We start from the raw sequence: 115343 nt of genomic DNA, 5'->3' as shown, positions 1-115343 counted from the left end.
GCAAAGGCTTTGCGAAATGCCTGTTTCTCGGCAAAGGTTTCCAGCTCCACCAGGCGCTGTTCCATATTGTCGAGAATATCCGGGCCCAGGGCTTCCACCAGCATCGCGGTGAGCTTGGGGTTGGCCTGGAACAGCCAGCGGCGGAAGGTAATGCCGTTGGTCTTGTTGTTGATACGCTCGGGGTAGAGCTTGTGCAGTTCGGAGAACACCGTGCTGCGCATCAACTGCGTGTGCAACCCGGACACGCCGTTGACGCTATGGGAGCCGAGGAACGCCAGGTTGCCCATGCGCACACGCCGGCCGTTGTCCTCTTCGATCAGCGAGACGGCGCGCAGCACATCGAAATCGTGGATGCCCTTGGCCCGCAGCGAATCAATGTGCTGGGCGTTGATCAGGTAGATGATCTGCATGTGCCGGGGCAGCATGCGTTCCATCAGGCCCACCGGCCAAGTCTCCAGGGCTTCGGGGAGCAGGGTGTGGTTGGTGTAGGACAGTGTCTCCACCGTGACCTGCCAGGCCGCCTCCCAGGCAATATCGTGCAAGTCGACCAACTGGCGCATCAACTCGGCCACGGCGATGGACGGGTGGGTGTCGTTGAGCTGGATGGCCGCGTGCTCGCCCAGGCTCAGGACCGACCCGTGCATGTTTTTGTGGCGCCGCAGCAGGTCTTGCAGGGAGGCCGAGACGAAAAAGTATTCCTGGCGCAGGCGCAGTTCCTGCCCCGCTTCGGTGCTGTCGGCCGGGTAAAGCACCCTGGAGATGCTTTCGGCACGGGCCACTTCGGCGACGGCGCCCAAATGGTCGCCGGCATTGAAACGCTCCAGGTGCAGGTCTTCCACGGCCCGCGCGCGCCACAGGCGCAAGGTGTTCACACTGGCACCGCGCCAGCCGACCACCGGGGTGTCGTAGGCCACCGCGCGCACGGTTTCATTGGGCGACCAGACCTGGATCGACTTGCCGGACGCATCCAGCACGGTCTCGACACTGCCGCCAAAACCGATCGGGTAGATCACCTCGGCGCGCTCGAACTCCCAGGGGTTGCCGAAATCCAGCCAGCGCTCGGTCTGTTCCTGCTGCCAGCCATCGACAATCGCCTGGCGAAACAGCCCGTGCTCGTAGCGAATGCCATAACCATGGCCGGCAATGCCCAGGGTCGACATGCTTTCCATAAAGCACGCGGCCAGGCGCCCCAGGCCACCGTTGCCCAGGGCCGCATCGGGCTCCAGCAGGCGAATGCGCTCCAGGTCCACACCCAACTCGCCGACAGCTTCGCGCGCCACCTCCCACAGGCCGAGGTTGCTCAGGCTGTCAAACAGCAGACGGCCGATCAGGAACTCCAGGGACAGGTAATACACCCGCTTCTGCCCGCTGCGGTAGATACGCCGGGTGTGGTCCATCCAGTGCTCGACCATATGGTCGCGCGCCGCCAGGGCAATGGCTTCGAACCAGTCGTGGTCGAAGGCGTGATCGGGGTCCTTGCCCACCGCATAAGTGAGTTTGGTCAAGACAGCATCGCGAAACGCGGCTACCTCTGCTTCTCGTGCAAGCGGTTCCTGAGACATCGGTGCGACCTCGGGCGAGATAGAAGAAGGGAAATCCTAGAGCCTAGACGGTCTGACCCATGGCATGGCTGACGGTTCGGCAGTTTTTTCACTCATTCACGCATACCGGTTTTAGATGCAGGGGCCGTGCCCGTTTGTGCGTCGGACCGGCCTTTGAGCCGAAACCCGCAAAATATTGTTCAAAAAATCACCAATCCCGGTATCATCGCGCGCCCGGACAAAGCCCCTCTTGGAAACCTGATGAAGCCTCAACTGATCGCCGCCGCGGAACTCGACCGTCTCGAAACGTGGCAGAAATACTCCAGCCACATGTGCGGCGGCTGCACATCCAACTGCTGCACCCTGCCGGTTGAGGTGAAGATCAAGGATTTGATCCGCATTGGTATCGTCGACGAGTTCGAGCGTGGCGACCCGCCGAAGAACATCGCCAAGCGCTTGCAGAAGGAAGGCATCGTCGAGCGGTTCAACTCCAAGTCCGAGATCTTTACTCTGCAGCGCATGAGCAACAACGATTGCCTGTACCTGGATCGTAAGACGCGCTTCTGCACTATTTATGACAAACGCCCGGATACCTGCCGCAATCACCCGAAAATCGGGCCACGGCCGGGGTATTGCGCGTACAAGCCCAAGGAAGTGGTGCGCGAGACCAAGTTGCGTACGCTCGACAAGTTCTAACCGATGATCGTTCCCACGCTCCGCGTGGGAATGCCTCCTGGGGCGCTCTGCGCCCCGCTGCCAAGGGCAAACGCAGAGCGTCCAAGGCTGCATTCCCACGCGGAGCGTGGGAACGATCACAGGCCAGACACCACACAATCTGCAGGCATAAAAAAACGCCCCCGGCCTTTCGACCGGGGGCGTTTTTTTCAGCTGGAACTAAATATCAGTTCTTGGCCTTTTTGGCAGCGCGGGTACGCTCGCCTTCGTCCAGGATCTTCTTACGAAGACGGATGGACTTCGGCGTTACTTCGCACAGCTCGTCGTCCTGGATGAATTCCAGAGCCTGTTCCAGGGTGAAGCGAACAGGTGGAACCAGGGCGATGGTTTCGTCTTTACCCGAAGCACGCATGTTGTCGAGCTTCTTGCCTTTGGTTGGGTTGACGCCCATGTCGTTGTCACGGCTGTTCAGACCAACGATCTGGCCGTTGTAGATCTCTTGACCGTGTTCAACGAACAGCTTGCCACGCGCCTGGAGGGTTTCCAGGGAGTAGGTCAGCGCCTTGCCGGTTTCTACCGATACCAGAACACCGTTCTGACGGCCGGACATGTCGCCGGACTTCATGGTGTCGTAGCGATCGAAGATCGAGGTCAGGATGCCAGCACCGTTGGTCAGGGTCAGGAACTGGTTACGGAAACCGATCAGACCACGAGCAGGGATGTTGTATTCCAGACGCACACGGCCTTTGCCATCCGGCACCATGTTGGTCAGGTCGCCTTTACGCAGGCCCATCTCTTCCATGACCTTGCCCTGGGATTCTTCAGGGGTGTCGATGGTGACGTTTTCGAACGGTTCCTGCTTCACGCCGTCAACGGTACGGATGATCACTTCAGGACGACCAACGCCCATTTCGAAGCCTTCGCGACGCATGGTTTCGATCAGTACCGAGAGGTGCAGCTCACCACGGCCGGAAACCTTGAACTTGTCAGCCGAGTCGCCTTCTTCAACGCGCAGTGCAACGTTGTACAGCAGCTCTTTGTCCAGACGTTCCTTGATGTTACGGGAAGTCACGAACTTGCCTTCTTTACCGCAGAAAGGCGAGTCGTTTACCTGGAAGGTCATGGAAACGGTTGGCTCGTCAACGGTCAGAGGCTTCATCGCCTCGACAGTGTCCGGCTGGCACAGGGTGTCGGAGATGAACAGCGAGTCCATACCGCTTACGCACACGATGTCGCCGGCGAAAGCTTCTTCAACGTCGATACGGTGCAGACCGTGGTGACCCATCAGCTTCAGGATACGACCGTTACGCTTCTTGCCGTCGGCGCCGATAGCCACAACCGGGGTGTTCGGCTTGACGCTACCACGAGCGATACGGCCAACACCGATAACACCCAGGAAGCTGTTGTAGTCCAGTGCCGAGATTTGCATCTGGAACGGGCCTTCACGGTCAACCTTCGGAGGTGGCACGTGGTCAACGATCGCCTGGTACAGCGGGGTCATGTCTTCCGCCATGGCGGTGTGTTCCAGACCGGCAATACCGTTCAGGGCAGAGGCGTAGATCACTTGGAAATCAAGTTGTTCTTCGGTAGCACCCAGGTTGTCGAACAGGTCGAAGATCTGGTCCAGAACCCAGTCCGGACGCGCGCCTGGACGGTCAACCTTGTTGATGCACACGATCGGACGCAGGCCGGCTTCGAAAGCCTTCTTGGTCACGAAACGGGTTTGCGGCATAGGGCCGTCTTGGGCATCAACCAGCAGCAGAACGGAGTCAACCATCGACATTACGCGTTCTACTTCGCCGCCGAAGTCGGCGTGGCCCGGGGTGTCCACGATGTTGATGTGGTAGCCGTTCCAGTTGATAGCGGTGTTTTTTGCCAGGATGGTAATACCGCGCTCTTTTTCCTGGTCGTTGGAGTCCATCACGCGCTCGTCGTTGAGCTCGTTGCGCTCCAGGGTGCCGGATTGACGCAGGAGTTTGTCTACCAGGGTGGTTTTACCATGGTCAACGTGGGCAATGATGGCGATGTTACGTAGATTTTCGATCACTTGTGTATCTCGATCAGAGGATTCGGTGTGCTGACAGGTCGTGGCAGCGATTAACAGTAGAGTCAGGCCTTGCCGTTACAGCTTGACGGCAGAGTCGGGGGGCCGGTGACGCAGGCCACAGGCAAACAGCCCCGGGCTCTTAGCTCGGTCGATAAACGCGCACATTGGCATATCCCTCACTGAGCAAATGGTGGGCATGCAGGCGACTCATCACGCCTTTGTCGCAATACAGCAGGTACTGACGGCTGTTATCCAGTTCCTTGAAACGCGCGTTCAGTGCATAGAACGGCAGCGTTTGCACGTCGATGCCAGCGATTTCCAGTGGCTCATCTTCAGCGGCATCCGGGTGACGGATGTCGATGACGATCTGGCCGGCCAGGGCTTCGCTGACTTCTTCGATCTGCACATCCTGGCCCAATTCATCGATTACCCGATCAATCGGCACCAGTTTGGCGTTCTCGAGCGCTCGCTCCAGAATCGCCATGTCGAATTCTTTCTCTTCATGCTCCACGCGGTAGCGCTTGGCATGGGTCTTGGGGTTCACCGAGATGACCCCGCAGTACTCTGGCATGTGCTTGGCGAAATCAGCGGTGCCGATTTCGTTGGCCAGGTCGATGATGTCTTGCTTGTGGCTGGCGATCAGCGGGCGCAATACCAGCTTGTCGGTCACACAGTCGATCACGGACAGGTTCGGCAGGGTCTGGCTGGAGACCTGGGAAATCGCCTCGCCGGTAACCAGCGCTTCGATTTGCAGGCGGTCGGCGATTTTCGACGCTGCGCGCAACATCATACGCTTCAATACGACGCCCATATGACCGTTATCGACTTTTCCGAGAATTTCTCCCAGGACTTCCTCGAACGGTACGCTGACAAACAGCACGCGCTGGGAGCTGCCGTACTTCTTCCAGATATAGTGCGCGACTTCCATCACGCCCAATTCATGTGCACGCCCGCCCAGGTTAAAGAAGCAGAAGTGGCTCATCAGGCCGCGGCGCATGATCTGGTAGGCCGCCACGGTGGAGTCGAAACCGCCGGACATCAGTACCAGGGTCTGCTCCAGCGCGCCCAGCGGATAGCCGCCGATGCTGTTGTGCTGGCTGTGGATCACAAACAACCGTTGGTCGCGAATTTCGATGCGCACTTCGATTTGCGGCTCTTTAAGCGAAATTCCAGCGGCGCCGCACTCGCGACGCAGCTTGCTGCCGACGTATTTCTCGACATCCATGGAGCTGAACGGGTGCTTGCCGGCACGCTTGCAACGCACTGAAAAAATCTTGCCTTCAAGGCTGTTGCCGAAGTGCAGTTTGCATTTTTCAGTGATGTCGTCGAAATCGCCCAGCGGGTACTCGTCGACCTGCAGGAAGTGCGCGATGCCCGGCATGCAGCTCAGGCGCTCGGTCATGTCTTTCAAGGCTTTGGCGTCAGTAATGCGGGTTTCCAGCTCGAGATTGTCCCACACACCGTTCACCACCACAGCCGGGTCCAGGTCACGGAGCACGGCGCGGATATTCTTGGCCAATTGACGGATGAAACGCATCCGTACCGGTCGGCTCTTGATGGTGATTTCGGGGAAGACTTTAACGATTAATTTCATGGAAACAGCGCGCGCAGGGCCAGCCGAAAAAGGGGGGCGCGGATTATAGCGGAAATCGCTCAAGGTTTGACCAGTTAATATACAAACGGCACACCATGCACCAAACAGGTGCATTTACAGGCAGTTGCGCTACATTGCAGTGCGCAATTTTTGCCGTTTTTTCGATTTGCACCTTTATAGGGGCGATTTTGAGGCAAAAAACCCATGTCGGGGCACTGGCATGCAATTTGCTCTCTTGTGAGGCAGGTTGCCATGGCGGACTATCCGCGCCGGCATCACCCACATTCTAAGGGCTACTCCACTACCCAAGCCCGAAGCCACCCGGAGGACACTATGTCGAAGTCGGTTCAACTCATCAAAGATCATGACGTTAAATGGATTGATCTGCGCTTCACGGACACCAAAGGCACTCAGCACCACGTGACCATGCCGGCTCGCGATGCGCTGGATGACGCCTTCTTCGAAGAAGGCAAAATGTTCGACGGCTCCTCCATTGCTGGCTGGAAAGGCATCGAAGCCTCCGACATGATCCTGATGCCGGACGACTCCACCGCCGTACTCGATCCGTTCACCGAAGAGCCGACCCTGATCATCGTCTGCGACGTGATCGAGCCTTCGACCATGCAAGGCTACGACCGCGACCCACGTGCGATCGCCAAGCGTGCCGAGGAATACCTGAAGTCCACCGGTATCGGTGACACCGTATTCGTGGGCCCGGAACCAGAATTCTTCATCTTCGACCAAGTGAAGTTCAAGTCCGACATCTCCGGCTCGATGTTCAAGATCTACTCCGAACAAGGTTCGTGGATGTCCGACCAGGACGTGGAAGGCGGCAACCATGGCCACCGTCCAGGTATCAAAGGTGGTTACTTCCCGGTTCCGCCGTTCGACCACGACCACGAAATCCGTACCTCCATGTGCAACGCCATGGAAGACATGGGCCTGGTCATCGAAGTGCACCACCACGAAGTGGCCACTGCCGGCCAGAACGAAATCGGTGTGAAGTTCAACACCCTGGTGGCCAAGGCTGACGAAGTCCAGACCCTGAAGTACTGCGTACACAACACTGCCGTTGCCTATGGCCGTACCGCTACCTTCATGCCTAAGCCACTGTACGGCGATAACGGTTCGGGTATGCACGTTCACCTGTCCATCGCCAAAGATGGCAAGAACACCTTCGCTGGCGAAGGTTATGCCGGCCTGTCCGACACTGCCCTGTACTTCATCGGCGGTATCATCAAGCACGGTAAGGCCCTGAATGGCTTCACCAACCCGTCGACCAACTCCTACAAGCGTCTGGTCCCAGGTTTCGAAGCACCGGTAATGCTGGCCTACTCGGCTCGCAACCGTTCCGCGTCGATCCGTATTCCTTACGTGTCCAGCCCTCGCGCTCGCCGTATCGAAGCACGCTTCCCGGATCCAGCAGCCAACCCGTACCTGGGCTTTGCTGCACTGCTGATGGCTGGCCTGGACGGCATCCAGAACAAGATCCACCCAGGCGACGCCGCCGACAAGAACTTGTACGACCTGCCGCCTGAAGAGGCCAAAGAGATCCCACAAGTGTGCGGCAGCCTGAAAGAAGCCCTGGAAGAGCTGGATAAGGGCCGTGCGTTCCTGACCAAAGGCGGCGTGTTCAGCGACGACTTTATCGACGCCTACATCGCCCTGAAAAGCGAAGAAGAAATCAAGGTCCGCACCTTCGTACACCCACTGGAATACGAGCTGTACTACAGCTGCTGATCCGGTAGCGCTGCTTAACGTGGCGTGACAAAAAGACCTCCTTCGGGAGGTCTTTTTTTTGCCTGAAACAATGACTATCCACCTTTGCAAACCCCATCAGAACTGTAGGAGCTGGCTTGCCTGCGATAGCGGTGTATCTGTCACATCACGACTGACTGAACCACCGCTATCGCAGGCAAGCCAGCTCCTACAGTTTGACTGGGGTTTTTCAGGAAATATTTGATCGCTGAACAGAATGTGGGAATTCGCACTATATTGGTGCGATAGGTTGCACCCTTGCCCACCCATCAACCCATTTTGGGTCGAAATCTCCCGAGAGAGCTGGCCGAACGCCATAGTTTCGCGCCTAAAGCCCCCATTTCAGGGCTTTTACGCTTCTTTTCGGAGCCTTGGTTTGGTTTTTGCATTTTCCTGGTATCAGCGTGTGCCTCAAGCCCACGCCTTGCTCCAAAAGAGGTCCTAATGACCATCAGCGACGCACTGCACCGCTTGCTACTCGACAACCTGACCACCGCGACCATTCTGCTCAATGACGAACTGCGCCTTGAGTACATGAACCCCGCGGCGGAGATGCTCCTGGCCATCAGCGGTCAGCGCAGCCATGGGCAATTTATCAGCGAGCTGTTCACCGAGTCCGCCGAGGCCTTGAGTTCCTTGCGCCAGGCCGTGGAGCAGGCCCACCCGTTTACCAAGCGTGAAGCGATGCTCACGGCCCTCACCGGCCAGACCCTGACCGTCGACTACGCGGTAACGCCGATCCTGAGCCACGGCGCCACCTTGCTGCTGCTGGAAGTGCATCCCCGGGATCGCCTGCTGCGCATCACCAAGGAAGAAGCCCAGCTGTCCAAGCAGGAAACCAGCAAGATGCTGGTGCGCGGCCTGGCCCATGAGATCAAGAACCCGTTGGGCGGGATTCGCGGCGCCGCACAGTTGCTGGCCCGCGAGCTGCCGGATGAGAACCTCAAGGACTACACCAACGTCATCATCGAAGAAGCCGACCGCCTGCGTAATCTGGTGGACCGCATGCTCGGCTCCAACAAGCTGCCGTCGCTGGCGATGACCAATATCCATGAGGTGCTGGAGCGCGTCTGCCAGTTGGTGGAGGCCGAAAGCCAGGGCTGCATCACCCTGGTGCGCGACTATGACCCGAGCATTCCCGATGTCCTGATCGACCGCGAGCAGATGATCCAGGCGGTGCTCAATATCGTGCGCAACGCCATGCAAGCCATCAGCAGCCAGAACGAGCTGCGCCTGGGGCGCATCAGCCTGCGCACCCGCGCCTTGCGCCAGTTCACCATCGGCCATGTGCGCCATCGCCTGGTGACCAAGGTCGAGATCATCGACAACGGCCCGGGTATCCCGGCCGAACTGCAGGAAACCATTTTCTTCCCAATGGTCAGCGGCCGCCCGGACGGTACCGGGCTGGGCCTGGCCATTACCCAGAACATCATCAGCCAGCACCAGGGCCTGATCGAATGTGAAAGCCATCCCGGCCACACGACCTTTTCGATCTTTCTGCCACTGGAACAAGGAGCCCCATCGACATGAGCCGTAGTGAAACTGTCTGGATCGTCGATGACGACCGTTCCATCCGCTGGGTCCTGGAGAAAGCCTTGCAACAGGAAGGCATGACCACCCAGAGCTTCGACAGCGCTGATGGGGTGATGAGCCGCCTGGCGCGCCAGCAGCCCGACGTGATCATCTCCGATATCCGCATGCCCGGCGCCAGTGGCCTGGACTTGCTGGCGCGGATTCGCGAGCAGCACCCGCGTTTGCCGGTGATCATCATGACCGCGCACTCGGATCTGGACAGCGCTGTCGCGTCCTATCAGGGCGGCGCCTTCGAGTACCTGCCCAAGCCGTTCGACGTCGATGAGGCGGTGGCACTGGTCAAGCGCGCCAACCAGCACGCCCAGGAACAGCAAGGCCAGGCCGTGGTACCGACCCTGACCCGCACCCCGGAGATCATCGGTGAAGCACCGGCGATGCAGGAAGTGTTTCGCGCCATCGGGCGCCTGAGCCACTCCAACATCACCGTGTTGATCAACGGTGAGTCCGGGACCGGTAAAGAGCTGGTGGCCCATGCCCTGCACCGTCACAGCCCACGGGCGGCCTCGCCGTTTATCGCGCTGAACATGGCGGCGATCCCCAAGGACTTGATGGAATCCGAGCTGTTCGGCCACGAAAAAGGCGCGTTTACCGGCGCAGCCAACCTGCGTCGCGGGCGTTTTGAACAGGCGGACGGCGGCACGCTGTTCCTCGATGAAATCGGCGACATGCCGGCCGACACCCAGACCCGGCTGTTGCGGGTACTGGCCGACGGTGAGTTCTATCGTGTCGGCGGCCATACGCCGGTCAAGGTCGACGTGCGCATCATCGCCGCGACCCACCAGAACCTGGAAACCCTGGTGCACGCCGGCAAGTTTCGCGAGGACTTGTTCCACCGCCTGAACGTGATCCGCATCCATATCCCACGCATGTCGGACCGCCGCGAAGATATCCCGACCCTGGCCCGTCACTTCCTCAGCCGCGCCGCCCAGGAGCTGGCGGTGGAGCCCAAGCTGCTGAAGACGGAGACCGAGGAATACCTGAAGAACCTGCCATGGCCGGGCAACGTGCGCCAACTGGAAAACACTTGCCGCTGGATCACGGTGATGGCGTCCGGGCGCGAAGTGCATATCAGCGACCTGCCACCGGAACTGTTGAGCCTGCCCCAGGATTCAGCACCGGTGACCAACTGGGAACAGGCCCTGCGCCAATGGGCCGACCAGGCCCTGGCCCGCGGCCAGTCAAGCCTGCTGGACAGCGCCGTGCCGACCTTTGAGCGGATCATGATCGAAACCGCCCTCAAGCACACCGCCGGCCGGCGTCGTGATGCCGCAGTGCTGCTGGGCTGGGGCCGCAATACCTTGACCCGCAAGATCAAGGAATTGGGGATGAAGGTCGATGGCGGGGATGATGATGAGGGCGAAGAGGCCTGAGTACAGCCCTCCAGCACATGAATGACCTAATGTGGATGAGGGCTTATGTGGGAGCTGGCTTGCCTGCGATTGCATCACCTCGGTATCTCTGAAAGGCCGAAGTGCCCGCATCGCAGGCAAGCCTGCTCCCACATTTGTGTGGTGTGCACCGCTTCAACGCACCATGAACCGGTATCGCGCACAAAACCCAGGCTACTTTTAAATAAATCCTGAGCCCCGAAAACACCAAAGCCCCGTAATCCGGGGCTTTGCGCTTTATAAAAGAAAACTCTCAGACAATCTCGCCACTCTGGCACGCCCCCTGCAATAACCCTGGTACAACCCAGTTTCGGGGACCTTGGTACAGGCAGGCCGAGAATCCCCTCTTTAATTCGAGCGTCAAACCGTTTTGGGAGCCCTGGTACAGGCAGGCCGGGAACTCCCTCTTTTATTGCTCCAGGAGATGGATCTCCAGTCGCCAGCGGTCATCGACCGCCTTGCCCGACCATTCCCCCCGCAGCGGCCGCGCCGCCACCAGGTTCAGCAGCAAGCCAGCATCGGTCTTGCGCACGCGCCAGTTCACATCCTTGTCATTGACCTTCAATTGCCCCGCCTGGGCCTGGCCCTGGGCGTCGAACAGCAGCGCCACGGTGCCGTCGATATGCTCGCCATGCAGCTTCGGCTCGCTGTTGAACCACACCACCAGGCCATCTGCGGCGGGCTCGACCTGCAGCAAGGCAGTCGGGTCCGGGGTGGTCAGGCGACCGATCATCAAACCCACCATCAGGCCGACAATCGCCAGCGAGCCCAGGACGCGAGGCAATAGCTTCGGCCTGGGGTCGTCTTCAGGGGTAGAATGCGCTGCATCTTTATCTTCGGAGCCGTGCATGTTTCACGTCATCCTTTTCCAACCAGAAATTCCGCCGAATACCGGCAACGTTATCAGGCTGTGCGCCAACAGTGGCTGCCACCTGCATTTGATCGAGCCGCTGGGCTTCGAGATGGACGACAAGCGCCTGCGCCGCGCGGGCCTGGACTATCACGAGTACGCCACCCTGCAGCGCCACGCCGACCTCGCCAGTTGCCTGGAGAGCCTGGGCCAGCCGCGCCTGTTTGCGTTCACCACCAAGGGCTCGCGGCCGTTTCATGATGCCAGCTTTGCCGAAGGGGACGCCTTCCTGTTCGGCCCAGAGAGCCGTGGCCTGCCGGCAGACGTACTCGACGCCCTGCCCGACGGCCAGCGCCTGCGCCTGCCGATGCGCGAAGGCTGCCGCAGCCTGAACCTGTCCAACACCGTGGCCGTCGCCGTCTACGAAGGCTGGCGCCAGCTCGGGTTCAAATAACCCCCAAAACCAAATGTGGGAGCGGGCGTGTGTGGGAGCCGGGCTTGCCCGCGATGCAGGCACCTCGGTGTGTCAGTGACACAGAGGTGATGCTATCGCTGGCAAGCCAGCTCCCACACACGCCCGCTCCCACATTTAGAGCAGCGTCGGGTTCAGCTTACTGAACCGTCGGTGCGCCTTCCTGTTGCATGCGCTGCAGCTCTTGCGCATACAGGGCATCGAAGTTCACCGGGGCCAGCATCAGGGCCGGGAACGAGCCACGGGTGACCAGGCTGTCCAGGGTCTCGCGGGCATACGGGAACAGAATGTTCGGGCAGAACGCGCCCAGGGTGTGGCTCATGGACGCATCGTCCAGGCCCTGGATCAGGAAGATACCGGCCTGCTGGACTTCAGCGATGAATGCCACTTCTTCACCGTTCTTCACGGTGACCGACAGGGTCAGTACCACTTCGTGGAAGTCGCCTTCGAGCTGCTTCTGACGAGTGTTCAGGTCCAGGCCGACGCTTGGGGTCCATTCCTGACGGAAGATCGCCGGGCTTTTCGGCGCTTCGAACGACAGGTCACGCACGTAGATACGCTGCAGGGAAAATTGTGGGCCTTGAGCCTCTTCTGCTGCCGCTTCGATGTTCGGTTGGTCAGTCATCTCGCAGATCCTTCTTGATCTTGGGGTCTTTTAGGTTTTTGGAGTCAGACGTGAAGCAGCGCGTCGAGTTTACCGGCGCGCTCCAGGGCGAACAGGTCGTCGCATCCACCGATATGCTGGGTACCGATCCAGATTTGCGGCACAGAGGTGCGCCCCGCCTTCTGGGCCATCTCGGCACGCACCGCAGGCTTGCCATCGACCTTGATCTCTTCGAAGGCAACCTTTTTGCTCTGGAGCAACTGCTTGGCTCGCATGCAATAGGGGCAATAATCGCTGGAATAAACGACAACCTGGCTCATATCACTTCACCAACGGCAGGTTATCGGCGCGCCAGCTGGAGATACCACCCGACAGCTTGGCGGCGGTGAAGCCGCTTTTCATCATTTCGCGGGCATGGCCACCGGAGTGCTGGCCTTGGGCGTCGACCAGGATAATGGTCTTGGCCTTGTGCTTTTCCAGCTCGGCGATGCGGGCGATCAGCTTGTCCTGGGGAATATTCAGCGCGCCGACGATATGACCGGCGGCAAAGTCCTTGGCCGGGCGGATGTCGACGACAACGGCCTGGTCCTTGTTGACCAGCGCGGTCAGCTCGGCGGTGCTGAGGCTACGGCCGCCACGGCTCACTTCATGAGCAATCAGCAGCGCCAGCAGTACGACGAAGGCACCGACCAGCAGATAGTGAGAGGTAGCAAATGCAATCAGGTGATCAACCATCAAGGAGGTTCCAGGGCGTTAAAATGGCGGTAAGTATACACAGCCGCCATGGGGGGCCAACCCCCGTAAAGCGGTGACGGCATCGGAACTTCGCTTTAAACTGCCACTCCCTTTTCAATCGCCTTCCTTTAATAACGCCGCGAGAGGATCTATGACTACCACGCCTAAACCTTTGGTCCTGATGATTCTCGATGGCTTCGGTCACAGTGAAAACCCCCACGACAACGCCGTATTCGCGGCGAACAAGCCAGTACTGGACCGCCTGTGCGCCAGCGTACCCAATGGCCTGATCTCCGGATCGGGCATGGACGTCGGCCTGCCGGACGGCCAGATGGGCAACTCCGAAGTCGGCCATATGAACCTGGGCGCCGGACGAGTGGTATATCAGGACTTCACCCGTGTGACCAAAGCCATCCGCGATGGCGAGTTCTTCGAGAACCCGACCATCTGCGCCGCGGTGGATAAAGCCGTTGCCGCCGGCAAGGCCGTGCACTTCATGGGCCTGCTGTCCGACGGTGGCGTACACAGCCACCAGGATCATCTGGTGGCCATGGCCGAACTGGCCTTCAAGCGCGGTGCCGAGAAGATCTACCTGCACGCCTTCCTCGATGGCCGCGATACCCCGCCCAAAAGCGCGCAATCGTCCATCGAACTGCTGGACGCGACCTTCGCCGCCCTCGGCAAGGGCCGTATCGCCAGCCTGGTCGGCCGCTACTTCGCCATGGACCGCGACAACCGCTGGGACCGCGTGTCCCAGGCCTACAACCTGATCGTCGACGGCAACGCCGAATTCAACGCTGCCACCGCCCAGCAAGGCCTGGAAGCCGCCTACGCCCGTGGCGAGAGCGATGAGTTCGTCAAGGCCACCACCATCGGCGAGCCGGTGAAGGTCGAAGATGGCGACGCCGTGGTGTTCATGAACTTCCGCGCCGACCGTGCCCGCGAGTTGAGCCATGTGTTCGTCGATGAGGGTTTCAAAGACTTCGAGCGCGCGCGCCGCCCGCAGGTCGAATTCGTGATGCTCACCCAATACGCCGCCAACATCCCGGCCCCGTCGGCCTTCGCCCCGGGCAGCCTGGAAAACGTGCTGGGTGATTACCTGGCGAAGAACGGCAAGACCCAGCTGCGCATCGCTGAGACCGAGAAATACGCCCACGTCACGTTCTTTTTCTCCGGTGGCCGCGAAGAACCGTTCCCCGGCGAAGAGCGCATCCTGATCCCGTCGCCCAAAGTCGCCACCTACGACCTGCAGCCGGAAATGAGCGCACCGCAAGTTACCGATAAAATTGTCGACGCCATCGAACACCAGCGTTATGACGTGATCGTGGTCAACTACGCCAACGGCGACATGGTCGGCCACAGCGGCAACCTGCAAGCGGCAATCAAGGCTGTGGAATGCCTGGACCTGTGCGTAGGCCGGATCGTCGAGGCCCTGGAGAAGGTCGGCGGCGAAGCGCTGATCACCGCTGACCACGGCAACTGCGAGCAGATGTCCGACGAATCCACCGGCCAGGCCCACACAGCCCACACCACCGAGCCAGTGCCGTTCATTTATGTCGGCAAACGCGACTTCAAGGTGCGCGAAGGTGGCGTGCTGGCGGACGTGGCACCGACCATGCTCATGCTGATGGGCCTGGAGAAGCCTGCCGAGATGACCGGTACCTCGATTCTGGTCTGATTTTAAAACCACCACCAAACAATGTGGGAGCGGGCTTGCCCGCGATAGCGACGGATCAGCCGACATTGCTATGGCTGACACAGCGCAATCGCGGGCAAGCCCGCTCCCACATGGGTAAGTGGCGTTTTTGAAGGTGGCTTTTAGCCACACCCCCGCCACTCGGCACCTAACTTGCCCGCCAGCCTGAATTGGGCGTTTTTTTTGCAGCGTGGGGCGGGCATACTAGGCCGTCCCTTTCCCTGGTGTCGCCCGCCTCTATGCTTCGCGCCTTGATTACCCTTGCTCTTGTCTGCGTGCTCCAACCGGCCTTGGCCGACGAACGTGCGCAAACCCAACAACAGTTGGACGCTACGCGTCAGGACATTACCGAGCTGAAAAAGCTGCTCGGCAAGCTCCAGGAAGAAAAATCCGGGGTGCAGAAAGACCTGCGCGGCACGGAAACCGAAATGGGCAAGCTGGAGAAGCAGGTCCAGGAGCTGCAAAAAGAATTAAAGAAGAGCGAGTCGGAACTGGAGCGACTCGACGGTGAGAAAAAAAAACTCCAGAGCGCGCGCGTTGAACAGCAACGCCTGATCGCGATCCAGGCCCGTGCCGCCTACCAGAACGGCCGCCAGGAATACCTCAAGCTGCTGCTCAACCAGCAGAACCCGGAAAAATTCGCCCGCACCCTGACCTACTACGATTACCTGAGCACCGCGCGCCTGGAGCAACTCAAGAGTTTCAACGAGACCCTGCGCCAGTTGGCCAACGTCGAGCAGGAAATCGCTGACCAGCAAAGCCAACTGCTGGCCCAGAAGAGCAGCCTGGACACCCAGCGCGACGAACTGGACAAAGTGCGCAAGGAGCGCCAGCAGGCCCTGGCCAAGCTCAACAACGACGTAAAAGCCCGTGATGCCAAGTTGCAGGCGCGTCAGCAGGACCAGGCCGACCTGGCCAAAGTACTCAAAACCATCGAGGAAACCCTGGCACGCCAGGCCCGCGAGGCCGAAGAAGCGCGGCAGAAAGCGCTGATGGCCCAGCAGGAAGCAGAAAAAAAGCGCCAGCGTGAAGCCGAGGCGCTCGCCAGCGACGCCCCGCGTAAACCGGCGCGTGCAGCACCCGGGCCGCTGGTTTCCAGGGCCGGCGAATCGTTTGGCGGGCCTTTTGCTACTGCCCGAGGCAAACTTCCATGGCCAGTTGATGGTCGACTACTGGCACGCTTTGGTGAAACCCGTGGCGATGACACCCGTACCAAGTGGGATGGCGTGATGATCAGCGCCTCTGCGGGCAGCCAGGTGCACGCCGTCCACGGCGGGCGCGTGGTGTTCGCCGATTGGCTGCGCGGCGCCGGGTTGCTGGTGATTCTTGACCACGGCAATGGCTATTTGAGCCTGTACGGCCACAATCAGACGTTACTCAAGGCCGCAGGTGATGTTGTAAAAGCCGGTGAATCCATCTCCACTGTCGGTAACAGTGGTGGCCAGGACACCCCGGCGCTGTACTTTGCTATTCGTCAGCAGGGCCGCCCGAGCGACCCTGCACAATGGTGTCGCGCCCAAGGATAGGCCGCACCTACATTAGGAGTTCGTTCGACATGCTGCATTTGTCCCGCCTCACTTCGCTGGCCCTGACGATCGCCCTGGTGATCGGCGCGCCTATGGCATTCGCCGACCAGACCGCACCGTCTGCCATGGCCGCGACCACCAAGGCACCGCTGCCGCTGGACGAATTGCGCACCTTTGCCGAGGTCATGGACCGGATCAAGGCCGCCTATGTCGAACCCGTGGACGACAAGACCCTGCTGGAAAACGCCATCAAAGGCATGCTCAGCAACCTCGACCCGCACTCTGCCTACCTGGGCCCGGAAGATTTCGCCGAGCTGCAGGAAAGCACCAGCGGCGAATTCGGCGGCCTGGGCATCGAAGTCGGCGCCGAGGACGGCATCATCAAGGTGGTGTCGCCAATCGACGACACCCCGGCGTCCAAGGCCGGCATCCAGGCCGGCGACCTGATCGTCAAGATCAACGGCCAGCCGACCCGTGGCCAGACCATGACCGAAGCCGTCGACAAGATGCGCGGCAAGGTCGGCCAGAAAATCACCCTGACCCTGGTGCGCGACGGCGGCAGCCCGTTTGACGTGACCCTGACCCGAGCCACCATCGTGGTCAAGAGCGTGAAGAGCCAGTTGCTGGAGTCGGGCTACGGCTATATCCGCATCACCCAGTTCCAGGTCAAGACCGGCGACGAAGTGGCCAAGGCCCTGGCCAAGCTGCGCAAGGACAACGGCAAGAAGCTCAACGGCATCGTCCTGGACCTGCGCAACAACCCCGGCGGCGTGCTGCAATCAGCGGTGGAAGTGGTCGACCACTTCATCACCAAAGGCTTGATCGTGTACACCAAGGGCCGCATTGCCAACTCCGAACTGCGCTTCTCGGCCACCGGCAAGGACCTCAGCGAAAACGTACCGCTGGCGGTGCTGATCAACGGCGGCAGCGCCTCGGCCTCGGAAATCGTCGCCGGCGCCCTGCAAGACCAGAAACGCGGGGTACTGATGGGCACCACCAGCTTCGGCAAGGGCTCGGTGCAAACCGTGCTGCCGCTGAACAACGAGCGTGCGCTGAAGATCACCACAGCGCTGTACTACACGCCTAATGGTCGCTCGATCCAGGCCCAGGGCATCGTGCCGGATATCGAGGTGCGCCGGGCCAAGATCACCAACGAAAGCGACAACGAGTACTTCAAGGAAGCCGACCTGCAAGGTCACCTGGGCAATGGCAACGGCGGCGCCGACCAGCCAACCGGCAGCGGCCCGAAAGCCAAGCCGATGCCACAGGACGACGATTACCAACTGGCCCAGGCGCTGAGCCTGCTCAAGGGCTTGAGCATTACGCGCAGCCGTTGATATGCGTTTTGCGCTAATCCTTGCAATGTTGTGCAGCCTGGCCGGAGTCGCCCAAGCGACGCCGGCCGACAAGCCCCACAAAGCCTACCTCACGCTTATCATCGACGACCTTGGGCAAAACCTGCCCAGGGATCGTCGTGTGCTGGCCCTGCCCGGCCCGGTGACGGCGGCAATCATGCCCGACACGCCCCACGCTGCTGAAGTCGCCCGCGAGGCCCACCGCGCCGGCAAGATCGTGATTCTGCACATGCCCATGGACCCGGCCACCGGCCCCTTCGCCTGGCACCCCGAGCTGCCCATCGAAGAACTGGGCAAGCGCCTGGATGCGGCATTCAAGGCCGTGCCTTACACCGCCGGCATCAACAACCACATGGGCAGCCGCATGACGGCCGAGCCTGGCGCCATGGCGTGGTTGATGGGCGAGCTGCAGCGTCGGCACAAGTTTTTCGTCGACAGCCGGACCAGCGCCAAGACCGTGGCGGCCGCCGAGGCTCAGAAAATCAACCTGGCCCACGTCTCACGGGATGTATTTCTGGATGACGAACGGACCGAAGCGGCCATCGCCACGCAGTTGCAGACGGCTATCAAGCTGGCCCACAAACAGGGCTCGGCGGTGATGATCGGCCATCCTTATCCACAGACCCTGGCGGTGCTGGAGCGCGAACTGCCCAAGCTCAAGGCCCAGGGTATCGAGTGGATTGATATCAAGCTGATGATCAGTGTGCGCAGCAATCGGGCGATGGCTGGGCACGGCAAGGATGGGGTTTACCGCTGAAACCTACAGATAGCGCGCCATGATCTGATCCACCACACCTTCCTTGCGTAGCTGGTCCAGCGCCGCCTGCAGCTTGGCCACCACCTCATCCGGCACCTCCTTGTTCAGCGCCAGATACAACTGGGCGCTATTGAAGCGCAGCACCGTCTTGAGCCCGGAAACCCCCACCTGGCGCGCCAGATAGCGCCCGGCCGGGTCGCCGGTGGCCCAGAGGTCAATCTGCCCCTCCATCAGCTTTTGCGCATTGTCCTGGTCGCGCAGCACGATGATCGGCTTGAGCCCGCGCTTTTCCAGGGTCTGGGCAATGGCATCGCCTTTGTAGGCACCGATCTTGTAGCTACGGGCGTGCTCAAGGTCGGTCAGCTGGATCTTGCTGTCAGCCTTGGCCAGCAGCACCCAGTCATCCGGGCCGATGGGGCCGACCCACTTGAACAGCGCTTCGCGGTCCGGCAGGCGCGCCATGACAAACACGCCGTAGCCTGGTTTTTCCAGGGCGAGTTTATAGATCCGCTCCCAAGGGAAGCGCAGCGTGAGGTTGTAGGAAATACCAGCCTGCTTGAAAGTCTCGCGGACAATGTCCACAGCGATGCCTTCGATGTTCTCGTCCTTGGCGAAGTTCTTGCCGTTTTTCGCCATGTTGTAGGGCGGAAAGTTCTCCGTCAGCAGCACCAGAGAAGTGCCAGACGGCTCAGCGGCATTGGCCGAGCCCGCCAACAGAATGGAAGAACTGGCGAGGGCAAGCAGCAGGTCTTTGAGCATGTAGGGGTACCGGAATCCATGGCAGGCCCCAGAGTGCCGCGAGCCTGCCATGGTGTCCAGTGACGTTTAGCGGACGACGATTCCGCGTGCTGCCATGTAGGCCTTTGCCTCAGGCACGGTGTATTCGCCAAAGTGGAAAATACTCGCCGCCAGCACCGCGCTGGCGTGGCCTTCGATAACGCCGTCGGCCAGGTGTTGCAGGTTGCCCACACCACCGGACGCAATCACTGGAATGCCCAGTGCGTCACTGATGGCGCGGGTCACGCCCAGGTCAAAGCCGTTTTTCATGCCGTCCTGATCCATGCTGGTCAGCAGGATTTCACCGGCGCCGAGGCCTTCCATCTTCATCGCCCACTCCACCGCATCCAGGCCGGTCGGCTTGCGCCCGCCGTGGGTGAAGATCTCCCAGCGCGGGGTTTCACCCGGGCCGGAGACTTTCTTGGCGTCGATGGCGACGACGATGCATTGCGAACCGAAGTGCTGTGCGGCTTCGCCGACAAACTCCGGGTTGAACACCGCGGCCGTGTTGATCGAGACCTTGTCCGCACCCGCGTTAAGCAGGTTGCGGATATCCTGCACGGTGCGTACGCCACCGCCCACGGTCAGCGGGATAAACACCTGGCTGGCCATGCGCTCGACGGTATGCAGCGTGGTATCGCGGCCGTCGACGCTGGCGGTGATGTCGAGAAAGGTAATCTCGTCGGCACCCTGCTCATCGTAGCGACGGGCGATTTCCACCGGGTCGCCGGCGTCACGGATGTTCTCGAACTTGACGCCCTTGACCACCCGACCGTTGTCGACGTCCAGGCAAGGGATGATGCGTTTGGCCAGCGCCATGGTCAGTCCTCAGCCTTTGTAGGCATCGCAGTAAGCCTGGGCTTCGGCGACGTCCAGGGTGCCTTCGTAGATCGCCCGGCCGGTGATGGCGCCGATGATCCCCGGCGCCTTGGCGTCCAGCAGCGACTTGATATCGCCCAGGTTGTGGATACCGCCGGAAGCGATCACCGGGATTTTGGTGGCGGCCGCCAGCGCAGCGGTAAACGGTACGTTGCAGCCCTGCATCATGCCGTCTTTGGCGATGTCGGTATAAACGATAGCGGACACGCCGTCGGCCTCGAACTGCTTGGCCAGGTCGATCACCTGCACGGTGCTGATTTGCGCCCAGCCGTCTGTAGCGACGAAACCATCCTTGGCGTCCAGGCCCACGATGACCTTGCCCGGAAACGCGCGGCAGGCTTCGGCGACGAAGGCCGGGTCTTTCACCGCCTTGGTGCCGATGATCACGTAGCTCACGCCCGCCTTGACGTAGTGCTCGATGGTTTCCAGGGAGCGGATACCGCCACCGATCTGGATCGGCAGGTTCGGGTAGCGCTTGGCGATGGCCGTCACCACTTCGCCATTGACCGGCTGGCCTTCAAAGGCGCCGTTCAAGTCCACCAGATGCAGGCGACGGCAGCCGCCCTCCACCCACTTGGCAGCCATGCTCACCGGGTCATCGGAAAACACTGTGGAATCTTCCATGCGGCCCTGGCGCAGACGTACACAAGCGCCGTCCTTGAGATCGATAGCGGGGATAATCAGCATCTGGCAAACCTTATTCGATATTCAGCATTGCTCGGAAAATCAGGGTTTTTCGAGCGCCCACAAGTCGCTTTCGATGCTTTCGAACCTTTCTTTAAGGTGCGTCTGCACATCGAAAATCGCCCTGTTGTAATAGTGCGGAGCAATTTCAGTGGTGAACAGCTCGAGGATCTCAGCCACCTCGAACGACCCGAGACGGAGCTCGAAGCGATCTTCCATGAAACGCTTGATCTTGTCGGTCGCCTCACTCTCCTGCTGGGGAGTGAGATTGAGGATCGGTGGCTTGATCTTCTTGGCCATTACCAGCGCCCGTCCCAACTGGCGAAGTTCTGCAACAGTTGCAGGCCATGGGTATGGCTTTTCTCCGGGTGGAACTGCACGGCAAAGCGCGAACCTTCGGCCAGCGCTGCGGCGAAATCGACGCCGTAGTGCCCGCCACCCACCACCTGGCGCGGGTTACCGGCGGCGATGTAGTAGCTGTGGACGAAGTAGAAACGCGCCATGTCCGGGATGTCATGCCACAGCGGGTGGTCGACGGTGCGGCGCACTTCGTTCCAGCCCATGTGCGGGACTTTCAGATGCTCGCCGTCTTCGTGCAGATCCTTGCCGAAAAACTTCACCGCGCCTGGGAACAGGCCGATGCAGTCGACGCCGCCGTTCTCTTCACTGCGGTCGAGCAAGGCTTGCATGCCCACGCAGATCCCGAGGAACGGCCGGTCCTGGCTGACTTCGCGCACCAGGCTGTCAAAGCCCAGGCGGCGGATTTCGGCCATGCAGTCGCGAATCGCGCCCACACCGGGGAACACCACACGGTCGGCTTCGCGGATCACCTGCGCATCGCTGGTGATCAGCACCTTGCCGGCACCGACGTGCTCGAGGGCCTTGGCCACCGAATGCAGGTTACCCATGCCGTAGTCGATAACCGCGACCGTCTGCATTACAGAACGCCCTTGGTCGACGGCATTTGCCCGGCCATGCGGTCATCGAGCTCCACGGCCATGCGCAGGGCGCGGCCGAAAGCCTTGAACACGGTTTCGATCTGGTGGTGGGTGTTGGTGCCACGCAGGTTGTCGATGTGCAGGCTGACCAGAGCGTGGTTGACGAAGCCCTGGAAGAATTCCTGGAACAGGTCCACGTCAAAGCCACCCACCGTGGCGCGGGTGTAAGGCACGTGCATCTGCAGGCCTGGGCGGCCCGAGAAGTCGATGACCACACGCGACAGCGCCTCGTCCAGCGGGACATAGGCATGGCCGTAACGGCGGATGCCCTTTTTGTCGCCGATGGCCTTGGCAAACGCCTGGCCGAGGGTGATACCGACATCCTCCACGGTGTGGTGGTCGTCGATATGCAGGTCACCCTTGCTGACGATATCCAGGTCGATCAGCCCATGACGGGCGATTTGATCCAGCATGTGCTCAAGAAAAGGAACACCGATATCAAATCGGGCCTTTCCGGTGCCATCCAGGTTGATCGAGGCTTTGATCTGGGTTTCCAGAGTGTCGCGCTCGACGGACGCCTTACGTTCGGCCATCACCAGCTCCGCAAAATCATTGGGCGAAAAAGGTGGCCATTATAGGGGCTGCGGGCGCTAAACAGAAACATCGAAGGGGATAAGACTGACGGCCTGTCGGGCATAGACATGTCAGTACAAGTGCGGGAGCTGGCGTGTGTGGGAGCTGGCTTGCCTGCGATGCAGACGCCTGCGTACTACAGATACACCGAGCAGGTTCTATCGCGGGCAAGCCCGGCTCCCACAGGAACCGGGCCCACACGGGTTATGCGGTGTTAGTGGAACAGCACTGCAGTCTTCTGCAAGGTCACCCACACGCCCCACGCCAGCGGAATACCCACCACCAGCCACGCAGCAATCGCCAATGGCACGGTGCCGGAAGCGGCTTTCCACTCCAGGGAAGTGCTGGCATCGGCGCCCTTGTCATGGCCCAGCGCCTGTTCGGCGGCCAGTTCGGCGTCGGTCATGAAGTACTTGTCGGCCACCGGACGCACCAGCAGGTTGCAGATAAAGCCCAGCACCAGCAGGCCGGCGAGGATGTACAAGGTGATGTCATAGGCCGCAGCGCGCTCGACGCCAATGCTCAGCTGATACTCACGCAGGTAGTTGACCAGCACCGGGCCCAGCACGCCGGCTGCCGCCCAGGCAGTCAGCAGGCGACCGTGGATCGCACCGACCATTTGCGTACCGAACAGGTCCGCCAGGTAGGCCGGCACGGTCGCGAAGCCGCCGCCGTACATCGACAGGATGATGCAGAACGCCGCCACGAACAGCGAGACGTTGCCCAGGTGGCCGAGGTTCGGGATCAGCGCATACAGGGCAAAGCCCAGGGCGAAGAACACGAAGTAGGTGTTTTTACGGCCCAGGTAGTCAGAAAACGACGCCCAGAAGAACCGCCCACCAATGTTGAACAGGCTCAACAACCCGGTGAAACCGGCAGCGATGGCTGCGATGGAGGCCAGTTGCCCGGCATCCAGTTGGCCAAATGGCACATCCACACCCAGCAACTTGCCACCAAACACTTCCTGCAACAGCGGCGACGCCATGCCGAGAATGCCGATACCGGCCGATACGTTCAGGCACAGCACCAGCCACACCAGGCGAAATTGCGGGGTTTTCCAGGCCACGTTCACGTGCACGTGGCGATGGGTAATCATCGCGTTGCTGGCTTTTTTCGCCGGCGCGGTCCAGCCCTCAGGCTTCCAGCCGGTCGGCGGGACGCGGTAGGACAAGGCGCCGCCGATCATGAACACGAAGTAGATCGCGGCCATCACCAAGAAGCTCTGCCATACGCCCACGCCAGTCGGCGAAGCGAAGTGGCCCATCAGTGCCGCTGCCAGGGGGGCGCCGACCATCGCACCACCACCAAAGCCCATGATCGCCATGCCGGTGGCCATGCCGCGCTTGTCCGGGAACCACTTGATCAGGGTCGAGACCGGCGAGATATAGCCCAGGCCCAGGCCGATACCGCCGATGACCCCGGAGCCGAGCCACATCAGCCAGATCTGGTGGGTATAGATCCCCAGCGCCGAGATCAGCAGGCCACCACACCAGCACAGTGCCGAGACCACACCGGCCTTGCGCGGCCCGGCGTGTTCCAGCCAGCCGCCCCAGATCGCTGCCGAGCAGCCCAGGAAGATGAAGAACAGGGTGTAGATCCAGCCCAGCATGGAGATCGGCCAGTCGCAGGACGACGAGAAGATCTGCGCGATAAAGCTCATGTCCGGCGCGCACGCGACCGGTGCGGTGACGCCCAGCGCCTTGGACAGTGGCAGCCAGAACACCGAAAAGCCGTAGGCCATGCCGATGCACAAGTGGATAGCCAGGGCGGCCGGCGGAACCAGCCAGCGGTTAAACCCTGGCTTGGCGATGATGCGTTCCTTGGACAGGAACGCAGGCTGCGCAGCAGGAATGCCGGCCGCAGTGCTAGTGTTCATTGGTGTTTCCCCCAGTTGTTGGTCTGTGTTCGCCAGGCGCTCTCCTCCTCGGCCTTTGCACGCAATGCGTGGCCGTTTTGTCGAGTGAAGCTCCCTGTAAGCGCGACGTTTCGTCGCAGAAGGCGGGCGAACGCGCAAAGACTAGCATTTGGCGCCGCGAGAAAAACCAAACTGACACTACCTTTTTCGGCTCATCTGTTTTGTTTGACACTATGTAACGATGCGTAAACAGCCGCAGGTCCAGCGGCGTTATACTCTGCGGCTAAATTTTGAAATCGACATACAAGGACTCGCCCATGAAAGCGTTCGGCAAAATCCTGGGTCTGGTACTTCTCGGGCTGTTGCTGATCATTGTGGCTCTGGGCTTTGCCCTGACCCACCTCTTCGATCCCAACGACTACAAAGACGAGATTCGCCAGATTGCCCGCGACAAGGCCCACATCGAGCTGACGCTCAATGGCGATATCGGCTGGAGCCTGTTCCCGTGGCTGGGCCTGGAGTTGCATGAAGCCAGCGTGGCCACCCTGAGCAATCCTGCCCAGCCGTTTGCCGATCTGCAGATGCTCGGCCTGTCGGTACGGGTACTGCCGCTGCTGCGTCGTGAAGTGCAGATGAGCGATGTGCGCGTCGAGGGCCTGAACCTGCGCCTCAACCGCGACAAGCAAGGCCACGGCAACTGGGAAGATATCGGCAAGGCACCACCCGTTGCAGCCACCGGCACAGCCGAGGCACCCGTGACGACTGCGCCAACCACGGCGCCAGCGCCGGACAAACCGGCTCAGCCGATCCGCCTGGATATCGACAGCCTGACGGTCAACAACGCCCGCATCGAGTACAACGACGAGCAGACCGGCAAGCAATTCAGCGCCGAGAGCATTCAGTTGAGCACCGGTGCCGTGCATGAAGGCGCGAGCATCCCGGTCAAACTCACTGCCTTCTTCGGCAGCAACCAGCCAGTGATGCGGGTCAAGAGCGAACTCAGCGGCGAACTGCGTTTTGATCGCGCCCTCAAGCGCTATCAGTTCGAAGACATGAAAGTCGCAGGCGAAGCCACCGGCGAGCCGCTGCAAGGCAAGACCGTGACCTTTGCCACCCAGGGCCAGTTGCTGGTGGACCTGTCGGCGAACATTGCCGAGTGGACCGGCCTCAAGCTGTCGCTCAACCAACTGCGGGCACTGGGCGAAGTAAAGGTCAACGACCTGGATAAAACCCCACAGATCAGCGGCGCCCTGTCGATTGCCCAGTTTGACCTGGCCAAGTTCCTCGACAGCGTCGGCCAGCCCCTGCCGGCCATGGCCCCAGGGAGCCTGAGCAAGGTCGAACTGGTCAGCCGCCTGCAAGGCACGCCGTCGAGCATGGCCCTGGAAGACCTCAACCTGAAAGTCGACAGCAGCACCTTTACCGGGCGCCTGGCGGTGGAGGACTTTGCCAAGCAATCCCTGCGCGTGCAGCTCAAGGGCGACACGTTCAATGCCGACCATTACCTGCCCGCCAAGTCCGAAGCCGCCAACAGCGCCGCCGTCGCACGCCAGGCCGAAGTGCAAAGCAGCGAAGCCGGGGCCATGGCCGCCGGTGGCACCACACCGTTGCCGGACGCGCCGACCAAAGGCGCCTGGAGCACCGACAAGCTGCTGCCCCTGGCGCGCCTGCGCAGCCTGGACGTGATTGCCGACCTGTCCTTCGGCCAACTGACCCTGAGCCAGTTGCCCATCGAGAATGCAGCCCTCAAGGCCTCCGGCCAGGGTGGCCAGTTCAAGCTCGACACCTTGAGCGGTGGCCTCTATAACGGCACGTTCCAGGCCAACGGCAGCCTCGATGCACGGGAAGATGTGCCGGTGCTGGCGCTGCAGACCAAAATCAAGCAAGTACCGGTCGAGCGCATCCTGCAAGCCCAGGGGCAAACCCCGCCGGTCAAGGGCCAGATCACCCTCGACAGCAACCTGAACGGGCGTGGCAACAGCCAGAAAGCGCTGATCGACAGCCTCAACGGCACCGCCAGCTTCGTCATCAACAATGGCGTGCTGCTCAATGCCAACCTTGAGCAACAGCTGTGCACGGGTATCGCCCTGCTCAACCGCAAGACCTTGGCCACCACACCGCGCAGCAAGGACACACCGTTCCAGGAACTCAAGGGCAACCTGACCTTCCGTAACGGCGTGGCGAGCAACCCGGACCTGAAAGTGCGCATCCCCGGCCTGACCGTCAACGGCAATGGCGACGTGGACCTGCGTGTACTGGGCATGGACTACCGCGTGGGCATCATCGTCGAGGGCGACAAGCGCGACATGCCGGACCCGGCCTGCCAGGTCGGCTCGAACTTCCAGGGTATCGAAGTGCCGCTGCGCTGCCGTGGCCCGCTGGAACTGGGCGCCAAAGCCTGCCGCCTGGACAAGGACGGCCTGGGCCAGGTGGCCGCCAAGATGGCGGGCAACAAGCTCAGCGAGAAACTTGAAGAGAAGCTCGACAAGGTCAACCCCAAGCTCAAAGACGCCCTCAAAGGTTTGTTCAACCGATGAGAAACGAGCAATTTTCAGCGGCCGTGCTCGACTGGTACGACCGCCACGGTCGCCATGACTTGCCCTGGCAACAGGGCATCACCCCGTATCGGGTGTGGGTCTCGGAAATCATGCTGCAACAGACCCAGGTCAGCACCGTGCTCAATTACTTCGACCGTTTCATGGCTTCGCTGCCAACGGTCGAGGCCCTGGCGGCCGCGCCGGAAGATGAAGTGCTGCACCTGTGGACCGGGCTGGGCTACTACACCCGGGCGCGCAACCTGCAGAAGACTGCCAAGATCGTGGTGGCCGAATACGGCGGCGAGTTTCCCCGCGATGTAGAGAAACTCACCGAACTGCCGGGCATCGGCCTGTCCACCGCCGGTGCCATCGCCAGCCTGAGCATGGGCCTGCGCGCACCGATCCTCGACGGTAACGTCAAGCGCGTGCTGGCACGTTTTACTGCCCAGGAGGGCTATCCGGGCGAGCCCAAGGTGGCCAAGCAGCTGTGGGCCACTGCCGAGCGCTTTACCCCCCACGACCGCGTCAATGCCTACACCCAGGCCATGATGGACATGGGCGCCACCCTCTGCACCCGCAGCAAGCCCAGTTGCCTGCTGTGCCCCCTGGAAAAGGGCTGCGAGGCGCACATGCTGGGCCTGGAAACCCGCTACCCGATCCCCAAGCCGCGCAAGACCATCCCGCAAAAGCGCACGCTGATGCCGATGCTGGCCAACCAGGAGGGCGCGATCCTGCTTTACCGTCGCCCCTCTACGGGCCTTTGGGGCGGGCTGTGGAGCTTGCCGGAGCTGGACGACCTGAACGACCTGGAACACCTGGCCAACCAGCACTCACTGGCGCTGGGCAAGCATCAGGCGCTACCTGGACTGGTCCACACCTTCAGCCACTTCCAGCTGGCTATCGAACCCTGGCTGGTGCAGGTCGAGGAATCGGCCCATCACGTGGCCGAGGCCGACTGGCTCTGGTATAACCTCGCCACCCCGCCGCGCCTGGGCCTTGCCGCCCCGGTGAAAAAACTGCTGAAGCGCGCGGCCGACGTATTGAACGCAGGAGTTTCGTCATGACCCGCACCATCATCTGCCGCAAGTATCACGAAGAACTACCAGCCCTGGAGCGTGCCCCATTCCCGGGCGCCAAGGGCCAGGACATTTTCGACCACGTCTCCGCCAAGGCCTGGGCCGACTGGCAGAAGCACCAGACCCTGCTGATCAACGAAAAGCGCCTGAACATGATGAACGCCGAAGACCGCAAATATCTGCAGGGCGAGATGGACAAGTACTTTTCCGGCGAGGATTACGCCAAGGCCGACGGCTACGTGCCGCCTGCTCAATAATTGAGCAAAAACCGGGGTTGGCACGTAAGCGACGGTAATAATTAAATATTTTTTGAAAACTTGCTTGACGACCCCCTGAAAAACCAGTTTAATGCGCCCCGTTGCCCAGATAGCTCAGTCGGTAGAGCAGGGGATTGAAAATCCCCGTGTCGGCGGTTCGATTCCGTCTCTGGGCACCACTTATTAGTTTCAGGTGGTGCAAAAATCATCTGAAACACCCAAGAAACCCGCCTAGTGCGGGTTTTTTGTTGCCTGCGATTTAGTACGCCAGCGCCCCTCTGGTTACTTTTAGGTTAACGCCAAGCCTTGCTGGCACCTGATGTGTTATTTATTTCCATGCTCAACCGTCTAGCCTTAATCCAATCTTCAACAAGGTAGTTACGTCATGACCCGGTACTTGTTATGCACGCTGTTAATGCTGACAGCGCTGCTCAGCGGATGCGCTACTACGATGGACGTCGCGATCAACGCAACCCCTGACCCGGACTATCACTTTGACCGACAGGCGACGGTGCTGGTGACGTCGGTCGGCGGCAATGCCGAGAACGCGCTCAATGCCCGCTACTACCTGCGCGATATGGTCAGCGCCATGAAGGACCAGGGGTTTCGCGAGGTGTATACCGACGTGTCCCTGCCCAAGAACCGCACGCCGAAAATCACGATCACCCTCGACATCGACAGTCACCAGGTGACCTACCGCTATACCGCCACCGAGTATGGGCAGGTGCCAACCAGCACCTCCACCGTGTGCAAGAACAGCAAGAAAAAAAGCGACCAGATGATCTGCACCAGCACGCCGAACACCACCTATGGCCCGGTAGGCAGCTCGGAGCGCACCGGCTACACCACCCTCACCACCTTCACCGCCACGGCCCGGGATGAAGCGAGCAAACGCGCGGTGTACCTGCTGCGGGTAACGTCCTACAACGAGGACTGCCAGGCCGCCAAGGTCGAAGCCTTCCTGGTGCAGCAGGGCCTGCAGAACCTGAACTTCCAGGATCGCGTGCAGCGCAACTACACCGTCACGATGCCCGAGGGGTATCGCTGCAAATAGTTCGTCGCCCCCTTCCAGGTAGTTCAGGACGAATGTCACTTCGCAGCCCTGCCTGACTGCCAGCCTTGATTGCCCCTCACCGCTCAGGGCGACCCCACCCGGTCGCCCGCATCAAACACCCCCGCCAAAAAGCCAGGCTCGACTGAAGCTCATGGTTGCTAATAGCAATTATTATCATTTAAGCTGGCGCGCAAAATCCCCCCTGCACCACTAACAATAATCAAGGAGCTGCGATGCCCTCTGCACGCGAGTCAGGTTCATGGTTGAAGGCGTTTGGCCTTGCCCCCTTCGGATTCGCTTCGATGCTTGTCCCGGTCGCAGACGCGGCCGAGAAAACAGGCCAGCTCGAACTGCCCAGCCAAAGTATTACGGCAACTGCCTCAGAAGAAACGGCCGACGGCCCGGTCAAAGGCTACGTCGCCAAGCGCAGTACAACGGGGGCCAAGACCGACACCCCCATCACCGAGATCCCCCAGTCGATTTCCGTCATCAGCGCCGACCGCATGCGCGATCAGGGCGCGCTGACCGTGCAAGACGCATTGCGATATGTTTCCGGGGTGCGGGCCGAAACCTTCGGGCTCGATAGCCGCGGAGACTGGTCGAAAGTGCGAGGCAGCTCGCCGACCCTGTTCCTTGATGGTTTACAGCAGAGCTTCGGCACTTACACCAACGCGCGCACCGACCCCTTCACCCTGGAACGCCTTGAAGTGCTCAAGGGCCCCGCGTCGATGCTGTATGGGCAAAGCCCGGTGGGCGGCCTGATCAACCAGGTCAGCAAACGCCCCAAAGCCGAACAGCACACCGAACTGCAACTGCAATACGGCAATTACAACCGCAAGCAGGTCGCCGTCGACACCACCGGCGCTCTGAACCCGCAAGGCACGCTGCTGTACCGGCTGGTGGCGATCCAGCGCGACAGCGACACCCAGGTTGATCATGTCAAAGACAACCGCCAGGTGCTGATGCCATCGCTGACCTGGCGCCCCAACGAAGATATCGACTGGACCGTCATGGCCAACATCCAGCGCGATGACAGCGGCTCCACCACGCAGTTCTTCCCACACAAAGGTACCGTCTGGAATGCGCCATATGGCCGGATCCACAGCAACCGGTTCGCCAGCGAGCCAGGGTTCGACGAATACGACAGTGACCAGACAGCCCTGACGTCGCAATTCTCGTGGCACCTGAACGACACATGGACGCTGCGCCAGAACCTGCGCTGGCAGAAAAGCAAAGTCAGCTACCAGTCGATTTATGCGAAATTCGCAAGAAACCCACCGTTTAACGCCGATAACCAGACCCTCGACCGTGTCTATTACGTTTCCAAGCCAGAGGTCAAAGTCTGGGTTGCCGACCAAAACGCCGAGGCCCGATTTGACACCGGCCCGCTACAGCACACGCTGCTGCTGGGGGGCGACTACCAGCATGCGGTCTCCAACCGGGAAGGTGCCAGCGGTAACGCAACACCACTGAACGTGTACGAACCGGTGTATGGCACCTTTGATCCCTCGGTCATTCGCCTCACCGCAGACCCGGAACAACGGGTCATGCAACAAGGGCTGTATGCCCAGGACCAGATCAAATACGAACAGTGGCTGCTGACCCTCGGCCTGCGCAAGGATTGGGCCGCCAGCCAAACCCAAGGCAGCGCCCGGCAAAAGGACGACAAGGTGACCGGCCGCGCAGGCCTGACCTACCTGTTCGACAACGGCATAGCGCCCTACTTGAGCTACAGCGAATCATTCCAGCCCCAAATCGGCCTCAACCGGCGAACGCTGGAGCCCTACGTACCGCTCAAGGGCAAACAGTGGGAGCTGGGGGTGAAATATCAGCCGGTTGGCAGCAACAGTCTCTACACCGCAGCGGTGTATGACATTCGCGAGCAGAACCGCCGCATGCCCGACCCCCTGGATGCGATGAATACCCTGCAAAGTGGTGAAACCCGCGCCCGTGGCCTGGAGCTCGAAGCGCTGGTGACGGTCACGCCCGACTGGGACCTGATTGGCACCTACAGCTACACCGACACCACCGTCATCAAGGGCGCGCCCGCCGAGCAAGGCAAACGCCTGTCCAGCGTTCCCGAGAACATGGCCTCGGTATGGAGCCAACATCGGTTCAGCATCGGCGACATTTCCGGGTTCAGTGTCGGTGCCGGCATTCGCTATGTGGGAACCAGCTGGGATGGCGCCGACCGCCTGAAAACGCCGTCTTCTACCCTGGTGGATGCGATGCTCGGGTACCGCTACCAGAACTGGAACCTGACGCTCAACGCGACCAACCTTGAAGACAAGACCTACTACACCACATGCCTGGCGCGAGGCGACTGCTTTATCGGCAACCGTCGTACGCTCGTCGGTACGCTGGCCTACAACTTTTGATTGAGTTGTAAATCCACGGCGGCGGCTGATCATGGCACCCGGAACACCAGCAACGGGTTGTCATTAAGCCGCCCATTGAAAGCCGGTACCAGATGCTGCAGCGGCGTGCCCTGCAGCAGTTCGGTTTCCTTGCGCGCGACAATCACCCAGGACGAGCGCGGCAGTGCGTTCAGGCGCGCAAGGTCATCGCGCCCGATAAACAGCGGCTGCTCGTCATGATCCAGGTTCATGATGTAGCGAATGGCCCAGGTGTCCTTGCCAAGGTTGAGAAACACCAGCGGCCCGGGGTGCTCGGCCCGCAGGGTTTCCACCGCACCCACAAAGTTTTTGGTGTCGAACTGCAGATCCTTGGCCGGCTCCACGACCGTCACCAGCACCAGCCATTGGGTGGCCAGCGCGATCAGGCTGAGCACCACCAGTCGCGCCCCCACACGGCTGCGCCAGCGACGCCAGGCCACCACCGCCGCCAACTGCAGGGCGATCAGCAGCGCAATCAACCCCGGTACTGAAACATCAGGCCAGTAACCATGTTTGCTCCACAACTGGCGGCAGACCAAGACCACGACAACCCCCAGCAGCGGCAGGATCGCCACCAGCCACGCATAACCCCGACGCACCCCAAGCAACCAACCCCGGGCCTGAAGCAGCCCATAAGCCGCCACCGCGGCAAACATCGGGACCATCGGCAGGATGTAGTAGGCACGCTTGAAGTTCGGCACCGACAACCCCAGCAGGATCATCAGGCCACAGCCGCCCAGGCGCAGCATCAGGCGCACGTCGGCATCAGCGTTGCGCGCCGACCAGGTGTGGCGCAGGGCAATCAACGTCGCCAGCGCCAGCGGGATCACCGGGAAATAGCGATACAGGCTCAGCTTGAAGTAGAAGTAGAACGGCTCGCCGCTTTCATCCAGGCGACCGGCCACCTGCATCTTCATCACCTCGTCGGCAAAAGCATCCCCCCCGCTGATCCGCGCCAGCTTCAGCAACACCCACCAACAGGAAAAGAGCAGGACCAGGCCGATCACGCCGTGGGCAAGCACCTTTTTCAGCAAGCCAATCTTCTCTTCCCGCGTGCGGGCAGGCCCCAGCGCCCAGTACACGCAAGCAACCCCACAGACCTCGATCAAGCCCAAAGGGCCACGCATGGCAAACGCCGCCACGAACAAGGGAAATATTGCGTATTGGCGCAGCCGCGAGCCCAGGCGCTCGCCGGTGTGCAGCAAGTAGAAACAGCCCAGGCACAGCAGGGAGACCATCTGATCCAGGCAGACTGAGCGCGACTTCTCCAGCCATTGCGCGGTCAATGCCGTCAGCACCACCGTCAGCAACGCCCAGGTCCGGCCGCAGGGCACCAGCAAGCGGTAGATCAGGGCCACGACCCCAGCCGACGCCAGAGCGGTGGGCAACACGTTAGCCAGGTCGTTAGGCGCACCGAACAGCCGGGCAAAGAGCAGGCTGAAATAGGTCGCCGTGCCCGGATAATCCGGGTAAGGCTCACCGTAGGTGGTGGGGAAGAGGCTCGCGCCGTGGCGAAACATCTCCTGCATAAACACCGCCCAACGCCCGTCAAACCCTTGCGGCGACTGATCCCAGATGCCCAGGGTAAATAACAACAAGGCCACCAGGAAAACACCCAGGGCCTCCACACGAAAACGGTTGCGGTGTTCCATGGTTTAACCTGCCAGGGCGGGGGAGATGCTGGCGTATATTGCCGGCAGCACGGCTGAATCACGCCTGAACCGAATACAACATTTACCTGTACACACCTGTGGCGAGCGGGCTTGCCCGCGCTGGGCTGCAGGGCTGTCCCATTTTTGGGGCCACTGCGCGACCCAACGCGGGCAAGCCCGCTCGCCACAACCGCCTTTTTTACGGGATTGGCTGGCAGGTATTGCGCGCCTTTGGCTGGCGATTTTGTTAGTGTCAGCCTCCAATAAGAACTGCGCACGGGTCTTCAACCCCCATCGAAAGCGCATGGATCGAGGCCAGTGATGAACCTGCCCAGCCGCCCGCACCCCGAGACATTCCGCGAGCCCGCCGCCGACCACTACCCCATTGGCGGCTTCACCTGGCGCCATATCCGCAGCGATATCGAACGCCCAGTGGTGATCATCAACGCCGCCACCTCAGTGCGCTGCCGCCACTATTCGCGCTTTGCCGAGTACCTGTTTGCCAAGGGTTTCGATGTCATCACCTACGACTATCGCGGCATCGGCGAGTCGCGCAGTGGCTCGTTGCGTGGGTTCAAGGCCTCGTGGTCAGACTGGGGCCGGCTGGATTTCGAGGCCATCCTGCGACGGGCGCAACGCGAGTTTGCCGGGCAGCCCATTGATGTAGTCGGCCACAGCTTTGGCGGCTGCGCGGCCGGGCTTGGGGCGTCGGGCGCCGCGATCAGGCGCCTGGTGACGGTGGGCGCGCAGTTCGCCTACTGGCGTGACTATCAAGCGAGCGGGCGCTGGCGGATGTTTGCCAAGTGGCACCTGGTAATGCCGCTGGTGACTGCTGTATGCGGGTATTTCCCGGGCAAGCGCCTGGGCTGGCTGGAAGACACGCCCGCCGGCGTGGTGCGCGACTGGAGCACGCCCACCCCCACCTACGAGACACGCCCCAGCGGGCGGGCCTTGGACGAGCTGCCCTTTACCCGGGTGCAGGCACAGATCCTGGCGATCAGCATCAGCGACGACCCGTTTGGCACCGTGCCCGCCATTGAGCGTCTGCTGAATTACTTCCAGGCCAGCGAGCGCACGCATTTGCGTATCGCGCCGGGGGATATTGGCGAAGAGGTCGTCGGGCATTTCGCGTTTTTCCGCAGTGAATATCAGGATCGGTTTTGGCCGATTGCACTGGCGTGGCTGCAGCACGGCCAACTGGCGCCCGACACACCGGGCACCCGGCTGTAGAAACCCTTGGGATTTCGCCAGACCTGCGCTTCAATACGCCACCCAGATCCTGAACCAAGGACGTGAGCCCATGGCTTCGCCAGACAAGCAGCAAAAACGTGCCCAACGGGCAAAAGCCAAGGCCAAGCAGAACCGCACCCAGCGCGCCAATGCGCCGAAGCCGGATGCGTTTGCCGGTGATGACGAGCGCATTGACCTTGAGTCGGTGGACTTGACCGAACTGTTCGTGGAAATGCGCGCGGCCGGCGAGACCAGCCAGCAGGCGCTGTGTGCGGCATTCCTGGCGCACCCGTTGCTGGCGCTGGTGCTGGAGCAGGAAGGCGAAGAAAACGCCACGGACTTTATCCTGGCGGCGCTGATCGAGTATCGGCAGTGGTCCACCGACAGCGATGATGAAGCGGCGGCGTTGGCCTGGATTGAATCGCCACAGTTCCAGGCGGACTACGTGGCGGCATCCCAGGCGCTGACCAGCGCGCAGGATTGATACAAAACCAATGTGGGAGCCGGGCAAGCCCCAATGCCGATCAGTTAAGCGAACGCAATGCTCAACGTAGTGAAGATCAAATGTGGGAGCGGGCTTGTCGGATCGCCGCATCGCCGCGAAGACGTCGGCCCAGCCAACATTGATGTTGACTGACCCACCGCTTTCGCGAGCAAGCCCGCTCCCACAGGGGATCTGCGCTTAACTGCCCGGCTCCCACAGTGCTTTGTGGTGCCAGGCAGCAAACATTTCAACTCATCAGTTGAGCACCGCAGCCCCCAACTTCTGGGCCCGGCGCCGGCTCGCCACCAGCAACCCCGCCAATACCACCAGCAGGCTCAACACACCGGTCGCAATAATCTCCACCCGGTGCGCTTCCTGGAACAGCATGATGGTCAACGCGCCGACGATAAACACGATCACCGCATAGGTCAGGCCCGGAAACAGCCACATCTTGAAGGCAATCTTCTCGCCCGCCGCGGTCCGTTTCTGACGCATGCGCAGTTGCGACACGGCAATCACCAGGTACACCAGCAGCGCAATCGCGCCGGAGCTGGCCAGCAGGAATTCAAACACCGCCGCCGGGGCCACGTAGTTGGCGAATACCGCGAGGAACGCCGCGCCGGTAGACAGCATCACCGCCCAGTAAGGCGTGCCGCTCTTGTTGGTGCGTTTGGCCACTGCCGGCGCATCACCACGCCGGCCCAGGGAAAACAGCATGCGCGACGCGGTGTACAGCGCCGAGTTCAAGCAGCTGGTCACGGCGACCAATACCACCAGGTCGACGATCAGCTTGGCATTCGGGATGCCCATGCGTTCCAGCACAGTCTGGTAGGAACCAACGGCTGCCAGGGTCGGATCGTTCCATGGCACCAGGGCCACGACGATGAAGATCGACACCAGGTAGAACAAGCCGATCCGCCAGATCACCGAGTTGGTGGCCTTGGTGATCTGCTGGCCAGGGTTCTTCGACTCTGCGGCCGCGATGGTCACGATCTCGGTGCCCATGAACGAGAACATGGTGGTCAGAATCGCCGCCAGCACCGCGCCCATGCCGTTGGGCAAAAAGCCTTGGGTGTCGAACAGGTGCGAGACGCCGCTGACCTGACTGCCCGGCAGCAAGCCAAAGATCGCCAGTACGCCGAGGATCACAAAACCGATGATCGCCACCACTTTGATCAGGGCAAACCAGAACTCGAACTCGCCATAGTTCTTCACACTGAACAGGTTGGTCGCGGTCAGCAGCAGGGTGATGACCAGGGTGAAGGCCCAGATCGCCACATCAGGGAACCAGGCATGCAGGATGGTTGCGGCGGCGTTGGCTTCCAAGGGAATCACCAGCACCCAGAACCACCAGTACAGCCAGCCGATGGTAAAGCCGGCCCAATGGCCGATGGCCCGGTCGGCGTAGGTGGAAAATGAACCGGTGTCTGGCGAAGCAACGGCCATCTCGGCCAGCATGCGCATCACCAGCACCACCAACGTACCGGCTGCGGCATAGGCCAGCAGCACGGCAGGCCCGGCTGCCGCAATCGCGTGGCCGGAGCCGACAAACAAACCGGCGCCGATCACACCGGCAATCGACAACATGGTGACATGCCGCGGTTTGAGCCCCTGTTCGAGGTCATTGGAGCTTTGCGTACTACTCATTGACACACCTTTGCGAGGAATTGCGTATTCGGTCCACCCGGTTTGCTGCGTCTTCGTGAAAAGAAACAAACGGGGCGTTCTTTATTTTTTACGCAAGATTTGCGCCAAAATGTTACAAAGCCAAGGTTGACGCGGCCTGTAGGACAATCCATCAGCGCTCGCAAGCCATTGAGATTACTGGCAATCCGCCACAGCGTTACCGCTCGACTCACTTCAAGAACGAATGAGTGCACCAAAAACACACACAAAAAGTCAGTGACGCCCAATTAAAGGGCTGATAGGCACCGTTTACCCGTTTAACCCTTCCAACACCCGGCCAAAGCTGGCACCATCGCGCCCTTTTTTACGCGACTGCCACGGGTTTATCGGTTAAAACGGCTGTTCGGTTGTTGATGGCGCGACACGCTACTGTGCCGATGCGACAACCTGTCACACACTGCCTGTTTAACGCCCGTGGCGCTGTTGGCTGTCATCCGAGCGCTATGCTAGCTTGGCGCCACGCTAGGAAGGCGACCCAACAGCAGGAACGCAATGAACACAATGAGGACCGCACATGGCTTTGGCCGCGCCCGCGCTTGAAATCCGCAACTTGCATAAACGCTATGGTGAGCTGGAGGTGCTTAAAGGCATCTCGCTGACCGCTCGCGACGGCGATGTGATCTCGATCCTGGGTTCGTCCGGTTCCGGCAAGTCCACATTCCTGCGCTGCATCAACCTGCTGGAAAACCCGCACCAGGGCCAGATCCTGGTGGCCGGCGAAGAGCTCAAGCTCAAGGCCGCGAAAAACGGCGAGCTGATGGCCGCCGACGGCAAGCAGATCAATCGCCTGCGCAGCGAAATCGGTTTTGTCTTCCAGAATTTCAACCTCTGGCCCCACATGAGCATCCTCGACAACATCATCGAGGCCCCACGCCGCGTGCTCGGCCAGAGCAAGGCCGAAGCCATCGAAGTGGCCGAAGCGCTGCTGGCCAAGGTGGGCATTGGCGACAAACGCCACGCCTACCCGGCGCAATTGTCTGGCGGCCAGCAACAACGCGCGGCCATCGCCCGCACCCTGGCGATGCAACCTAAAGTCATTCTGTTCGATGAGCCCACTTCGGCACTTGACCCGGAAATGGTTCAGGAAGTACTTAATGTGATCCGCGCGCTGGCCGAAGAAGGCCGCACCATGCTGCTGGTCACCCACGAAATGGGCTTTGCCCGCCAAGTGTCCAGCGAAGTGGTGTTCCTCCACCAGGGGCTGGTCGAAGAGCAAGGATCGCCACAGCAGGTGTTTGACAACCCGCTTTCGGCGCGCTGCAAACAATTCATGTCCAGCAACCGCTAACGGAGCAACATGCATGCAGAACTATAAAAAATTCCTCCTGGCCGCCGCCGTTTCCATGGCGTTCAGCGCCACGGCCATGGCCGAGACTTTGAAAATGGGGATCGAGGCGGCTTACCCGCCCTTCAACAATAAAGACGCCAGCGGCAACGTTGTCGGCTTCGACAAAGACATCGGCGACGCCCTGTGCGCCAAGATGAAAGTCGAGAAGTGCGAAGTGTATGTCTCGGACTGGGACGGCATCATCCCGGCCCTGAACGCCAAGAAGTTCGACTTCCTGGTGTCGTCGCTGTCGATCACCGACGAGCGCAAGCAAGCCGTTGATTTCACCGACCCGTACTACTCCAACAAGCTGCAATTCATCGCGGCCAAATCCATCAAAGACTTCAAGACCGACGCCGACTACCTCAAAGGCAAGATCATCGGTGCCCAGCGCGCGACATTGGCCGGTACCTACCTGGAAGACAAACTGCCAGACACCACCGCCAAGCTCTATGACACCCAGGAAAACGCCTACCTCGACCTGACATCCGGCCGCCTGGACGGGATGCTCGCCGACAAGTACGTGCAATACGAGTGGCTCAAGAGCAAAGACGGTTCGGCCTACGAGTTCAAAGGCGATCCGGTTGTAGAAAGCGACAAGATCGGCATCGCCGTGCGCAAAGGCGACCCACTGCGCGAGCGCCTGAACAAGGCCCTGGCGGAAATCAAGGCCGACGGCACCTACAAGAAGATCAACGACAAGTACTTCCCTTTCAGCATCGAATGATCCTGATTGGCCAGTCCGGCGCGCTCGCTTGAGCGCGCCGGCTTTTCGCAAGCCTTGCGCGATATGAAAAAACCATGAATTTCGATCTCTACGGATTCGGCCCCGCACTCGCTGCCGGCGCGCTGATGACCGTCAAACTGGCACTCACGGCGTTATGCCTGGGGCTGGTGCTCGGCCTGGCCGGCGCCTTGGCCAAAACTTCCCCGTACAAGTTCCTGCAATGGCTTGGCGGCGCTTACTCGACCATTGTCCGGGGCATTCCCGAACTGCTGTGGGTCCTGCTGATTTATTTCGGCACGGTCAATATGATGCGTGCCCTCGGGGAGTTCTTCGGCAACCCCGACCTGTCGCTCAGCGCCTTCGCTGCCGGCGTGATTGCCCTGGGCCTGTGCTTTGGCGCCTACGCCACCGAAGTGTTTCGTGGCGCGATCCTGGCGATCCCCAAAGGCCATCGTGAAGCGGGCATCGCCCTGGGCCTGTCGAAGCTGCGTATTTTCACCCGGTTGATCATGCCGCAGATGTGGCGCATCGCCCTGCCGGGCCTGGGCAACCTGTTTATGATTTTGATGAAGGACACCGCGCTGGTCTCGGTGATCGGCCTGGAAGAAATCATGCGCCACGCGCAAATCGGCGTGACCGTTACCAAGCAGCCTTTCACCTTCTTCATGGTCGCGGCCTTCATGTACCTGGGCCTCACCGTGCTGGCCATGGTCGGCATGTACTTCCTGGAAAAACGCGCCGCTCGCGGCTTTGCGAGGAGCACGCAATGAACGGCGACTACAGCTGGCTGTCGCATTTCGACCTGGGCCTGAACTGGGCCGTGATCATCAAGTGGCTGCCACGACTGGCCCAGGGCGCGACCCTGACCCTGGAACTGGTGGCCATCGCGGTCATCGCCGGGCTGCTGCTGGCGATCCCCCTGGGCATCGCCCGTTCTTCGCGCCTGTGGTACGTGCGCACCCTGCCCTACTGCTACATCTTCTTCTTCCGTGGCACACCGTTGCTGGTGCAGCTGTTTTTGGTCTACTACGGCCTGGCGCAGTTCGACGCCGTGCGCGAGAGTGCCCTGTGGCCCTACCTGCGGGACCCGTTCTGGTGCGCCACCGTCACCATGACCCTGCACACCGCCGCTTACATCGCGGAGATCCTGCGCGGCGCGATCCAGGCCATCCCGCCCGGGGAAATCGAAGCGGCGCGGGCGCTGGGCATGTCCAAGCCCAAGGCGCTGTTCTACATCATCCTGCCGCGTGCCGCGCGCATCGGCCTGCCGGCCTACAGCAACGAAGTGATCCTGATGCTCAAGGCCAGCGCCCTGGCCAGTACCGTGACCTTGCTGGAACTGACCGGCATGGCCCGCACCATCATTGCCCGCACCTACCTGCCGGTGGAGATCTTCTTTGCCGCCGGGATGTTCTACCTGCTGATGGCCTATGTGCTGGTGCGCGGCTTCAAGCTGCTGGAACGCTGGTTGCGGGTCGATGCCTGCCAGAGACGCTGACAGCGGGTTGACGGGCGAGCGACTGCTGGCCCGTTTTCTCGCGCTGGATGCGTTCCTCACCGAACATCAAGGGCTGTGGCGACCACGGCCCTTCACCCATCTGCAATTGCCTTGGGAAGCCCAGCATCCAGCGCTGGCCCAATGGCTGCGCCGGCGCTCCCTGGCAGAAGCCGAAAGCAGCCATAACCTGCCCACCGAACTCCAGGCCCCAGCGCCGTTTCCCCAATGGGCGCAGCTGGCCGTCCAGCTCAGTGCTGTGGATAAGTTACCGGCGGGCGCGCTGCATGCGCCGTCGGCGCGCCTGAATGTCGATGTACCGGGGCGTAAATGGCAGCAAATCGAGGCGTTTGGCAGCGCTCTGCAGTTTGCCGAGCGCCCCACCCATTGGCTCGACTGGTGCGCCGGTAAAGGCCACCTCGGCCGGCGGCTGCTGCAACCGGGGCAACACCTGACCTGCCTGGAGTACGACCCGGCGCTGATCGCCGCAGGCCAGGCCCTCAGTGACCATCATCACATGCCCGCCCGCCACCACCCACAAGACGTGATGGCCGAGGACGCGGTGCAACAACTGCGCGGCGAACACACCCCCGTCGCCCTGCACGCCTGTGGCGATCTGCACGTACGCCTGCTGCAATTAGCCAGCGCCGCCGGCTGCAAGCACCTGGCCGTGGCGCCCTGCTGTTACAACCGCATCAGTAGCGAGCAATACCAGGCGCTGTCGGCCCCGGCCCGCGCCTCGGCGCTGCGTTTGTCGCGGGAAGACCTCGGCCTGCCCCTGAGCGAAACCGTCACCGCCGGATTGCGGGTGCGCCTGCAACGCGACACCTCCATGGCCCGGCGCCTGGGTTTCGATCAGTTGCAGCGGCAACTGCGCGGGTGCGATGAGTACCTGCCCACGCCTTCGTTGCCCAGCGAATGGCTGCATCGGTCCTTCGCTGACTACTGCCAGCACCTGGCGGCGCTCAAGGGGTTATCCACAGGCGAGCAGGACTGGGCCGCGCTGGAGCAACATGGCTGGCAACGCCTGGCGCAGGTACGAAACCTAGAGTTGGTGCGTGGGCTGTTTCGCCGCCCGTTGGAAATGTGGCTGGTTCTGGATCGGGCACTGTTTCTTCAAGAGAACGGCTACCAGGCTCAAGTAGGCCGCTTCTGCGAAACAGCGCTGACACCGCGCAACCTGATGGTGCTCGCCGAGCGCGATTAAAGGGCAGGACGCCCTGTGGATAAGTCTGTTGATGAAATTCTGTCGAGTGCCGTAAAGACGGGCGCCACAGGCACAAATGCTGACTGGTCATTATTTGTTCACAAAATAAAACGCACGCAAAACAGGCAGTTGCAGCGTAATGAGAACATCTTCACAAAATGGCTGTTTCAACACTTGTGCAACCAACAAATTGTGCATAAGCATTTGCGCCTAACCGTATAAGACGTGGTTCAGGCCGCGCCTGGAGGGCCATCCAGTAACTGGCACAGCCCATGGATATCGTCACAGGCCAGGCTCGCGGCCTCGTTATCCAGTGGGTCCTCGCCAAAGGCCAGCGCCTCGCTGATCTGCGGGTCACGATGGATCACTTCCACGCCACCTTCCCCAAGACGCTGCCTGAACAGGTCCAGCATATCCAGGCTGAAGGCACTGCCCTCATCCAGTTGGTTGACCAACACCAGGCAACGTGGCGCCAACGGGCGCGCAAGATACGGCGCCAACAATCGCTGCATCTGCTCCAGCGTGCCCAGCGACGCCGCGTCCGCCAGGGCCAGCACCACCACGGTATCGGCGACGTGTAATGCCTGGTGCAGGTAAACATTATTGCCGGCAGGGGTGTCGATGATGACCGTGTCCTGTTCATTCAGGCCCAGGCGAGACAAGTGCTGCGCCAGCCACTCCGGGTCCTGCTTGAGCCAGCGCTGCAGGTCTTCCTGCTGCTGCATATCGGTCTCGCCGAAGACCACCACCTGGCAGCCGCAGAAACCGGGCTGGGCGAGCTGATCCCAAGGTTGATTACACAGGCTGGCACGACCGAGGCCCGGGGTGCCCTGGGGCAGGTCAAAGTGCAGGTACAGGGCGTTTTGCGGATCCAGCTCCAGCACCGTCACCGCCCGCCCGAGACGCTGCAAGCCGCTGCCCAGTGCCGTCGCCAGCGTACTGCGGCCCACCCCACCATTGACCGAGGCCAACACCACCACCCGTGGGCGTTTTGCTGAAGCGTCGATTGGCTGGGGTTGCTCCGCAGGGGAAGGCGCGTCGTCGATGGGGGTGTCTTCGAAGAACTGTAATGTCGCCGTCATCGGGTGATCCTGACGGATAGCATGCGTTGCAAAACCTTCGTCGGCCTGGCTCACAGCCCCTCCTTGTCCCGGCACCGCTTGCAGAGCATGGGCGCACATATTGTTCAGGCAGTCTGGGACAGGTCGGTGGAGGTGTCATTATTTTGGTGTTTTTTATCATGTTCATTTAGACGAGCGGTCAAGAGTCAATCTAGTGACTCTGCTTTATGCGCTCCCACTGCTGCGCAACGTGCTCGGCACTGGACGCACTCACCCGCGCCAGGTCGACGGGATACTCCACACCCTGATTCTCGACAAACCGCGTCGCGGTAAATTGACCATTACTGGCGCGCAGTATGTAGCCCGTGTCCTGGCATTGCCCCGACGCCAGGAACACCACCCCCGGCGCCACCCATTCCGGCTTGAGATTGTCCGGCTCCCCCTCGATGCCCCACATGCGCGTCTTGGCCACCGGCGACACCGCATTGACCAGGATCCCGTCCTTCGCGCCTTCCATACTCAGGGCATTCATGATGCCCAATTGCGCCATCTTGCCCGCCGCATACGCCACCAGCCCGGGCTGGGCATATTGCTGGTACATCGCCCGATCAGACGACGTCAGCACCACCCGCGCGGCAGTGGATGGCTTGAGGTATTGCCAGGCATGTTTGCATAGCCAGATGGGCGCATAGACATTGATACCCAGCGCACGCCCGATAAACGCCGCATCCGCCTCCTCAATGGATTGATAACCCACCCAGCCGGCGTTATGAATCAGGATATCCAACTGCCCAAACGCCGCGATGGCCGTCTCGACCAATTGCCGACAGCCTTGCTCGCTGGACAAATCCCCCTGATGAGCAACCGCGCTCAACCCCTGGGCCTCAAGGCGGCGTGCCGCGACCAGGGCGATGGCGTTGTCGCTTCCCGAACCGAGGTTATCGGCGCCGATATCACTGATCACCACATTGGCCCCGCGCTGGGCCAGTGCTTGTGCGTAGACAAACCCCAAGCCACGGCCTGCGCCGGTGATAACGGCGGTTTTTCCTGCGAAATTCATTGGCTTTTCCTCATTGAGTGCCACCTCAACTTAGCAATGAACAACGGCGTTGTTTAATACTGATCAAGGGGCGGTTTGATACCTTCTGGGTATCAAGCCCCACGCCACCCCAAGGCCTCGGCACCGGCACCCATCACCCCTTGCCAAAGCGCTGGAGCGCGCGACCGGCAGCGGAAAAACCACGTTCTGAAAAATAGTCAGAATTCAGGGGTTTACAGAACCTTTCCAATCGCTATAATCGTCGCCCTAACACGCCGGTATAGCTCAGTTGGTAGAGCAACTGACTTGTAATCAGTAGGTCCCGGGTTCGACTCCTGGTGCCGGCACCATACAAAACGAAGCCTCCACAGAAATGTGGGGGCTTTGTTGTTTCTGGGGTTTGAGGGATTCCACTTGCTATGTGTATCCTCTTCGCCTTCCTCGCCTCGCTACTGCCTAGCTCCGTCCGGGCACCTGGCGTGCGTAACGCCTGCATCCTGTGGGTGAAAATAGATTCGTTTCCTTTTCCAAAACGTCCACAAAGTGTCCACACCGGAATTACTAGGATGCCCCCCACCGCTTCCATTTCGGCGTTTGAAATGTTGCTGTCAGCTCACAACTAATAGTCAGGGCAGCCTCTGGTGAAAATAGATCCGCCCCTTTTCATAAAAAATCAAAGCCCTTAATTAACCGAAAAGACTTGTTTAAAGTCTAAAGCCTCAGCATCCAAATTATACTTTTTGAATTTATATTGCATATAAGCCGACATTTCATCTTCGTGCGTGGAAAGAATTATTTGCCTATCGGAAAACTCAGTCCTTAACAAATCAACAAACCCAGCAACATTTATATCGTCTAGTGTTTGGACAGGATCATCAATTAACAAAATAGCGTTCCTTGCGTATCTCTTATTTAAAGCCAGCGTAAATGAAAGCACCAACGAAGAAAGCTGCCCTGAACTCATAGAAAATATTACATCATGCAATTTTTTAGGGTTTTCTCGAAATGATAAATTTTTACCATCGGTTTCAATAAAAATCCCAAGACCACTTTGAAAGTTCTGCAAAAGCCGCCCTGAATATATATGAAATAGCACTTCAATGCCTTTAGCAATTGACGCTACATAAGAGTTCAAATTCTCATTGTAAATATCCCTGAGCTTACTTAGAGCTTTATCCAGATAAACGGCCTTCTTGTAAATATCTTCGGCCGCACTATAGGATTTCTCCTTGTTCTTGATATCGCCATAGATACTTCTAGTATAGGCTACCTTCACATAGGAAATTTTTCTATCAATCGAATCCAACTCAAGACTTAAAGCCGCATTATCATCTTCCAGAAACACTTGCTCAAAAATTTCTTGAAAATCCTCACCAATAAAATCATGATCGACAACGCGATACAAAGCACTAACAGCCTCACCAAGCCTGTTAACGACCAAAGATTCTTGCAAGTCAAAGCTTATACAGTAAAAAGGTCTTACATCAATACCATAAGATAAGTATGCACGCACAAGCTTACGCAAATACGAAATCTGCTCCTCGCGAAGCTCTGTGATTTTTTTCTTATAATCTATAGAGTCTTTCTGAACAGCAGCGTGCTCGCCTATAGCTTTGCGAATAGGACCTAAGACTTTCCTTTCAAACAGTTCTATATTTCGTTTAAGCGCTTCTCCATTAACATTAACGAGGGTCTCTAGAACTAATCTTTGGGATTCCATGTGACGCAGCAACTCGTTGTACGACTTCCAGTCATAGCCACATGCAGGACAATTGGCATCATCATGACTTATATGTTCAGAGGAGTACTTGGAAACAAATAGATCTCGAGCAGCCTTCAATTCATTGTAAGCAAGTTCGACGGTGCTTGAGTTCTCCACAGTCAATTTTATTTCAGTAACAGCCTGTGAAAAATCATTGTAGCTCAGCTCAAAACCAAAACTATCAAAAACCTCAGAATCAAAATTCAAATTTTCTTTTAACGAGGAGGGAATTCCGCTTTCAAATTTACTTAAAAAGCTCACACCAAAATCATAAAGAGCGACATCATTTTTATATACTGCGATCGAATCCAGACGACCACCAAACCTTAGTAGGCTCTCAAGCGCCTCCTGCTTTGGCTTCAGGACCTTATCAATCTTAGAGTTATATTTAGAGTTAATAAAATTATCTACTCCCTCTATAAATTTCCTAAGCCTATTCAATGCCCCGTCATCACCTAACCAGGTAGCTATAATTGAAGACTTGACTACGATATCTTCATGATCCCACGGCTGATGAGTAGCAGAGATTAATCTTTGATAAGGTTCATTTACGTTTTCATCCCCGACATTAACAGATCGATACAACTGCTCAATCTCTGTTTTTTGCGAATTCAAGTCTTCTCTTTTCGCTGTTGTCTTTAGGCTGGCGATCAAATCTTTCGCACTTTCAATTTTTTTAATTTTTTCTCTGTAATCACCCACATCAAATAAGTGGTCAATTTTCTGCTGCTTAGTCGACGCCTTGCTCTTTAAAATAGCCGTATTATCTTCTTGTTCGATGTAATGAAAAAGCTTGAAATCTCGTAGATAACCGCTCCCAAGTATTCCCCCTAAAAAAGACTCTTCATCCTGAACTAATCGCCCCTCCCCATTTATACTAGTCAACTCATAGAGCTTAAACAGCTTTAATCCAAGCCCCTTCCCTTTATCTAGCTTGTCCTTACTCGCGCTTCTTTTTAAATAGAACAGTCCATGACTGGTTTCAATCTCCGCCACAATTGAAATTTCAGCCCCTGCAACCGCCTGATCATGGACTATTGGGCTTCCTAAGGCTATCGACCGCTTATCAACTACGGAGTTTTCCAAGTGGTTGTAGCGGCCAATATCGCCGGTCAGAAGAAACTCTACAGCATCAAAAAAAGAGGTTTTCCCAAACCCATTAGGCCCATCCAAGATTGCTAAATTGCAACTACTAATCTCAAACTGATGAGCCACAAATGCTTTGAAGTTTTTCAGAACAAGCTTCTTAATATTTAACTTCATGGCCGGCCTCAGCTATTTTATCAACCAAATTTTTCAATAGAGACTCGGAGCTATCAAATCCATCAACATCCAAATCAAGCACACTGGACTCAATAATCGACAAAAGTTCCGGTTGTTTTGTGCTCCTAATTTTTTCGCGATGTCGAATGTAAAGTCCTTCTATATCAGCCGCCTCACCTTCTCCGATATCTATAAATCCAAGTTTTATGACCACCCTATAAATTAATTCCTCCCAGCTTTCAGTGCCCAAAGAGTTTTTATAACTGGAAAAAACATCAGGATTGTTCACCGATTTTAAAATTAAATCTGCAACATTACCCTCTCCGAGCCTTTCATTGAGGCTAACTATCTCAGCATCTGTATGGTAAAGCACATGTTTCTTGAAAAAAAATAAATCTTCTTCCGTAGCATGAACCTCAGAAATAATTTTACCGGTAATTTTTTCGACAGGCCAAATACAGATCAGGCTCGTATTTTTCTCTATCGCAGGGTTTCGGTATATCTCTCGGCATTTTGACAGCCAGGAATGCTGGTTCTCAATTACAGTTCGCGGCGAGGACTCTACAACCAGCCAGTAAGCCTCCTTACTAATATCGTCAGGTACGAACAGGCTAAACTCTTCAGTCAACGTCTCTGAATAATTATGTCTAGAGAATAATTCAGCTAAGAGTTGCTTCATTTCTTAATTCCGCTTGGCAAATTAGCAATTGACACCAACGCTACATCTTTAAACTTATTAAATTTAGCATGATCATGAAGTGCGCCACCTCGAGGCCCAACATTCGCGACCGAAAATATAGAGTCGGCATCTATATCAGTGGTTATCAATGTTCCACTTTCATAGAGAAATTCGACATCATGCTTTAAAGCATTATCGACAATTTTTCTACAAATAGCACCGGCACTCTTTTTTCCTTGGTGAATTGCCGTTGGGTAATAACTGCATCCAGAAAACTCCCAGAAAAACCCTGCGTTCCGCGCCCCATCATTGAAACTAGGCTCAATTAGATCATCGAAAACTCTAAACAATCCATACTGGAGATCATCAGAGTTTACAGACTCATCCTTGTACTCCATCAAGGAGTTAAATCGTCCTTTCTTACTAGGTAGAATTGAGCGCATAAACACTTTTAGCTTTTCGACATCAAATTTATTAATCCTAGCAACGCACCTTCCTAATTTATCTAAATCCTCACGCGTCAAGTCGTTCTCATCGCAAAAATCGGAATAGTAACCACCAACATCTTTAATTATTACCGAAAAGAAATAGCTTTCACAAAGTATGGCAGAAGTTAACTCGGCAGATAAGATATCGAAAAAATCCAAAAAACTAATTTTCTCTCTATTTGCAATCTGACGCTGAACTGCCCCTTTGGTCAGCTGGATTTCAGCGTGCATCGAGATTATCTTACTTACTATAATATTCTCTAGAAGATTTCTAGACCATTGTAAATATTCCGATACAGCTTTATGCTTTGAGCCCGGCTCATACTTATTATAAAAATCACATATAAGCTTTTCCAATAGCGAATCAACTTCTGATAGCGCACAGTAACTTTCCACTTGTGCAATTTTCTTGTAACTATAGAAAACTGCAGGCGAGTAAACGCTACTGAAGTCATCCGGAAGGATAATGTCCTTGGAAACATGGAATAAGACCTTGCACCCCGGATATGCCTTTGACTTTTCGACTTGCTCGCTTATCGCCTCAGAATAAGCGGAAAAGTCATCGCTTTTATACGCTTTAACTTGATGCATTGACTGACATACACCATCTAATAAAATGGCAAAATCATCGATACTATCAAGCTGCAACGCGAGTTTTTTACTATCAACCGCATTTTCTAATATCAAACTAAGGCAGTGATATAGCGCAATTTTTCCTTGATATATATATCCACCCCAAATCGCAACCGCTGTATGAGGCAAGCTTGCTTCAACACTATTTTTCGCCATAGTTTTAAACCTTCAACTGCAGATTTAAATATCTGCGGCTTCAAATTGGTATGAAATTACATTCCGGCCTACGCCACTAGACCGGAACGACGTAGCAAGCATGTGACAACCCATAAATGCCTACTTGTATTTTTATCTTGGATAGTCTGAATCTGATTTGTACAGAGTGCTTTACATAAAGGATATGGCGACATGCCGGGTTGTCTAAGGGCATCCAAGGCTGGCCCTCAAAAATTGGCCGTAGCATCATCTGGCGACCCAATTCCACTTATTGGATTGATCGAATATATCTTCGGGAAGGACGATTTTACGATGGCTTTCCATGGCCAGACTCCCACATGAATCGTTGAAGGCGCAATGCCACTACTGACACTACCGTTTAGCGCCTAAACCGTAAAGGACCGAAGAACATAAGGGGTACCGACGCGCTGAAAAACGCTTATCAGGCGACTATAACGCCATTTGAAGCGATGCAGAGGAGGCCCGGAATCCAACCCTTGAGGCGAAAGGGGACTCAACGCGCAAATTCGCCATGAACGGACAGGGGGGAATTGATGTGTTGTCGCCGGGGATTCCAGGAAATGTAGAACTCAGAACAAACTGGGGATATTCCAAGAGGTAGAACTGAACTTGATCACATGAGAACTAGATTTAAAACAATGACTTATCATTCGTTTCGACTCTTGGTGCCGCACCATACAAAACGAAGCCTCCACAGAAATGTGGGGGCTTCGTTGTTTCTGGGAATTGGGTTTCAGAGCCGCCGATATTCCGGAGAACTGCTCCACCAGAAAAATCCCACACCCTGCAAGTTGCAGCCCATAAGCCATCGCGCTAACCTCCTCCCCGTCGCTGCTCATCAGTGACCGGGCCTGGAAACCCGATGCTTAAGGACGCAACAGCGTCGTCAATCAATCAGCAGGCGCTTTTTTTATGCCTGTTGTTTGTGCTTTTTGGCGGCTGTACGTGGGAGGCCTTGTGCCTGCCGGGTTCCTTTTGCCTCGGTTTCCAGCCCGCGTACAGCTGCCACCTTTCGCCTGGAAACGTCTGGGGCAGCTCTTTTTGTTCATGCAAAGGGAGTTAGCTATGCCGTACGAAATACCGCCTGAAACCATTCGCTCCTTGGGTAGCATTTGCCGACTTCCACTATCCGGAGGCCAGCAATGAACACCTCCCCCCCAGCAACCACCCTCGGTGCCGTAACCTTCGCAGACTGTGGCGAAAGCAAACACGATATGAAGGTCTTCCGCGTCAATGCCGGCATTCCCTTCCAGGAAGCCCTTGAACACGCCTCCCACCTGCTCTACTACGCCAATGTTCTCTCGCTCGATGCCGCCATGGATGTAGACGGGGAAAAGTATGCGTTTTCTTCGCACTACCTGGGCGAGATGGGTAAAGCGATCCTCGACGATGTGCTTCTGGCCATGCAGCCCGAGGGGCCTGAGCCGCAGTAAGCCGTTCGCGCCCGATGCTGTGCGTCGGGCGCCTAAATGCTCATTAGGCCTGAGCCCAAGCAACCGAATCCTTCGCAAAATACCGACTAGGCACCTCCCCCAACACCCGCCTGAAAACACTCGTAAACGCACTCGAGCTGCTATACCCCAAATCAATCGCCACCCGCGTCACCGACTCCCCGTTCCCCAACCTGACCACCGCCGCCAACAGGCAGGCTTGCTGGCGCCATTCCACAAAGCTGATGCCCGTCTGCTGGCGAAACAAGCGGGTGAAGGTGCGGCGGCTCATGCCGAGGCGCTGGGTCATGTCGTCGATGCTGGTTTCCAGTGATGGCTGTTCCAGCAGGTGACGACAGATGGGGGCCAGCCGGGGGTCGTTGGGGAGTGGGGCGTTGAGTGACAGGGGGCGCATGTCGGCTATTTCGTCGAGCAGCAGGGTCATCAGGCGGCCGTGCAGGTGGTCCTTTTCGTACAGCGCCGGTATGTCGATGGCGCGGGTCAGCAGTTCGCGCAGCAGCGTCGATACACCGAACACCTGACATTGCGCGGGCAGGTTCAGGCGGGTTGCGGCGTGGGGGCGGATGTAGGTGTTGAGCATGGTCACCGGGCCGCTCATGCTCATTTCGTGGGGCACGCCCGCCGGGACCCAGATGGCGCGGTGGGGTGGCACCACCCAGTTGCCCTGTTGGGTGAAGACGGTGATCACGCCGCAGGCGGCGTAGGCGAATTGCCCGCGGCGATGGGTATGCACCGCAAAGTGCTGGCCATCGGCATAGTCGTTGGCGGTCACCACGGCGTCGCGGGGGGTGTTTTCGTAGGGGTCGATGTCAGTTTGGCGCATGGCCCGAATTTAATGATTTATGACCTGATAGTGCAAGCGAGCCATTGCGCCTATTGCGCATAGTTGCGCCTTGGCTGGCGCGCACAGGTGCCGGCGTTGCTTTGTGGAATCAGAACACCATGCAAAAGAAGCATCTGGCCCTGGCCGTGTTGGTGACGGCTGTCTGGGGGCTGAATTTCCCGATTACCAAGTTGGGGCTGGCGGGGGTTGATCCGCTGTTGCTGACTGCGCTGCGCTTTACGTTGGCGGCGTTGCCGTGGGTGTTTTTTGTGCGGCGCCCGGCCATTGCCATGAAGTGGTTGGTGGCCTACGGGCTGATTTTCGGGGTGGCAATGTGGGCCTTGATCAACCTGGGGATTGAATGGGGTGTACCGCCAGGTACGGCAGCCTTGTTGATCCAGTTCAGTGCGTTTTTTACCCTGGGTTGGGGGGTGTTGTTGTTTCGCGAGCAACTGAGCGTCGGCCAGATCCTCGGGGTGGGGCTGGCGGCTGTAGGACTGGTCGGTATTATCGCCAGCAGTCCGGGCGAGGCGACAACCCTGGGTTATGGCCTGTTGCTGGTAAGTGCGTTCAGTTGGAGTGTGGGCAACGTCATCATCAAGCAATCAAAAGTGCGCGAGATGTTTGCCTTTGTGGTGTGGGCCAGTCTGTTCCCGCCGCTGCCGTTGCTGCTGCTGACGTGGTTGGCCCATGGATCGGCGCCGTTCACTGCGCTGGTCACCCATATGGAGTGGCTGACGGTGTTCTCGCTGTTGTTCCAGGTGTACGCGGCCACGCACTTTTGTTACTGGGGCTGGAACCTGCTGCTGCGCGAGTACCCGGTCTCCAAAGTGGCGCCGTTGTCGTTGCTGATCCCGGTGTTTGGCGTCACCGGCTCCATGCTGTTGCTGGGGCATCAGGTCGATCTCAACGAGGGAATCTCGATTGCGCTGATTTTGTCGGCCTTGGCAGTGGGGCTGGTGAAATCGCGCCCAGCGAGGACGTCATCTGCCGCTTGATGCCAAGGGCGACGCGCGCAAGATGGCACTTAGCCATATTTCTAATTGACACCCCCCTCCCCGTCCTTTAAAACCCATGCATTCGCTGCGGGAACCCTGCCCCCAACAGCACCCGCCGTTTTTTATCGAGACATGGATGTCGAAGAACCCGCCGCTTTTTAATCGTCGTCGCTATTTGCTCGCGTTTTTTATCGTGCTGCTGGCGGTGCTCGACCCCTTCGGCCTGGCCAGTTCCAGTGACAAGGCATCCGCCCAGTGGCTCAACCGGATGTTCTCCAGCAATTACCCGAGCACCGGCCAGCAACATATCACCGTGGTGTTGATCGACGACGCCTACCTGATGCGCAACAACACGTCATGGCCGATGCCGTATAGCGAGCAGAGCAAGTTGTTCAAGCGCTTGCTGGCCTACAAGCCCAAGGCGGTGTTTGTGGATTTGCTGTACAGCCACGATCACTCCCTGGGCGACCCGACGCGGGGCAGCCAGTTGTTGGCGAATGTGTTCGAGCGCTATCAGCGCCGGGGCATTCCGTTGCTGCTGGCCAACACCGGGGTGACACGGGGCGAGAATGGGCAGGCCAATACCCTTGAGCAATTTGCCGCGTTCAGCCAGCCAGGGCTGGTGGTCTGGGACGGTGTGGACGACAAGTACCCCTTGGCGATGCCGACCGCGCTGGGGGTGATGGAAACCCCGGCCCTGGCGCTGTACCGCCAGTTCTGCAAGGGCCAGCCGTGTGCCGACCAACTGCCGCGGGATGCTGAAGCCGCTGCACAGCTACAGCCGATCGCCGTGCAGTGGGGCTTGAAGCTGGCGCCGCAGCAGGCGCAGATCGCGGATATCCGGCACTGCGCACCACCGCGCAACTTTGTGCTGGATGGGGTCGCGCAATTGTTCCAGGCCGTGTTCTGGAAACTCGACGACTCCGCCCAGGCCCGTTGCCCATATAGCCTGACGTTGTCAGCCAGCGACCTGGAGGTCAGCTCGCCAGAAGACCAGGCGTTGGTGGCCGGGTTGCTGCGCGACCGCCTGGTGATGGTCGGGGCCAGTATCACCTCCACCGGCGACCTGGTGCAGTCGCCCGTGCATGGGCTGATTCCCGGGGTTTACCTGCATGCCATGGCCCTGGACAACCTGATCAACAAGGGCATGGATTACGACCGCGAGCCGGCCAATTTCCCGAGGTTGAACCTGCACTGGGTAGACGTCCTGGAGCTTGGGCTGCTGGCGCTGATTATCGTGCTCAAGGCCCTGCATGCACGGCGCCTGGCCGGTTTGCAAACCTGGACTCGCTGGCGGGATCACGAAACCCGCTTCTTCACCACACCCTACCCGTCGTGGGGGCTGGTGATGCTGGTGCTGCTGGCGGTGTGCTGGGTGCTGTATCTGAACCACATCACCCTGGTCAACGTGCTGGGTATTGTTTTGCTGTCATTGGCGCTGTTCAGCGAGCGGATCGAAGCTTTCTTCGACCGTGGCCGCTGAGGGTGCCGCCATGTCGTCTCACTCAAGGAAACCAAGGATGAACAGAATCCTCATCGTGTTACTCGCCGCGCTCTACAGCCAGGGTGTACTGGCCGAAACCCACGTCATCAAGGAGTTCCTGGCCGACCCGGTGGAGGTGGTGGACGAGCAGGGCAAGCTGCAGCGGGAAATCGCCCGCAAAGACACCCCCAAGCAACCCGTTCAGGTGTTGAAACTCAACAAGGAACTGGAGCTGGTCCAGGTGGAACTGGCTGGGCAGAAAGTCTGGCTGGATACCGGGGACCTGCGCATCGAGCCGCCCTTCCACGTCACCGAGCTGCCGTGCCAGCTCATGCCCCAAAGCCTGGCCAAGGACAGTAACAACAAGTCCACCCTCGGCTACGGTGCCGGCTGCAATCAATAAGGGAGTATCGCGGTGAAGGGATATCTATTGCTGGCCAGTGCATTGCTCAGCGGCTGCGCCACCTTGAAGGGGGCAGACCAGGCGTTTATGAACCTGGTGGGGCCATCGACGCAGTCGCGCGTCGAAGGCCACTATGTGGATAACGCCGACGTGCGCCAGTACTACAGGCTCGACCCGCAGCGCGCGGGCCAGCAGCGCTTGAGCTACGACGGCCGCACCGTACCTGCCGCCGAGGCACGCCAGCAGAACCTGGTGGATATCCCGATGCTGCAGGTGTACTTGCAGGGCATCGTCACGCGCCTGTCCAAGGGCTGGCCGGGGCAGTTGCCGCTGTTGCAGGTGAAGATCACCGACAGCTACAGCTTCGGGCCGTCGGCGGACCCGTACGGCAATATCTTCGTGCCCCTGGGCATGCTGGAAAACGTCGGCAGTGAAGATGAAATCGCCGCCATGCTCGGCCATGAAATGAGCCATGTGCTGCTGCATCACCATGACCGCGCCGCCGCCTTCCAGCAGCAGAAGGATATGTTCACCACCGTGGCGTCCACTGTGGCCCTGGCAACCGTGGCGGCCAACACCGGGGTGGACCGCAGTTCGGGCACCATGAAACTGTTCAGCAAAGACCCGGCCGGCACGCAAAAAACCATCGGCAATACCGTGCTGTATACCTCGCTGGCCAACAGTTTTTCCGACAATGTCTGGAGCACTGCCTGGGGCCGCAGCCAGGAAGACCAGGCCGATCTGCTCGGCACCGACCTGATGATCCGGGCCGGCTACGCGCCCCGTGCGGCCACCCACAGCCTGGAGCGCCTGAATGATTTCCAGGGCAAGCAGAAACCATTGCTGACGGGCTTTCTCACCGCCCGCAAGGACGCGATGCAAGACTCATTGCAGCAGTTCAACCTCGACCGCTTTACCAAGGAGCTGGACGTGCTGGTCAAGGACGGCCTGACCCATACCATCACCGCCACCACCGATTACTTCAACCGCTCCCACATGTCCGCCATCGACCGTGACACCGAGCTGCGCCAGTACCTGCAACGCGAGTACCGCAAGGAGCGCCGCGCCCGGGTCAACACCACGAACTGGCCGAAGGTGCGTGACGCCGCCCCTGTGGCCAAGGCCATGCAGGGTTACAAGGACGCCTACGCCGCCACCGCTGCCCTGGCAAAAAACAAGGTGCCCGAAGCCGATGCGTTTATCCGGCGCGCCTTGAGTTCACCGGTCAAGGACCAGCCAAACATCCGCCGCACCGCCTACGCCGTGCGCCTGGCCCAGGGCAAAAACGCCGAGGCGCTCCAGCAATTGCAGGCGATCAAGGACTGGTCCCTGGCCGGGCCTTCGACCTATGACTTGATGATCAGCTACTACCTCAAGCGCGGCGATGGCAAGGCCGCGCTGGCCATGATCGACACAGCCGAGCGCCACTTGGGTTCGGAAGAGTTGTTTATCACCGAGAAGCTGCTGGCCAATCAGCAACTGCAGAACACCCAACAGGTGCAAAGCGTACTGCGCAAATGCGGGCAGTACCCGACACGCAAGGCCAACTGCCAGAAGTTGGCGCAGGTCAAGGCGTAAGGTTTCAGGCAGCCATAAAAAAACCCCGACACGTCGGGGTTTTTTATTGCCTGGTATCAGGCACGACGCACGATCTTAGAACACGTTGATCGGGTAGTCGGCGAACAGACGGATTTCGTTACCACCAACGTTGTAGTTGTTGGCGTTGGTCGAAACACGCAACCAGGAGGCACGGGCACGCAGGCTCAGGTCTTTAGCCGGGCCGCTCTGTACCACGTACTTGAACTGGTTGAAGATTTCACGCTCGGTGCCATCGCCACGGTTGCTACCGTCGTCGATGTTGGTGCCGCGCACGTAAGCGATGTTGTAGCTCAGGCCCGGTACGCCAAAGGTGGTGAAGTCAATGCCGTAGCCGACCTGCCAGGAGCGCTCGTCTTTACCGTTGAAGTCAGACCAGAAGGAGTTGGCCAGCAGGATGGTGTTACCACCGTCGCCGATACCACTACCCTTGGTGTTGTTACGGTAGCCGCCGTACATGTAGCCGGTGTCACCGGTGCTGCGCTGGTGTGCCAGGGTCAGGCTGTGCGGACCGAAGGCCCAAGTGGCGCCCAAACTCCAGATTTTATTGTCGCGAGCGTCGGCATCACCTTGAGTCAGCTGGGCGAAGCTCTTGTCCAGCTTGGTCTTGTAGCCGTTGAAGTCAAACGTCAGGGACTGCTCTTGCGGCAGGGCCAGCACGTAGTTGACGTTGACGTATTGCTTCTTCAGCACGTCTTCCATGTCGGATGCGTACAGCGCGGCCGACAGGCTTTCGGTGAATTTGTAGCTACCGCCCAGGTAGGCGATGTTTTTCAGGTTGCCGCTGTCGGTGCCTTCGGCGCCTTTTTGGGCTTCCTTGGTGAAGTAACCGCCTTGCAGCTCCAGACCCTTGATCTCTTTGGAAACGATCGAGGTACCGGTGTAGGTTTCCGACAACAGACGGGAGTTGTCGTACTGCAGGACCGGCACGGCTGGCATCTGGTCACCGTACTTCAGTACGGTGCTGGAGATGCGTGCCTTGACGGCTGCGCCGCCCTTGGCCAGGTCGTGTGGTGCTGCGCCGCTGTCGCCTTGCTTGAAGAAGTTGATGCCACCAGCGCCGCTGCGACCTTTACCACCGTCCAGACGGATGGCGTATTGGCCGATCACGTCCACACCCACACCGACGGTGCCTTGGGTGAAGCCGGACTCAAACTTACCGATAAAGCCTTGGCCCCATTCAGCTTTATCTTTACCGCCGTCTTTGTAATCGCGGCTGATATACGCATTACGCGCCGCGATGTTCAGGTGGCTGTCTTCCACGAAGCCTTTGGATTGCTCCTGGTCGTTTGCCATTGCCTGAGTAGCGCTCAAAATCCCCAGAGCAATCAGACCCATCCGTTTATTCAACATTTTCTTATTCCTTATTACTGGTTGAGTACGCGCTGTGACACCTGGCTCCATTTGGCTTTTTTGGTATCAACTTTCCCCGGATAAAAAAAGGCCCGCGGACGACCGAATATGCCGCGGGCCTTTTTTTATAGGGAAGTCATGGCGGTTAGCCACAGGCGTTGAGGCGAATCCTATCCGCGCCCTCAGCCGCATGTCAATTTAGTGAATCGTCTGTATTTAGGCAAAAAAAGTCTAAGCGATATTATTTAGCCATTATTTACGCGATATATACGCTCGGCCAATTCATCGCCTGAATAAGCCGCTGGTGGGTAACGCATTTTCCCCTGCGGCGTAAAATTCTATAAAAAACACATCTTGAAACATTTGTTTTCGTGGAAGGTCGAGGAATGATTAACGCGCGCAAATAGCAAGCATTATCATTCGCGCGTTTTCTTCCTCCTTCTTACGGATACGCCCCTAGATGCCTGCCTCTCGCCTGACGCCCATAACCCTTGGGCTTTCCGCACTGCTGTGCGCCGGATTTGCCTGCGCCGCGACCACACTGCCCGCCACCTCCATCAGCGCCGAAGCTGACGAGGACGACCCGCGCGTCAAAGACACCAACACCGCCACGCGCACAAGCACGCCGGTGCGCTACGTGCCCCAGGCGATCGACTCGGTAAAGACCGAGAACCTGCGCGCCTACGGCACCAACGATCTGGGCCAGGCCCTGAGTGGCATCCCCAACGTCAGCAGCGGCGCCGACACGCGCTTCGACAGTTTGCGCATCCGTGGCTTCGATGCCAGCAACGACTTCTACCTCGATGGCATCCGCGACGACAGCCAGTACGTACGCGACCTGCACAACATCGAACGCATCGACGTGCTCAAGGGCCCCGCCGCCGTGTTGTACGGCCGTGGTGGCCAGGGCGGGATCGTCAACCGCGTCAGCAAAATGCCCCAGGCCGGGCGTGCTTCCAGCCTCGAGGCCCAAGGCGGCACGAACGGGCTGCGCAGTCTGTACACCGACTTGAGCGCTGACCCGACCGAGAACATCAGCCTGCGCCTGAACATGGGCAACGAGGACACCGACAGCTTCCGCGACGGCATCAGCGGCAACCGCAAACTGTTCGCGCCGTCGATAAGCTGGCAACTGACCCCGCAACTGAACTGGCTGGTGCAATACGAATACAGCCGCTACGACCGCACCCCGGACCGTGGCATCCCCGGCGTGCGCGGGCGCCCGGCCGATGTGAGCCGCGACACCACCTACGGCGACCCACGGGACTATATCGACGACACCACCCAGTCCCTGCGCTCCAAGCTCGCCTATGAACTCAACGACAGCTGGCAACTGCGCCACACCCTGGGCGTGTTCAAGCTCGACAGTGACTTCGACAATACCTACCTGAACGGCTACGACCCCAAGACCAACACCGTCGCGCGCCAGCGCTGGCAGCAAGACCTGACGACGCGCAACGTATTCAATAACGTCGAACTCGAAGGTGGCTTCAATACCTTTGGCCTGGAACACCGCCTGCTGACCGGCGTGGAGCTGGGCAGCCAGCGCCGTGATCCGAAGTTGTACAGCGCGGTAACGGCCACAGTGCCCGGCCTCGATCTGAACCACCCCAACCGCCACCTGAGCCATACCGGGCCGATGACGATCTCGAGTAACAACCACACCGAGGTCGAAAGCCAAGGCCTGTATGTGCAGGACCAACTGCGCCTGAACGATCAGTGGCAGTTGCTCGCAGGTTTGCGCTACGACCGTTTTGAAGTGGACACCACCAATAAAATCATCAACCTGGGCAAAAAGGTCGACAGCCACAACACTAGCCCACGGCTGGGCGTGGTGTGGACGCCAGTGGAGAACCATTCGTTCTACGCGTCGTGGAGCAAGACGTTTTCCCCCACCGGCGGCGGCCTGATCGGCATCACCCCGAATGCGAAGGACAATACCAATGACCTGAGCCCCGAGCTGACCAAGCAAAAGGAAATCGGGGTCAAGAGCGACTGGTTCGACGACCGCTTGAGCACCACCCTCGCCGTGTATGAACTGGAACTCTACAACCGCCGCACCCGCGACCCGGAGAAACCACTGATCACCCTGCTCAGCGGCCTCCAGCGTTCCCGTGGTATCGAGCTGACCACCACCGGCAAAATCGCCGGCAACTGGTATGTACGCGGCGGCATCGGCGTACAGGATGCCAAGGTGGTGAAAGACAACAATAGCTTTGAAGGCAAACGCATCAGCGACGTGGCCAAGCGCAACGCCAGCCTGTTCGTTACCTGGAAACCGGAAATGGGCTGGTACGCCGAAACCGGCCTGACCCTGGTGGGTGATCGTTATGCCGATAACGCCAACACCGTGGTGTTGCCGGGCTATGGCCGCTGGGACGCCCTGGCCGGGTTCCGGCACAAGGACTGGGATGTGAAGGCGGCGCTCAATAACATCAGCGACAAGACGTACTACGCGTCGGCGACCAGCGCCAACCAGATCCAGTTTGGTGAGCCGCGCAGCCTGGTGGTAACGGGGACGTACAACTTCTAAGCCACATGCGGCTCATGGGGGAGCGGGCTTGTCGGATCGCCGCATCGCCGCGAAGACGTCGGCCCAGCCAACATTGATGTTGACTGACCCACTGCTTTCGCGAGCAAGCCCGCTCCCACAGGGGATCTGCGCTTAACTGACTGGCATTAGGGCAAGCCCGCTCCCACACTTGCAGATCAGTGGCAGTCAGTTGCGGATCAATTCGCATAGCACTTGCACCTCATCCTCACTGAACAACCCCAGCGGGTAGCGCTCACTCATCACCCTGCGTGGATCAGCCTGCCGGATCCGGCGCGAGCCGTTTTCCTTCAACCAGAGTGCCAGCGCGTGAATCGCTTCGCCCCGAACTGCCAGGGGGTGGGGCGCGCGTGTATAGACCAGGTTGATATCGGCGTTCATTTCAGCGCTCTCTCCTACTGCTTGAGCGGCTAACTTACTCAAGGTTTATGACAGAACTGTGCAGTCACAAACCCCGATCACTGTCACAACGCCGATACAAGAGCTATGCCAATAAGCCCGATTTACGGGCTTGCACACACAAAAAAGCCCACGGCCCCAATGGGCCGTGGGCTTGCTGTTATTGCCCAGTGCAGTGGCTGACGATCAGCCGTCGTACGGCGAAATCGCCTGTTACAAGTGCACTCAGTTTTTGTGCGGCGCGGGCTGTTGTTGGGTCAGACAGTGGATATTGCCGCCCCCCAGTAACAGTTCACGACCTGGCACCATCACCACTTCATGTTGCGGGAACAGACCCTGAAGGATTTCCTCGGCGCGGCTGTCCAGCGGGTCATCAAAACTCGGCGCGATGATGCCGCCGTTGACGATCAGAAAGTTGACGTAGGAACCGGCCAAACGCACGGTCGGATTACGCTCCTGGGAACCGTCCACCGGATCGACACCGGCGCACTCTTCCTCAGTGGCGTACAACGGCCCCGGGATCGGCATTTTATGTACGATAAACGCGCGGCCCTTGGCGTCTGTGCTGTTTTGCAGCACGTCCATGGCGGCATGGCAGCGTGCATAGTTCGGGTCTTGCGGGTCGTCGGTCCACGCCAGCAAGACTTCGCCCGGGCGCACGTAGCAGCAGAAGTTATCCACATGGCCGTCGGTTTCGTCGTTGAACAGACCGTCGGGCAGCCAGATGATCTTATCCACAGCCAGGTTGGCGCTCAGGACCGCTTCGATCTCTTCGCGGCCCAGGTGCGGGTTGCGATTACGATTAAGCAGGCATTCCTCGGTGGTGATCAGCGTGCCTTCACCATCAACGTGGATCGAGCCGCCCTCCAGCACAAAACCTTCGGTGCGATAACGCGGGCTGCGCTCGATCTCAAGGATCTTGCCGCCCACCTGGGAATCGCGGTTCCACGGGGCATACAAGCCACCGTCAAACCCGCCCCAGGCGTTGAAATCCCAGTTCACGCCACGCACTTCGCCCTGGTCATTGATCACGAAGGTCGGCCCGCTGTCGCGTACCCACGCATCGTCGCTGGACATCTCCACCACTCGGATATTCGGCACATCCAGGCGCGCCCGGGCGTTTTCGTACTGGCCGGCGGAGACCGCAACCGTCACCGGTTCAAAACGCGCAATGGCCTTGGCCACTGCCGCATGGGCCGCCTGCGCCGGCTTGCCGCCCAGGCGCCAGTTGTCGGGGCGCTCGGGCCAGATCATCCAGGCCTGGGTCTGGGGCGCCCACTCGGCTGGCATATAAAAGCCATCAGCGCGAGGCGTGCTGTGCAAAGTGGTCATGGCGATCAGGACTCCAGGGAACCGTCGAGGGTCTTGAGCGCGCCGTACAGGTTCGGCCGGCGATCACGGAACGAGCCCCACGCGCTGCGGATGTGCTCCAGCTCATCGAGGTCGAAACTGTGCACAAGGATGCCTTCTGCGGTTTCGTTGAGCTCTTCGACTTTTTCGCCGAACTGGTTGGCAATGAACGACGAGCCGTAGAAGGTAATGTCGTAGCCGTCCTGCTCTTCGTTGCCGATGCGGTTACTGGCGATCAGCGGCATCAGGTTGGCGCCGGCATGGCCTTGTTGCACGCGCTGCCAGTGGTCGCGGGACGAAATGGTCTTGTCGTGTGGCTCGCTGCCGATGGCGGTCGGGTAGAACAGGATCTCTGCACCTTGCAGCGCCATGCTGCGGGCGCATTCCGGGAACCACTGGTCCCAGCAGATGCCCACGCCGATCTTCGCGTAGCGGGTGTTCCACACTTTGAAGCCGGTATCGCCCGGGTTGAAGTAGTACTTTTCGTGGTAGCCAGGGCCATCCGGGATGTGGCTTTTACGATAAATCCCGAGGTTGGAGCCGTCGGCGTCGATGATCGCGATGCTGTTGAAACGCGCACGGCCAGCCAGCTCGAAGAAGCTGATCGGCAGCACCACTTGCAGTTCCTTGGCGATTTTCTGGAAGTGCTTGATGGCCACGTTGTCGTCAACCGAGGTCGCCAGTTGCAGATAGTCCGGGTTCGGCTTCTGGCAGAAGTACGGGCTTTCGAACAGTTCCTGGATCAGGATGATCTGCGCGCCTTTGGCGGCGGCCTCACGGACCAGCTTTTCAGCGGTCTCGATATTGGCTTCAAGGTCCCAGGAACAAGCCATCTGGGTAGCGGCGACGGTAACGATACGGCTCATGAATCATCTCCTGGGCGGTGGTCAGCGGCCAGGATAACCAGAGCCGATGACAGAAAGGGGAATGCTGCGCGACTTTATAGCGGATAAAAATCGGCTTTTAAAGCGCGCAAACATCCGACCATCTAAAAAACTCAAAATATTACCGATAACAATCGGCTTTAAAAGTGAAACCCCAATCAACTGTGGGAGCATTTCAATTTATTGAAGGGGGTTACAACCCTTCATCCAGCACCTTCGACAACATGTCGACAAAGAAATCCACACTGCGTTTAGACGTGACCATCGGCGGCTTGATCTTGAGGATGTTCAAATAGTCCCCGGTCGGCTGCATAAAAATCCCCAGCTCACGCAAGCGATCACACAGCTTGGCGGTTTCTTGCGTCGCCGGCTCCAGAGTCTGCCGGTCCCGCACCAACTCCAGCCCCAGATAAAAGCCCGAGCCATGCACCGCCCCCACCAGCGGATGGCGCTCGATCAGCGCCTCGAGCCGCACCTTGAAGTGCCCGCCGACCACCTGGGCGTTTTCCCAGAGCTTTTCTTGCTCCATCACATCCAACACCGCCAGACCAATCCGGCAACTGACCGGGCTGCCGCCGGAGGACGAGAAGAAGTACCCTTCAGCCTCCAGCGCTTCGGCGATTTCCCGGCGGGTAATCACCGCACCCAACGGCTGGCCGTTACCCATGCCCTTGGCCATGGTGATGATGTCCGGCACCACGCCCTGCTCTTCAAAGCCCCAGAAGAAATGGCCCATGCGCCCATAGCCAACCTGCACTTCATCGGCGATACACACCCCACCCTGGGCGCGCACCAGGGCATACACCTGCTGCAAATAGCCCGGTGGCAGGGAGATGCCACCGGCATTGCCATATACCGGTTCGCAGATAAAGCCCGCCAACTGGCGCTGGCTGGCGGCGATTTTCGCCAGGTTGTGCTCAACGCTGCGCACGTAATCCGGTGCAGTGTCCGGGCCACGGAATTCGCCGCGATAGGTATTGGGCGCGGTCACGGGGTGCACCCAGTCGGGCCGGCTGCTCAGGGCCTGGGGGTTGTCGGCGATCGAGGTGGACACCGCATCGGCCGCCACCGACCAGCCGTGATAGGCCTCCAGCACACTGAGCATGTCGCGCCCGCCGCTGTAGGCCCAGGCCAGGCGGATCGCCAGGTCGTTGGCTTCGGTGCCACTGTTGACCAGGAACACGCGGTCCATGGACTCGGGCGCCAGCGCCAGCAGACGCTCGGAAAACTCGGCAATTGCGGCGTAATGAAAGCGTGAGTTGGTGTTGAGCAGCGACCACTGCCGCGCCGCCACCTGGGCCATGCGCGGATGGCCGTGGCCCAGTACCGCGACATTGTTGAGCATGTCCAGGTACGAGCGGCCCTGCATGTCGATCAGATGATTGCGCCAGCCACGCTCGATGCGCGGCGGGTCGACGTAATAGTGCTTCTGCGAGCGGGCGAAGCTGGCATCGCGCCGGGCCAGCAAGGCTTCTGGATCCACCTCCGGCTCGGCGTCACAGGCCAGGCCCAGCAGCGTCGCCGGCGATGGGCACAACGCCTGCCAGGCCGCAGCGCGGGACGGCGTGCAGAACAATGGCGGATCAAGGTCAACCCGGCACAGTTGCACGGTCAATGCCCCGCACGCCTCCCCCAGGACCTGGCCTTTGAGCACCGCGGCACCGGGTTGCAAGGCATTTTTCAGGCCCTGTAGCCGTACATTCAGTTGCGCGCTATGCAGACTTAATACGCCATCGGCGGTGCAGCGCAGGATGCCGGCGAACGGCGCCTCTACGACGCTGCCCTGGGGCACATACAGTTCGACGTGCAGAGCGAACGTGTGCGGTTCGCTCGCGCAGTCCGGGCGCGTGCGGGACAAGCGATACTGGCCATAACGACTGGCCGCCAAGCCGTGGACCGTTGCAGCCTGCTGCAATAGATGTTGGTCGATGCCAGGGGTTTCCCAGTTTCCGGCTTCGAAATGTTCACTGAGTACACCCAGGTCGATCAGCGCGAACTCGCGCCCCACCAGGCCCGGCAGCAGCGGGGCAAAGCCTTCGCCGGCCACTGGTTTGGGGGTTGCACCGACGCACGCCTGGATCGCCGCCTCCATCAATTCAAACGGCACCGAGGTGGCAACGTGGAAAATTTCCCACTCGTGCTCGGCATTCTTCAACAGGTAAGAGTTATCTGGGTCCAGGCGCTGCTGCTGTTCGCTGCTCAGGACTAGAACCGCCGCACGGGCCACAATCAGCGGCCACAACGCCTGCAATTCCTGGGGTTGCAAAGGGGTCAACGCGTGACAGGCCTGGATCGCCGGCAGGATCGCAAACGGGTCGCCGTCAGCGTGGTGCAGTAAAGCGGCGCAGGTCACCGACAGGTCGGCAATCCGCCAGGTATGCACCAAATCACCGAAGTCGATAACGCCCTGCACCTGCCAATGCCGCTCGGCATCCCGCTGCCACACCACGTTGTCATCGGTGATATCCATATGCACCGCCTGCCACGGCAATTGCTCGGCCAGGGGGCGCAGGCGCTGCTCGACCTGGGCGGCGACCTGTTCCAGGGCCGCACGCTGGGGCAGGTTGTCGAGTGTCGAGAGTAAATGACGGATCAGTTCCAGGGCGTGGCGCGGGTCCCACTGCAGGGTGCGCTCCAGGCCCCCATGGGCGAAGCCGGCCAATGCCCGGCTCATCTGCCCGCACAGCTGGCCAAACCCGGCGATCAGCTCACGGCCCAGGTGCGGCAGGTGGGTCAGCGGCTGGCCGTCGATATAGTCCAGCAACCGCAGGTGCACCGCCTGCCCGGCCACCGTCAGGCTCAGCAGTTGCTCGCCATCAAGGGTACTGATGACCGTGGGCACCCGAACCGCCGCCTGTGCCTGCAAGTGCGCCAGGGCGGCGTGCTGGGCGTGCAGCTCGACGGCAGCATACTCGCCACGGCAGATTTTCAGGACGAAGCGGCCCCGGTCACTGTCGACCCGGTAATTGAGGTCTTGCTGGCTGCCCAGGGACTGCAGCGTGCCACTGAGGCCGTAATGTTGCTCAAGCAACTGCAAGGCTTGCTCCGGCCCAACTTGAGGGCACGGCAAACTGGCGCGGTGGATCAATGTATCGAGCAACATGTGACGGCCCCTGGTTTTTTGTCCGGCGCTTATATCGCCATTGTTAATAGGTCTGATGCAACCCAAACCCATTGTGATGGTCTTCTTTGAGCACGCAAGCCTTTGAGCACGCAAGTCGGGCCAATCTGACCACCGCCCCTTGCACCGCCCATCGCAAGCCCGCAAGCTATGCCCCATTCGCTCAGTTTCCGTCCAAGGAAAAGGCCTCTCGACATGCGTATTCTTGTTACCGGTGGTGCCGGTTTTATCGGTTCCGCACTGATCCGCCATTTGATTCAAAACACTGAACATGAAGTTCTCAACCTCGACAAACTGACCTACGCGGGCAATCTTGAGTCGCTGACCAGCATCGCGACCGACAGCCGCTATGAGTTCGTCCAGGCCGATATCATCGACCAGGCCACCGTCAGTGCAGTCCTGGCACGCTTCCAGCCCCAGGCCATCATGCACCTGGCGGCCGAGTCCCATGTCGACCGTTCCATCGACGGTCCGTCGGACTTTATCCAGACCAACATCGTCGGCACCTACAGTCTGCTGGAAGCCACTCGCGCCTACTGGCAGCAGTTGGCAGAGCCGGCCAAGAGCGCCTTCCGCTTCCATCACATTTCCACCGACGAAGTGTATGGCGACCTGCATGGTGTGGATGACCTGTTCACCGAAACCACGCCTTACGCGCCCAGCTCGCCTTACTCTGCGAGCAAGGCCGCGTCCGACCACCTGGTTCGCGCCTGGCAGCGCACCTACGGTTTGCCGGTGCTGCTGACCAACTGCTCGAACAACTACGGGCCGTTCCACTTCCCCGAGAAGCTGATCCCGCTGGTGATCCTCAATGCCTTGGCAGGCAAGGCCCTGCCGGTGTACGGCGATGGCCTGCAAGTACGTGACTGGCTGTTTGTCGAAGACCACGCCCGCGCACTGCTCAAAGTAGTCACCGAAGGTGTAGTGGGCGAGACCTACAACATCGGCGGGCACAACGAGCAAAAGAACATCGACGTGGTGCGTGGCATCTGTGCACTGCTCGAGGAGCTGGCGCCACAGCGTCCGGCCGGCGTTGCCCAGTTCACCGACCTGATCACCTTCGTCAAGGACCGTCCAGGCCATGACCAGCGCTACGCTATCGACGCCAGCAAGATCGAGCGCGAACTGGGTTGGGTCCCGGAAGAAACCTTCGAGAGCGGTCTGCGCAAGACCGTGCAGTGGTACCTCGATAACCTGGAATGGTGCCGCCGGGTCCAGGACGGCAGTTATCAGGGCGAACGCCTCGGCAACACCGAAGCGAAGGACCTGATTGCATGATGAAGGGAATCGTACTGGCCGGTGGCTCCGGGACGCGCCTGCACCCCATTACCCTGGGGGTTTCCAAGCAGTTGCTGCCGGTGTACGACAAACCGATGATCTACTACCCGATTTCCGTGCTGATGCTCGCCGGAATCAAGGAGATCCTCGTGATTTCTACGCCGGTGGACTTGCCGCAATACCGCAACCTGTTGGGCGACGGCAGCCAGTTCGGCGTGCAGATCAGCTATGCCGAGCAACCCTCGCCCGATGGTTTGGCACAGGCCTTCCTGATCGGCGAAGCGTTCATCGGCAATGACCCCGTATGCCTGATCCTGGGCGACAACATCTTCCACGGCCAGCATTTCAGCGAGCAACTGCGCGCCGCCGCCAAGCGTCCATCCGGCGCCACAGTGTTCGGCTACTGGGTCAAGGATCCGGAGCGCTTCGGCGTAATTGATTTCGACGGTGAAGGCCGCGCGCTTTCCATCGAAGAAAAACCCGCCAAGCCAAAGTCCAGCTATGCCGTGACCGGCCTGTACTTCTATGACAACGATGTGGTCAAGATTGCCAAGGCCGTCCAGCCCTCGCCACGCGGCGAGCTGGAGATCACCGACGTCAACAATGCCTACCTCAAGCGCGGCGACCTGCATGTCGAGCGCTTCGGCCGTGGCTTCGCCTGGCTCGATACCGGCACCCACGACAGCCTCCTGGAAGCCTCGATCTATGTGCAGACCATCGAGCACCGCCAGGGCTTGAAAGTGGCTTGCCTGGAAGAAATCGCCTACGAAAACGGCTGGATCGACCGCGACCATCTGCTGGAGCGGGCCAAATACTTCGGCAAGACTGGCTATGGCCAGTACCTGTTCTCCCTCGCAGGGGAAGCCCAATGAATGTGAGCGGTACACCGTTGAAAATCCTCATCACCGGCCAACACGGCCAGGTTTCCCGCGAGCTGCAACAGCGGCTCCAGGGCCTGGGTGAACTGGTCGTGCTCGGTCGCGACCAGCTCGACCTGGCCAACCCCGAGCAGATCCGCCAACAGGTGCGCAGCCATCGCCCTGGGCTGATCATCAACGCGGCGGCCCATACTGCTGTCGACCAGGCCGAGAACGAGCCCGAGGTGGCCTTCGCGATCAATGCCACGGCGCCCGGCATCCTCGCCGAAGAAGCCAAGGCCCTGGGCATCCCGTTGATCCACTACTCCACCGACTATGTGTTTGACGGCAGCAAGCCGGCGCCCTACACCGAGGACGATGCGCCCAACCCGTTGGGTGTCTACGGCCAGAGCAAGCTGGCGGGCGAGCAGGCCATCGCGGCGGTGGGCGGTCAGTACCTGGTCCTGCGTACCAGTTGGGTGTATTCGAGCCACGGCAAGAATTTCCTGCTGACCATGCAGCGCCTGCTCCAGGAAAAACCGCAGATGCGTATCGTCGCCGATCAGATCGGTGCGCCGACCTGGGCCGGGACCATCGCCAACAGCACCCGGGCACTGATCGAGCGCTGGCAGGCCGGCCAGGCCGGGGACTGGGGCGTCTATCACTTGACGGCCCAGGGCGAGACCTCGTGGTTCGGCTTTGCCCAGGCCATTGGCGAGCAACTGCTGGCCGAAGGCAAGGCGTGCGCCGAGCTGGAAGGGATTCCCGCCAGCGACTACCCCACGCCCGCCAAGCGCCCGTTGAACTCGCGCCTGGACTGCAGCCGCCTGCAACAACAATGGCACGTCGGCCAACCGCAATGGCGCGAAGCATTGCGCGAGTGTCTTGCACTGCAGCACTAGGCATAATGCGCCTGTACCCACAGGCGCAGACTTACATGACTCCACCCCTTCCACGAAGACCCCGCTGGCGCAGCCTGGCGTTGCTGGCGTTATGCCTGGCACCGCTGCTGTGGCCGCTGGAGCATCTGGCCGAACGTTACTACCGCAGCGAGCTGGCCGGGCAGAACCGCCAGACCCTCGACCTGTACGTCGCCAACCTGCTGGGCACCCTGCACCGCTACGAAATACTGCCGCAAATCCTCGGCGAATTGCCGGCCTTGCGTACCGCCCTGGAAGCGCCTCACATCAGCACCAACCTGGTCGCCGCCAACCAGTTGCTCAAGGAGGTGTCAGTCCAGGCGGGCGTGGAAGTGATGTACCTGATGGACACCCGTGGCAAGACCCTGGCCGCCTCGAACTGGGACAAACAGGACAGCTTCGTCGGCCGCAACTTTTCCTTTCGTCCGTATTTCAGTGAGGCCATGGCCGGGCGCCTGGGGCGTTTCTTCGGCCTGGGCACCACCTCGGCCAAGCGCGGGTACTTCTTCGCCGCTGCGGTGCGCGAAGACGAACATGTGATTGGCGTGCTGGTGGTCAAGGTCGACCTGGACCACACCGAAAGCCTCTGGGGCCAGACCCCCGAGCAACTGCTGGTCACCGACCACAACGGCGTGGTGATCCTGACCTCACGCCCACAATGGCGTTTTCGCGCGACCCGGCCACTGACCGAGGCCGAGCACCAGGCGATCGTCGCGATCCAGCCCTACCCGACCCGCGACCCACAGCCCCTGACTTTCAGCTCCAATGCCTGGCTGCGCCAGTCCACCGAAATCGCCGAAACCGGCTGGAATGTGGAGATTCTTGCGCCGCGCACCCTGATCGACCGCCCTGTGCGCACGGTGGTTGCCGTCGGCGGCGCGACCTTACTGGTGCTGATGCTGCTGCTCGGCCTGATGATGCAGCGCCGTCGCCACTACCTGGAACGCATCGCCTTTGAAGCCAAGGCCCGGCGCGAGCTGGAAATGCGCGTGGCCGAACGCACCAGTGACCTCGAAGGCCTCAACCGCCGCCTGCGCCAGGAAGTACTGGAGCGCGAAAATGCCCAGCAGGAATTGGTGCGCGCCCAGGATGACTTGGTGCAGGCCGGCAAACTGTCGGCGCTGGGTACCATGTCGGCGAGTATCAGCCATGAACTCAACCAGCCCCTGGCGGCCATTCGCAGCTACGCGGAAAACGCTGAGATTCTCCTCGATCACCAGCGCACCGACGACGCGCGGGGCAACCTCAAACTGATCAGCGAACTGACCGGGCGCATGGCCTCGATCATCGCCCACTTGCGCGCCTTTGCCCGCCGCGACCGGCATGCCCCGGAAAGCGTGGCCTTGCAACCGGCCCTGGACGATGCGCTGGCATTACTGGCCAAGCGCCGGCGGGCCATGGAAGTGGAGCTGATCCGCGACTTGCCAGAAGCCTCCCTGTGGGTGGAGGCCGGGGAAACCCGCCTGCGCCAGGTGCTGGGCAACCTGCTGGCCAATGCCCTGGATGCGTTGACCGAAAAGGGTCCGCCGCGCAAATTGTGGCTGAGTGCCGAATCCACCGAGCAGGGCGTCAACCTGTACATCCGCGACAATGGGCCGGGGTTCTGCATGGAAGCCCTGGGTCGCGCCAGCGAGCCCTTCTATACCACCAAGACCCGCACCCAGGGCCTGGGGTTGGGCCTGGCCATCTGTGACACCCTGATGCGTGCCTTTGGTGGTGAACTGCTGTTCGCCAACCACAAGGAAGGCGGCGCACTGATAACCTTGAAACTGCGCGCCGGGGCACCCGGCGTCAGTCTGCAACCGTCCGAGGACCGCAGTGTATGACTATCGATAACCAGATTCAGGTGGTGTTGATCGACGATGATCCACACCTGCGTCAGGCCCTGTGCCAGACCCTGGACCTGGCCGGGCTGAAAGTCCTGCCCCTTGGCGAGGCCACCGGCCTCACGGCGCGCCTGACGCGGGATTGGCCAGGGGTGGTGGTCAGCGATATCCGCATGCCCGGCATGGACGGCCTGGAGCTGCTCACCGAGCTCCACGGCCAGGACCCGGAGTTGCCAGTACTGCTGATCACCGGCCACGGCGATGTGCCACTGGCGGTGCAAGCAATGCGCGCCGGCGCCTATGACTTCCTCGAAAAACCCTTCGCCAGCGACGCCCTGCTCGACAGCGTGCGCCGCGCCCTGTCGCTGCGCCGGCTGGTGCTGGACAACCGCAGCCTGCGCCTGGCCCTGAGTGACCGCCAGCAATTGAGCACGCGCCTGGTAGGCCAGTCGGCGCCGATGCTACGCCTGCGCGAGCAGATTGGCGCGCTGGCGGCGACCCGCGCCGACGTGCTGATCCTCGGCGAAACCGGCGCCGGCAAGGAAGTGGTGGCGCGCGCCCTGCACGACCTGTCGAACCGCCGCACCGGGCCCTTCGTCGCTATCAACGCAGGCGCCCTGGCCGAGTCCGTGGTCGAAAGCGAGCTGTTCGGCCATGAGCCGGGGGCGTTTACCGGTGCGCAGAAACGGCGCATCGGCAAGTTCGAATTTGCCAACGGCGGCACGTTGTTCCTCGATGAAATCGAGAGCATGAGCCTGGATGTGCAGGTCAAGTTGTTGCGTCTGCTACAGGAGCGGGTGGTTGAGCGCCTGGGGGGCAATCAGCAGATCCCGCTGGATATCCGCATCATCGCCGCGACCAAGGAAGACCTGCGCCAATCCGCCGACCAGGGGCGCTTTCGCGCAGACTTGTACTACCGCCTGAACGTCGCGCCGCTGCGCATTCCGCCGCTGCGCGAGCGGGGCGAAGATGCCCTGATGCTGTTCCAGCACTTCGCCGACGAGGCCAGCAGCCGCCACGGCCTGCCGCTGCATGAGCTGCAGCCGGGCCAACGGGCAATGCTGTTGCGCCATAACTGGCCGGGCAACGTGCGCGAACTGCAAAACGTCGCCGAGCGCTTCGCCCTCGGCCTGGAACTGGCCCTGGACAACGCACCGGACGGCCCGGCGCCGGGTGTACCGATGTCGACGGGGGGCTTGAGCGAGCAAGTCGAGCACTTTGAAAAAGCCCTGATCGCGGCCGAACTCGGCCGCCCCCACAGCTCTGTGCGCAGCCTGGCCGAAGCCCTGGGCGTGCCGCGCAAAACCCTGCATGACAAGTTACGCAAGCACGGCCTGAACTTTGCCGACAGCGGCAACGCCCACGCTGACGACGATTGACCTTTTCCCCCTGCCAAGAGACTGCCATGAGCCGCGATAGCCGTTACCTGGAATCCATTCTGCACCATGACATCCCCCTGACCCGGGAGATGGGCCTCAAGGTGCTCGACTGGCAGGACCGGCAACTGCGCCTGCACTTACCGTTGCAAGCCAATATCAACCACAAGAGCACCATGTTCGGCGGCAGCCTGTATTGCGGCGCGGTCTTGGCGGGCTGGGGCTGGCTGCACCTGCAATTGCGCGAGGAAGGGATTGAAGACGGGCATATCGTGATTCAGGAAGGGCAGATCAGCTACCCATTGCCTGTCACCCAGGACGCCACGGCGATTTGCCAGGCCCCGGAGGACAAGGTGTGGAAGCGCTTTTTGGCGACCTACCGGCGCCATGGCCGGGCGCGGCTGGCGTTGCAGGCGTGGATCGTGAATGAGGGCAGTGACGCGCGGGCGGTGGCGTTTACCGGGCAGTACGTGTTGCACCGCTAGGCAAGATCATCCAAGGCCTATCTGGGAGCGGGCTTGTGTGGGAGCAGGCAAGCCAGCTCCCACATTTGATCTGCATTGCCTTCAAGAACGGGCCAGAGTCAGCAAACGCTCGCGCCAGGCGGCCTTGGCCGGCAAGGCCAGGAAGAACGGGTTCAACAGCGACTCGCGCGCCGGGTAGCTGAACGGCTGGCCATTCAACTCCAGCACTTCGCCGCCAGCCCCTTCCAGCACGCCCTGGGCGGCGGCGGTGTCCCACTGCGACGTCGGCGCCAGGCGCGGATAGCAATCGGCGCTGCCTTCGGCCAGCAGGCAGAATTTCAAGGAGCTGCCGATATTGGCCAGCTTCAACTCCCCCAGCCCTTCACTCAACCCATCGAGCAAGCGCTCCTGTTCGGGGCTGGTGTGGCGACGGCTGGCAACCACGGTGAACGCCTCGCCTGCGGCCGGCTTCTGGCGCACCTGGATCGGCCGGGGTGCGGCATTCACGTCGGAGCGCCACGCCCCAAGCCCGGCGCCGCCGAAGTAGCAGCGGCCACTGGTGGGCATCGACACCACACCAAACACCACCTGCCCCTGTTCGATCAAGGCGATGTTGACGGTAAATTCTTCGCTGCCGCTGATAAATTCCTTGGTGCCATCCAGCGGGTCCACCAGCCACCAGCGTTGCCAACCGGCACGCACGCTCTGGTCGATATCGGCATCTTCTTCCGACAGCACCGGGATGCTTGGGTCCAGCGCAGTGAGGCCGGCGAGAATCAGGTGATGGGCGGCCAGGTCGGCGGCGGTCACCGGCGAATCATCCGCCTTGGCCGTCACGGCTACATTGGCGCGCCAGTACGGCAGGATGACCTCGCCGGCCTGGCGGGCCAGTTCAATCACCGGGGCAATGTACGGGTGGCCGAGGAACAATTCGCTCATGGCTGGAAGGCTCCACGCTGGGTCAACAAGTCCCGTACCAGGTACAACGCGGCCAGGGCCCGGCCTTCGCTGAACTGCGGGTTCTGCGCCAGTTGTGCGAGCTCGCGCAGGTTGACCCGGTCCACGCGCATCGGCTCGGGCTCGTCGCCTTCCAGGCGCTCTTCGTACAGCTCGGTGGCCAGCACCACCTGGATTTTCTGGCTCATGTAGCCAGGGGACAGGGACAGTTCGGTCAGGTGCTCCAACTGCCGGGCGCCATAGCCCGCCTCTTCCTTGAGCTCGCGGTCTGCCGCTGCCAGCACGTCTTCGCCCGGCTCGATCAGGCCCTTGGGCAATGACAGTTCATACTCATCCGTGCCACCGCAGTATTCTTCCACCAGCAGCGCGTGGTCAGCGTCGATCATCGCCACGATCATCACCGCGCCATACCCTGCACCCCGGCCCACCAGGCGCTCGTAGGTCCGTTCAACGCCATTGGAAAAGCGCAGTTGCACTTCCTCCACGCGGAACAAACGGCTACTGGCGACAATTTCGCGGGCGAGGACGGTGGGTTTCTGGCGCATAGAGGGCTCCTTGGCGTGATCGGGTTACTATACCGTGGCTTTTCCGATTGTCTGTGTCGGATATATTTACTTACCTGCTTGAGAACCCACCATGCCGCCACTGCCCTGGTCCGATATCGACACCGTCCTGCTGGACATGGACGGCACCCTGCTTGACCTGCATTTCGACAACCACTTCTGGATGGAACACCTGCCCCGGCGCTATGCCGAACTGCACGGTGTGAGCCTTGCCCTGGCGGAGATGGAGTTGCAGCCGCTGTTCGAGCGTAACGCCGGCCAGTTGCAATGGTATTGCCTGGATTTCTGGAGCACCGAACTGAAGATCCCGGTGCGCGAACTCAAGCTGGAAACCGCCCATTTGATCGCCCTGCGGCCGGACGCCGATACCTTTCTGGCGGCCATCAAGCAGGCCGGCAAGCGCGTGATCCTGATCACCAACGCCCACCGCGATTCGCTGTCGTTGAAGTTGGAACGCATTGAGTTGGCGCCGTATTTCGAGCGGCTGATCAGCTCTCACGACTATGGTTTTGCCAAGGAAAACCCGCAGTTCTGGGACGCCCTGCAAGCGGACATCGACTTCGACCCGGCGCGCAGCCTGTTTATCGACGACACCTTGCCGATTCTGCGCAGTGCGCGGGATTTTGGCGTGGGGCATTTGCTGGCGGTGAAAGAGCCGGACAGCCGCAAAGGGCCGAAGGATACGGCGGAGTTTGATGCAGTCGGGGATTACCGGGAATTGATCAGCGGGCTCTAAAACTAGATGTGGGGCCCCTGTGGGAGCGGGCTTGCCCGCGATAGCGGTGGGTCAGAGCTAGATCTGCTGACTGACACACCGCAATCGCGGGCAAGCCCGCTCCCACATTATTCATCTGCTCCAGGTATTACTCAGGAATACGCAGCGTCTGCCCTGGGTAGATTTTGTCCGGGTGCGACAACATCGGCTTGTTGGCCTCGAAGATTTTGTTGTACAGATTGGCATTGCCGTAGACCGACAGGGAAATCGCGCTGAGGGTGTCGCCCTTTTTCACCACGACAAAACGGGCAGCCGCAACAACAGGGCCCGACACAGTGATCTGGTCATCCACGGTCGCCACGCCGGCAATGTTGCCCAGCGCCAGCAGAATCTTCTCTTTCTCCTCCTGGGTGGCGACTTCACCGGTCACTGTCACCTTGTCGCCCTCCACGGTGGTCTGCACATTCGGGTTACCCAGGCCGACCTTGGCAACGTGATCCTTCAACTGCTCACTCGCGTTTGCATTACCCGGCGTCAACAGATCAACGATTTTCTCGCCGGCTTCTTTGATAAAGCTAAAAAGACTCATAGTGCGCTCTCCTTGGGATTGGGTTTCCAGATGCCAAAGACTAGACCAGTCTTACAGACCTTGGTTCCAGCCCGACCAATGACGCAAACGCGCTAGAATCCCTGCGCCATTGGAACAAGCCCCCGGAGCGAAGATGGACATCAAACAACTGAAATTCCTCATCGCCCTCGACGAAACCCGTCACTTCGGCCAGGCGGCCGCGCGCTGCCACATCACCCAGCCAACCCTGTCGATGCGCCTGCGCAGCCTGGAAGAAGAGCTGGAGCTGCCGCTGGTCAATCGCGGCCAGCGTTTCGAGGGTTTTACCGCCCCTGGCGAGCGGGTGCTGGCGTGGGCGCGTACGGTGCTGGCCGCCTATGACGGCCTGCAGGCCGAAGCGGCCGCCTGCCGGGGCAACCTGGTGGGGACATTGCGCCTGGGCGTGGTGCCGCTGTCGAGCTTTGATCCGCTGGCCTTGATGCAACAGTTGCACAGGCAACACCCCAGCCTGCGCTTTGAGCTGTCGGCGTTGAGCTCCGAGCAGATCCTCGAACAACTGGCGAGCAATCGCCTGGACCTGGGGGTGTCCTACCTTGAACGCCTCGACAGCGAGCGCTTTGACTCCCTGGCCCTGGACGAAACCCGCATGGGCCTGTTGTACGACCAACGCTTTTTCAGCTTTGGCGAAAAGCCCCTGAGCTGGGAGGCGCTGATCGAGCTGCCCCTGGGCATGCTCACCAGCGGCATGCATTTTCGCCAGTCCATCGACCATAACTTCCACAGCCGCGGCCTGACGCCACACCCCTTGCTGCAAACCGATGCCGTCCATCAGTTGCTGCAGGCCGTGCATGGCGGCCTGTGTTGTGCGGTGATGCCCCTGGACGGCGGCCTCGACGCCCTGACCGAACACCTGCGCCTGCAACCTATCGAAAACGCGCAAACCCTGGCCAAGCTGGGGCTGATCATGCGGCGCAGCGCGCCACGTTCGGCGTTGGCCGAGGCGTGTTTCGCGCTTTATCAGTAATCGCTACCGAAGCATTGATCGACGTCATCTATCGGTAGATCAGTATTGGCGATTAGACGCGACCCTTTGTCGCGCCTAGTCTTCACTCTGAACACTTCGCCGGTGACTAGACTTGATGAACGCCCAGCGCCCTGCGTGCGCGGCGCCTGCCCTGACAACGCCCGCGCCTGCCGCCAGCCAGAGTTATCAATATTGCAGCCTCGACCACACGGAATCGGCCAGCACCGCGCTGGCCGAGGAAGTTGCGTTGGCGATTGCCTACAACGACATCAGCCAGGCCGTGATGCTGGTGACGCCCACCGATCTTGAAGACTTTATCGTCGGCTTCAGCCTGGGCAGCGGCATCATCAGCGACATCAGCGATATCTATGACCTGCAACTGAGCGGCGCAGGCTCGGCCCAGTACGCCCAGGTGCAGATCTGCAGCCGCGCCTTCTGGAACCTCAAGCAACAGCGCCGGCAACTGGCCGGCACCAGCGGCTGCGGCCTGTGTGGCGTGGAAGCCGTGGAGCAGGCGTTGCCGGACCTGCAGGTTTTGCCGGGCGCACCACTGCCGCCTGCCGCCTGGCTCGAGGGCTTGCGCCAGCGTATCAGCGCCTTCCAGCCGTTGGGCCAATACAGTGGCGCGGTGCATGCAGCGGTGTTCATGAATAACCAGGGCGAACTGCTGCTGGGCCGCGAAGATATCGGCCGGCATAACGCCCTCGACAAACTGATCGGCGCCCTGGTGCGCCAGCGCATCCCGACCGAAGGCGGCGTGGCGATTGTCACCAGCCGTTGCAGCCTCGAATTGATCCAGAAAGTCCTGCGCGCGGGCATCCAGACCCTGGTCAGCCTGTCGTCACCCACCGGCCTGGCCCTGCAATGGGCGCGCCGGCACAACCTCAATCTTATCCACCTGCCGCAAAAAAGCGCGCCGCGGGTCTACAGCCCTGCGATGGAGTACCAGCCATGAGCAATCATCACCAAGCCGACCAAACCCCGACCCCGCGCTACAAGCCCTACAAAGGCCCGGCGGGTGGCTGGGGCGCGCTGATCAGCGTGGCACAGGCGTGGCTGACCAGCGATAACGCGCTGAAAAACCTGCGCATGATGCTCAAGACCAACCAGAACGGCGGCTTCGACTGCCCGGGTTGCGCCTGGGGTGACTCGCCGGAAAGCGGCATGGTCAAGTTCTGCGAGAACGGCGCCAAGGCGGTCAACTGGGAAGCCACCAAGCGCCGGGTGGATGCGGCGTTCTTCGCCAAGCACAGCGTCAGCTCCCTGCTGGAGCAAAGCGATTACTGGCTCGAATACCAGGGCCGCCTGACCGAGCCGATGAGCTATGACGCCGAGACCGACCGCTACAAGCCAATCAGCTGGGAGTCGGCCTTCGACCTGATCGGCAAGCACCTGCAAGCCCTGCCAAGCCCGGACATGGCCGAGTTCTACACCTCGGGCCGCGCCAGCAATGAAGCGGCATACTTGTATCAGCTGTTCGTGCGCGCCTATGGCACCAACAACTTCCCGGACTGCTCGAACATGTGCCACGAAGCCAGCGGCGTAGCCTTGGCGCAAAGTGTGGGGGTCGGCAAAGGCACCGTGACGTTTGACGACTTCGAACACGCCGACGCGATTTTCGTCTGGGGCCAGAACCCCGGCACCAACCACCCACGCATGCTTGAACCGCTGCGCGAAGCAGTGAAACGCGGTGCCCAGGTGGTGTGTATCAACCCGCTCAAAGAGCGTGGCCTGGAACGCTTCCAGCACCCGCAACATCCACTGGAAATGCTCACCAACGGTGATAAACCGACCAACACCGCATATTTCCGTCCGGCGCTGGGGGGCGACATGGCCATCCTGCGCGGCATGGCCAAGTTCCTGCTGCTGTGGGAGCGCCAGGCCCAGGCCGAAGGCAAAGAGGCAGTGTTCGACCACGACTTCCTCAATGAACACACGGTCAATGTGCTGGATTACCTGGCCAAGATCGACGACACCTCCTGGGATGAAATCGTCGAACAGTCCGGCCTGAGCCTGGTGGAGATCGAGCAAGCGGCGCGCATGTACGCCAAAGGCAAGAACGTGATCATGTGCTGGGCGATGGGCATCACCCAGCATCGGCATTCGGTGCCGACCATCCAGGAAATCGCCAACCTGATGCTGCTGCGCGGCAACATCGGCCGCCCAGGTGCCGGCCTGTGCCCGGTGCGTGGCCATAGCAACGTGCAGGGCGATCGCACCATGGGCATCAACGAACGGCCGCCCGTGGCCTTCCTGGATGCCCTGGAGCGTCGCTTCCAGTTCAAGGTACCCCGTGACAACGGGCATAACGTGGTCGAAGCCATTCACGCCATGCTTGAGGGCCGCGCCAAGGTGTTTATCGGCCTGGGCGGCAACTTCGCCCAAGCCACGCCTGACAGCCCCCGCACCTTCCAGGCCTTGAGCAACTGCGACCTGACCGTGCAGATCAGCACCAAGCTCAATCGCAGCCACTTGGCCCACGGTAAACGGGCTTTGATCCTGCCGTGCCTGGGTCGTACCGACATTGATATCCAGGCCGATGGCCCGCAAGCGGTGACGGTGGAAGACTCGTTCAGCATGGTGCACGCCTCCAACGGCCAATTGCAGCCGCTGTCGAAGCTGATGAAGTCGGAACCGGCCATTGTCGCCGGCATCGCCGCCGCCACCCTGGGCAGCAAACCGGTGGACTGGAACTGGCTGGTGGCCGACTACCGCCGCATCCGCGACTTGATCGCCGACACCATTCCCGGCTTCAAGGACTTCAATGAGCGCGTGCAGCACCCAGGCGGTTTCTACCTGGGCAACAGCGCCGGCGCCCGCCGCTGGAACACGCCGTCAGGTCGCGCCAACTTCCGCGCCAACATCCTGCCCAAGGACCTGGTGCATGAACGCACCCGCGCCACTGGCCAGTTACCCGACCTGATCATGCAATCCATGCGCTCCCATGATCAGTACAACACCACTATCTACGGCCTGGATGACCGCTATCGTGGGGTCAAGGGCCAGCGCGACGTGTTGTTTGTCAACGAAGCCGACATCATCCGCCTGGGCTTCAAGCCGGGGCAGAAGGCCGATATCGTGTCGATCTGGGATGATGGCCGTGAACGCCGGGTCAAGGGTTTTACCTTGCTGGCGTTCGATATTCCGGCGGGACAGGCGGCGGCCTATTACCCGGAGGTCAACCCGCTGGTGCCGTTGGAAAGCACTGGGGATGGTAGCCATACGCCTACTTCCAAGTTCGTGGCGATTCGCCTGGAAGCGGCCAGCGACAATGGTCTGATCATGGCCCGGACCGCCTGATCGTCTCCATGTCTGGGAACGATTTTACGGGCACAAAAAAGGCCGCTTTTGTATAAAAGCGGCCTTCCCGAAGTAGCTAAAGACCGGCAAAAACGACTTAAGTTCCCTAGATAAAACAGTAACTTAGCTAATTGTATACAACCTGCACCACTGGTCGGAATTCGATTGTAAGAATATTCCGACAACCTCAGGATCGCGCCGTCATCCCCTTGAGGTTCACCTATGAAGTTCTCCTCGATTCTCTTGTTGTCCCTTGGCCTGGTCAGTGGCGCAGCCACGGCCGGTGGCACCACCGAAGCCGGTGTAGGCGGCGCATTGGGCGGGGTTTTAGGTTCGGTCGTCGGCCAGCAGATCGGCGGCAATACCGGTTCGGCCATTGGTGCGGCCCTGGGCGGCGCCGGCGGTAGCGCAGTGGGCGCAGACAAACGCAGCCGTGGCGAAGCAGCCATTGGCGGCGCACTGGGCGCAGCAGGCGGCAACGTGGTCGGGCGCAGTGTCGGCGGTAGCACCGGCAGCCTGATCGGCGCGGCAGCCGGCGGTGGCGCGGGCGGCGCGCTGGGTAACTATATGGGCAATAAGAGCGATGACGACGACCGTCGCTATCGCGGGCGTGATAACCGCCGCTATGACCGTGATGATCATCGTGGCCGTGGGCATGCTTATGGCCATCGCAAGAACAAGCATCACTACCGTCACCGGTAAACACAGCAAACTCAATGTGGGAGCTGGCTTGCCTGCGCTAGCGCAATGCCAGCAACCAATAGGTGGCCTGACACTGCGCTATCGCGGGCAAGCCCGGCTCCCACATTAGCTCTTCATTGTTTCGCAGGCCGCCGTCAGACCGCCAGGTGTTGCAGTGCTTCGCGCAGTACCTGTGGAATCGTCACCGGCTGGTTAGTCGCCCGATCCACAAACACATGCACAAACCGCCCCGCCGCACAGGCCTCATCTTCGCCGGCCTTGAACACCGCCAATTCGTACTGCACTGAACTGTTGCCAAATTTGCCCACCCGCAGGCCAATCTCGATACGGTCGGGGAAAGCAATCGAGGCGAAGTAGTCGCACGCCGAACTCACCACAAACCCCACCACTTCGCCGTCATGGATATCCAGCCCGCCCTGTTCAATCAGGTACGTGTTCACTGCTGTGTCGAAGAAGCTGTAGTAGGTGACGTTATTCACATGGCCGTACACATCATTGTCGTGCCAGCGCGTAATGATCGGCTGGAAGTGACGGTAATCGGCACGCTGCGGCATTGAGTCAGGCATGGACAAGTCTCGTTGAAGTGAATTTACAGGTCGTTCAGGTGGGCCTCGGCCCAATCCCGCACCTCGGCATACGGATACTCTTCCAGCACCGCAAACCCTGGAATCCCCCGGGCCTTGAGCTTGGTAAACAGTGGCACGCTGATCCCGCATAAAAACCGCGTCAAGCGCTCGGCCCCTGGCAAGCTGCCAGTGTGTTGATGATGCCTGTGGATAAAATCCCCGCACAGCCCCTGGAAGTTTTTATCCACAAGCGGTGCCAGGCCCGGTGGTGCCGGCAGATGGGCGACCTGTCCAGAACAAACCGAGCAATGCCCACACTGGCGGGGGGCGGCTGCATCGCCAAAATACTCGGCCAACCGATAGCCCAGGCAACGCTCACTGGCGAACAACGCCAACATCCCATGGATCCGCGCCACTTCCGTGGCTTCGTGCTGCTTGAAGCCTGTGTATAACTCGGCGCTCAAGGCCTGGGGATCAAACCCGGTATCGAGCAGGCTATAGACCTCGGTCATCTGCTTGCTCTCCAGCTCGATCAGGCCCTGCTCCTGGAAATAATCCAGCGCCTTGACCACCCGGCCGCGTTCGGCCTGGTGCTGTTGATAAAGCGCATCAAAGTCCACGGTGGCCCAGCTCCTGGCCCGTTTGCACGCTTGGATAATCGCGGCGACAAACTGCTGCCGCTCACCGGAAAAACGCGCCAGCAATACCTCCGGTTCTACCAGGTACTTGAAGCGATACTCGGCATAAAACGCATAGCGCGGTGCAATCACCCCCTTGAGCTCCAACTGCACCAGCAAAGTCTTGAGCGGTAGCTCGCGGACATTGCTCAGTTCCGCTAACGAGCGCAGCAGAAACTCCCATTGCCCGTCATCACCGGCCGCCAGCAGTTCCTCCAGCACCAGGCGGATGCCTTCCTGCTCCGGCGTATCGCCGTACACAAAGTTCTCCAGCACATTGAGGCTGTCGCGGTTGGCCAGCACCAGGCACTCGGAAGGCTGGCCATCGCGACCGGCACGCCCGATTTCCTGGCTGTAGTTCTCGATGGATTTGGGCAGATCGAAATGCACCACATTGCGGATGTCGCTCTTGTCGATGCCCATGCCGAAGGCAATGGTAGCGACGATGCAGTTGGACTGGCCGCCCATGAACCGGCACTGGATGCCTTCGCGCTTATCATGGGGTAAACCTGCGTGATAAGCCTCGGCCTGGATGCCATGGCGATTCAGGTGCTCGGCGATCTGCTCGGCAGTCTTCTGCAAGGTGACATAGACGATGCTCGGCTGGTTGGCCCGCTCGCCCATCCACTCCGCCAGGCGCCGGCGCTTGTCGGCGCCGCTGACCGGCTCCACCCACAGGTTGAGGTTGGGCCGGTAGAACCCCGTGGTGATCACGTCGGCGGGGGCGATGGCGAACTTGGCCTGCATGTCCGCAATGACCTTGGGCGTGGCGGTGGCCGTCAACAGCAGCGCCTGGGGAATGTTGAACTGGTGTTGGTAGTCGGGGAGTTTCAGGTAGTCCGGGCGGAAGTTGTGGCCCCACTCGGAAATACAGTGCGCCTCGTCCACCACCAGTAGCGAAATCGAAACGCTGTGCAAAAAGTTGCGAAAGCGCTCGTTCTTCAGACGCTCTACGGAAATCATCAGGATCTTCAATTCGCCGGAGCGAGCGCGGGCCATTACGTCATTGGCCTGCTCACGGCTTTGTGTCGAATCAATGCTGCCGGCCGAAATGCCATGGCGCTGCAAAAAGTCCAGTTGGTCCTGCATCAACGCCAACAACGGCGACACTACCAGTGTCAGGTGCGGCAGCAACACGGCTGAGAGCTGATAACAGAGGGATTTGCCGGAGCCGGTGGGAAAGATCGCCGCCGCCGAGCGGCCTGCCAGCACGGCGCTGACAGCCGCCTCCTGGCCTGGGCGAAACTGTGGATAACCAAAGACCTGCTGGAGGGTGTCGTGCATAAGCTGTCACTCCATTGACCGCTGAACAGGCCTAAAACATAGCCCGGGATTTTCAGCGAATCGAGAAAGGTCGCGTGGAAAAGAGAGACAGGATGATACACAGGCGGCGAGGGTGAAGCCGGTAGCAAACGGCAATCTATAAAACACCCCAAAACAAAAGTGGGAGCGGGCCTGCCCGCGATGGTGGTGCCCCAGTCGATACTGCTGTTGACTGTTACACCACTATCGCGGGCAAGCCCGCTCCCACATTTTCAGATCTTTGCTACAGCTCAATCAGCGGTTTTGCACACGCTCAATGGCTTTGTCATACACCGGGTTGGCCTTCTGTTCCTTGGCCAACTGATAGTGACGCAGCGCATCGGCAAACTGCCCGGCCGCTTCGTAGATCCGCGCAATGTTGTAGTAGGAACCGGCGCGCACGGTGGCCGCTGTCGGGCCACTGGCCAGGGCGATCGCCTTGCGGTTGGCCCAGATCGACTCGGCGGTGTTACCGGCTTTCTGATAGGCCAGGCCGAGGTTGCCGTAGGCTTTACCGAAGGAATTGTCCAGTTCGATAGCCTGACGGAAGTAGTCGATTGCCTGGTCCAGGTTACCGGCTTGGTAGGCCGCTTCGCCTTTGAGGTTCAGCTTCTTCGCATCGCCCTGTACCGCAGAACTGACCACCACCGCATCCACGGCAACGCTGTCGTTGAGCAGGGGTTTGACTTCGTTGAGCACATCCTTGGCTTCGACCAGCACGCCGGTGAAGGTATTGATGTCCTGGAAATCGCCGCTGCCGGTCATGCGGAACACGGTCCACAGGTTACCGGTACGGTTGGTCGGCACGTAGTAGGTGCGGACCAGGGACTGGCCCATGTACACAAACACCTTGGCCTGGCTCTCGGACAGTGCAGTGGAGCCTGTATTGGTGCGGTTGGAGAAGTCATGCACGGCGTAGACGTAGCTTTCGCCGTAGTGTTTTTTCTGCAGCGTGATGGTTTCCGGGCCGTAGCTGTCGGTGTCATCCACATCCAACTCGGCATCGGTGCCGGTCTTGCTGTTGAAGTAGATGTTGTTGCCGGGGAAGATCATGTGGGAGTCGAGGTCCGAAGGCGATTGCCCCCAGGTCAGCACTACACGCAGGCCGTCGAGGTTTTCCATCACCGGGCTGATGGCGTATGTCATGCCTTTGCACGGGCACTTCACCACCAGGTTGGAGTAGCCGGGCTTCTTGATGATCAGCAGATTGTCGGCGCCATCGGCAACTTCGCTGGTGAGGGTGACCTGGCCCTGGGCGTTGGTGCGCCCCACCACGTTCTGTGCGCCGTTGCGTTGCAGCAAGACTTCAGCGTCGGCGATTTTCTGGTCCTTGACCACCGCACTGAGCACTTCAATTGGCAACTGCTCGGCCTGGACAGAAAACGCCACCGCACACAATGACATCGCCGAGGCGATACGAAGCAAACCCATGCTTAACTCCCTTTAAGTAGTGGGCGGAATTGCCCTACAAGATTTTGCGGTGAAACATACGCTGAATTCAGGGGTTTTGCCGGGATTTTATACAAAATGTGACGTGGTTTTTATCCCGCCTGCGCCAGGATGCCCGACAGCCAAATTGCCAACATCAGAAGACTCTGTAGGAAATTGCTTGGTCGGGCACCATACGCTTCCCAAACTGCCTCAGGTGCCCACTCAACCCTCTACAGAATCGGCCGAGCCTGACCGAAACTAGCGCCCTCGCAACCTTCTCGGCAAGAAATCCGTGAACCTTGAAAGGACTCAGTACATCGGCCATTACGGCGTCACGTTCAGCGTGATTCGTTTCACTGTTTTCCCTGGCGATCGGCAGGGGCTATCCAGCCTGTATCTGCTAGAAGCAGGCATCTGCGCAAACCAGCTGCGCTATCAACTGATGGATCTCTACGAAAAAATGCTCGCACGTGATTTACCCTGCAAAATGGCCGTCGCGATTTGCAAGCCACTCACTCGGCGACAGGCCGACTTACTCAATGAGCGCGGGACTATTGTTGCAGGACTAATTAGTAGCGCCTTTTCCGCCCCCATAAGCCTGGTATCGCCTCTGGTTGGAGGCGCGGTGGGAGGCACTCTTGGCATGATAATTAAGGGCGCTATTCGCAGTTACCACGCCGGCGATGTTGTTATCGGCCTAGACGCTCAGGTCAATGGCGGGATCGGCCCTCAGCGCTCATTGTCGGCCTTGGTTCGACAGTTTCAGGGCGGGTAATACGATGACCGAATACGCCCCCTGGATCACTCTCTCCATTCTCGTCGCCCTTACCGCTCTGCTCGACAAGAGAATCAAGTGCTCCATACTCAGAACATGGATTGGGTTCGCTCTCGTCGCTATCGGACCAACGCTTTTGTTCGGCGCAACCCGATGGATTAGAGAGTTACAATTAGACAGCCTTCCGATTCTGTCTTTTCTTATAGGCATCGGTTTGCTGCTCACTCGAAACAAATACCATCAGCAACACCTCCCCCCTCACCCACTCCTGCGTGCTCCCACCATGAACCTGGCCCCCCACTTCCCCGAAGACCCTGTCATGCAGCAGCTCCTGCAATTGCTGCATGAAGAAATCGGCCTGCCCAAGCACAAGACCATCCGCCTTAAAACCTCGCTTAACTTCGACCTCGGCTGCGACGGCGCCGAAGCCAGGCAATTTATGGAGGCGCTGGAGCAGACATTCGATCTCGACCTGGGTGACTATGATGCTTATCGTTACTTCAACCCGCCGGTCTTCGATGTATTCCTCAAACACCGCGCCAAGGGCCGGGGCGAGAAAATGCCGCTCACCATCGGCATGCTCTACCTGGCGATCAAGACTCATAGCTGGGATACACAGACGCTGGAAAATCTGAGCTAAAGAACACTGAGTGGTTAATGTGGGCCTTTTTGCCGCCCTGCTCTACGCTCATCGAGATTTCCACGCGCACAAAAAAGCCGCCCACTAGGGGCGGCTTTTTAACAGCTAGCGAATCTTACAACTTCGGACCCGCTGCCTTGATCGCGTCGCTCACTTCAAATTTCTTGAAGTTCTCGACGAACAGGCCGGCCAGGGCCTTCGCTGCTTCGTCGTAGGCAGCCTTGTCAGCCCAGGTGTTGCGTGGGTTCAACAGGCCGGTCTCAACGCCCGGTACGGCCAATGGCACGTCGAGGTTGATGGTGTCCAGGTGCTCGGTTTGCGCACCGATCAACGCGCCGCTCTGGATCGCTGCGATCACCGCACGGGTGGTCGGGATGTTGAAGCGTTTGCCGACGCCGTAGCCACCGCCGGTCCAACCGGTGTTGACCAGGTAGACCTTGGAGCCGAAGCCACGGATGCGCTTGATCAGCAGCTCTGCGTATTCGCCAGCCGGACGCGGGAAGAACGGTGCGCCGAAGCAGGTGGAGAAGGTCGATTTGATGCCGCTGCCCGACCCCATTTCAGTCGAGCCCACCAGTGCGGTGTAACCAGACAGGAAGTGGTAGGCCGCTTGTTCTTCATTGAGGATCGACACCGGTGGCAGTACGCCAGTCAGGTCGCAGGTCAGGAAGATCACCGCGTTTGGCTCGCCGCCCAGGTTCTTCTCGGAACGCTTGGCAACGTGCTCCAGCGGGTACGCCGCGCGGCTGTTCTGGGTCAGGCTGACGTTGGTGTAGTCGGCGTGCTTGGCATCGTCGATCACCACGTTTTCCAGGACGGCGCCGTGCTTGATGGCTTTCCAGATGACCGGCTCGTTCTTCTCCGACAGGTCGATGCACTTGGCATAGCAACCGCCTTCGATGTTGAACACCACGCCTTCGCCCCAACCGTGTTCGTCGTCACCGATCAGGTAGCGGCTTTCGTCGGCGGACAGGGTGGTCTTGCCAGTGCCGGAAAGGCCGAAGAACAAGGTCACGTCGCCTTCTTCACCGATGTTGGCAGCGCAGTGCATTGGCAGCACGTCAGCGGCCGGCAGCAGGAAGTTCTGCACCGAGAACATGGCTTTTTTCATCTCGCCGGCGTAACGCATGCCAGCAATCAGGACTTTTTTCTGGGCGAAGTTGAGGATCACGCAACCATCGGAATTGGTGCCGTCACGCTCAGGCACACATTCAAAGTTGGCAACGTTGAGCACTTGCCACTCTTCACGCCCGGCCGGGTTGTACTGGGCCGGGTTGATGAACAGGCAACGACCGAACAGGTTCTGCCAGGCAGTCTGAGTGGTCATTTTCACGGCCAGGTAGTGTTCTTCGGCAGAACCTACATGCACGTGGGAAACGAAATGCTCTTGCGCGTTGTTGAAAGCCTCGACGCGAGCCCACAGGGCATCGAACTTGTCGGCCGGGAACTTGCGGTTGATCGGGCCCCAGGCAATAGCGGCCTGGGTGGATGGCTCTTCAACGATGAAACGGTCGACCGGCGAACGACCGGTACGGTGACCGGTTTCTACGACCAGCGCGCCAGTATCGGCAAGCACGCCTTCACCGCGCTGCAGGGCTTCTTTGACCAGATCGTCAACACTCAGATCGGTGTATACGGCGTTATTGGCTTGCGTCATGAGGTTCCCCGTCGGCCTATGGCCGAGTGCTCCAAACGTTTTGTAGTAGAAAGTTGCGCACTACTACCGCGAAAAAAGTGGGCCGGATTATGCCAGAAAAGCCCAAAAAAAGTAGGGCCCTCCCGTCAGAACACCTCTAATCCGGCGTTTGTCAGGTGATTTACCTGTGCTTAAACGTTTTAGTGGTGGGTACCAGAAGGGGTGTCAACGCCAGCGCCAGCGAACAATTGGGCGATATCGGCAGCGTCGAACAGGTAGCGCTGGTTGCAGAACTGGCAGTCGATCTCGATTCTGCCACCGTGCTCCACCGCCAGATTCTGCGCATCCTCAAGGCCCAGGCTCACCAGGGCATTGCCCGAGCGCTCGCGGGAGCAGCTGCAATGGAAACGCAGCGATTGCGCATCGAACAGGCGCACTTCCTCTTCATGGTATAGGCGGTGCAGGATGGTTTCGTTGTCCAGGCCCAGCAGCTCTTCAGCGGTCAGGGTACCCGCCAGGGCAGTGAGGCCACGCCAGCTTTCCTCGCGCTCATCCTCGTCCTTGATACGGTCCGCCGGCAGCTGTTGCAACAGCAGGCCACGGGCGCGCTTGCCGTCCGCATTGAGCCAGAAGCGGGTGCCCACTTGCTGGGACATGACGAAATAGTTGGTGAAGCAGTCGGACAGGGTTTCCCCGTCCAGATCGACAATGCCCTGGTAACGCTGGCCAACGGTCGGGTCGATGGTCAACGCCAGCACGCCGTTGGGCATCAGGTCGACCAGGGTCGCGTCCGCCGGGATCTGGTCTGCGTCATAACGTGCCAGGCCACGGATTTCCCGCTCACTGGAGCACTCGATCATCAGCATCGGCACCGGGCCTTCGGAGCGCGCCTGGAGGATCAGCAAGCCATCGAACTTCATGGTGCCCACCAGCAGCGACGCGGCGGCCATCAGTTCGCCAAGCAACTGCGCGACCGGCTCCGGATAGGGGTGCTTGGCAAGGACTTCGGCATAGCTGCGCTCCAGGGCAACCAGCTCGCCACGAGCGTCGTTGTCGTCAAAGAGGAAACGTTGGGTGAAGTCGGTATCCGGTAGATCAGTCATAGGTCTGGGTATCTGAATTGATGACAAAGTGATGACAATGTTTCTAAAATTATGCGCTTTAGCACCAATTTGGTGCGCTTTTCTTCTGATAGGTGAAGAGAGTTTAGAGCGAAGAGGAAACAGTTTATGAACAATCCGGGTTTGTTCCAAGCCAAGTGGAACCTCGGGCGATTGGCCCTGTGCAATTTACTCGCTCTGGGGCTGCTGTGTTTTTGGCTATGGCCCGCAGGCCAGATGCTTTGCGTGATATTCGACGAATGGCTGTTTCATCTGCTCAACGACCCGCTGGCCAGCAACCCGACCTGGCTGCATGTATGGGCGATCGCCAGCCTGCGGCCATTTGATGCGGTGGTCGGGGTGATCCTGCTGATGCTGCTGATTCGCGGCGAATGGGTGTTCAAGGCGATTGAAGTACGCCAGGCGTTTTTCGGCTTCCTCGCGATTCTGCTGTTACTGCTGTTTATCCGTATGCTGTTTTCCAAGCTCGCGGCGCAGATGGGCTGGCAGCACAATAGCCCGTCGATGGTGATCAGTGGAGCGATCCATATGAGCGATTACTTCCCGAACCTGGAAAAAACCTGGGAATTGAAAGACCGTTCCAGCCAGAGTTTCCCCGGTGATCATGCTTCAGTGTTGCTGATCTGGGGGATGTTCATGAGCGTGTTTGCCAAGCGGATCGGCCAGGTGGTGCTGATCTGGGGCCTGGCACTGCTGTTTATGATGCCGCGCCTGGTGGCAGGTGCTCACTGGGGGCAGGACGACTACATCGGTGGCGTACTGCTGGCGCTGTTAGCGCTGGGTTGGGGTTACTACACACCGTTTGCGGCGAAGGTCTCAGCTTGGCTGCTACGCATAACCGAACCGGTATTCCGGCTGCTTCAACGGGTACCCGCGATCAATCGCCTGAGCGTGATCCGCAACGCCTGAGCCCTGGTGCAGGAGCCTGATCGGCTCCTGCACGTAACCCCTCAATCATCATTGCCGCTGCCGCGAAACTTGAACAGGTCGCGGCGCTGTTTCTTGCTCGGTTTGCCGTCGGTGCTCATACCCAAGGCTCCGGCCTTGCGCATGGCCGCCGCATTCTCGCGCTTGGCAATACTGGCGGGGGTCTCGGTGTACAGCGCCTGGGCTTCAGGCGCGCCTCGGCGGACAATGGAGAGCGCCTCCACCAACACGGTTTTCTCATCAAAGCCGATGCGAATCTGCAACTCGTCGCCAACACGCGGCTCCTTGCCCGGCTTGCAGCGCTCGCCTCGGCAATGCACCTTGCCGCTCTCGATGGCGGCCTTGGCCAAGGCCCGGGTCTTGTAGAAACGTGCGGCCCACAGCCACTTGTCCAAACGGACTTTTTCGTCCTCTTCCTGCTTTTGAGCCACTTGAATTCCTCGCTCTGAAAAATGTCGCAACTTAACAGTCGAATCCCTTCGACGCACAAACGCCAAGGCTCACCTAAGATACGCCAGGTGTCAGGCAGTTTCCCTTCAGCCGTGGTTTTTTATGGTGTGAAGATATCTGTCGCCATTTGGTGAATATTCTGCGTGAATACCGCGAATTCGGCGCCAAGCGCTCGTCAACGGTCCTGGGTTGTCACAATCCGTGAGCTATTGGACGCTAGTGTCGTATGACGTAGAAACTTCCCTGATTGCCGGTTGTTCATATTGAAGACATTTGACCATTTGACCGTTGTCGGTCTGCGTGAATGGGTGGCGCTTCCCGATTTGGGTGTGGCGGGCCTGCGCGCAAAGATCGACACCGGCGCCAGTACCTCCAGCCTGCATGCCACCGAGATCGAGCCTTTTGAGCGTGACGGTGAAAAATGGCTGCGCTTTACGGCGCACCTGGGCAGCGTGGTGCAACTGCGTCACCGGCGCTGCGAAGCACCGCTGGTGGCCATGAAAACCATTAAAAGCTCCAACGGCCAGGCGCAGGTGCGCTACGTCATCAGCACCACCCTGGCCCTGGGTGATCGGGTATGGAGGGTGGAGTTCACCCTGGCTTGCCGCAAAACCATGCGTTACCGCCTGTTGCTAGGTTCCAAAGCCCTGATCGACGGCCAGTTAGTGGTCAACCCGGGGCTCAAGTACGTTCAAGACAAGCCGGTGTTCCCGGTCTCCACTATTGCTGCCACAGGTGTTGCATGAAGATCGCTGTGCTGTCGCGTAACCCGCGTCTGTATTCCACCCGCCGTCTGGTCGAGGCCGGCACCGAACGGGGCCATGAGATGGTGGTGATCGATACGTTGCGCGCCTATATGAACATTGCCAGTCATAAGCCGCAGATCCACTACCGGGGCAAACCACTGGAAGGCTTCGACGCGGTGATCCCGCGTATCGGGGCCTCGGTGACGTTCTACGGCTGCGCGGTCCTGCGCCAGTTTGAAATGATGGGGGTGTTTCCGCTCAACGAATCGGTGGCCATTGCCCGCTCCCGGGACAAGCTGCGCTCCCTGCAATTGCTGTCGCGCCGGGGCATCGGCTTGCCCGTGACTGGTTTTGCCCATTCCCCCGATGACATTCCCGACCTGATCGAGATGGTCAACGGTGCGCCATTGGTGATCAAGGTGCTGGAAGGCACCCAGGGCATTGGCGTGGTGCTGTGTGAAACCGCCACGGCGGCAGAGTCGGTGATCGAAGCGTTCATGGGTCTCAAGCAGAACATCATGGTCCAGGAATACATCAAGGAAGCCGGCGGGGCCGATATCCGTTGCTTCGTGGTGGGGGACAAGGTGATTGCCGCGATGAAGCGCCAGGCCAAGCCGGGGGAGTTTCGCTCCAACCTGCATCGGGGTGGCAGCGCCAGCCTGATCAAGATCACCCCGGAAGAACGCATGACCGCCCTGCGCGCAGCCAAGGTCATGGGCTTGAGTGTGGCGGGCGTGGATATCCTGCGCTCGAACCACGGGCCACTGGTGATGGAAGTCAACTCGTCACCAGGCCTGGAAGGAATTGAGACCACCACCAACAAGGATGTGGCGGGGATCATCATTCAGCATCTGGAGAAGAACAGCGGGCCAAATCTGACCCGGACCAAGGGCAAGGGCTGAAATACGCCCTTTAGAGCAGCACAAACCAGTGTGGGAGCTGGCTTGCCTGCGATGACTGACTAACATTCAACATCACTGTTAGTTTTTTTCGCAGGCAAACCAGCTCCCACATTTGATTTTCGTCGTGGCTTAGACCGCATCCCTTGGCAACATCAGCCCCAACGGCAAGCGCACCCGCGCTTCCAGCCCGCCATCGGCACGGTTGCGCAGCTCAACATTGCCACCATGCATCGAGGCAATCCGCCGCACAATCGCCAGCCCCAGGCCGGTGCCTTTGCCACCACGGGCACGGTCGCCACGGGTGAAGGGGTTGAAAATGCCCTCCAGCTCCGCCGGATCAATCCCGGCGCCACGGTCCATGACACTCAGCACCACATAGGGCGCGTTGGTGTCACCAGACACATAGGCGGCGACTTCCACCTCGGTGCCCGCATGATGCAAGGCGTTGCCGATCAGGTTGTTCAACAGGCGCTTCATCGAGACCCGGCGCAACGCAAAGGGCTGGATCGGCTCCAGGCGCATGTGCACCTGCTCACCATTCTGGTTATAGGGCGCCACGACCTCGCGGACCAGGTCGGTCAGGTCCACTTCTTCCACCACCTCATCGCGACCATCGCGGATAAACGCCAGGAACTGGTCGAGAATCGCGTCCATGTCTTCGATATCACGGACCATGTCATCGGTCAGGTCGGTGTGGTTACCCATCAGTTCCAGGGACAGGCGCAAGCGTGTCAGCGGCGTGCGCAGGTCGTGGGACACCCCGGCCAGCATCAGCTCACGCTCGCGACCGGCCTGTTCGACATCCTCGGCCATCTGGTTGAACGCGCTATAGACCTCGGTCATTTCGCTGGGCGTATCGCTGATCGGCAGGCGCACGCTGCGCCCCTGCCCCAGTTGCCTGGCGGCGAACACCAGGCGCTTGAGCGGCTGGTTGAGCTGGCGCACGAAAATCCAGGCCGACGCGGTGGAAAGCAGGCCGATGGCCAGGAACCAGCCGAGTACGTTCCAGATCTTCTGCCCCCGCAGCGGGTGCGGATACAGCGGAACCTTGATCCATGCATCGCCCAGGCTCGGCGCGCGCACCCAGAGGGCGGGTGATACATGCATGCGCAAGCGCACCTCGGTGTCTTCACCCAGTTCGGCCTGCATCTGGCGCTGGTAGATCTCGCTGTAAGGCCAATGCTGCTCGCCTTCCGGCACGCCAGCCCCATCCACGCGGGTCAACGTCGACGCCTTGGCGACTTTTTCGCGGTTCTCGGGATCCACAGCCCAGTAGCCACGCAATGTCAGCGCAACACCATGGCTGTACTGCCGGTCCACCAGCACGTCTTCGTTCATCAACAGATAAACGAGGGTCAGCGCCTTGGAAAACAGCACGACGATCAGCACCAGCCAAAGGGTGCGGGAGAAGAAACTTTGGGGGAACCACAGCGGGGTTTTCATAGAAGACAGCTAGACACCTGGCAAGAGCGAGCCACGCTCGCAGAATTGCAGACGCCGGGCATCCGGCCGACCCCTTGGGATCGAACTCCGGAATACCCGCATGTGCAAATCATCGATTACTTGGTTGCCGTGCCATCCGGCACAAACACGTAACCCACGCCCCACACTGTCTGGATATAACGCGGCTTGGACGGATCCGGCTCGATCATCCGGCGCAGACGGGAAATCTGCACATCGATGGAGCGCTCCAGGGCGTCCCATTCACGACCACGGGCCAGGTTCATCAGCTTGTCACGGGTCAGCGGTTGGCGAGCGTTCATCACCAGCGCCTTGAGCACCGCGAATTCGCCCGTGGTGAGCATGTGGACTTCTTCGCCACGCTTGAGCTCACGGGTAGCCAGCGACAGTTCGTAGTCACCAAAGGTCACGCTTTCATCTTCGCTGCCTGGCGCGCCCGGTACGGGAGCCGCCTGGCGACGCAATACGGCCTTGACCCGCGCCATCAGCTCGTCGGGGTTGAATGGCTTGGCCAGGTAGTCGTCGGCGCCCAGTTCCAGGCCCTTGATACGGCTCAGCTCATCGCCCTTGGCGGTCAGCATGATGATCGGGATCTGGTTGTTGGTGCTGCGCAAGCGCTTGCAGGCGGTCAGGCCGTCTTCGCCGGGCAACATCAGGTCGAGCACGACCAGGTTGAAGACTTCGCGCCCGAGCAGGCGGTCCATCTGCTCGGTGTTCGGCACCGCGCGGGCACGGTAGCCCTTGGAGGTGAAGAACCGCTCCAGCAGGCTGCTCAGCCCCGGATCGTCATCAACGATGAGAATTTTTTCGCCTTCAGCAGTTTGTGCAGTGCTGCTCATTGGATGCTCCTCTTATCTGGCGCGCATTATGGCTTAGCTGCCGTTATACGCACGGTACGCATTGTTAGCAGATTTTTCTCCAACCACCAGTGCGCCGGCGCCTGGCGCAATCCCCCCAAGAACGGATCGCTGGTTATAATGCCGCGCCTCAGTGCCGGGCAATACCGTGGCCGGCCTGGTGTTTTTTCATCTGCTTGTCGTGACTTTTTCGATTTCGAGGGTCAATAGGCTGCCTCTTGACCCAGGCAGCGGCGCCAGTCGGGCCGCTCAACCAGCCGCGCAGAGCCTTGTTTTCCGGGCCTGCGCACTGCTTTCAAGAATTTCAGGTGGTTTTATGGACAGCATCAACAGCCGCATCGCCGAGGAACTCGGTGTACGCCCACAACAGGTCGAAGCGGCCGTCGCTCTACTGGATGAAGGCTCCACCGTGCCCTTCATCGCCCGTTACCGTAAAGAAGTGACCGGCAGCCTCGATGATATCCAGCTGCGGCATCTGGAAGAGCGCCTGCGCTACCTGCGAGAACTCGACGAACGGCGTGTCAGCATTCTCGCCAGCATCCAGGAGCAGGGCAAGCTGACCCCGCAACTCGAACGCGATATCAAGCTCGCCGACACCAAGACCCGCCTCGAAGACTTGTACCTGCCGTACAAGCAGAAGCGCCGCACCAAGGGCCAGATCGCCCTGGAAGCCGGCCTCGGCGAGCTGGCCGACGGTCTGTTCAACGACCCGTCCCTGACCCCGGAAACCGAAGCCGCGCGCTTTGTCGATGGCGAAAAAGGCGTGGCCGACGTCAAGGCCGCCCTCGAAGGCGCCAAGTACATCCTCATGGAGCGTTTCGCCGAAGACGCCAACCTGCTGGAAAAATTGCGTAACTACCTGAAACAGGAAGCCACCCTCAGCGCCCGTGTGATCGCCGGCAAAGAGGAAGAAGGCGCCAAGTTCCGCGATTACTTCGAGCACGACGAACCACTGAAAAGCATGCCGTCCCACCGCGCCCTCGCCATTTTCCGCGGCCGCAACGAAGGCATTCTCAGCTCCGCGCTGAAGGTCGGCGACGAACTGCCGGGCACCATGCACCCGTGCGAAGGCATGATCGGCCAACAATTCGGCATCCAGAATCAGAATCGTCCTGCGGATAAATGGCTCAGTGAAGTCGTGCGCTGGACCTGGAAGGTCAAGCTCTACACCCACCTGGAAACCGACCTGCTGGGCGAGCTGCGCGACGGCGCCGAGACCGAGGCGATCAACGTATTCGCCCACAACCTGCACGACCTGCTGCTGGCCGCTCCGGCCGGCCCGCGCGCAACCCTGGGCCTGGACCCGGGCCTGCGCACCGGTTGCAAGGTCGCCGTGGTCGACGCCACCGGCAAGCTGCTGGACCACGCCACCGTGTACCCGCACGTGCCGCACAACAAGTGGGACCAGACCATCGCCATCCTCGCCGCCCTGTGCGCCAAGCATGCGGTAGACCTGATTGCCATCGGCAACGGCACCGCCAGCCGCGAAACCGACAAGCTGGCCCTGGAGCTGATCAAAAAATACCCAGGCATGAAAATGACCAAGGTCATGGTCTCCGAGGCGGGCGCTTCGGTGTACTCGGCGTCGGAACTGGCCTCCAAGGAATTCCCCGACCTCGACGTGTCGATCCGTGGCGCGGTGTCCATCGCACGCCGCCTGCAGGATCCACTGGCCGAGCTGGTGAAGATCGACCCTAAATCCATTGGCGTCGGCCAGTACCAGCACGACGTGTCGCAGCTGAAACTGGCGCGCGGCCTGGATGCAGTGGTGGAAGACTGTGTGAACAAGGTCGGCGTCGACGTCAACACTGCCTCGGTTGCCCTGCTGGCGCGGATTTCCGGCCTCAACTCCACCCTGGCGCAGAATATCGTCACCCATCGCGATGAAAACGGCGCGTTCAAGACCCGAGCGGCGCTGAAAAAAGTCGCACGCCTTGGCGAAAAAACCTTCGAACAGGCCGCCGGCTTCCTGCGCGTGATGAACGGTGACAACCCGCTCGACGCCTCGGCAGTCCACCCGGAAGCCTATCCGCTGGTACAGCGCATCGCCGCTGAAACCGACCGCGATATCCGCTCGCTGATCGGCGACGCCGCGTTCCTCAAGCGCCTGGATCCGAAGAAGTACACCGACGAAACCTTCGGTGTGCCGACCATCACCGACATCCTGCAAGAACTGGAAAAACCGGGCCGCGACCCGCGTCCGGAGTTCAAGACCGCCGAGTTCCAGGAAGGCGTCGAAGACCTCAAGGACTTGCAACTGGGGATGATCCTCGAAGGCGTGGTGACCAACGTGACCAACTTCGGCGCATTTGTGGATATCGGTGTGCATCAGGACGGTTTGGTGCATATCTCCGCGCTTTCAGAGAAGTTCATCAAGGATCCGCGCGAGGCGGTGAAGGCCGGGGATGTGGTCAAGGTCAAGGTCATGGAAGTGGATATCCCGCGCAAACGCGTGGGCCTGTCGATGCGCATGAGCGATACCCCCGGCGAGAAAATCGACGGTGCCCGTGGCGCACGCCCGGGTTCAGCACCACGCCAGTCGCAAAACCGTTCGGAAAACACTGCACCGCGTAAGGAAGCCACCACCGCAGCCCCGGCCAATAACGCCATGGCTTCGCTGTTCGCCAACGCCAAGCAGTTGAAAAAGCGCTGATGGAGCTGCCAGCCGGCTTGACCCACAGCGCCTTCAGCGAGCTGCTCGGCTGCCGTCTGCAACGCCTGGACCAAGGCGTTGCCGAGGTTGCCCTGAGCCTGGAGCCACAATTGCGCAACCGCGCGGGCAAGCTCCATGGCGGGGCGATTTTCAGCCTGGTGGACATTGCCATGGGGCTGGCCTGTTCCAGCTCCCACGGTTTTGACCAGCAGAGCGCGACCATCGAGTGCAAAATCAACTACATCCGTGCCGTGTCCGACGGTGACGTGCTGTGCACCGCCCGGGTCATCCACCCCGGCCGGCGCACGCTGGTGGTCGAGGCCGAGGTGTATCAGGACGAAAGACTCGTCGCAAAAGCACAAGGCACCTTCGCTGTCCTATAGCTCCCTGTCATCAATTTGGGTTAATTTCGGCGCTGCGAAAACAGCGTCGGAATTTTCTTCCTGCGCGATAGCCAAATTCAGGGAATGAAGTCGGCACTTTCAGAGCAGGTTGTTCCGGCTCGAAAACCAGGCGATAACGCCAGTTTTAACTTCACCCTTGTAGACCGTCTTGCCCACCCCCATATTGGGGCGACTGACGCGTGAAGGAATCCAACTTGAGCGAACTTCTCAACCGCCGCCTGGCTCTGCTCGGCAAGCGCGAACACCTCTCTTTGCTTGAGCACTGCCTGCACGGCATCGAGCGAGAATGCCTGCGTGTCACCGGCGAAGGCCGCCTGGCTCAAACGCCGCATCCAGAGGCCCTGGGCGCCGCATTGACCCATGAGTCGATTACCACCGACTATTCCGAGTCGCTGCTGGAGTTCATCACGCCGGCACTGCCCAACCCGGCAGATACCCTGCGCAGCCTCGACAAAATTCATCGTTTTGCCTACAGCAAGCTCGGCAACGAGTACCTGTGGAGTCCATCGATGCCGTGCCCGTTGCCGGCCGAGGAAGATATTCCGATTGCCTATTACGGCACCTCCAATATCGGACAGCTCAAATACGTCTATCGCAAGGGCCTGGCCCTGCGCTACGGCAAGACCATGCAGTGCATCGCCGGTATCCACTACAACTTCTCCCTGCCGGAAGAGCTGTGGCCGTTGCTCAAGGAAGCCGAAGGCTTCGTGGGCACCGACCGTGACTACCAGTCCACGGCCTATATCGCGCTGATCCGTAACTTCCGCCGCTACAGCTGGCTGCTGATGTACCTGTTCGGTGCCTCGCCAGCCCTGGATGCGGGTTTCCTGCGCGGGCGTTCCCACCAGCTGGAACAGTTCGATGCCGACACCCTGTACCTGCCCTATGCCACCAGCCTGCGCATGAGCGATCTGGGTTACCAGAGCAACGCCCAGGCCGGCCTGACCCCTTGCTATAACGATCTGGCCAGCTACACCGACAGCCTGCGCGAAGCGGTGGCAACGCCCTACGCGCCCTACGTCGAAGTCGGCACCCATAAGGATGGTGAGTGGGTACAGCTCAACACCAACATCCTGCAGATCGAAAACGAGTACTACTCCAACATCCGCCCCAAACGCGTGACCTACACCGGCGAACGGCCGATCCAGGCGCTGATGGCCCGTGGCATCCAGTACATCGAAGTGCGCTGCCTGGACATCAACCCGTTCCTGCCGATGGGCATCGACCTGCCGGAGTCGCGCTTCCTCGACGCGTTCCTGCTGTACTGCGCGCTGGACGACAGCCCGCTGTTCGAAAACAACGAGTGCGGCAATGCCACGTCGAACTTCCTCAGTGTGGTCAAGGAAGGCCGGCGTCCGGGGCTGCAATTGCAGCGTCGCGGCCAGGCGGTGGAAATGAAGGAATGGGCCGCCGAACTGCTGGAGAAAATCGCCCCGCTGGCTGCCCTGCTGGACCAGAGCCAGGGCATCAGCGAACACAGCCAGGCACTGGATGCCCAGTTGGCGAAGATCCAGGATTCGTCCCTGACCCCGTCGGCCCAAGTGTTGGCCGCGATGCAGGAGCACAAGGAAAGCTTTGCGCAGTTCTCCCTGCGTCAGAGCGAAGTGCATGCCGAGTACTTCCGTAGCGAGCCGTTGCCGGCAGACGAGCAGGCGCGTTTTGAAGAGCTGGCGCGTACATCGCTGGCGCAACAGGCGGAGCTGGAGCAGAACGAAGTGGGCGATTTCGACGTGTTTGTCGGGGCGTACCAGGCGAGCATCCTGGCGATCAGTAACTGACGCCATCCGATGCCCCCAGTGGGAGCTGGCTTACCTGCGATGAGGCCGTCACATCCAAATAAGATGTCGGCTGTTACACCGCTATTGCAGGCAAGCCAGCTCCCCCATTAATTTCATGGCCCTGAAGCTCTGTTTGCACTTTTCTCCTCATAAGCTAATTCGAAAAGGTTATTTATTTTCGGATTCTTAGATCATTTAGTCTCCTCACACGCCAACGTCTGGCCGCCTGATGAGGAGCTTCTCCATGCTACGACCTTCCCCTTTACGCCTCCTGGCGGCCCTGTCCCTGGCCGGCGCCAGCCTGTTTGCCCAGGCGGCCGACGTGACCATCGCCTACCAGACCACCGTTGACCCGGCCAAAGTCGCCCAGGCCGACGGCGCTTATGAAAAAGCCACGAACGCCACTATCGACTGGCGAAAATTCGACAATGGCGCCGATATCATCGCCGCCATCGCGTCCGGCGATGTGCAGATCGGCTACCTCGGTTCCAGCCCGCTGACCGCAGCCATCACCCGCAAAGTGCCGGTGCAGACCTTCCTCGTCGCCACCCAGATCGGTGGCGCCGAAGCCCTGGTGGCGCGCAACGGTTCCGGGATCAACAGCCCGCAGGACCTGATCGGCAAGAAAATCGCCGTGCCGTTTGTTTCCACCGGCCACTACAGCCTGTTGGCCGCGCTCAAGCACTGGAACATCGACCCGTCGAAAGTCACCGTACTCAACCTCGCCCCGCCGGCCATCATCGCCGCCTGGAAGCGTGGCGATATCGACGCCACTTATGTCTGGGATCCGGCCCTGGGTGTGGCCAAGGAAAACGGCAAGGTGCTGATCACCTCTGGCGAACTGGCCAAGTTCGGCGCTCCGACCTTCGATGCCTGGATCGTGCGTAAGGACTTTGCCGAGAAGCACCCGGAAATTGTCAGCGCCTTTGCCAAAGTCACCCTTGATGCCTACGCCCAATACCGTAAAGACCCACAAGCCTGGCTGGCCGATAAGGGCAACGTCGACAAACTGGTGAAGCTCTCCGGCGCCAAGGCCAGTGATATCCCGCTGCTGCTGCAAGGCAACGTCTACCCACTGGCCGCCGACCAAGTGACGCTACTTGGCGCCCCGACCACCAAGGCCGTGACCGATACCGCCGCGTTCCTCAAGGAACAAGGCAAGGTCGAGGCCGTGCTGCCGGACTACGCCCCTTACGTCAGCGCCAAGTTCATCACTAACTGATCAGGAGTTCATCGCGATGGCCTTGCTACAGCTGGAGCGCATCAGCGCACAGTACCCAGGCGCAACCACGCCCGTGCTGGCGGATATTTCCCTGACCCTCGGCCCCCAGCAATTGCTGGTGGCCCTCGGCCCTTCCGGCAGTGGCAAGACTTCGCTGTTGAACCTGATTGCCGGCTTCGTCGAACCCAGCGCCGGACGCATCACCCTCGATGGCGTGCCCGTGCAAGGCCCGAGTGCCGAGCGTGGCGTGGTGTTCCAGGACGACGCCCTGCTGCCCTGGCAAGACGTGCTGGCCAATGTCGGCTTCGGCCTGGAGCTGGCCGGTGTGCCCAAGGCCCAGCGGCAAGTCCGCGCCCGAGAAATGCTTGCCCTGGTGGACCTGGCCGGTTTTGATAGCCGGCGCATCTGGCAGCTGTCTGGCGGGCAGAAACAACGCGTCGGCCTGGCCCGCGCCCTGGCTGCCGACCCACGGGTGCTGCTGATGGACGAACCCTTCGGCGCCCTCGATGCCTTCACCCGTGAACAGATGCAGGAACTGCTGCTGCAAGTCTGGCGGCGCACGGCCAAGCCGGTATTCCTGATCACCCATGACATCGAAGAAGCGGTGTTCCTCGCCACCGACCTGATTCTGCTGGCGCCCAACCCCGGGCAAATCGTCGAGCGCCTGAGCCTGGACTTTGGCCAGCGTTACGCGGCCGGCGAGTCGGCCCGTGCGATCAAGTCCGACCCACGGTTTATCGAAACCCGCGAACACGTGCTGAGCAAAGTGTTCTCGCAACGGCAGGTGTCCGCATGAGCAGTTATGAAATCCCGGCCACCGCCGTCAGCCCGGCCACCCCGGCGCTGCGCCGCAACCTGAGCACACGCTGGATCAGCGGGCTGACCCTGGGTGCGCTGCTGGCGCTGTGGTGGGCCGTGACCGCCAGCGGGCTGATCGAGCCGCTGTTCCTGCCGCCTCCGTCTGCCGTGCTGCAAAAGGGCTGGCTGCTGGCGACCAGCGGCTATATGGACTCCACCCTCTGGCAGCACCTGGGTGCCAGCCTTGGCCGTATCGGCCTGGGCCTGGGCTTTGCAGTGCTGACCGCCGTGCCGATCGGCATTGCTATCGGCGCCAACCGCATCGCCCGCGGCATTCTCGACCCGCTGATCGAGTTCTACAGGCCGATCCCGCCGCTGGCCTACCTGCCCTTGATCGTGATCTGGTGCGGCATCGGTGAGCTGTCCAAGGTGTTGCTGATCTACCTGGCGATCTTCGCCCCGATTGCCATCGCCACCGCCACCGGCGTGCGCACGGTCGACCCGGCCAAATTGCGCGCAGCGCAGTCCCTGGGCGCCACGCGGGCGCAGTTGATCCGCCATGTGATCTTGCCCAGCGCCCTGCCCGATATCCTTACCGGCGTGCGCATCGGCCTGGGTGTCGGTTGGTCGACCCTGGTGGCCGCCGAGTTGATCGCCGCCACCAGCGGCCTGGGGTTCATGGTGCAGTCGGCCGCGCAATTTTTGGTCACCGACGTGGTGGTACTGGGCATCCTGGTGATCGCGCTGATCGCCTTTGCCATGGAAATGGGCCTGCGCGCCCTGCAGCGTAAATGGGTGCCTTGGCATGGCCAGGCCCACTAGGAAGAGAACAACATGAGCCACCTGACCGTTACCCCCTTAAGCACCGCCCTGGGCGCCCAGATCAGTGGCGTCGATATCACCCAGGCGCTGAACCTCGAACAGCGCGACGCCATCGAGCGCGCGCTGCTCCAGCATTCGGTGCTGTTCTTTCGCGACCAGCCGATCACCCCGCAGCAGCAAGCGCGCTTCGCGGCGAATTTCGGTGACCTGCATATTCACCCGATCTACCCCAACGTGCCCGAGCAGCCTGAAGTGCTGGTGCTCGACACCGCCGTCACCGACGTGCGCGACAATGCCATCTGGCACACCGACGTGACCTTCCTGCCCACCCCGGCCCTGGGCGCGGTGCTCAGCGCCAAGCTGCTGCCGGCCTTTGGCGGTGACACTTTGTGGGCCAGCGGTATTGCGGCCTACGAGGCACTGTCGGAACCGATGAAGATTTTTTTGACCGGCCTGACGGCAACCCATGACTTCACCCGCTCGTTCCCTCAGGAACGTTACGGCAACACCGCCCAAGACCTGGCCCGCTGGGAAGAAGCGCGCAAAAAGAACCCGCCCCTGTCCCACCCGGTGATCCGCACCCACCCGGTCAGCGGGCGTAAATCGCTGTTTGTCAGTGAGGGCTTCACCAGCAAGATCAACGAACTGGAGCCGGCCGAAAGCGAAGTCATCCTCAAGCTGTTGTTCGCCCACGCCACTCGCCCGGAATTCACCCTGCGCTGGCGCTGGCAAGTCAACGACGTGGCCTTCTGGGACAACCGCGTGACGCAGCACTACGCCGTGGACGACTATCGGCCACAGCGGCGTGTGATGCATCGGGCGACGATTCTGGGTGATGTGCCGTTCTGATCCGACACGCCCTGTAGGCGCCGGCAAGCCGGCGCCTACAAAGGTTGCATCAGCGGACCAGATGCAGGAACTGCAAGTGCCGTTCGTACTGGTCAAGGATGTCGTTGATGATCTGCTCCTTGGTGTAGCCCACCAGGTCGTAATCCTGGCTGCCTTCGCTCAAGTGCACTTCCGCGCGGTAGTAGCGACGGTTGTTGATTGCCTTCGAGCCCAGGCCACCGAGGGCAAAGGACGGCGTGAAGTAGCCGCGCATCTGCACCTGATAGACAAACGGGCGCTCTTCGCCGTGGCCGATTTCCAGGCTGACACTGTCGTTGGACGGGTCAGGCTGGGTGACGACATTCAGGCCCTTCTCGACAAACACTGCCGTCACTTCTTCAATCGCCGGGCGTACCGTGGTTTCGAGGAAGCGGTACACCTCATCGCGCGACGGGAAATGCACCGCCTGGCTCAGGCGCTGGCGCCAGCCGCCACGGCCCCTGCGGGAGGCCGCCGAGACGGGTGCCAGGGAATGCATCCGGGCGATCTGCTTCTGCGATTCGAGGTAGAACGCCTTGTGCAGCCCCCACATCATCAACAGCAGGATCAACGAGAACGGTAACGACGTCAGCACCACCGCCGACTTGAGCGAGTCAATGCTACCGGCAAACAGCAAGGCGCTGGTCACCAGCGCGGTCATGGCGCCCCAGAACACCCGCAGCCACTTCGGCCCGTCTTCATCGGCATTGCCGCCCTTGGACGACAGGGTCGACAGCACCACGGTGCCGGAGTCGGCCGAGGTGACAAAGAACACAAAACTGATAAACACCGTGACCGCGATGACAGTCTTGCTCCATGGATAGGTTTCCAGCAGCAGGTACAGGCTCATCGACGGGTTGTCGATGGCCGACTGCCCCAGCGCCGCCATGCCGTGGTTGAGCACCTGGTCAATCGCACTGTTGCCGAAGATCGACATCCAGGCCAGGGTGAAACCCAGTGGGATCAGGAGCACGCCGAAGACAAATTCGCGGATGGTCCGGCCACGGGAAATGCGTGCGATAAACAGGCCCACGAACGGCGACCATGCGATCCACCAGGCCCAATAAAACACGGTCCAGCCGCCGAGCCAATCGCTGGGCTCGTTGTAGGCGTAGACGTCAAAACTCTTGGTCGGCAGTGCGCCCAGGTAGTCACCGACGTTCTGGATCAGGGTGTTGAGCAAATGCTGGGTGGGCCCGGCGAACAACACAAACAGCAGCAGCGCACAGGCCAGCAGCATGTTGATGTCGGACATGACCCGCACGCCCTTGTCGACACCGGCCACTGCGACCAGGATCGCCGCGCCCATCATCAGGGTGATCAGGCCGACCTGGATCCATTGGGTGTGGGCGATGCCGAACAGGTAGTCCAGGCCCGAGTTGAGGTGCAGCACCCCAAAACCCATGTCCGCGCCCAGGCCGAACACCGTGGCGATGATGCCGAAGCCATCCACCGCATAGCCGATGGGGCCATTGATGCGCTTGCCGATCAGCGGGTACAGCGCCGAACGCAAGGCCAGCGGCAGGTTATGCCGGTAGGCGAAGTACGCCAGGGCCATGCCGACGAACGCAAAGACGCCCCAGCCATGCAGGCCCCAATGCAGAAACAGCACCTGCATGGCCTGGCGCGCCGCGTCGGCGTTCAAGGCCTCGCCCTGGGGCGGTTGCACCAGGTGGGTCAAGGGTTCCGAGACGCAGAAGAAAAACAGCGTGATGCTGATCCCGGCGGCAAACAGCATGCCGGCCCAGGACAGGTAACTGAATTCGGGCTCGTCGTGGTCGGCACCGAGTTTGATCTTGCCGTAGCCAGACAACGCGGTGACCACCACGAAGACCAGATACAGGGTCATCGCCAGCATGTAGTACCAGCCGACCGTATTGGCCGCCCAGTTTTGCGCGGCCAGCAACCAGGCGCCGGCCTGCTCGGGGATCGCGATTACGGTGACACCAAACAGTAGGATGAAGCTGGCGGCGAAGTAAAACACCGGTGCATTCATACGCACCTGGCCGCTTGAAGGAACAGACGATGCACTCATGAACGGTGCACCTCGAGGGTATTGGATGTGGCTGTATAAAACGGACTCAGCAAAGGTAAGCCTCCTGTTGTGAGCGGGCAGCGAACCACCGGTTTAACTTGAACGAACGTTCAAGTTAAACATGGATAGGCGGTCTGGGACTAATCGCAGGGCTGAGTGGTAGGTAATTCCTACACTAGCTCAAGGAAGGGTATGACGTGTGGGGAAGGTAAAACGTTCAGCGATTGCTGGCCTAAATTGAAATGCCATCCCCTGTGGGAGCGGACTTGCCCGCGACAACTGAGTGTCAGGTTAGAGGTATTTGACTGGCCTACCGCCATCGCGGGCAAGCCCGCTCCCACACAAGCCCGCTCCCCCATCAGGTCGTCGCTACTTCTGCGTCCCGTCATCATGCTGCAAGTTCGCCTGCGTGATATTCGCCCCCGCCGGCACGCTGCGGGTCAGCCACACGTTGCCGCCAATGGTCGAACCCTTGCCGATGGTGATTCGCCCCAGGATCGTCGCCCCGGCGTAGATCACCACATCGTCCTCGACAATCGGGTGGCGTGGATGGCCCTTCTGCAACTGCCCATCTTCATCCGCCGGGAAACGCTTGGCGCCCAGGGTCACCGCCTGATAGATACGCACCCGCTCGCCAATGATCGCCGTTTCGCCAATCACCACACCCGTGCCGTGGTCGATAAAGAAGCTCGGGCCGATCTGCGCGCCTGGGTGAATGTCGATGCCAGTGGCCGAATGCGCGATTTCCGCGCTGATCCGCGCGAGCAGAGGCAGCCCGGCGCGATACAAATGGTGGGCCAGGCGATGGTGGATCACCGCGAGAATGCCCGGATAGCACAGCAGCACCTCATCCACCGTGCGTGCAGCCGGATCCCCGTGATAGGCCGCCAGCACATCGGTGTCCAACAGGCTGCGCAGCGCCGGCAAAGCCAGGGCAAAGTCCTGGATCAAGCGGATGGCCAGTGCATCGACTTCCTTATCGGCATTGCCGCCCTGGCGCGCGGCGTAGCGCAACTCCAGGCGGGCCTGGGCGAGCAAGGCGTTGAGCGCCACATCCAGGGTATGGCCGACGTAGAAGTCCTCACTTTCCTCACGCAGATCCACCGGGCCCAGGCGCATGGGGAACAGCGCACCGCACAGCGCTTCAAGAATTTGCGCCACGGCCTCGCGCGACGGTAACTCGCGACCGCCCTGCTCGCCGCTGACCCGCCCATTGCGGGTACGCCATTGATCCCGGGCGCCGCGCAACTGGCTGACGATGGTCTGTAACTGCCAATGACTGGAACGCTCACTCACGGTATTCCCTCCTGAGGTAATGGCCACACTTTACGGTATGCAACCGGGCGGCCCTTAAGAACCAATGGTGCGATGCTAATAACACTTTGGCATAAGCATCTGGCGGTTGCCCCGGCAAAAAGCCCTGCCTATAGTCCTCCCCATCTTCTATTACCCGTGCGTAACCATGATCAAACAACAGCTCGACCGTTTTAATCGTCTGAACCTGCTGGGCGGCGCCACCGCCCTGGAAAAACTCGAACGACTGTCGACCTGGCTGGGCCGTGATATCTACATCAAGCGCGATGACACCACGCCGCTGGCCATGGGCGGCAACAAGCTGCGCAAGCTCGAATACCTCGCCGCCGATGCCCTGGCCCAAGGCGCCGACACGTTGATCACCGCCGGCGCGATCCAGTCCAACCATGTGCGCCAGACCGCAGCCCTCGCCGCCAAGCTGGGCCTGGGCTGTGTCGCCCTGCTGGAAAATCCCACGGGCACCGACGACCCCAACTACCTGGGCAACGGCAACCGCCTGTTGGTCGAGCTGTTCGACGCCAAGGTCGAATTGGTCGAAAACCTGGACAACGCCGACGAGCAACTCAACGCCCTGGCCGAACGCCTGCGCAGCAACGGCAAAAACCCCTACATAGTGCCCATTGGCGGCTCCAACGCCCTGGGCGCCCTGGGTTATGTGCGGGCCGGGCTGGAACTGGCCGGGCAGATCGAAGACAGCGGCCTGCAGTTCGCGGCAGTGGTCCTGGCCTCCGGCAGCGCCGGCACCCACAGCGGCCTGGCCCTGGCGTTGAGTGAAGTGCTGCCGGACTTGCCGGTGATTGGCGTCACCGTGTCGCGCACCGACGAAGCGCAACGGCCCAAGGTTCAAGGCCTGGCCGAGCGCACGGCGCAGTTGCTGGGGGTGGCGGTACCCGACGCCTTCAACGTGATTTTATGGGACGAATACTTCGCCCCGCGCTACGGCGAACCCAACGCCGGCACCCTGGCGGCAATCAAGCTGCTGGCAAGCCAGGAAGGCCTGTTGCTGGACCCGGTCTACACCGGCAAGGCCATGGCCGGATTGCTCGACGGTATCGGTCGCCAGGCCTTCGCTGAAGGGCCGATCATCTTCCTGCACACCGGCGGCGCGCCGGCGTTGTTTGCCTATGACTCAGTGTTCTGATTGGACACATTGAATCTCTACTTCATATGCAAAAATGGAATATAAAGTTTAATTTATATTATTTTTAACGCTTTCAAACTCGCCCTATAGTCGCGCTCCCACACACCGCGTTTTTAGGGCAGGATACGACCACTGCGTCACCTGCTTCGCTCACCATAAAAAACACAGGGGCTTGTCATGACTATTTCTGTACTGCGTCGCACGTTGCTGGTTGGCACATTGGGCCTGGCGCTTGGCGCCGGCTTGCTGGGCCAGGCAGTTGCCGGCGAGCAACTGGGCAACATCAAGAAGGCCGGCGAGATCAAGATCGGCCTGGAAGGCACCTACCCACCGTTCAGTTTCGTCGATGAAAACGGCAAGCTCAGTGGCTTTGAAGCCGAGCTGTCCGAAGCCTTGGCCAAGGAGTTGGGGGTCAAGGTCAAGCTGCAGGCTACCCCGTGGGACGGCATCCTCGCCGCCCTGGAATCCAAGCGCCTCGACGCAGTGGTCAACCAGGTGACGATCTCCGAAGAGCGCAAGAAAAAATACGATTTCTCCAAGCCCTACACCGTCTCCGGGATCCAGGCGCTGACCCTGGCGAAAAACGTCGACACCATCAAGACCGCCGACGACCTGGCCGGCAAGAAAGTCGGGGTGGGCCTTGGCACCAACTACGAACAATGGCTCAAGGACAACCAACCCAAAGCCATCATCAAGACCTATAACGACGACCCCACCAAATTCCAGGACCTGCGCATCGGCCGTATCGACGCGATTCTGATCGACCGCCTGGCGGCCCTGGAATATGCGAAAAAAGCCAAGGACACCGCCGCTGCCGGTGAAGCCTTCTCCCGCCAGGAAGCCGGGATTGCCCTGCGCAAAGGCGAGCCTGAATTGCTTGAAGCGGTCAACCAGGCCCTCGACAAACTGCGCGCCGACGGCACTTTGAAGAAGCTGTCCGAGAAATACTTCAACGCTGACGTCACCCAATAATGGAAGCAGGTTTCCAACTCGCGCTCGATTCCGCGCCCTTTCTGCTCAAGGGCGCGTACTACACGGTGATTCTCAGCCTCGGCGGGATGTTTTTCGGCTTGCTGCTGGGCTTCGGCCTGGCCTTGATGCGCCTGTCGCGCTTCAAGCTCTTGAGCTGGACGGCCAGGGTCTACGTCTCGTTCTTTCGCGGCACGCCGTTGCTGGTGCAGCTGTTCTTGATCTACTACGGCTTGCCGCAGGTGGGCATCGAGCTGGATCCGATCCCGGCAGCGATGATCGGCTTCTCGCTGAACATGGCGGCCTATGCCTGTGAAATCCTGCGCGCCGCCATTGCCTCCATCGAGCGTGGCCAGTGGGAAGCTGCCGCCAGTATCGGCATGACCCGCGCACAGACCTTGCGCCGGGCCATCCTGCCGCAGGCGATGCGTACGGCCCTGCCGCCCCTGGGCAACAGCTTTATTTCGCTGGTAAAAGATACGGCGCTGGCCGCCACCATCCAGGTGCCCGAGCTGTTCCGCCAGGCCCAACTGGTATCGGCACGCACCTTTGAAATTTTCACCATGTACCTGTCCGCAGCCCTGATCTACTGGGTTCTGGCCAGCATCCTGGCGCATTTTCAGAATCGCCTGGAAGACCGGGTCAACCGGCATGACCTGGAGTCTTGAAGCATGATCGTGGTTGAAAAACTGACCAAACAATTCAAGGGTCAGGTGGTGCTCAACGGGATCGACCTGGAGGTCCAAGAAGGCGAAGTTGTCGCCATCATTGGCCCCAGCGGCTCCGGCAAGACCACCTTCCTGCGCTGCCTGAATTTCCTCGAAGAACCCACCAGTGGCCGGATCAAGGTCGGCGACATCGAGATCGACGGCAGCCGCCCGCTTAACCAGCAACAGGGCCTGGTGCGGCGCCTGCGCCAGCATGTGGGTTTTGTGTTCCAGGGCTTTAACTTGTTCCCCCATCGCACCGCCCTGGAGAACGTCATCGAAGGCCCGCTGGTGGTCAAGAAGATGCCACGCGAAGCCGCTGACCGCCTCGGTCGCGCACTGCTGGCCAAGGTTGGCCTGGCGGGCAAGGAAGACGCCTACCCCCGGCGCCTGTCCGGTGGCCAGCAGCAAAGGGTGGCCATTGCTCGAGCCTTGGCGATGGAGCCGGAAGTGATCCTGTTCGATGAACCGACCTCGGCCCTCGACCCGGAGTTGGTAGGCGAAGTCCTGGCGACCATCCGCAGCCTCGCCGAAGAGAAACGCACCATGGTCATCGTCACCCACGAAATGAGCTTTGCCCGTGACGTGGCCAACCGGGTGATCTTCTTCGACAAGGGTGTGATCGTCGAGCAAGGCGAAGCCAAGGCGCTGTTTGCCAACCCAAGGGAAGAACGCACCCGGCAGTTCCTCAGCAAATTCCTCACCCACTGACCCACCCCCTGTAGGAGCCGGCTTGCCGGCGCCTACAAGGTTTGTGACTTTCGGAAAAATCCCCGTATTCATTCGGCAAAGTGCCTGTCAAAACCCCCTTTAATAACACCCTCCAGTAAGACCCTTCTGAATAATCCCAAACCCGCCGTTTAGCCTTTTGCCGCCATTGACGCCCCCTGGCCAACCCTCTTATCTAGGGCTCAAAGGATTGGATCCCATCCTGGCTTTTCAAAAAAATCGTTCCTTTCGAACCCCACGCCTGAGGTTCGGAACGATCGCTGCTGGCTGCATCAAGGAGATTATTTATGACGCACATCACCCCCCTGACCATGCTCGCCGCGCCGACAGTACCCCAAGCTCATAAACAAGGTATCAACGCGCAGGCCGCCACTCATTTGCAGGTCGATATCGCCCCCTACCCGGACATGGGCAAGGGCGACTTGATCGAGTTGTTCTGGAACAACTGCTTTGCCGCCTCCAAGCGTGTAGGCACCGCCGATATCGGCTTAACCAGCCATCTGCGGGTGCCCGAAAGCTTTGTGCAAAACGGTGCTGCACGCATTCATTACCGGGTCATGCAAGTGGGGCGCGGCCCGGCGCGCTCCATGATTACCCAGGTGCAGGTCAAGACCGCTTGCCCGGGTGGGCCGCCTTCAGTGCTGTGTGCCGAAGAAAACCAGAACCTGGCCCCCGTCGCCCTGCCCGAAACCATCCGCCGCCATGGCGTCAACCCCAGCCAGATCCGCCGGGGCGTGCCGTTGACCATCGAGCCCTACCTGAACATGGCCGCCGGTGATGCAATCACTCTGCGCTGGGGCGACGCGCGCCTGGACCTGCCCCCGATCCAGGCCGCCGAGGTGGGGCACCCCGTGCAGGTCTGGGTGCCTTCGGCGCTGATCCTGGAGGCCGGGGACGATGCCCGCCAGGAGGTCACCTACTGCGTGATCGACCGCGTGGGCAACAACTCGCGCTGGGCGCCCGGGCGCATCGTGAGCATCGCCCAGGCCAACGCCACAGGCGCAGCCGATGCTTTGTCGGTGTACCAGCCCCGGCGCCCTGGCTCGCCGTGCGAACCGGGGTGACAGACCTTCTATGCATATTCCTAAAAGTTAGTTTATTTAAAAAATAAACACGCTTAGGGTATATGCACCGGACCACCGGACATTCCTGATTTTTAGCTTTTCCACGGATGTGAGGTAGGTATGGTCAACATTACCCCGGTGCACAACGCCAGGGCATCACGTGTCGCCACGCAGGGGCGCACCGATGTCTAACTTGGCGCAATCGCCCCTCCAGAGCGATCTGGATATCGCCCCGCTGCTGTTGCCCACCCAGGTGCTGCGCAACGACAGTGAAGCCCTCGCCGCTGCCCACGCGCTTGCCCAGGCCGCCCGCCTGCAAGCCGGGCTGCGCGACCGCCAGCGCAAACTGCCCTGGGCCGAAATCGAACAGTTCACCCGCAGTGGCCTGGGGAGCATTTCCATCCCCCGCGAATACGGCGGCCCGCAAGTGTCGTTTGTGACCCTGGCTGAAGTGTTCGCGATTATCAGCGCCGTCGACCCGGCCCTGGGGCAGATCCCGCAGAACCATTTTGGCATCTTGCACGTGCTGCAAGGCGCCGCCAGCGAATCACAGAAAAAACAGCTGTTCCAAAGCGTGCTCGACGGCTGGCGCATCGGCAATGGCGGGCCGGAACGCGGTACCAAAAACACCCTGGATGTGAAAGCCCGGATCAGCGCCGAGGGTGACGGTTTTGTCATCAACGGCCAGAAGTTCTACTCCACCGGCGCGCTGTTTGCCCATTGGGTCGCGGTCAAGGCCCTGGACGACGAAGGCCGCCAGGTCATGGCGTTTGTGCGCCGTGGCACCCCGGGATTGCGCATCGTCGATGACTGGTCGGGCTTTGGCCAACGCACCACCGCCAGCGGCACCGTGTTGCTGAACAATGTGCCAGTGGACGCCGATCTGGTGGTACCGATCTGGCGCCTGGGGCAAACCCCGGGCATCCAGGGCGCGGTCTCGCAATTGATCCAGGCGGCCATCGACGCCGGCATCGCCCGTGGCGCCCTCGACGACACCATCAGTTTTGTCCGTGAACGCTCGCGGCCGTGGATCGACGCCAAGGTCGAACGGGCCAGCGACGACCTCTATGTGATCGCCGACATCGGCAAGCTGAAAATCGAACTGCATGCCGCCGAAGCTCTGCTGCGCAAGGCCGGCCAGGTGCTGGACCAGGTCAGCGCCGCGCCCATCACCGCACACTCCGCCGCCCGGGCCTCGATTGCCGTGGCACAAGCCAAGGTGCTGACCACCGAAGTCTCGCTGCAGGTCAGCGAGAAACTCTTCGAACTGGCCGGCAGCCGCGCCACCCTCGCCGAGTTCAACCTCGACCGCCACTGGCGCAATGCACGGGTGCACACCCTGCACGACCCGGTGCGCTGGAAGTATCACGCGGTGGGCGCCTGGCACCTCAACGGAACCTTGCCGGCCCGGCATTCCTGGATCTGACGACCAGACCTCTGGAGAAAAACATGACGCTTTCCCATTCCGTCGCGGTCATCACCAGCGATGAACAAGCCCTGATTGTCGCCAGCGACCTGGCCGAAGACTTTCGCCGCGACAGCGCCCTGCGCGACCGTGAACGCCGCCTGCCGCTCGCCGAACTGGAAGCCTTTTCCCGCTCCGGCCTGTGGGGCATCAGCGTGCCCAAGGCATACGGCGGCGCTGGCGTGTCCAACGTCACCCTGGCCAAGGTCATTGCCCTGATCGCCCAGGCCGATGCCTCGTTGGGGCAGATCCCGCAGAACCATTTTTATGCCCTGGAAGTGCTGCGCATCAATGGCAGCCCGGCGCAGCAACAACGCCTGTATGCCGAGGTGCTGGCCGGCCAGCGCTTTGGCAATGCCCTGGCAGAACTGGGCACCAAGACCGCCCATGACCGGGTGACGAAACTTGTGCGCGACGGCGACGGTTTTCGTATCAGCGGCCGCAAGTTCTACGCCACCGGCGCGATCTACGCCCAGCGCATTCCCACCTCGGTGGTGGATGAGCACGGCGTGCAGCAACTGGCCTTTGTGCCACACGACAGCCAGGGCCTGACGGTGATCGACGACTGGAGCGGCTTCGGCCAGCGCACCACCGGCAGCGGTTCGGTGGTGTTCGACAATGTGTGGGTCGCAGCCGAAGACGTGATCCCGTTCCAGAGCGCCTTCGAGCGCCCGACCACCGTGGGCCCGCTGGCGCAGATCCTTCACGCGGCCATCGACACCGGCATCGCCCGCGCCGCCTTTGAAGATGCCCTGCATTTTGTGCGCACCAAGACCCGGCCGTGGATCGACTCGGGCAATGACACGGCCAGCGAAGACCCGCTGACCCTGAAAAGCTTCGGCCACCTGAGCATCCGCCTGCACGCCACCGAAGCCCTGCTGGAGCGCTCCGGCGAATTCCTCGACCGCGCCCAGGCCGACAGCAATGCGCAAACCGTCGCGGCGGCGTCGATTGCCGTGGCTGAAGTACGCGCCCTGAGCACCGAGATTTCCCTGGCTGCCGGCAGCACCCTGTTCGAACTCGCCGGCAGCCAGGCAACCCTCGCCGAACATGGCCTGGACCGCCACTGGCGCAACGCCCGGGTGCACACCCTGCACGACCCGGTGCGCTGGAAGTACCACGCCGTCGGCAATTACTACCTCAACGATGAAAACCCGCCGCTGCGGGGGACCATCTGATGTTGAAGAAAAAGATCCTGCTCAATGCCTTCAACATGAACTGCATCGGGCATATCAACCATGGCCTGTGGACGCACCCACGGGACACCTCGACCCAGTACAAGACCATCGAATACTGGACCGAACTGGCGCAACTACTGGAGCGTGGGCTGTTCGACGGCTTGTTTATCGCCGACATCGTTGGCGTGTACGACGTCTATCAAGGCTCGGTCGAGGTGCCGCTCAAGGAGTCGATCCAACTGCCAGTCAACGACCCACTGCTACTGGTCTCGGCCATGGCCGCCGTAACGAAAAACCTCGGCTTCGGCCTGACCGCCAACCTGACTTACGAGCCGCCGTATCTGTTCGCCCGGCGCATGTCCACCCTCGATCACCTGAGCCGTGGCCGGGTGGGCTGGAACATCGTCACCGGCTACCTGGACAGCGCCGCCAAGGCCATGGGCCTCACCGAGCAGGTCGAACATGACCGGCGCTACGACCAGGCCGACGAGTACCTGGAGGTGCTGTACAAGCTGTGGGAAGGCAGTTGGGAAGACGACGCGGTACTCAACGACCCGCAACAACGGATCTATGCCCAACCGGGCAAGGTGCACAAGGTCGAGCACCATGGCGAGTTCTATCAGGTGCAGGGCTATCACCTGTGCGAGCCCTCGCCGCAGCGCACGCCAGTGCTGTTCCAGGCCGGCAGTTCGGAGCGCGGCCTGGTGTTTGCCGGGCGCCATGCCGAGTGCGTGTTTATCAGCGGGCAGAACAAGGCCGCGACCAAGGTGCAAGTGGACAAGGTACGCGCCAGCGCGGTCGCAGCCGGGCGCAACCCAGATGACATCAAGGTGTTCATGGGGCTCAACGTGATTGTCGGCGCCACCGAGGCGCTGGCCTGGGCCAAGCATGCCGAGTACCTGAGCTACGCCAGCGCCGAGGCCGGCGTGGCACATTTCAGCGCCTCCACCGCCATCGACTTCTCGCAATACGAGCTGGACGAACCGATCCAGTACGTGAAGAGCAACGCGATCCAATCAGCCACTAAAGCCTTGCAGAACAACGACTGGACCCGGCGCAAGTTGTTGGAACAACACGCGTTGGGTGGGCGCTATATCACCCTGGTGGGTTCGCCTGCGCAAGTGGCTGATGAGCTGGAATCCTGGATCAGTGAGACCGGGCTGGATGGCTTCAACCTGACGCGCATTGTTACGCCGGAGAGCTATGTGGATTTTATCGAGCTGGTGATTCCCGAGTTGCAAAGGCGTGGGTCATACAAGACTGCTTATGAGAGCGGAACCTTGCGAGAAAAGGTCTTCCACCGCGAAGCGCACTTACCCGAACAACACACCGGTTCCACCTACCGCCACTCCCACATTTAGACCTTTATTGCTCATACCAACACCTTATGACTGGAAATCGACCATGAAAACAACACTGCTCTCCCACCCAGTCAAAGCACTGGCCCTGGCCCTCGGCCTGTTCAGCTCGGCGGTGTTTGCCGCCGATGCGCCGCTGAAAGTCGGCACCACGGCGGCCTTCGCCATTCCCCTCGAAGCCGCCGTCGAAGAGGCCGGCAAGCAGGGCCTGAACGTCGAGCTGGTAGAGTTCACTGACTGGATTGCGCCCAACGTCAGCCTCGCCGCCGGCGATATCGACGTGAATTACTTCCAGCACATTCCGTTCCTGGAAAACGCCAAGGCCGCCGCCGGTTTTGACCTGGTGCCGTTCAAGCCGGGGATCATCAACAACGTCGGTCTGTACTCGAAAAAATTCAAAAGCTTCGATGAGCTGCCCCAGGGCGCCAGCGTGGCCATCGCCAACGACCCGATCAACAGCGGGCGCGGCCTGCAGCTGCTGGCCAAGGCCGGCCTGATCACCCTCAAGCCGGGCGTGGGCTACAAGGCCACCGAAGACGACATCGTCGCCAACCCGAAACAGCTCAAGATCCTGCAGGTCGAAGCGGTGCAGCTAGTGCGCGCCTATGACGACGCCGACCTGGTGCAGGGCTACCCGGCCTATATTCGCCTGTCCAAGACCTTCAATGCCGAGTCGGCGCTGCTGTTCGATGGCCTTGACCACCCGGAATACGTGATCCAGTTCGTGACCCAGCCCAAGGGCACAACCGACCCACGGGTGATCAAGTTCGTCGAGATCTACCAGCATTCGCCGGTGGTCCGCGCGGCCCTGGATAAATCCCTGGGCACGCTGTACCAAGTCGGCTGGGAAGGCTGAATATGAGCGCCGCCAATGCCCAACTGCGCGACCTGGGCGCACTGCCCAGGGACGCGCAACAGACAGAGCTACACCCTGACTTGAACCACGCCCATGTGCGTTTTATCAACCTGGGCAAAACCTACGACGGCACGGTGCATGCGCTGCAAGGCATCGACCTGGCGATCCAGCGTGGCGAAGTGTTCGGCATCATCGGCCGCAGCGGCGCCGGCAAGTCGTCGCTGATCCGCACCATCAACCGCCTGGAACAACCCAGCAGCGGCCGAGTGCTGATCGACCAGGTGGATATCGGCGATTTCGACGAAGACCGTCTGGTGGCCCTGCGGCGACGCATCGGCATGATCTTCCAGCACTTCAACCTGATGTCGGCCAAGACCGTGTGGCAGAACGTCGAGCTGCCACTGAAAGTCGCCGGTGTGCCCAAGCCGCAACGCGAGCACAAGGTCCGCGAGCTGCTGGAGCTGGTGGGTTTGCAGGACAAGCACCAGGCGTACCCGGCGCAGTTGTCCGGCGGGCAGAAGCAACGGGTGGGCATCGCCCGCTCGCTGGTGCACGACCCGCAGATCCTGCTGTGTGACGAAGCCACCTCGGCCCTGGACCCGGAGACCACCCAGTCGATCCTCGGCCTGTTGCGCGAGATCAATCAGCGCCTGGGCCTGACCATCGTGCTGATCACCCACGAGATGGCGGTGATCCGCGAAATCTGCGACCGCGTGGTGGTGCTGGAACACGGGCGGATCGTCGAGCAAGGCCCGGTGTGGGAAGTGTTTGGCAACCCCAAGCATCAGGTCAGTAAAACCCTGCTCGCGCCCCTGCAACATGGCTTGCCCGAGGAACTGCAAAAGCGCCTGCGGGCCACGCCAGCGTCGGCGGATGCGGCCGTGGTGCTGCGCCTGCAATTTACCGGCGCCAGCGCGGATGAACCGGACCTCGCCGCACTGTT

100 protein-coding genes and 2 tRNA genes (2 of these 102 only partly in view) are annotated in these 115343 nt (G+C 60.1%); 62 read left to right on the top strand and 40 right to left on the bottom strand.

What is annotated here, in order from left to right:
* Window positions 1–1562, bottom strand: partial view of a glycogen/starch/alpha-glucan phosphorylase gene (locus PSH73_RS01480; protein ID WP_115127180.1) — the 5' portion only. The gene continues 889 nt to the left of window position 1, outside the view; the window shows 1562 of its 2451 coding nt (coding positions 1–1562); it begins with the start codon at window positions 1560–1562; its stop codon lies off the left edge, out of view.
* Between the two features lie 240 nt (window positions 1563–1802).
* On the opposite strand from PSH73_RS01480, the gene PSH73_RS01475 reads away from it, so the two are divergent.
* Window positions 1803–2237: a YkgJ family cysteine cluster protein gene (locus tag PSH73_RS01475; protein ID WP_032862271.1), complete on the top strand. Its 435-nt coding sequence runs from the start codon at window positions 1803–1805 to the stop codon at window positions 2235–2237.
* Between the two features lie 205 nt (window positions 2238–2442).
* On the opposite strand, the gene typA is transcribed toward PSH73_RS01475, so the two are convergent.
* A complete protein-coding gene (typA, locus tag PSH73_RS01470) occupies window positions 2443–4263 on the bottom strand; it encodes a translational GTPase TypA (RefSeq protein ID WP_053140412.1) in 1821 nt (606 codons plus the stop codon).
* Between the two features lie 139 nt (window positions 4264–4402).
* Window positions 4403–5857: a tRNA uracil 4-sulfurtransferase ThiI gene (gene thiI / locus PSH73_RS01465; RefSeq protein WP_057437149.1), complete on the bottom strand. Its 1455-nt coding sequence runs from the start codon at window positions 5855–5857 to the stop codon at window positions 4403–4405.
* A 333-nt stretch (window positions 5858–6190) separates the two neighbouring features.
* On the opposite strand from thiI, the gene glnA reads away from it, so the two are divergent.
* The 3 genes from glnA to ntrC all read left to right on the top strand — a co-directional run bounded on the left by glnA (window position 6191) and on the right by ntrC (window position 10578).
* Window positions 6191–7597: a glutamate--ammonia ligase gene (glnA, locus tag PSH73_RS01460; protein WP_057958042.1), complete on the top strand. Its 1407-nt coding sequence runs from the start codon at window positions 6191–6193 to the stop codon at window positions 7595–7597.
* 462 nt (window positions 7598–8059) lie between these two features.
* Window positions 8060–9145, top strand: a complete 1086-nt coding sequence (glnL, locus tag PSH73_RS01455; protein ID WP_057437145.1) for a nitrogen regulation protein NR(II) — start codon at window positions 8060–8062, stop codon at window positions 9143–9145.
* The gene (ntrC, locus tag PSH73_RS01450; protein ID WP_057444610.1) at window positions 9142–10578 is read left to right on the top strand and encodes a nitrogen regulation protein NR(I); all 1437 of its coding nucleotides are present in this window, start codon (window positions 9142–9144) and stop codon (window positions 10576–10578) included. Before glnL ends, ntrC begins: the two co-directional genes overlap by 4 nt.
* 427 nt (window positions 10579–11005) lie before the next feature.
* Here ntrC and PSH73_RS01445 read toward each other — a convergent pair whose 3' ends face one another.
* Window positions 11006–11446 carry a hypothetical protein gene (locus PSH73_RS01445; protein WP_057958040.1) on the bottom strand — a complete coding sequence of 147 codons (441 nt, stop codon included), beginning with the start codon at window positions 11444–11446 and terminating at the stop codon, window positions 11006–11008.
* On the opposite strand from PSH73_RS01445, the gene PSH73_RS01440 reads away from it, so the two are divergent.
* Complete coding sequence (locus tag PSH73_RS01440; RefSeq protein WP_057437141.1) at window positions 11445–11900, top strand: tRNA (cytidine(34)-2'-O)-methyltransferase; 456 nt, start codon at window positions 11445–11447, stop codon at window positions 11898–11900. The genes PSH73_RS01445 and PSH73_RS01440 overlap by 2 nt on opposite strands.
* A 157-nt stretch (window positions 11901–12057) precedes the next feature.
* On the opposite strand, the gene secB is transcribed toward PSH73_RS01440, so the two are convergent.
* Genes secB through PSH73_RS01425 form a run of 3 tightly spaced genes read right to left on the bottom strand, consistent with a single transcriptional unit; the run spans window position 12058 to window position 13257 of the window.
* Window positions 12058–12543 carry a protein-export chaperone SecB gene (gene secB, locus PSH73_RS01435; RefSeq protein ID WP_057437139.1) on the bottom strand — a complete coding sequence of 162 codons (486 nt, stop codon included), beginning with the start codon at window positions 12541–12543 and terminating at the stop codon, window positions 12058–12060.
* A 44-nt stretch (window positions 12544–12587) separates the two neighbouring features.
* Window positions 12588–12842, bottom strand: a complete 255-nt coding sequence (grxC, locus tag PSH73_RS01430; RefSeq protein ID WP_115127178.1) for a glutaredoxin 3 — start codon at window positions 12840–12842, stop codon at window positions 12588–12590.
* Window position 12843: 1 nt separating this feature from the next.
* Window positions 12844–13257, bottom strand: coding sequence for a rhodanese-like domain-containing protein (locus tag PSH73_RS01425; protein WP_029295907.1), 414 nt, complete (start codon window positions 13255–13257; stop codon window positions 12844–12846).
* 151 nt (window positions 13258–13408) lie between these two features.
* On the opposite strand from PSH73_RS01425, the gene gpmI reads away from it, so the two are divergent.
* The 4 genes from gpmI to PSH73_RS01405 all read left to right on the top strand — a co-directional run bounded on the left by gpmI (window position 13409) and on the right by PSH73_RS01405 (window position 18591).
* Window positions 13409–14935 (top strand): 2,3-bisphosphoglycerate-independent phosphoglycerate mutase, encoded by a 1527-nt coding sequence (gpmI, locus tag PSH73_RS01420; RefSeq protein WP_057958038.1) that lies wholly within the window; start codon window positions 13409–13411, stop codon window positions 14933–14935.
* A 257-nt stretch (window positions 14936–15192) separates the two neighbouring features.
* Window positions 15193–16479, top strand: coding sequence for a murein hydrolase activator EnvC (locus tag PSH73_RS01415; RefSeq protein WP_057958037.1), 1287 nt, complete (start codon window positions 15193–15195; stop codon window positions 16477–16479).
* A gap of 29 nt (window positions 16480–16508) precedes the next feature.
* On the top strand, window positions 16509–17816 hold the full coding sequence (locus tag PSH73_RS01410; RefSeq protein ID WP_057958036.1) for a S41 family peptidase: 1308 nt from the start codon (window positions 16509–16511) through the stop codon (window positions 17814–17816).
* A gap of 1 nt (window position 17817) precedes the next feature.
* On the top strand, window positions 17818–18591 hold the full coding sequence (locus PSH73_RS01405; RefSeq protein ID WP_057958035.1) for a divergent polysaccharide deacetylase family protein: 774 nt from the start codon (window positions 17818–17820) through the stop codon (window positions 18589–18591).
* 3 nt (window positions 18592–18594) lie between these two features.
* Here PSH73_RS01405 and PSH73_RS01400 read toward each other — a convergent pair whose 3' ends face one another.
* The 7 genes from PSH73_RS01400 to PSH73_RS01370 all read right to left on the bottom strand — a co-directional run bounded on the left by PSH73_RS01400 (window position 18595) and on the right by PSH73_RS01370 (window position 24378).
* The gene (locus PSH73_RS01400) at window positions 18595–19350 is read right to left on the bottom strand and encodes an ABC transporter substrate-binding protein (RefSeq protein ID WP_057444609.1); all 756 of its coding nucleotides are present in this window, start codon (window positions 19348–19350) and stop codon (window positions 18595–18597) included.
* 66 nt (window positions 19351–19416) lie between these two features.
* Complete coding sequence (gene hisF, locus PSH73_RS01395; protein ID WP_003171107.1) at window positions 19417–20187, bottom strand: imidazole glycerol phosphate synthase subunit HisF; 771 nt, start codon at window positions 20185–20187, stop codon at window positions 19417–19419.
* Window positions 20188–20196: 9 nt separating this feature from the next.
* Window positions 20197–20934 carry a 1-(5-phosphoribosyl)-5-[(5-phosphoribosylamino)methylideneamino]imidazole-4-carboxamide isomerase gene (gene hisA, locus PSH73_RS01390; protein ID WP_038445290.1) on the bottom strand — a complete coding sequence of 246 codons (738 nt, stop codon included), beginning with the start codon at window positions 20932–20934 and terminating at the stop codon, window positions 20197–20199.
* 39 nt (window positions 20935–20973) lie between these two features.
* Window positions 20974–21231 carry a DUF2164 domain-containing protein gene (locus PSH73_RS01385; protein WP_029295898.1) on the bottom strand — a complete coding sequence of 86 codons (258 nt, stop codon included), beginning with the start codon at window positions 21229–21231 and terminating at the stop codon, window positions 20974–20976.
* Entirely contained in the window at window positions 21231–21869 is a 639-nt protein-coding gene (hisH, locus tag PSH73_RS01380; protein WP_057437127.1) for an imidazole glycerol phosphate synthase subunit HisH, read from the bottom strand. Before hisH ends, PSH73_RS01385 begins: the two co-directional genes overlap by 1 nt.
* Window positions 21869–22462 carry an imidazoleglycerol-phosphate dehydratase HisB gene (hisB, locus tag PSH73_RS01375; RefSeq protein WP_003218037.1) on the bottom strand — a complete coding sequence of 198 codons (594 nt, stop codon included), beginning with the start codon at window positions 22460–22462 and terminating at the stop codon, window positions 21869–21871. Before hisB ends, hisH begins: the two co-directional genes overlap by 1 nt.
* Window positions 22463–22716: 254 nt before the next feature.
* On the bottom strand, window positions 22717–24378 hold the full coding sequence (locus PSH73_RS01370; protein WP_057958034.1) for an OFA family MFS transporter: 1662 nt from the start codon (window positions 24376–24378) through the stop codon (window positions 22717–22719).
* Window positions 24379–24674: 296 nt separating this feature from the next.
* On the opposite strand from PSH73_RS01370, the gene PSH73_RS01365 reads away from it, so the two are divergent.
* The 6 genes from PSH73_RS01365 (at window position 24675) to PSH73_RS01340 (ending at window position 31659) form a co-directional block, all read left to right on the top strand.
* Window positions 24675–26894 (top strand): AsmA family protein, encoded by a 2220-nt coding sequence (locus PSH73_RS01365; protein ID WP_305461806.1) that lies wholly within the window; start codon window positions 24675–24677, stop codon window positions 26892–26894.
* The gene (gene mutY, locus PSH73_RS01360) at window positions 26891–27958 is read left to right on the top strand and encodes an A/G-specific adenine glycosylase (protein ID WP_057958032.1); all 1068 of its coding nucleotides are present in this window, start codon (window positions 26891–26893) and stop codon (window positions 27956–27958) included. Before PSH73_RS01365 ends, mutY begins: the two co-directional genes overlap by 4 nt.
* The gene (locus tag PSH73_RS01355; RefSeq protein WP_038445278.1) at window positions 27955–28227 is read left to right on the top strand and encodes an oxidative damage protection protein; all 273 of its coding nucleotides are present in this window, start codon (window positions 27955–27957) and stop codon (window positions 28225–28227) included. Before mutY ends, PSH73_RS01355 begins: the two co-directional genes overlap by 4 nt.
* A 103-nt stretch (window positions 28228–28330) precedes the next feature.
* A tRNA-Phe gene (locus PSH73_RS01350) sits at window positions 28331–28406 on the top strand.
* A 206-nt stretch (window positions 28407–28612) separates the two neighbouring features.
* Window positions 28613–29281 carry a hypothetical protein gene (locus PSH73_RS01345; RefSeq protein ID WP_057437122.1) on the top strand — a complete coding sequence of 223 codons (669 nt, stop codon included), beginning with the start codon at window positions 28613–28615 and terminating at the stop codon, window positions 29279–29281.
* Between the two features lie 302 nt (window positions 29282–29583).
* On the top strand, window positions 29584–31659 hold the full coding sequence (locus PSH73_RS01340; RefSeq protein ID WP_305461804.1) for a TonB-dependent siderophore receptor: 2076 nt from the start codon (window positions 29584–29586) through the stop codon (window positions 31657–31659).
* Window positions 31660–31688: 29 nt separating this feature from the next.
* Here PSH73_RS01340 and PSH73_RS01335 read toward each other — a convergent pair whose 3' ends face one another.
* The gene (locus PSH73_RS01335) at window positions 31689–33329 is read right to left on the bottom strand and encodes a glycosyltransferase family 39 protein (protein ID WP_198830464.1); all 1641 of its coding nucleotides are present in this window, start codon (window positions 33327–33329) and stop codon (window positions 31689–31691) included.
* A 321-nt stretch (window positions 33330–33650) separates the two neighbouring features.
* Here PSH73_RS01335 and PSH73_RS01330 point away from each other — a divergent pair, with 321 nt between their 5' ends.
* Both PSH73_RS01330 and PSH73_RS01325 read left to right on the top strand, forming a co-directional pair.
* A complete protein-coding gene (locus tag PSH73_RS01330; RefSeq protein WP_305461801.1) occupies window positions 33651–34559 on the top strand; it encodes an alpha/beta fold hydrolase in 909 nt (302 codons plus the stop codon).
* 70 nt (window positions 34560–34629) lie between these two features.
* Complete coding sequence (locus PSH73_RS01325) at window positions 34630–35043, top strand: hypothetical protein (protein ID WP_128593019.1); 414 nt, start codon at window positions 34630–34632, stop codon at window positions 35041–35043.
* Window positions 35044–35298: 255 nt separating this feature from the next.
* On the opposite strand, the gene gabP is transcribed toward PSH73_RS01325, so the two are convergent.
* A complete protein-coding gene (gene gabP / locus PSH73_RS01320) occupies window positions 35299–36690 on the bottom strand; it encodes a GABA permease (RefSeq protein ID WP_057437117.1) in 1392 nt (463 codons plus the stop codon).
* Between the two features lie 553 nt (window positions 36691–37243).
* Between gabP and PSH73_RS01315 the strand changes: the two genes are divergently transcribed.
* The 5 genes from PSH73_RS01315 to PSH73_RS01295 all read left to right on the top strand — a co-directional run bounded on the left by PSH73_RS01315 (window position 37244) and on the right by PSH73_RS01295 (window position 41485).
* Window positions 37244–38017 (top strand): ABC transporter ATP-binding protein, encoded by a 774-nt coding sequence (locus tag PSH73_RS01315; RefSeq protein ID WP_057437115.1) that lies wholly within the window; start codon window positions 37244–37246, stop codon window positions 38015–38017.
* 13 nt (window positions 38018–38030) lie between these two features.
* A complete protein-coding gene (locus PSH73_RS01310; RefSeq protein WP_057437113.1) occupies window positions 38031–38783 on the top strand; it encodes an ABC transporter substrate-binding protein in 753 nt (250 codons plus the stop codon).
* Between the two features lie 74 nt (window positions 38784–38857).
* Entirely contained in the window at window positions 38858–39553 is a 696-nt protein-coding gene (locus tag PSH73_RS01305) for an ABC transporter permease (RefSeq protein ID WP_057437111.1), read from the top strand.
* A gap of 38 nt (window positions 39554–39591) precedes the next feature.
* Window positions 39592–40281, top strand: a complete 690-nt coding sequence (locus PSH73_RS01300; RefSeq protein ID WP_305462676.1) for an ABC transporter permease — start codon at window positions 39592–39594, stop codon at window positions 40279–40281.
* Window positions 40262–41485, top strand: a complete 1224-nt coding sequence (locus PSH73_RS01295; RefSeq protein ID WP_305461798.1) for a methyltransferase — start codon at window positions 40262–40264, stop codon at window positions 41483–41485. Before PSH73_RS01300 ends, PSH73_RS01295 begins: the two co-directional genes overlap by 20 nt.
* 230 nt (window positions 41486–41715) lie before the next feature.
* Here PSH73_RS01295 and bcsQ read toward each other — a convergent pair whose 3' ends face one another.
* Window positions 41716–42567, bottom strand: coding sequence for a cellulose biosynthesis protein BcsQ (bcsQ, locus tag PSH73_RS01290; RefSeq protein ID WP_305461796.1), 852 nt, complete (start codon window positions 42565–42567; stop codon window positions 41716–41718).
* Between the two features lie 190 nt (window positions 42568–42757).
* Window positions 42758–43606: an SDR family NAD(P)-dependent oxidoreductase gene (locus tag PSH73_RS01285; RefSeq protein ID WP_198848662.1), complete on the bottom strand. Its 849-nt coding sequence runs from the start codon at window positions 43604–43606 to the stop codon at window positions 42758–42760.
* A 253-nt stretch (window positions 43607–43859) separates the two neighbouring features.
* Between PSH73_RS01285 and PSH73_RS01280 the strand changes: the two genes are divergently transcribed.
* A tRNA-Thr gene (locus tag PSH73_RS01280) sits at window positions 43860–43935 on the top strand.
* A gap of 332 nt (window positions 43936–44267) precedes the next feature.
* Here PSH73_RS01280 and PSH73_RS01275 read toward each other — a convergent pair.
* From PSH73_RS01275 to PSH73_RS01265, 3 genes are read right to left on the bottom strand one after another with little or no spacing between them, the layout of a single operon-like run.
* On the bottom strand, window positions 44268–46610 hold the full coding sequence (locus PSH73_RS01275) for an AAA family ATPase (RefSeq protein WP_305461792.1): 2343 nt from the start codon (window positions 46608–46610) through the stop codon (window positions 44268–44270).
* Entirely contained in the window at window positions 46594–47289 is a 696-nt protein-coding gene (locus PSH73_RS01270; protein ID WP_305461790.1) for an ABC-three component system middle component 1, read from the bottom strand. Before PSH73_RS01270 ends, PSH73_RS01275 begins: the two co-directional genes overlap by 17 nt.
* Window positions 47286–48566 (bottom strand): ABC-three component system protein, encoded by a 1281-nt coding sequence (locus tag PSH73_RS01265; RefSeq protein ID WP_305461788.1) that lies wholly within the window; start codon window positions 48564–48566, stop codon window positions 47286–47288. Before PSH73_RS01265 ends, PSH73_RS01270 begins: the two co-directional genes overlap by 4 nt.
* Window positions 48567–49729: 1163 nt before the next feature.
* Between PSH73_RS01265 and PSH73_RS01260 the strand changes: the two genes are divergently transcribed.
* Entirely contained in the window at window positions 49730–50020 is a 291-nt protein-coding gene (locus tag PSH73_RS01260) for a DUF3077 domain-containing protein (protein WP_057437100.1), read from the top strand.
* Window positions 50021–50063: 43 nt separating this feature from the next.
* Here PSH73_RS01260 and PSH73_RS01255 read toward each other — a convergent pair whose 3' ends face one another.
* Window positions 50064–50861 (bottom strand): helix-turn-helix domain-containing protein, encoded by a 798-nt coding sequence (locus PSH73_RS01255; protein ID WP_057437098.1) that lies wholly within the window; start codon window positions 50859–50861, stop codon window positions 50064–50066.
* Window positions 50862–50980: 119 nt separating this feature from the next.
* On the opposite strand from PSH73_RS01255, the gene PSH73_RS01250 reads away from it, so the two are divergent.
* The 4 genes from PSH73_RS01250 (at window position 50981) to PSH73_RS01235 (ending at window position 55323) form a co-directional block, all read left to right on the top strand.
* On the top strand, window positions 50981–51859 hold the full coding sequence (locus tag PSH73_RS01250; RefSeq protein ID WP_057958020.1) for an EamA family transporter: 879 nt from the start codon (window positions 50981–50983) through the stop codon (window positions 51857–51859).
* A 136-nt stretch (window positions 51860–51995) separates the two neighbouring features.
* Complete coding sequence (locus tag PSH73_RS01245) at window positions 51996–53342, top strand: CHASE2 domain-containing protein (RefSeq protein ID WP_305461785.1); 1347 nt, start codon at window positions 51996–51998, stop codon at window positions 53340–53342.
* Window positions 53343–53379: 37 nt separating this feature from the next.
* The gene (locus tag PSH73_RS01240; protein WP_057437096.1) at window positions 53380–53745 is read left to right on the top strand and encodes a hypothetical protein; all 366 of its coding nucleotides are present in this window, start codon (window positions 53380–53382) and stop codon (window positions 53743–53745) included.
* Between the two features lie 12 nt (window positions 53746–53757).
* On the top strand, window positions 53758–55323 hold the full coding sequence (locus PSH73_RS01235; RefSeq protein WP_216312182.1) for a M48 family metallopeptidase: 1566 nt from the start codon (window positions 53758–53760) through the stop codon (window positions 55321–55323).
* A gap of 75 nt (window positions 55324–55398) precedes the next feature.
* On the opposite strand, the gene PSH73_RS01230 is transcribed toward PSH73_RS01235, so the two are convergent.
* The gene (locus PSH73_RS01230; protein WP_057958017.1) at window positions 55399–56694 is read right to left on the bottom strand and encodes an OprD family porin; all 1296 of its coding nucleotides are present in this window, start codon (window positions 56692–56694) and stop codon (window positions 55399–55401) included.
* Between the two features lie 460 nt (window positions 56695–57154).
* On the opposite strand from PSH73_RS01230, the gene PSH73_RS01225 reads away from it, so the two are divergent.
* Window positions 57155–59227 carry a TonB-dependent siderophore receptor gene (locus tag PSH73_RS01225; protein ID WP_169989230.1) on the top strand — a complete coding sequence of 691 codons (2073 nt, stop codon included), beginning with the start codon at window positions 57155–57157 and terminating at the stop codon, window positions 59225–59227.
* A gap of 186 nt (window positions 59228–59413) precedes the next feature.
* Here the strand turns inward: PSH73_RS01225 and PSH73_RS01220 are convergent, their stop codons facing one another.
* From PSH73_RS01220 to PSH73_RS01205, 4 genes are all read right to left on the bottom strand, one after another.
* Window positions 59414–59626 (bottom strand): hypothetical protein, encoded by a 213-nt coding sequence (locus PSH73_RS01220; RefSeq protein ID WP_057958013.1) that lies wholly within the window; start codon window positions 59624–59626, stop codon window positions 59414–59416.
* A gap of 243 nt (window positions 59627–59869) precedes the next feature.
* Window positions 59870–60976 carry an agmatine deiminase gene (gene aguA / locus PSH73_RS01215; protein WP_057437092.1) on the bottom strand — a complete coding sequence of 369 codons (1107 nt, stop codon included), beginning with the start codon at window positions 60974–60976 and terminating at the stop codon, window positions 59870–59872.
* Between the two features lie 5 nt (window positions 60977–60981).
* Window positions 60982–61860, bottom strand: coding sequence for an N-carbamoylputrescine amidase (gene aguB / locus PSH73_RS01210; protein WP_057437091.1), 879 nt, complete (start codon window positions 61858–61860; stop codon window positions 60982–60984).
* Window positions 61861–62071: 211 nt separating this feature from the next.
* Window positions 62072–64981 carry an aminotransferase gene (locus PSH73_RS01205; RefSeq protein WP_305461783.1) on the bottom strand — a complete coding sequence of 970 codons (2910 nt, stop codon included), beginning with the start codon at window positions 64979–64981 and terminating at the stop codon, window positions 62072–62074.
* 213 nt (window positions 64982–65194) lie between these two features.
* Here PSH73_RS01205 and rfbB point away from each other — a divergent pair, with 213 nt between their 5' ends.
* The 6 genes from rfbB to PSH73_RS01175 are packed head-to-tail and all read left to right on the top strand — an operon-like array spanning window position 65195 to window position 71741.
* The gene (gene rfbB, locus PSH73_RS01200) at window positions 65195–66277 is read left to right on the top strand and encodes a dTDP-glucose 4,6-dehydratase (protein WP_120731259.1); all 1083 of its coding nucleotides are present in this window, start codon (window positions 65195–65197) and stop codon (window positions 66275–66277) included.
* Entirely contained in the window at window positions 66274–67149 is an 876-nt protein-coding gene (gene rfbA / locus PSH73_RS01195) for a glucose-1-phosphate thymidylyltransferase RfbA (RefSeq protein ID WP_120731257.1), read from the top strand. The genes rfbB and rfbA overlap by 4 nt, the downstream gene beginning before the upstream one ends.
* Window positions 67146–68036: a dTDP-4-dehydrorhamnose reductase gene (rfbD, locus tag PSH73_RS01190; protein WP_305461780.1), complete on the top strand. Its 891-nt coding sequence runs from the start codon at window positions 67146–67148 to the stop codon at window positions 68034–68036. Before rfbA ends, rfbD begins: the two co-directional genes overlap by 4 nt.
* A 35-nt stretch (window positions 68037–68071) precedes the next feature.
* Complete coding sequence (locus tag PSH73_RS01185; protein ID WP_198791962.1) at window positions 68072–69880, top strand: ATP-binding protein; 1809 nt, start codon at window positions 68072–68074, stop codon at window positions 69878–69880.
* Window positions 69877–71259 carry a sigma-54 dependent transcriptional regulator gene (locus PSH73_RS01180; protein ID WP_120731254.1) on the top strand — a complete coding sequence of 461 codons (1383 nt, stop codon included), beginning with the start codon at window positions 69877–69879 and terminating at the stop codon, window positions 71257–71259. Before PSH73_RS01185 ends, PSH73_RS01180 begins: the two co-directional genes overlap by 4 nt.
* Window positions 71260–71285: 26 nt before the next feature.
* Window positions 71286–71741, top strand: a complete 456-nt coding sequence (locus PSH73_RS01175) for a thioesterase domain-containing protein (RefSeq protein ID WP_057437082.1) — start codon at window positions 71286–71288, stop codon at window positions 71739–71741.
* Between the two features lie 81 nt (window positions 71742–71822).
* On the opposite strand, the gene cysQ is transcribed toward PSH73_RS01175, so the two are convergent.
* Window positions 71823–72659: a 3'(2'),5'-bisphosphate nucleotidase CysQ gene (cysQ, locus tag PSH73_RS01170; protein WP_057958007.1), complete on the bottom strand. Its 837-nt coding sequence runs from the start codon at window positions 72657–72659 to the stop codon at window positions 71823–71825.
* Window positions 72656–73222: an ADP compounds hydrolase NudE gene (nudE, locus tag PSH73_RS01165; RefSeq protein WP_057958006.1), complete on the bottom strand. Its 567-nt coding sequence runs from the start codon at window positions 73220–73222 to the stop codon at window positions 72656–72658. The genes cysQ and nudE overlap by 4 nt, the downstream gene beginning before the upstream one ends.
* A 91-nt stretch (window positions 73223–73313) precedes the next feature.
* On the opposite strand from nudE, the gene yrfG reads away from it, so the two are divergent.
* Window positions 73314–73976, top strand: a complete 663-nt coding sequence (gene yrfG, locus PSH73_RS01160; RefSeq protein WP_057958005.1) for a GMP/IMP nucleotidase — start codon at window positions 73314–73316, stop codon at window positions 73974–73976.
* A gap of 127 nt (window positions 73977–74103) precedes the next feature.
* Here the strand turns inward: yrfG and lysM are convergent, their stop codons facing one another.
* The gene (lysM, locus tag PSH73_RS01155) at window positions 74104–74544 is read right to left on the bottom strand and encodes a peptidoglycan-binding protein LysM (protein WP_057437074.1); all 441 of its coding nucleotides are present in this window, start codon (window positions 74542–74544) and stop codon (window positions 74104–74106) included.
* Window positions 74545–74677: 133 nt separating this feature from the next.
* Here lysM and PSH73_RS01150 point away from each other — a divergent pair, with 133 nt between their 5' ends.
* The 4 genes from PSH73_RS01150 to PSH73_RS01135 all read left to right on the top strand — a co-directional run bounded on the left by PSH73_RS01150 (window position 74678) and on the right by PSH73_RS01135 (window position 79549).
* A complete protein-coding gene (locus PSH73_RS01150) occupies window positions 74678–75547 on the top strand; it encodes a LysR family transcriptional regulator (RefSeq protein WP_057444600.1) in 870 nt (289 codons plus the stop codon).
* Window positions 75548–75662: 115 nt separating this feature from the next.
* Window positions 75663–76502 (top strand): formate dehydrogenase accessory sulfurtransferase FdhD, encoded by an 840-nt coding sequence (fdhD, locus tag PSH73_RS01145; protein WP_057958003.1) that lies wholly within the window; start codon window positions 75663–75665, stop codon window positions 76500–76502.
* Window positions 76499–78847, top strand: a complete 2349-nt coding sequence (locus PSH73_RS01140; RefSeq protein ID WP_305461777.1) for an FdhF/YdeP family oxidoreductase — start codon at window positions 76499–76501, stop codon at window positions 78845–78847. The genes fdhD and PSH73_RS01140 overlap by 4 nt, the downstream gene beginning before the upstream one ends.
* A 222-nt stretch (window positions 78848–79069) precedes the next feature.
* Entirely contained in the window at window positions 79070–79549 is a 480-nt protein-coding gene (locus PSH73_RS01135) for a YMGG-like glycine zipper-containing protein (RefSeq protein ID WP_198791963.1), read from the top strand.
* A 134-nt stretch (window positions 79550–79683) separates the two neighbouring features.
* On the opposite strand, the gene PSH73_RS01130 is transcribed toward PSH73_RS01135, so the two are convergent.
* The 3 genes from PSH73_RS01130 to PSH73_RS01120 all read right to left on the bottom strand — a co-directional run bounded on the left by PSH73_RS01130 (window position 79684) and on the right by PSH73_RS01120 (window position 83525).
* Entirely contained in the window at window positions 79684–80115 is a 432-nt protein-coding gene (locus PSH73_RS01130; RefSeq protein ID WP_128593830.1) for a thioesterase family protein, read from the bottom strand.
* A gap of 23 nt (window positions 80116–80138) precedes the next feature.
* Entirely contained in the window at window positions 80139–82076 is a 1938-nt protein-coding gene (locus PSH73_RS01125; RefSeq protein ID WP_305461774.1) for an ATP-dependent DNA helicase RecQ, read from the bottom strand.
* 273 nt (window positions 82077–82349) lie between these two features.
* Window positions 82350–83525 carry a tetratricopeptide repeat protein gene (locus PSH73_RS01120; protein WP_057437068.1) on the bottom strand — a complete coding sequence of 392 codons (1176 nt, stop codon included), beginning with the start codon at window positions 83523–83525 and terminating at the stop codon, window positions 82350–82352.
* A gap of 292 nt (window positions 83526–83817) precedes the next feature.
* On the opposite strand from PSH73_RS01120, the gene PSH73_RS01115 reads away from it, so the two are divergent.
* Together PSH73_RS01115 and PSH73_RS01110 are read left to right on the top strand one after the other, a co-directional pair.
* Window positions 83818–84300: a hypothetical protein gene (locus PSH73_RS01115; RefSeq protein WP_305461771.1), complete on the top strand. Its 483-nt coding sequence runs from the start codon at window positions 83818–83820 to the stop codon at window positions 84298–84300.
* A gap of 4 nt (window positions 84301–84304) precedes the next feature.
* The gene (locus PSH73_RS01110; RefSeq protein WP_233093219.1) at window positions 84305–84940 is read left to right on the top strand and encodes a DUF1493 family protein; all 636 of its coding nucleotides are present in this window, start codon (window positions 84305–84307) and stop codon (window positions 84938–84940) included.
* 115 nt (window positions 84941–85055) lie between these two features.
* Here PSH73_RS01110 and PSH73_RS01105 read toward each other — a convergent pair whose 3' ends face one another.
* Window positions 85056–86597: a phosphoenolpyruvate carboxykinase gene (locus tag PSH73_RS01105; RefSeq protein WP_057437065.1), complete on the bottom strand. Its 1542-nt coding sequence runs from the start codon at window positions 86595–86597 to the stop codon at window positions 85056–85058.
* A gap of 179 nt (window positions 86598–86776) precedes the next feature.
* Window positions 86777–87679 carry an Hsp33 family molecular chaperone HslO gene (hslO, locus tag PSH73_RS01100; RefSeq protein ID WP_305461769.1) on the bottom strand — a complete coding sequence of 301 codons (903 nt, stop codon included), beginning with the start codon at window positions 87677–87679 and terminating at the stop codon, window positions 86777–86779.
* A 126-nt stretch (window positions 87680–87805) separates the two neighbouring features.
* Between hslO and PSH73_RS01095 the strand changes: the two genes are divergently transcribed.
* Entirely contained in the window at window positions 87806–88606 is an 801-nt protein-coding gene (locus tag PSH73_RS01095) for a phosphatase PAP2 family protein (protein WP_057957999.1), read from the top strand.
* 41 nt (window positions 88607–88647) lie between these two features.
* On the opposite strand, the gene PSH73_RS01090 is transcribed toward PSH73_RS01095, so the two are convergent.
* Window positions 88648–89055: an RNA-binding S4 domain-containing protein gene (locus tag PSH73_RS01090; RefSeq protein ID WP_057437060.1), complete on the bottom strand. Its 408-nt coding sequence runs from the start codon at window positions 89053–89055 to the stop codon at window positions 88648–88650.
* A 348-nt stretch (window positions 89056–89403) separates the two neighbouring features.
* On the opposite strand from PSH73_RS01090, the gene PSH73_RS01085 reads away from it, so the two are divergent.
* Together PSH73_RS01085 and rimK are read left to right on the top strand one after the other, a co-directional pair.
* Window positions 89404–89820 (top strand): ATP-dependent zinc protease, encoded by a 417-nt coding sequence (locus tag PSH73_RS01085; protein ID WP_239688414.1) that lies wholly within the window; start codon window positions 89404–89406, stop codon window positions 89818–89820.
* Window positions 89817–90722: a 30S ribosomal protein S6--L-glutamate ligase gene (rimK, locus tag PSH73_RS01080; RefSeq protein ID WP_057957998.1), complete on the top strand. Its 906-nt coding sequence runs from the start codon at window positions 89817–89819 to the stop codon at window positions 90720–90722. The genes PSH73_RS01085 and rimK overlap by 4 nt, the downstream gene beginning before the upstream one ends.
* A 129-nt stretch (window positions 90723–90851) precedes the next feature.
* Here rimK and PSH73_RS01075 read toward each other — a convergent pair whose 3' ends face one another.
* Complete coding sequence (locus PSH73_RS01075) at window positions 90852–92165, bottom strand: ATP-binding protein (protein WP_057437058.1); 1314 nt, start codon at window positions 92163–92165, stop codon at window positions 90852–90854.
* A gap of 116 nt (window positions 92166–92281) precedes the next feature.
* On the bottom strand, window positions 92282–93022 hold the full coding sequence (gene ompR / locus PSH73_RS01070; RefSeq protein WP_032856582.1) for a two-component system response regulator OmpR: 741 nt from the start codon (window positions 93020–93022) through the stop codon (window positions 92282–92284).
* Window positions 93023–93356: 334 nt separating this feature from the next.
* On the opposite strand from ompR, the gene PSH73_RS01065 reads away from it, so the two are divergent.
* The 7 genes from PSH73_RS01065 to tauD all read left to right on the top strand — a co-directional run bounded on the left by PSH73_RS01065 (window position 93357) and on the right by tauD (window position 101566).
* Window positions 93357–95693 (top strand): Tex family protein, encoded by a 2337-nt coding sequence (locus tag PSH73_RS01065; RefSeq protein WP_115127153.1) that lies wholly within the window; start codon window positions 93357–93359, stop codon window positions 95691–95693.
* Window positions 95693–96076: a PaaI family thioesterase gene (locus PSH73_RS01060; RefSeq protein WP_057437056.1), complete on the top strand. Its 384-nt coding sequence runs from the start codon at window positions 95693–95695 to the stop codon at window positions 96074–96076. The genes PSH73_RS01065 and PSH73_RS01060 overlap by 1 nt, the downstream gene beginning before the upstream one ends.
* A gap of 215 nt (window positions 96077–96291) precedes the next feature.
* A complete protein-coding gene (gene gshA, locus PSH73_RS01055; RefSeq protein ID WP_057437054.1) occupies window positions 96292–97875 on the top strand; it encodes a glutamate--cysteine ligase in 1584 nt (527 codons plus the stop codon).
* 244 nt (window positions 97876–98119) lie between these two features.
* Window positions 98120–99097 carry a taurine ABC transporter substrate-binding protein gene (gene tauA / locus PSH73_RS01050; protein ID WP_057957996.1) on the top strand — a complete coding sequence of 326 codons (978 nt, stop codon included), beginning with the start codon at window positions 98120–98122 and terminating at the stop codon, window positions 99095–99097.
* A 16-nt stretch (window positions 99098–99113) separates the two neighbouring features.
* Window positions 99114–99893: a taurine ABC transporter ATP-binding subunit gene (gene tauB / locus PSH73_RS01045; protein WP_057957995.1), complete on the top strand. Its 780-nt coding sequence runs from the start codon at window positions 99114–99116 to the stop codon at window positions 99891–99893.
* Window positions 99890–100717, top strand: a complete 828-nt coding sequence (gene tauC, locus PSH73_RS01040) for a taurine ABC transporter permease TauC (RefSeq protein ID WP_057957994.1) — start codon at window positions 99890–99892, stop codon at window positions 100715–100717. Before tauB ends, tauC begins: the two co-directional genes overlap by 4 nt.
* A gap of 12 nt (window positions 100718–100729) precedes the next feature.
* Window positions 100730–101566, top strand: a complete 837-nt coding sequence (tauD, locus tag PSH73_RS01035; RefSeq protein ID WP_198830474.1) for a taurine dioxygenase — start codon at window positions 100730–100732, stop codon at window positions 101564–101566.
* Between the two features lie 49 nt (window positions 101567–101615).
* On the opposite strand, the gene betT is transcribed toward tauD, so the two are convergent.
* Both betT and epsC read right to left on the bottom strand, forming a co-directional pair.
* Window positions 101616–103580 (bottom strand): choline transporter BetT, encoded by a 1965-nt coding sequence (betT, locus tag PSH73_RS01030; protein WP_164844872.1) that lies wholly within the window; start codon window positions 103578–103580, stop codon window positions 101616–101618.
* Window positions 103581–103988: 408 nt separating this feature from the next.
* Window positions 103989–104915, bottom strand: coding sequence for a serine O-acetyltransferase EpsC (epsC, locus tag PSH73_RS01025; RefSeq protein WP_057957992.1), 927 nt, complete (start codon window positions 104913–104915; stop codon window positions 103989–103991).
* Window positions 104916–105081: 166 nt separating this feature from the next.
* Between epsC and PSH73_RS01020 the strand changes: the two genes are divergently transcribed.
* The 10 genes from PSH73_RS01020 to PSH73_RS00975 form a co-directional block, all read left to right on the top strand.
* Window positions 105082–106074, top strand: a complete 993-nt coding sequence (locus PSH73_RS01020) for a D-cysteine desulfhydrase (RefSeq protein WP_057437042.1) — start codon at window positions 105082–105084, stop codon at window positions 106072–106074.
* A 177-nt stretch (window positions 106075–106251) separates the two neighbouring features.
* Complete coding sequence (gene tcyJ, locus PSH73_RS01015; RefSeq protein ID WP_057437040.1) at window positions 106252–107046, top strand: cystine ABC transporter substrate-binding protein; 795 nt, start codon at window positions 106252–106254, stop codon at window positions 107044–107046.
* Complete coding sequence (tcyL, locus tag PSH73_RS01010) at window positions 107046–107711, top strand: cystine ABC transporter permease (protein ID WP_032884921.1); 666 nt, start codon at window positions 107046–107048, stop codon at window positions 107709–107711. Before tcyJ ends, tcyL begins: the two co-directional genes overlap by 1 nt.
* A 3-nt stretch (window positions 107712–107714) precedes the next feature.
* Window positions 107715–108461, top strand: coding sequence for an L-cystine ABC transporter ATP-binding protein TcyN (tcyN, locus tag PSH73_RS01005; protein WP_057437038.1), 747 nt, complete (start codon window positions 107715–107717; stop codon window positions 108459–108461).
* A 305-nt stretch (window positions 108462–108766) separates the two neighbouring features.
* A complete protein-coding gene (locus PSH73_RS01000) occupies window positions 108767–109543 on the top strand; it encodes a hypothetical protein (RefSeq protein WP_186625081.1) in 777 nt (258 codons plus the stop codon).
* Window positions 109544–109727: 184 nt separating this feature from the next.
* The gene (locus PSH73_RS00995; protein WP_169990613.1) at window positions 109728–110969 is read left to right on the top strand and encodes an SfnB family sulfur acquisition oxidoreductase; all 1242 of its coding nucleotides are present in this window, start codon (window positions 109728–109730) and stop codon (window positions 110967–110969) included.
* A gap of 23 nt (window positions 110970–110992) precedes the next feature.
* A complete protein-coding gene (locus PSH73_RS00990; RefSeq protein ID WP_057957989.1) occupies window positions 110993–112186 on the top strand; it encodes an SfnB family sulfur acquisition oxidoreductase in 1194 nt (397 codons plus the stop codon).
* On the top strand, window positions 112186–113547 hold the full coding sequence (locus PSH73_RS00985; protein ID WP_305461763.1) for an LLM class flavin-dependent oxidoreductase: 1362 nt from the start codon (window positions 112186–112188) through the stop codon (window positions 113545–113547). Before PSH73_RS00990 ends, PSH73_RS00985 begins: the two co-directional genes overlap by 1 nt.
* Before the next feature lie 43 nt (window positions 113548–113590).
* A complete protein-coding gene (locus tag PSH73_RS00980) occupies window positions 113591–114400 on the top strand; it encodes a MetQ/NlpA family ABC transporter substrate-binding protein (RefSeq protein ID WP_198791967.1) in 810 nt (269 codons plus the stop codon).
* Window positions 114401–114402: 2 nt separating this feature from the next.
* Window positions 114403–115343: the 5' portion of a methionine ABC transporter ATP-binding protein gene (locus tag PSH73_RS00975; protein ID WP_200659241.1), read on the top strand. The gene runs 175 nt beyond the window's last position; 941 of the gene's 1116 nt are visible here — the first part of the coding sequence; the start codon lies at window positions 114403–114405; its stop codon lies off the right edge, out of view.

This window comes from Pseudomonas sp. FP2294, assembly GCF_030687625.1.
Lineage (GTDB): Bacteria > Pseudomonadota > Gammaproteobacteria > Pseudomonadales > Pseudomonadaceae > Aquipseudomonas > Aquipseudomonas shahriarae.
The sequence above is the reverse complement of the archived record's forward strand: the minus strand, read 5'-3'. Positions and strand labels throughout refer to the sequence as shown.

Bases quoted from the DNA above. Each gene is read 5' to 3' on its own strand.
- PSH73_RS01475 (WP_032862271.1), top strand. From the start codon at position 1,803: ATGAAGCCTCAACTGATCGCCGCCGCGGAACTCGACCGTCTCGAAACG.
- thiI (WP_057437149.1), bottom strand. From the start codon at position 5,857: ATGAAATTAATCGTTAAAGTCTTCCCCGAAATCACCATCAAGAGCCGA.
- glnA (WP_057958042.1), top strand. From the start codon at position 6,191: ATGTCGAAGTCGGTTCAACTCATCAAAGATCATGACGTTAAATGGATT.
- glnL (WP_057437145.1), top strand. From the start codon at position 8,060: ATGACCATCAGCGACGCACTGCACCGCTTGCTACTCGACAACCTGACC.
- ntrC (WP_057444610.1), top strand. From the start codon at position 9,142: ATGAGCCGTAGTGAAACTGTCTGGATCGTCGATGACGACCGTTCCATC.
- PSH73_RS01440 (WP_057437141.1), top strand. From the start codon at position 11,445: ATGTTTCACGTCATCCTTTTCCAACCAGAAATTCCGCCGAATACCGGC.
- PSH73_RS01445 (WP_057958040.1), bottom strand. From the start codon at position 11,446: ATGCACGGCTCCGAAGATAAAGATGCAGCGCATTCTACCCCTGAAGAC.
- secB (WP_057437139.1), bottom strand. From the start codon at position 12,543: ATGACTGACCAACCGAACATCGAAGCGGCAGCAGAAGAGGCTCAAGGC.
- grxC (WP_115127178.1), bottom strand. From the start codon at position 12,842: ATGAGCCAGGTTGTCGTTTATTCCAGCGATTATTGCCCCTATTGCATG.
- PSH73_RS01425 (WP_029295907.1), bottom strand. From the start codon at position 13,257: ATGGTTGATCACCTGATTGCATTTGCTACCTCTCACTATCTGCTGGTC.
- gpmI (WP_057958038.1), top strand. From the start codon at position 13,409: ATGACTACCACGCCTAAACCTTTGGTCCTGATGATTCTCGATGGCTTC.
- PSH73_RS01415 (WP_057958037.1), top strand. From the start codon at position 15,193: ATGCTTCGCGCCTTGATTACCCTTGCTCTTGTCTGCGTGCTCCAACCG.
- PSH73_RS01410 (WP_057958036.1), top strand. From the start codon at position 16,509: ATGCTGCATTTGTCCCGCCTCACTTCGCTGGCCCTGACGATCGCCCTG.
- PSH73_RS01405 (WP_057958035.1), top strand. From the start codon at position 17,818: ATGCGTTTTGCGCTAATCCTTGCAATGTTGTGCAGCCTGGCCGGAGTC.
- PSH73_RS01400 (WP_057444609.1), bottom strand. From the start codon at position 19,350: ATGCTCAAAGACCTGCTGCTTGCCCTCGCCAGTTCTTCCATTCTGTTG.
- hisF (WP_003171107.1), bottom strand. From the start codon at position 20,187: ATGGCGCTGGCCAAACGCATCATCCCTTGCCTGGACGTCGACAACGGT.
- hisA (WP_038445290.1), bottom strand. From the start codon at position 20,934: ATGCTGATTATCCCCGCTATCGATCTCAAGGACGGCGCTTGTGTACGT.
- PSH73_RS01385 (WP_029295898.1), bottom strand. From the start codon at position 21,231: ATGGCCAAGAAGATCAAGCCACCGATCCTCAATCTCACTCCCCAGCAG.
- hisH (WP_057437127.1), bottom strand. From the start codon at position 21,869: ATGCAGACGGTCGCGGTTATCGACTACGGCATGGGTAACCTGCATTCG.
- hisB (WP_003218037.1), bottom strand. From the start codon at position 22,462: ATGGCCGAACGTAAGGCGTCCGTCGAGCGCGACACTCTGGAAACCCAG.
- PSH73_RS01370 (WP_057958034.1), bottom strand. From the start codon at position 24,378: ATGAACACTAGCACTGCGGCCGGCATTCCTGCTGCGCAGCCTGCGTTC.
- PSH73_RS01365 (WP_305461806.1), top strand. From the start codon at position 24,675: ATGAAAGCGTTCGGCAAAATCCTGGGTCTGGTACTTCTCGGGCTGTTG.
- mutY (WP_057958032.1), top strand. From the start codon at position 26,891: ATGAGAAACGAGCAATTTTCAGCGGCCGTGCTCGACTGGTACGACCGC.
- PSH73_RS01355 (WP_038445278.1), top strand. From the start codon at position 27,955: ATGACCCGCACCATCATCTGCCGCAAGTATCACGAAGAACTACCAGCC.
- PSH73_RS01345 (WP_057437122.1), top strand. From the start codon at position 28,613: ATGACCCGGTACTTGTTATGCACGCTGTTAATGCTGACAGCGCTGCTC.
- PSH73_RS01340 (WP_305461804.1), top strand. From the start codon at position 29,584: ATGCTTGTCCCGGTCGCAGACGCGGCCGAGAAAACAGGCCAGCTCGAA.
- PSH73_RS01335 (WP_198830464.1), bottom strand. From the start codon at position 33,329: ATGGAACACCGCAACCGTTTTCGTGTGGAGGCCCTGGGTGTTTTCCTG.
- PSH73_RS01330 (WP_305461801.1), top strand. From the start codon at position 33,651: ATGAACCTGCCCAGCCGCCCGCACCCCGAGACATTCCGCGAGCCCGCC.
- PSH73_RS01325 (WP_128593019.1), top strand. From the start codon at position 34,630: ATGGCTTCGCCAGACAAGCAGCAAAAACGTGCCCAACGGGCAAAAGCC.
- gabP (WP_057437117.1), bottom strand. From the start codon at position 36,690: ATGAGTAGTACGCAAAGCTCCAATGACCTCGAACAGGGGCTCAAACCG.
- PSH73_RS01315 (WP_057437115.1), top strand. From the start codon at position 37,244: ATGGCTTTGGCCGCGCCCGCGCTTGAAATCCGCAACTTGCATAAACGC.
- PSH73_RS01310 (WP_057437113.1), top strand. From the start codon at position 38,031: ATGCAGAACTATAAAAAATTCCTCCTGGCCGCCGCCGTTTCCATGGCG.
- PSH73_RS01305 (WP_057437111.1), top strand. From the start codon at position 38,858: ATGAATTTCGATCTCTACGGATTCGGCCCCGCACTCGCTGCCGGCGCG.
- PSH73_RS01295 (WP_305461798.1), top strand. From the start codon at position 40,262: ATGCCTGCCAGAGACGCTGACAGCGGGTTGACGGGCGAGCGACTGCTG.
- bcsQ (WP_305461796.1), bottom strand. From the start codon at position 42,567: ATGACGGCGACATTACAGTTCTTCGAAGACACCCCCATCGACGACGCG.
- PSH73_RS01285 (WP_198848662.1), bottom strand. From the start codon at position 43,606: ATGAATTTCGCAGGAAAAACCGCCGTTATCACCGGCGCAGGCCGTGGC.
- PSH73_RS01275 (WP_305461792.1), bottom strand. From the start codon at position 46,610: ATGAAGTTAAATATTAAGAAGCTTGTTCTGAAAAACTTCAAAGCATTT.
- PSH73_RS01270 (WP_305461790.1), bottom strand. From the start codon at position 47,289: ATGAAGCAACTCTTAGCTGAATTATTCTCTAGACATAATTATTCAGAG.
- PSH73_RS01265 (WP_305461788.1), bottom strand. From the start codon at position 48,566: ATGGCGAAAAATAGTGTTGAAGCAAGCTTGCCTCATACAGCGGTTGCG.
- PSH73_RS01260 (WP_057437100.1), top strand. From the start codon at position 49,730: ATGAACACCTCCCCCCCAGCAACCACCCTCGGTGCCGTAACCTTCGCA.
- PSH73_RS01255 (WP_057437098.1), bottom strand. From the start codon at position 50,861: ATGCGCCAAACTGACATCGACCCCTACGAAAACACCCCCCGCGACGCC.
- PSH73_RS01250 (WP_057958020.1), top strand. From the start codon at position 50,981: ATGCAAAAGAAGCATCTGGCCCTGGCCGTGTTGGTGACGGCTGTCTGG.
- PSH73_RS01245 (WP_305461785.1), top strand. From the start codon at position 51,996: ATGTCGAAGAACCCGCCGCTTTTTAATCGTCGTCGCTATTTGCTCGCG.
- PSH73_RS01240 (WP_057437096.1), top strand. From the start codon at position 53,380: ATGAACAGAATCCTCATCGTGTTACTCGCCGCGCTCTACAGCCAGGGT.
- PSH73_RS01230 (WP_057958017.1), bottom strand. From the start codon at position 56,694: ATGTTGAATAAACGGATGGGTCTGATTGCTCTGGGGATTTTGAGCGCT.
- PSH73_RS01225 (WP_169989230.1), top strand. From the start codon at position 57,155: ATGCCTGCCTCTCGCCTGACGCCCATAACCCTTGGGCTTTCCGCACTG.
- PSH73_RS01220 (WP_057958013.1), bottom strand. From the start codon at position 59,626: ATGAACGCCGATATCAACCTGGTCTATACACGCGCGCCCCACCCCCTG.
- aguA (WP_057437092.1), bottom strand. From the start codon at position 60,976: ATGACCACTTTGCACAGCACGCCTCGCGCTGATGGCTTTTATATGCCA.
- aguB (WP_057437091.1), bottom strand. From the start codon at position 61,860: ATGAGCCGTATCGTTACCGTCGCCGCTACCCAGATGGCTTGTTCCTGG.
- PSH73_RS01205 (WP_305461783.1), bottom strand. From the start codon at position 64,981: ATGTTGCTCGATACATTGATCCACCGCGCCAGTTTGCCGTGCCCTCAA.
- rfbB (WP_120731259.1), top strand. From the start codon at position 65,195: ATGCGTATTCTTGTTACCGGTGGTGCCGGTTTTATCGGTTCCGCACTG.
- rfbA (WP_120731257.1), top strand. From the start codon at position 66,274: ATGATGAAGGGAATCGTACTGGCCGGTGGCTCCGGGACGCGCCTGCAC.
- rfbD (WP_305461780.1), top strand. From the start codon at position 67,146: ATGAATGTGAGCGGTACACCGTTGAAAATCCTCATCACCGGCCAACAC.
- PSH73_RS01185 (WP_198791962.1), top strand. From the start codon at position 68,072: ATGACTCCACCCCTTCCACGAAGACCCCGCTGGCGCAGCCTGGCGTTG.
- PSH73_RS01180 (WP_120731254.1), top strand. From the start codon at position 69,877: ATGACTATCGATAACCAGATTCAGGTGGTGTTGATCGACGATGATCCA.
- PSH73_RS01175 (WP_057437082.1), top strand. From the start codon at position 71,286: ATGAGCCGCGATAGCCGTTACCTGGAATCCATTCTGCACCATGACATC.
- cysQ (WP_057958007.1), bottom strand. From the start codon at position 72,659: ATGAGCGAATTGTTCCTCGGCCACCCGTACATTGCCCCGGTGATTGAA.
- nudE (WP_057958006.1), bottom strand. From the start codon at position 73,222: ATGCGCCAGAAACCCACCGTCCTCGCCCGCGAAATTGTCGCCAGTAGC.
- yrfG (WP_057958005.1), top strand. From the start codon at position 73,314: ATGCCGCCACTGCCCTGGTCCGATATCGACACCGTCCTGCTGGACATG.
- lysM (WP_057437074.1), bottom strand. From the start codon at position 74,544: ATGAGTCTTTTTAGCTTTATCAAAGAAGCCGGCGAGAAAATCGTTGAT.
- PSH73_RS01150 (WP_057444600.1), top strand. From the start codon at position 74,678: ATGGACATCAAACAACTGAAATTCCTCATCGCCCTCGACGAAACCCGT.
- fdhD (WP_057958003.1), top strand. From the start codon at position 75,663: ATGAACGCCCAGCGCCCTGCGTGCGCGGCGCCTGCCCTGACAACGCCC.
- PSH73_RS01140 (WP_305461777.1), top strand. From the start codon at position 76,499: ATGAGCAATCATCACCAAGCCGACCAAACCCCGACCCCGCGCTACAAG.
- PSH73_RS01135 (WP_198791963.1), top strand. From the start codon at position 79,070: ATGAAGTTCTCCTCGATTCTCTTGTTGTCCCTTGGCCTGGTCAGTGGC.
- PSH73_RS01130 (WP_128593830.1), bottom strand. From the start codon at position 80,115: ATGCCTGACTCAATGCCGCAGCGTGCCGATTACCGTCACTTCCAGCCG.
- PSH73_RS01125 (WP_305461774.1), bottom strand. From the start codon at position 82,076: ATGCACGACACCCTCCAGCAGGTCTTTGGTTATCCACAGTTTCGCCCA.
- PSH73_RS01120 (WP_057437068.1), bottom strand. From the start codon at position 83,525: ATGGGTTTGCTTCGTATCGCCTCGGCGATGTCATTGTGTGCGGTGGCG.
- PSH73_RS01110 (WP_233093219.1), top strand. From the start codon at position 84,305: ATGACCGAATACGCCCCCTGGATCACTCTCTCCATTCTCGTCGCCCTT.
- PSH73_RS01105 (WP_057437065.1), bottom strand. From the start codon at position 86,597: ATGACGCAAGCCAATAACGCCGTATACACCGATCTGAGTGTTGACGAT.
- hslO (WP_305461769.1), bottom strand. From the start codon at position 87,679: ATGACTGATCTACCGGATACCGACTTCACCCAACGTTTCCTCTTTGAC.
- PSH73_RS01095 (WP_057957999.1), top strand. From the start codon at position 87,806: ATGAACAATCCGGGTTTGTTCCAAGCCAAGTGGAACCTCGGGCGATTG.
- rimK (WP_057957998.1), top strand. From the start codon at position 89,817: ATGAAGATCGCTGTGCTGTCGCGTAACCCGCGTCTGTATTCCACCCGC.
- PSH73_RS01075 (WP_057437058.1), bottom strand. From the start codon at position 92,165: ATGAAAACCCCGCTGTGGTTCCCCCAAAGTTTCTTCTCCCGCACCCTT.
- ompR (WP_032856582.1), bottom strand. From the start codon at position 93,022: ATGAGCAGCACTGCACAAACTGCTGAAGGCGAAAAAATTCTCATCGTT.
- PSH73_RS01065 (WP_115127153.1), top strand. From the start codon at position 93,357: ATGGACAGCATCAACAGCCGCATCGCCGAGGAACTCGGTGTACGCCCA.
- PSH73_RS01060 (WP_057437056.1), top strand. From the start codon at position 95,693: ATGGAGCTGCCAGCCGGCTTGACCCACAGCGCCTTCAGCGAGCTGCTC.
- tauA (WP_057957996.1), top strand. From the start codon at position 98,120: ATGCTACGACCTTCCCCTTTACGCCTCCTGGCGGCCCTGTCCCTGGCC.
- tauB (WP_057957995.1), top strand. From the start codon at position 99,114: ATGGCCTTGCTACAGCTGGAGCGCATCAGCGCACAGTACCCAGGCGCA.
- tauC (WP_057957994.1), top strand. From the start codon at position 99,890: ATGAGCAGTTATGAAATCCCGGCCACCGCCGTCAGCCCGGCCACCCCG.
- tauD (WP_198830474.1), top strand. From the start codon at position 100,730: ATGAGCCACCTGACCGTTACCCCCTTAAGCACCGCCCTGGGCGCCCAG.
- betT (WP_164844872.1), bottom strand. From the start codon at position 103,580: ATGAATGCACCGGTGTTTTACTTCGCCGCCAGCTTCATCCTACTGTTT.
- PSH73_RS01020 (WP_057437042.1), top strand. From the start codon at position 105,082: ATGATCAAACAACAGCTCGACCGTTTTAATCGTCTGAACCTGCTGGGC.
- tcyJ (WP_057437040.1), top strand. From the start codon at position 106,252: ATGACTATTTCTGTACTGCGTCGCACGTTGCTGGTTGGCACATTGGGC.
- tcyL (WP_032884921.1), top strand. From the start codon at position 107,046: ATGGAAGCAGGTTTCCAACTCGCGCTCGATTCCGCGCCCTTTCTGCTC.
- tcyN (WP_057437038.1), top strand. From the start codon at position 107,715: ATGATCGTGGTTGAAAAACTGACCAAACAATTCAAGGGTCAGGTGGTG.
- PSH73_RS01000 (WP_186625081.1), top strand. From the start codon at position 108,767: ATGACGCACATCACCCCCCTGACCATGCTCGCCGCGCCGACAGTACCC.
- PSH73_RS00995 (WP_169990613.1), top strand. From the start codon at position 109,728: ATGTCTAACTTGGCGCAATCGCCCCTCCAGAGCGATCTGGATATCGCC.
- PSH73_RS00990 (WP_057957989.1), top strand. From the start codon at position 110,993: ATGACGCTTTCCCATTCCGTCGCGGTCATCACCAGCGATGAACAAGCC.
- PSH73_RS00985 (WP_305461763.1), top strand. From the start codon at position 112,186: ATGTTGAAGAAAAAGATCCTGCTCAATGCCTTCAACATGAACTGCATC.
- PSH73_RS00980 (WP_198791967.1), top strand. From the start codon at position 113,591: ATGAAAACAACACTGCTCTCCCACCCAGTCAAAGCACTGGCCCTGGCC.